Source organism: Paenibacillus lacisoli (assembly GCF_030580655.1).
Taxonomy (GTDB): domain Bacteria; phylum Bacillota; class Bacilli; order Paenibacillales; family Paenibacillaceae; genus Paenibacillus; species Paenibacillus lacisoli.
In genome coordinates, this window is sequence record NZ_JAUQTB010000002.1 from 57,672 (window position 1) to 173,014 (window position 115,343).

The 115,343-nt window shown below is 50.9% G+C and carries 108 protein-coding genes and 1 other annotated feature (3 of these 109 running past the window's edge); of the genes, 26 read left to right on the plus strand and 82 right to left on the minus strand.

What is annotated here, in order from left to right; translation table 11 throughout:
* The 12 genes from pucD to Q5741_RS04105 form a co-directional block, all read right to left on the minus strand.
* Nucleotides 1-1,966, minus strand: partial view of a xanthine dehydrogenase subunit D gene (pucD, locus tag Q5741_RS04050; RefSeq protein WP_305023324.1) — the 5' portion only. The gene continues 323 nt to the left of window position 1, outside the view; only the first 1,966 of its 2,289 coding nucleotides appear in the window; the start codon lies at nucleotides 1,964-1,966; its stop codon lies beyond the left edge, outside the window.
* 4 nt (nucleotides 1,967-1,970) lie between these two features.
* Nucleotides 1,971-2,900 carry an FAD binding domain-containing protein gene (locus Q5741_RS04055; RefSeq protein ID WP_305022783.1) on the minus strand — a complete coding sequence of 310 codons (930 nt, stop codon included), beginning with the start codon at nucleotides 2,898-2,900 and terminating at the stop codon, nucleotides 1,971-1,973.
* Nucleotides 2,901-2,916: 16 nt separating this feature from the next.
* Nucleotides 2,917-3,549 carry a nucleotidyltransferase family protein gene (locus Q5741_RS04060; RefSeq protein WP_305022784.1) on the minus strand — a complete coding sequence of 211 codons (633 nt, stop codon included), beginning with the start codon at nucleotides 3,547-3,549 and terminating at the stop codon, nucleotides 2,917-2,919.
* The gene (locus Q5741_RS04065; RefSeq protein WP_305022785.1) at nucleotides 3,546-4,628 is read right to left on the minus strand and encodes an XdhC family protein; all 1,083 of its coding nucleotides are present in this window, start codon (nucleotides 4,626-4,628) and stop codon (nucleotides 3,546-3,548) included. The genes Q5741_RS04060 and Q5741_RS04065 overlap by 4 nt, the downstream gene beginning before the upstream one ends.
* A gap of 45 nt (nucleotides 4,629-4,673) precedes the next feature.
* Nucleotides 4,674-6,002, minus strand: coding sequence for a 5'-deoxyadenosine deaminase (locus tag Q5741_RS04070; RefSeq protein ID WP_305022786.1), 1,329 nt, complete (start codon nucleotides 6,000-6,002; stop codon nucleotides 4,674-4,676).
* 26 nt (nucleotides 6,003-6,028) lie between these two features.
* Nucleotides 6,029-7,279, minus strand: coding sequence for a pyridoxal-phosphate-dependent aminotransferase family protein (locus Q5741_RS04075; RefSeq protein ID WP_305022787.1), 1,251 nt, complete (start codon nucleotides 7,277-7,279; stop codon nucleotides 6,029-6,031).
* Nucleotides 7,266-8,567, minus strand: a complete 1,302-nt coding sequence (locus Q5741_RS04080) for a Zn-dependent hydrolase (RefSeq protein WP_305022789.1) — start codon at nucleotides 8,565-8,567, stop codon at nucleotides 7,266-7,268. Before Q5741_RS04080 ends, Q5741_RS04075 begins: the two co-directional genes overlap by 14 nt.
* On the minus strand, nucleotides 8,560-9,966 hold the full coding sequence (allB, locus tag Q5741_RS04085) for an allantoinase AllB (RefSeq protein ID WP_305022790.1): 1,407 nt from the start codon (nucleotides 9,964-9,966) through the stop codon (nucleotides 8,560-8,562). Before allB ends, Q5741_RS04080 begins: the two co-directional genes overlap by 8 nt.
* A 91-nt stretch (nucleotides 9,967-10,057) precedes the next feature.
* The gene (gene uraH, locus Q5741_RS04090; RefSeq protein ID WP_305022791.1) at nucleotides 10,058-10,432 is read right to left on the minus strand and encodes a hydroxyisourate hydrolase; all 375 of its coding nucleotides are present in this window, start codon (nucleotides 10,430-10,432) and stop codon (nucleotides 10,058-10,060) included.
* 5 nt (nucleotides 10,433-10,437) lie between these two features.
* Complete coding sequence (gene uraD / locus Q5741_RS04095; protein ID WP_305022792.1) at nucleotides 10,438-10,992, minus strand: 2-oxo-4-hydroxy-4-carboxy-5-ureidoimidazoline decarboxylase; 555 nt, start codon at nucleotides 10,990-10,992, stop codon at nucleotides 10,438-10,440.
* A gap of 161 nt (nucleotides 10,993-11,153) precedes the next feature.
* Complete coding sequence (locus Q5741_RS04100; protein ID WP_305022793.1) at nucleotides 11,154-12,761, minus strand: PucR family transcriptional regulator; 1,608 nt, start codon at nucleotides 12,759-12,761, stop codon at nucleotides 11,154-11,156.
* A gap of 238 nt (nucleotides 12,762-12,999) precedes the next feature.
* A complete protein-coding gene (locus tag Q5741_RS04105; RefSeq protein ID WP_305022794.1) occupies nucleotides 13,000-15,435 on the minus strand; it encodes a bifunctional diguanylate cyclase/phosphodiesterase in 2,436 nt (811 codons plus the stop codon).
* Nucleotides 15,436-15,741: 306 nt separating this feature from the next.
* On the opposite strand from Q5741_RS04105, the gene Q5741_RS04110 reads away from it, so the two are divergent.
* On the plus strand, nucleotides 15,742-19,038 hold the full coding sequence (locus Q5741_RS04110) for a DEAD/DEAH box helicase (protein WP_305022795.1): 3,297 nt from the start codon (nucleotides 15,742-15,744) through the stop codon (nucleotides 19,036-19,038).
* A 630-nt stretch (nucleotides 19,039-19,668) separates the two neighbouring features.
* Here the strand turns inward: Q5741_RS04110 and rbsB are convergent.
* The 6 genes from rbsB to Q5741_RS04140 are packed head-to-tail and all read right to left on the minus strand — an operon-like array spanning nucleotide 19,669 to nucleotide 25,332.
* Nucleotides 19,669-20,586 carry a ribose ABC transporter substrate-binding protein RbsB gene (gene rbsB / locus Q5741_RS04115; RefSeq protein WP_305022796.1) on the minus strand — a complete coding sequence of 306 codons (918 nt, stop codon included), beginning with the start codon at nucleotides 20,584-20,586 and terminating at the stop codon, nucleotides 19,669-19,671.
* Nucleotides 20,587-20,601: 15 nt separating this feature from the next.
* On the minus strand, nucleotides 20,602-21,570 hold the full coding sequence (gene rbsC / locus Q5741_RS04120) for a ribose ABC transporter permease RbsC (protein WP_305022797.1): 969 nt from the start codon (nucleotides 21,568-21,570) through the stop codon (nucleotides 20,602-20,604).
* Between the two features lies 1 nt (nucleotide 21,571).
* Complete coding sequence (locus Q5741_RS04125; protein ID WP_305022798.1) at nucleotides 21,572-23,053, minus strand: sugar ABC transporter ATP-binding protein; 1,482 nt, start codon at nucleotides 23,051-23,053, stop codon at nucleotides 21,572-21,574.
* An 18-nt stretch (nucleotides 23,054-23,071) separates the two neighbouring features.
* On the minus strand, nucleotides 23,072-23,470 hold the full coding sequence (gene rbsD, locus Q5741_RS04130) for a D-ribose pyranase (protein ID WP_305022799.1): 399 nt from the start codon (nucleotides 23,468-23,470) through the stop codon (nucleotides 23,072-23,074).
* A 1-nt stretch (nucleotide 23,471) separates the two neighbouring features.
* On the minus strand, nucleotides 23,472-24,350 hold the full coding sequence (gene rbsK / locus Q5741_RS04135; RefSeq protein ID WP_305022800.1) for a ribokinase: 879 nt from the start codon (nucleotides 24,348-24,350) through the stop codon (nucleotides 23,472-23,474).
* Nucleotides 24,343-25,332, minus strand: a complete 990-nt coding sequence (locus Q5741_RS04140) for a LacI family DNA-binding transcriptional regulator (RefSeq protein ID WP_305022801.1) — start codon at nucleotides 25,330-25,332, stop codon at nucleotides 24,343-24,345. Before Q5741_RS04140 ends, rbsK begins: the two co-directional genes overlap by 8 nt.
* A 210-nt stretch (nucleotides 25,333-25,542) precedes the next feature.
* On the opposite strand from Q5741_RS04140, the gene Q5741_RS04145 reads away from it, so the two are divergent.
* The gene (locus Q5741_RS04145) at nucleotides 25,543-25,908 is read left to right on the plus strand and encodes a DUF423 domain-containing protein (protein ID WP_305022802.1); all 366 of its coding nucleotides are present in this window, start codon (nucleotides 25,543-25,545) and stop codon (nucleotides 25,906-25,908) included.
* A gap of 71 nt (nucleotides 25,909-25,979) precedes the next feature.
* Here the strand turns inward: Q5741_RS04145 and Q5741_RS04150 are convergent, their stop codons facing one another.
* From Q5741_RS04150 to selD, 3 genes are all read right to left on the minus strand, one after another.
* On the minus strand, nucleotides 25,980-27,014 hold the full coding sequence (locus tag Q5741_RS04150; RefSeq protein ID WP_305022803.1) for an LLM class flavin-dependent oxidoreductase: 1,035 nt from the start codon (nucleotides 27,012-27,014) through the stop codon (nucleotides 25,980-25,982).
* 68 nt (nucleotides 27,015-27,082) lie between these two features.
* Nucleotides 27,083-28,135, minus strand: coding sequence for a tRNA 2-selenouridine(34) synthase MnmH (gene mnmH, locus Q5741_RS04155; RefSeq protein ID WP_305022804.1), 1,053 nt, complete (start codon nucleotides 28,133-28,135; stop codon nucleotides 27,083-27,085).
* A 51-nt stretch (nucleotides 28,136-28,186) separates the two neighbouring features.
* Entirely contained in the window at nucleotides 28,187-29,236 is a 1,050-nt protein-coding gene (gene selD / locus Q5741_RS04160) for a selenide, water dikinase SelD (RefSeq protein ID WP_305022805.1), read from the minus strand.
* Between the two features lie 223 nt (nucleotides 29,237-29,459).
* On the opposite strand from selD, the gene Q5741_RS04165 reads away from it, so the two are divergent.
* Nucleotides 29,460-30,518, plus strand: coding sequence for a permease (locus tag Q5741_RS04165; RefSeq protein WP_305022806.1), 1,059 nt, complete (start codon nucleotides 29,460-29,462; stop codon nucleotides 30,516-30,518).
* Nucleotides 30,519-30,601: 83 nt separating this feature from the next.
* Here the strand turns inward: Q5741_RS04165 and Q5741_RS04170 are convergent, their stop codons facing one another.
* A complete protein-coding gene (locus Q5741_RS04170) occupies nucleotides 30,602-31,054 on the minus strand; it encodes a WXG100 family type VII secretion target (RefSeq protein ID WP_305022807.1) in 453 nt (150 codons plus the stop codon).
* Between the two features lie 200 nt (nucleotides 31,055-31,254).
* Here Q5741_RS04170 and lspA point away from each other — a divergent pair, with 200 nt between their 5' ends.
* The gene (gene lspA, locus Q5741_RS04175; RefSeq protein ID WP_305022808.1) at nucleotides 31,255-31,728 is read left to right on the plus strand and encodes a signal peptidase II; all 474 of its coding nucleotides are present in this window, start codon (nucleotides 31,255-31,257) and stop codon (nucleotides 31,726-31,728) included.
* 34 nt (nucleotides 31,729-31,762) lie between these two features.
* Here lspA and Q5741_RS04180 read toward each other — a convergent pair whose 3' ends face one another.
* The 4 genes from Q5741_RS04180 to Q5741_RS04195 form a co-directional block, all read right to left on the minus strand.
* Complete coding sequence (locus Q5741_RS04180) at nucleotides 31,763-32,014, minus strand: YolD-like family protein (RefSeq protein WP_305022809.1); 252 nt, start codon at nucleotides 32,012-32,014, stop codon at nucleotides 31,763-31,765.
* Nucleotides 32,015-32,139: 125 nt separating this feature from the next.
* Nucleotides 32,140-32,463, minus strand: coding sequence for an MGMT family protein (locus tag Q5741_RS04185; protein ID WP_305022810.1), 324 nt, complete (start codon nucleotides 32,461-32,463; stop codon nucleotides 32,140-32,142).
* 173 nt (nucleotides 32,464-32,636) lie between these two features.
* Nucleotides 32,637-35,417 carry a DUF5689 domain-containing protein gene (locus tag Q5741_RS04190; RefSeq protein ID WP_305022811.1) on the minus strand — a complete coding sequence of 927 codons (2,781 nt, stop codon included), beginning with the start codon at nucleotides 35,415-35,417 and terminating at the stop codon, nucleotides 32,637-32,639.
* Between the two features lie 179 nt (nucleotides 35,418-35,596).
* Nucleotides 35,597-35,812 carry a hypothetical protein gene (locus tag Q5741_RS04195; protein ID WP_305022812.1) on the minus strand — a complete coding sequence of 72 codons (216 nt, stop codon included), beginning with the start codon at nucleotides 35,810-35,812 and terminating at the stop codon, nucleotides 35,597-35,599.
* Between the two features lie 321 nt (nucleotides 35,813-36,133).
* Here Q5741_RS04195 and Q5741_RS04200 point away from each other — a divergent pair, with 321 nt between their 5' ends.
* Nucleotides 36,134-36,616, plus strand: coding sequence for a C40 family peptidase (locus Q5741_RS04200; protein ID WP_305022813.1), 483 nt, complete (start codon nucleotides 36,134-36,136; stop codon nucleotides 36,614-36,616).
* Nucleotides 36,617-36,692: 76 nt separating this feature from the next.
* On the opposite strand, the gene Q5741_RS04205 is transcribed toward Q5741_RS04200, so the two are convergent.
* Nucleotides 36,693-37,337 (minus strand): SDR family oxidoreductase, encoded by a 645-nt coding sequence (locus tag Q5741_RS04205; RefSeq protein WP_305022814.1) that lies wholly within the window; start codon nucleotides 37,335-37,337, stop codon nucleotides 36,693-36,695.
* Between the two features lie 13 nt (nucleotides 37,338-37,350).
* Complete coding sequence (locus Q5741_RS04210) at nucleotides 37,351-38,268, minus strand: LysR family transcriptional regulator (RefSeq protein ID WP_305022815.1); 918 nt, start codon at nucleotides 38,266-38,268, stop codon at nucleotides 37,351-37,353.
* A gap of 150 nt (nucleotides 38,269-38,418) precedes the next feature.
* Between Q5741_RS04210 and Q5741_RS04215 the strand changes: the two genes are divergently transcribed.
* The 7 genes from Q5741_RS04215 to Q5741_RS04245 all read left to right on the plus strand — a co-directional run bounded on the left by Q5741_RS04215 (nucleotide 38,419) and on the right by Q5741_RS04245 (nucleotide 45,072).
* A complete protein-coding gene (locus Q5741_RS04215; RefSeq protein ID WP_305022816.1) occupies nucleotides 38,419-39,714 on the plus strand; it encodes an APC family permease in 1,296 nt (431 codons plus the stop codon).
* Nucleotides 39,715-39,783: 69 nt separating this feature from the next.
* Nucleotides 39,784-40,188 (plus strand): chemotaxis protein CheW, encoded by a 405-nt coding sequence (locus Q5741_RS04220; RefSeq protein ID WP_305022817.1) that lies wholly within the window; start codon nucleotides 39,784-39,786, stop codon nucleotides 40,186-40,188.
* Between the two features lie 154 nt (nucleotides 40,189-40,342).
* Nucleotides 40,343-41,098 (plus strand): YheC/YheD family protein, encoded by a 756-nt coding sequence (locus Q5741_RS04225; protein ID WP_305022818.1) that lies wholly within the window; start codon nucleotides 40,343-40,345, stop codon nucleotides 41,096-41,098.
* A 44-nt stretch (nucleotides 41,099-41,142) separates the two neighbouring features.
* Entirely contained in the window at nucleotides 41,143-42,039 is an 897-nt protein-coding gene (gene aepX, locus Q5741_RS04230; RefSeq protein ID WP_305022819.1) for a phosphoenolpyruvate mutase, read from the plus strand.
* A 3-nt stretch (nucleotides 42,040-42,042) separates the two neighbouring features.
* Nucleotides 42,043-43,206 carry a phosphonopyruvate decarboxylase gene (gene aepY, locus Q5741_RS04235; RefSeq protein WP_305023325.1) on the plus strand — a complete coding sequence of 388 codons (1,164 nt, stop codon included), beginning with the start codon at nucleotides 42,043-42,045 and terminating at the stop codon, nucleotides 43,204-43,206.
* Entirely contained in the window at nucleotides 43,200-44,339 is a 1,140-nt protein-coding gene (locus tag Q5741_RS04240; RefSeq protein ID WP_305022820.1) for a 2-aminoethylphosphonate aminotransferase, read from the plus strand. Before aepY ends, Q5741_RS04240 begins: the two co-directional genes overlap by 7 nt.
* The gene (locus Q5741_RS04245; RefSeq protein WP_305022821.1) at nucleotides 44,332-45,072 is read left to right on the plus strand and encodes a YheC/YheD family protein; all 741 of its coding nucleotides are present in this window, start codon (nucleotides 44,332-44,334) and stop codon (nucleotides 45,070-45,072) included. Before Q5741_RS04240 ends, Q5741_RS04245 begins: the two co-directional genes overlap by 8 nt.
* 75 nt (nucleotides 45,073-45,147) lie before the next feature.
* Here the strand turns inward: Q5741_RS04245 and tyrS are convergent, their stop codons facing one another.
* The 6 genes from tyrS to Q5741_RS04275 all read right to left on the minus strand — a co-directional run bounded on the left by tyrS (nucleotide 45,148) and on the right by Q5741_RS04275 (nucleotide 50,234).
* On the minus strand, nucleotides 45,148-46,446 hold the full coding sequence (gene tyrS / locus Q5741_RS04250) for a tyrosine--tRNA ligase (RefSeq protein ID WP_305022822.1): 1,299 nt from the start codon (nucleotides 46,444-46,446) through the stop codon (nucleotides 45,148-45,150).
* A 50-nt stretch (nucleotides 46,447-46,496) separates the two neighbouring features.
* Nucleotides 46,497-46,731, minus strand: a binding site (T-box leader).
* A 161-nt stretch (nucleotides 46,732-46,892) separates the two neighbouring features.
* Complete coding sequence (locus Q5741_RS04255) at nucleotides 46,893-47,114, minus strand: hypothetical protein (RefSeq protein WP_305022823.1); 222 nt, start codon at nucleotides 47,112-47,114, stop codon at nucleotides 46,893-46,895.
* 115 nt (nucleotides 47,115-47,229) lie between these two features.
* On the minus strand, nucleotides 47,230-47,586 hold the full coding sequence (locus Q5741_RS04260; RefSeq protein ID WP_305022824.1) for a hypothetical protein: 357 nt from the start codon (nucleotides 47,584-47,586) through the stop codon (nucleotides 47,230-47,232).
* 150 nt (nucleotides 47,587-47,736) lie between these two features.
* A complete protein-coding gene (locus tag Q5741_RS04265; RefSeq protein ID WP_305022825.1) occupies nucleotides 47,737-48,696 on the minus strand; it encodes an alpha/beta hydrolase in 960 nt (319 codons plus the stop codon).
* Between the two features lie 62 nt (nucleotides 48,697-48,758).
* Nucleotides 48,759-49,655, minus strand: coding sequence for a CHAD domain-containing protein (locus Q5741_RS04270; RefSeq protein ID WP_305022826.1), 897 nt, complete (start codon nucleotides 49,653-49,655; stop codon nucleotides 48,759-48,761).
* A gap of 54 nt (nucleotides 49,656-49,709) precedes the next feature.
* A complete protein-coding gene (locus Q5741_RS04275; RefSeq protein ID WP_305022827.1) occupies nucleotides 49,710-50,234 on the minus strand; it encodes a hypothetical protein in 525 nt (174 codons plus the stop codon).
* Between the two features lie 129 nt (nucleotides 50,235-50,363).
* Here Q5741_RS04275 and Q5741_RS04280 point away from each other — a divergent pair, with 129 nt between their 5' ends.
* From Q5741_RS04280 to Q5741_RS04295, 4 genes are all read left to right on the plus strand, one after another.
* Nucleotides 50,364-51,239: a DUF421 domain-containing protein gene (locus tag Q5741_RS04280; RefSeq protein WP_305022828.1), complete on the plus strand. Its 876-nt coding sequence runs from the start codon at nucleotides 50,364-50,366 to the stop codon at nucleotides 51,237-51,239.
* A gap of 94 nt (nucleotides 51,240-51,333) precedes the next feature.
* Nucleotides 51,334-51,960, plus strand: coding sequence for an FMN-dependent NADH-azoreductase (locus Q5741_RS04285; protein ID WP_305022829.1), 627 nt, complete (start codon nucleotides 51,334-51,336; stop codon nucleotides 51,958-51,960).
* Between the two features lie 149 nt (nucleotides 51,961-52,109).
* Nucleotides 52,110-52,967, plus strand: coding sequence for an alpha/beta hydrolase family protein (locus Q5741_RS04290; RefSeq protein ID WP_305022830.1), 858 nt, complete (start codon nucleotides 52,110-52,112; stop codon nucleotides 52,965-52,967).
* A gap of 76 nt (nucleotides 52,968-53,043) precedes the next feature.
* Nucleotides 53,044-54,657 (plus strand): S-layer homology domain-containing protein, encoded by a 1,614-nt coding sequence (locus tag Q5741_RS04295; protein WP_305022831.1) that lies wholly within the window; start codon nucleotides 53,044-53,046, stop codon nucleotides 54,655-54,657.
* Nucleotides 54,658-54,703: 46 nt separating this feature from the next.
* On the opposite strand, the gene Q5741_RS04300 is transcribed toward Q5741_RS04295, so the two are convergent.
* Nucleotides 54,704-55,150, minus strand: a complete 447-nt coding sequence (locus tag Q5741_RS04300) for an ATP-binding protein (RefSeq protein ID WP_305022832.1) — start codon at nucleotides 55,148-55,150, stop codon at nucleotides 54,704-54,706.
* Between the two features lie 173 nt (nucleotides 55,151-55,323).
* Between Q5741_RS04300 and Q5741_RS04305 the strand changes: the two genes are divergently transcribed.
* Entirely contained in the window at nucleotides 55,324-56,259 is a 936-nt protein-coding gene (locus Q5741_RS04305; RefSeq protein ID WP_305022833.1) for a bile acid:sodium symporter family protein, read from the plus strand.
* A gap of 88 nt (nucleotides 56,260-56,347) precedes the next feature.
* Here the strand turns inward: Q5741_RS04305 and Q5741_RS04310 are convergent, their stop codons facing one another.
* Nucleotides 56,348-57,241, minus strand: coding sequence for a LysR family transcriptional regulator (locus Q5741_RS04310; protein WP_305022834.1), 894 nt, complete (start codon nucleotides 57,239-57,241; stop codon nucleotides 56,348-56,350).
* A 123-nt stretch (nucleotides 57,242-57,364) separates the two neighbouring features.
* Here Q5741_RS04310 and Q5741_RS04315 point away from each other — a divergent pair, with 123 nt between their 5' ends.
* Nucleotides 57,365-58,258, plus strand: a complete 894-nt coding sequence (locus Q5741_RS04315) for a DMT family transporter (protein ID WP_305022835.1) — start codon at nucleotides 57,365-57,367, stop codon at nucleotides 58,256-58,258.
* Nucleotides 58,259-58,345: 87 nt separating this feature from the next.
* Here Q5741_RS04315 and Q5741_RS04320 read toward each other — a convergent pair whose 3' ends face one another.
* The 15 genes from Q5741_RS04320 to Q5741_RS04390 form a co-directional block, all read right to left on the minus strand.
* Entirely contained in the window at nucleotides 58,346-59,323 is a 978-nt protein-coding gene (locus Q5741_RS04320; protein WP_305022836.1) for an aldo/keto reductase, read from the minus strand.
* A gap of 133 nt (nucleotides 59,324-59,456) precedes the next feature.
* Nucleotides 59,457-61,430, minus strand: coding sequence for an FAD-dependent oxidoreductase (locus tag Q5741_RS04325; RefSeq protein ID WP_305022837.1), 1,974 nt, complete (start codon nucleotides 61,428-61,430; stop codon nucleotides 59,457-59,459).
* 422 nt (nucleotides 61,431-61,852) lie between these two features.
* Complete coding sequence (locus Q5741_RS04330; RefSeq protein ID WP_407074320.1) at nucleotides 61,853-64,261, minus strand: family 14 glycosylhydrolase; 2,409 nt, start codon at nucleotides 64,259-64,261, stop codon at nucleotides 61,853-61,855.
* Nucleotides 64,262-64,541: 280 nt separating this feature from the next.
* Nucleotides 64,542-66,425, minus strand: coding sequence for an LTA synthase family protein (locus Q5741_RS04335; RefSeq protein WP_305022838.1), 1,884 nt, complete (start codon nucleotides 66,423-66,425; stop codon nucleotides 64,542-64,544).
* A gap of 293 nt (nucleotides 66,426-66,718) precedes the next feature.
* Nucleotides 66,719-67,612 carry a copper amine oxidase N-terminal domain-containing protein gene (locus Q5741_RS04340; RefSeq protein ID WP_305022839.1) on the minus strand — a complete coding sequence of 298 codons (894 nt, stop codon included), beginning with the start codon at nucleotides 67,610-67,612 and terminating at the stop codon, nucleotides 66,719-66,721.
* A gap of 187 nt (nucleotides 67,613-67,799) precedes the next feature.
* On the minus strand, nucleotides 67,800-68,780 hold the full coding sequence (locus Q5741_RS04345) for a helix-turn-helix transcriptional regulator (protein ID WP_305022840.1): 981 nt from the start codon (nucleotides 68,778-68,780) through the stop codon (nucleotides 67,800-67,802).
* Nucleotides 68,781-68,853: 73 nt separating this feature from the next.
* Nucleotides 68,854-69,351, minus strand: a complete 498-nt coding sequence (locus Q5741_RS04350; RefSeq protein WP_305022841.1) for a DinB family protein — start codon at nucleotides 69,349-69,351, stop codon at nucleotides 68,854-68,856.
* Between the two features lie 110 nt (nucleotides 69,352-69,461).
* A complete protein-coding gene (locus Q5741_RS04355; RefSeq protein ID WP_305022842.1) occupies nucleotides 69,462-69,659 on the minus strand; it encodes a hypothetical protein in 198 nt (65 codons plus the stop codon).
* A 36-nt stretch (nucleotides 69,660-69,695) separates the two neighbouring features.
* Nucleotides 69,696-70,139, minus strand: a complete 444-nt coding sequence (locus Q5741_RS04360; RefSeq protein WP_305022843.1) for a helix-hairpin-helix domain-containing protein — start codon at nucleotides 70,137-70,139, stop codon at nucleotides 69,696-69,698.
* Between the two features lie 269 nt (nucleotides 70,140-70,408).
* Complete coding sequence (locus tag Q5741_RS04365; RefSeq protein ID WP_305022844.1) at nucleotides 70,409-71,218, minus strand: formate/nitrite transporter family protein; 810 nt, start codon at nucleotides 71,216-71,218, stop codon at nucleotides 70,409-70,411.
* A gap of 194 nt (nucleotides 71,219-71,412) precedes the next feature.
* Nucleotides 71,413-71,889, minus strand: a complete 477-nt coding sequence (locus Q5741_RS04370) for a YiaA/YiaB family inner membrane protein (protein ID WP_305022845.1) — start codon at nucleotides 71,887-71,889, stop codon at nucleotides 71,413-71,415.
* A gap of 232 nt (nucleotides 71,890-72,121) precedes the next feature.
* On the minus strand, nucleotides 72,122-72,994 hold the full coding sequence (gene galU, locus Q5741_RS04375; RefSeq protein WP_305022846.1) for a UTP--glucose-1-phosphate uridylyltransferase GalU: 873 nt from the start codon (nucleotides 72,992-72,994) through the stop codon (nucleotides 72,122-72,124).
* A gap of 2 nt (nucleotides 72,995-72,996) precedes the next feature.
* Nucleotides 72,997-73,422, minus strand: coding sequence for a GtrA family protein (locus tag Q5741_RS04380; protein WP_305022847.1), 426 nt, complete (start codon nucleotides 73,420-73,422; stop codon nucleotides 72,997-72,999).
* Nucleotides 73,415-74,401, minus strand: coding sequence for a glycosyltransferase family 2 protein (locus Q5741_RS04385; protein WP_305022848.1), 987 nt, complete (start codon nucleotides 74,399-74,401; stop codon nucleotides 73,415-73,417). Before Q5741_RS04385 ends, Q5741_RS04380 begins: the two co-directional genes overlap by 8 nt.
* A 55-nt stretch (nucleotides 74,402-74,456) precedes the next feature.
* Nucleotides 74,457-76,679, minus strand: a complete 2,223-nt coding sequence (locus Q5741_RS04390; protein ID WP_305022849.1) for an ArnT family glycosyltransferase — start codon at nucleotides 76,677-76,679, stop codon at nucleotides 74,457-74,459.
* A 278-nt stretch (nucleotides 76,680-76,957) separates the two neighbouring features.
* On the opposite strand from Q5741_RS04390, the gene Q5741_RS04395 reads away from it, so the two are divergent.
* The 3 genes from Q5741_RS04395 to Q5741_RS04405 are packed head-to-tail and all read left to right on the plus strand — an operon-like array spanning nucleotide 76,958 to nucleotide 79,835.
* Nucleotides 76,958-77,644 carry a response regulator transcription factor gene (locus tag Q5741_RS04395; protein WP_305022850.1) on the plus strand — a complete coding sequence of 229 codons (687 nt, stop codon included), beginning with the start codon at nucleotides 76,958-76,960 and terminating at the stop codon, nucleotides 77,642-77,644.
* On the plus strand, nucleotides 77,641-79,155 hold the full coding sequence (locus tag Q5741_RS04400; protein ID WP_305022851.1) for a sensor histidine kinase: 1,515 nt from the start codon (nucleotides 77,641-77,643) through the stop codon (nucleotides 79,153-79,155). The genes Q5741_RS04395 and Q5741_RS04400 overlap by 4 nt, the downstream gene beginning before the upstream one ends.
* 11 nt (nucleotides 79,156-79,166) lie before the next feature.
* Complete coding sequence (locus Q5741_RS04405; protein WP_305022852.1) at nucleotides 79,167-79,835, plus strand: pentapeptide repeat-containing protein; 669 nt, start codon at nucleotides 79,167-79,169, stop codon at nucleotides 79,833-79,835.
* A gap of 2 nt (nucleotides 79,836-79,837) precedes the next feature.
* On the opposite strand, the gene Q5741_RS04410 is transcribed toward Q5741_RS04405, so the two are convergent.
* Together Q5741_RS04410 and Q5741_RS04415 are read right to left on the minus strand one after the other, a co-directional pair.
* Nucleotides 79,838-80,107 carry an HPr family phosphocarrier protein gene (locus Q5741_RS04410; RefSeq protein WP_305022853.1) on the minus strand — a complete coding sequence of 90 codons (270 nt, stop codon included), beginning with the start codon at nucleotides 80,105-80,107 and terminating at the stop codon, nucleotides 79,838-79,840.
* Nucleotides 80,108-80,300: 193 nt separating this feature from the next.
* On the minus strand, nucleotides 80,301-81,446 hold the full coding sequence (locus Q5741_RS04415; RefSeq protein WP_305022854.1) for a phosphodiester glycosidase family protein: 1,146 nt from the start codon (nucleotides 81,444-81,446) through the stop codon (nucleotides 80,301-80,303).
* A gap of 267 nt (nucleotides 81,447-81,713) precedes the next feature.
* Between Q5741_RS04415 and Q5741_RS04420 the strand changes: the two genes are divergently transcribed.
* Nucleotides 81,714-83,408, plus strand: coding sequence for a M3 family oligoendopeptidase (locus tag Q5741_RS04420; protein WP_305022855.1), 1,695 nt, complete (start codon nucleotides 81,714-81,716; stop codon nucleotides 83,406-83,408).
* A 66-nt stretch (nucleotides 83,409-83,474) separates the two neighbouring features.
* Here Q5741_RS04420 and Q5741_RS04425 read toward each other — a convergent pair whose 3' ends face one another.
* The 13 genes from Q5741_RS04425 to Q5741_RS04485 all read right to left on the minus strand — a co-directional run bounded on the left by Q5741_RS04425 (nucleotide 83,475) and on the right by Q5741_RS04485 (nucleotide 96,154).
* Nucleotides 83,475-84,239: a hypothetical protein gene (locus Q5741_RS04425; RefSeq protein ID WP_305022856.1), complete on the minus strand. Its 765-nt coding sequence runs from the start codon at nucleotides 84,237-84,239 to the stop codon at nucleotides 83,475-83,477.
* Between the two features lie 29 nt (nucleotides 84,240-84,268).
* The gene (locus tag Q5741_RS04430; RefSeq protein WP_305022857.1) at nucleotides 84,269-84,571 is read right to left on the minus strand and encodes a hypothetical protein; all 303 of its coding nucleotides are present in this window, start codon (nucleotides 84,569-84,571) and stop codon (nucleotides 84,269-84,271) included.
* A gap of 124 nt (nucleotides 84,572-84,695) precedes the next feature.
* Nucleotides 84,696-85,706 carry an LLM class flavin-dependent oxidoreductase gene (locus Q5741_RS04435; RefSeq protein ID WP_305022858.1) on the minus strand — a complete coding sequence of 337 codons (1,011 nt, stop codon included), beginning with the start codon at nucleotides 85,704-85,706 and terminating at the stop codon, nucleotides 84,696-84,698.
* 176 nt (nucleotides 85,707-85,882) lie between these two features.
* Nucleotides 85,883-88,060 carry a DEAD/DEAH box helicase gene (locus Q5741_RS04440; protein WP_305022859.1) on the minus strand — a complete coding sequence of 726 codons (2,178 nt, stop codon included), beginning with the start codon at nucleotides 88,058-88,060 and terminating at the stop codon, nucleotides 85,883-85,885.
* Nucleotides 88,057-89,424: an ATP-binding protein gene (locus tag Q5741_RS04445; RefSeq protein ID WP_305022860.1), complete on the minus strand. Its 1,368-nt coding sequence runs from the start codon at nucleotides 89,422-89,424 to the stop codon at nucleotides 88,057-88,059. Before Q5741_RS04445 ends, Q5741_RS04440 begins: the two co-directional genes overlap by 4 nt.
* Before the next feature lie 19 nt (nucleotides 89,425-89,443).
* The gene (locus Q5741_RS04450) at nucleotides 89,444-91,270 is read right to left on the minus strand and encodes a TerB N-terminal domain-containing protein (protein ID WP_305022861.1); all 1,827 of its coding nucleotides are present in this window, start codon (nucleotides 91,268-91,270) and stop codon (nucleotides 89,444-89,446) included.
* A 99-nt stretch (nucleotides 91,271-91,369) separates the two neighbouring features.
* On the minus strand, nucleotides 91,370-92,128 hold the full coding sequence (locus Q5741_RS04455) for an SDR family NAD(P)-dependent oxidoreductase (RefSeq protein ID WP_305022862.1): 759 nt from the start codon (nucleotides 92,126-92,128) through the stop codon (nucleotides 91,370-91,372).
* Nucleotides 92,129-92,162: 34 nt separating this feature from the next.
* Nucleotides 92,163-92,741, minus strand: a complete 579-nt coding sequence (locus Q5741_RS04460) for a GNAT family N-acetyltransferase (protein WP_305022863.1) — start codon at nucleotides 92,739-92,741, stop codon at nucleotides 92,163-92,165.
* A gap of 197 nt (nucleotides 92,742-92,938) precedes the next feature.
* The gene (locus Q5741_RS04465; protein WP_305022864.1) at nucleotides 92,939-93,343 is read right to left on the minus strand and encodes a winged helix-turn-helix transcriptional regulator; all 405 of its coding nucleotides are present in this window, start codon (nucleotides 93,341-93,343) and stop codon (nucleotides 92,939-92,941) included.
* Nucleotides 93,344-93,461: 118 nt separating this feature from the next.
* Nucleotides 93,462-94,019 (minus strand): 6-phospho-3-hexuloisomerase, encoded by a 558-nt coding sequence (gene hxlB, locus Q5741_RS04470; protein ID WP_305022865.1) that lies wholly within the window; start codon nucleotides 94,017-94,019, stop codon nucleotides 93,462-93,464.
* Between the two features lie 4 nt (nucleotides 94,020-94,023).
* Entirely contained in the window at nucleotides 94,024-94,656 is a 633-nt protein-coding gene (gene hxlA / locus Q5741_RS04475; protein WP_305022866.1) for a 3-hexulose-6-phosphate synthase, read from the minus strand.
* Nucleotides 94,657-94,839: 183 nt separating this feature from the next.
* Nucleotides 94,840-95,418: a histidine phosphatase family protein gene (locus Q5741_RS04480; RefSeq protein WP_305022867.1), complete on the minus strand. Its 579-nt coding sequence runs from the start codon at nucleotides 95,416-95,418 to the stop codon at nucleotides 94,840-94,842.
* A 169-nt stretch (nucleotides 95,419-95,587) separates the two neighbouring features.
* On the minus strand, nucleotides 95,588-96,154 hold the full coding sequence (locus tag Q5741_RS04485; protein WP_305022868.1) for a DUF2062 domain-containing protein: 567 nt from the start codon (nucleotides 96,152-96,154) through the stop codon (nucleotides 95,588-95,590).
* Nucleotides 96,155-96,385: 231 nt separating this feature from the next.
* On the opposite strand from Q5741_RS04485, the gene Q5741_RS04490 reads away from it, so the two are divergent.
* Nucleotides 96,386-97,396: a serine hydrolase domain-containing protein gene (locus Q5741_RS04490; protein ID WP_305022869.1), complete on the plus strand. Its 1,011-nt coding sequence runs from the start codon at nucleotides 96,386-96,388 to the stop codon at nucleotides 97,394-97,396.
* 135 nt (nucleotides 97,397-97,531) lie between these two features.
* On the plus strand, nucleotides 97,532-97,720 hold the full coding sequence (locus tag Q5741_RS04495) for a hypothetical protein (protein ID WP_305022870.1): 189 nt from the start codon (nucleotides 97,532-97,534) through the stop codon (nucleotides 97,718-97,720).
* A gap of 28 nt (nucleotides 97,721-97,748) precedes the next feature.
* Here the strand turns inward: Q5741_RS04495 and Q5741_RS04500 are convergent, their stop codons facing one another.
* From Q5741_RS04500 to Q5741_RS04510, 3 genes are read right to left on the minus strand one after another with little or no spacing between them, the layout of a single operon-like run.
* A complete protein-coding gene (locus Q5741_RS04500; protein WP_305022871.1) occupies nucleotides 97,749-100,196 on the minus strand; it encodes a glycogen/starch/alpha-glucan phosphorylase in 2,448 nt (815 codons plus the stop codon).
* A gap of 32 nt (nucleotides 100,197-100,228) precedes the next feature.
* Nucleotides 100,229-101,332 (minus strand): glucose-1-phosphate adenylyltransferase subunit GlgD, encoded by a 1,104-nt coding sequence (gene glgD / locus Q5741_RS04505; protein ID WP_305022872.1) that lies wholly within the window; start codon nucleotides 101,330-101,332, stop codon nucleotides 100,229-100,231.
* 17 nt (nucleotides 101,333-101,349) lie between these two features.
* On the minus strand, nucleotides 101,350-102,507 hold the full coding sequence (locus tag Q5741_RS04510; RefSeq protein WP_305022873.1) for a glucose-1-phosphate adenylyltransferase: 1,158 nt from the start codon (nucleotides 102,505-102,507) through the stop codon (nucleotides 101,350-101,352).
* 318 nt (nucleotides 102,508-102,825) lie between these two features.
* Here Q5741_RS04510 and Q5741_RS04515 point away from each other — a divergent pair, with 318 nt between their 5' ends.
* A complete protein-coding gene (locus Q5741_RS04515) occupies nucleotides 102,826-102,966 on the plus strand; it encodes a hypothetical protein (protein ID WP_305022874.1) in 141 nt (46 codons plus the stop codon).
* A 224-nt stretch (nucleotides 102,967-103,190) separates the two neighbouring features.
* On the opposite strand, the gene Q5741_RS04520 is transcribed toward Q5741_RS04515, so the two are convergent.
* From Q5741_RS04520 to Q5741_RS04535, 4 genes are all read right to left on the minus strand, one after another.
* A complete protein-coding gene (locus tag Q5741_RS04520; protein ID WP_305022875.1) occupies nucleotides 103,191-104,609 on the minus strand; it encodes an MDR family MFS transporter in 1,419 nt (472 codons plus the stop codon).
* 146 nt (nucleotides 104,610-104,755) lie between these two features.
* Nucleotides 104,756-105,232: a MarR family transcriptional regulator gene (locus Q5741_RS04525; protein ID WP_305022876.1), complete on the minus strand. Its 477-nt coding sequence runs from the start codon at nucleotides 105,230-105,232 to the stop codon at nucleotides 104,756-104,758.
* 130 nt (nucleotides 105,233-105,362) lie between these two features.
* Nucleotides 105,363-107,165, minus strand: a complete 1,803-nt coding sequence (gene pepF / locus Q5741_RS04530; protein WP_305022877.1) for an oligoendopeptidase F — start codon at nucleotides 107,163-107,165, stop codon at nucleotides 105,363-105,365.
* A 171-nt stretch (nucleotides 107,166-107,336) separates the two neighbouring features.
* Nucleotides 107,337-107,861, minus strand: coding sequence for a hypothetical protein (locus Q5741_RS04535; RefSeq protein WP_305022878.1), 525 nt, complete (start codon nucleotides 107,859-107,861; stop codon nucleotides 107,337-107,339).
* A 288-nt stretch (nucleotides 107,862-108,149) separates the two neighbouring features.
* On the opposite strand from Q5741_RS04535, the gene Q5741_RS04540 reads away from it, so the two are divergent.
* The gene (locus Q5741_RS04540; protein ID WP_305022879.1) at nucleotides 108,150-109,100 is read left to right on the plus strand and encodes a C40 family peptidase; all 951 of its coding nucleotides are present in this window, start codon (nucleotides 108,150-108,152) and stop codon (nucleotides 109,098-109,100) included.
* Here Q5741_RS04540 and Q5741_RS04545 read toward each other — a convergent pair whose 3' ends face one another.
* Nucleotides 109,101-109,490, minus strand: a complete 390-nt coding sequence (locus tag Q5741_RS04545; RefSeq protein ID WP_305022880.1) for a response regulator — start codon at nucleotides 109,488-109,490, stop codon at nucleotides 109,101-109,103.
* Nucleotides 109,491-109,611: 121 nt separating this feature from the next.
* Nucleotides 109,612-110,298 (minus strand): Na-translocating system protein MpsC family protein, encoded by a 687-nt coding sequence (locus tag Q5741_RS04550; RefSeq protein WP_305022881.1) that lies wholly within the window; start codon nucleotides 110,296-110,298, stop codon nucleotides 109,612-109,614.
* A gap of 115 nt (nucleotides 110,299-110,413) precedes the next feature.
* Nucleotides 110,414-110,572 (minus strand): hypothetical protein, encoded by a 159-nt coding sequence (locus Q5741_RS04555; RefSeq protein WP_305022882.1) that lies wholly within the window; start codon nucleotides 110,570-110,572, stop codon nucleotides 110,414-110,416.
* A 131-nt stretch (nucleotides 110,573-110,703) separates the two neighbouring features.
* A complete protein-coding gene (locus Q5741_RS04560) occupies nucleotides 110,704-111,792 on the minus strand; it encodes a lactonase family protein (protein WP_305022883.1) in 1,089 nt (362 codons plus the stop codon).
* Nucleotides 111,793-111,858: 66 nt separating this feature from the next.
* On the minus strand, nucleotides 111,859-112,308 hold the full coding sequence (locus tag Q5741_RS04565) for an OsmC family protein (protein WP_305022884.1): 450 nt from the start codon (nucleotides 112,306-112,308) through the stop codon (nucleotides 111,859-111,861).
* A 35-nt stretch (nucleotides 112,309-112,343) separates the two neighbouring features.
* Nucleotides 112,344-113,573, minus strand: a complete 1,230-nt coding sequence (locus Q5741_RS04570) for an MFS transporter (RefSeq protein WP_305022885.1) — start codon at nucleotides 113,571-113,573, stop codon at nucleotides 112,344-112,346.
* A gap of 2 nt (nucleotides 113,574-113,575) precedes the next feature.
* Nucleotides 113,576-115,033 carry an amidase family protein gene (locus Q5741_RS04575; protein ID WP_305022886.1) on the minus strand — a complete coding sequence of 486 codons (1,458 nt, stop codon included), beginning with the start codon at nucleotides 115,031-115,033 and terminating at the stop codon, nucleotides 113,576-113,578.
* 118 nt (nucleotides 115,034-115,151) lie between these two features.
* Nucleotides 115,152-115,343 carry the 3' portion of a hypothetical protein gene (locus Q5741_RS04580; protein WP_305022887.1) on the minus strand. It continues 12 nt past the right edge of the window, so the window shows 192 of its 204 coding nt (coding positions 13-204); the start codon falls outside the window, past its right edge; the stop codon is at nucleotides 115,152-115,154.
* A protein-coding gene (locus tag Q5741_RS04585) for an SOS response-associated peptidase (RefSeq protein ID WP_305022888.1) crosses the window boundary here: on the minus strand, nucleotide 115,343 shows a 1-nt sliver of it. 668 nt of this gene lie beyond the right edge of the window; just 1 of its 669 coding nucleotides falls inside the window; its start codon lies off the right edge, out of view — the gene reads right to left on this strand; the stop codon is cut by the window's right edge — 1 of its three bases falls inside, at nucleotide 115,343. The genes Q5741_RS04580 and Q5741_RS04585 overlap by 13 nt, the downstream gene beginning before the upstream one ends.

A 115,343-nucleotide genomic window follows, 5' to 3' on the forward strand; every position in this document is an offset into this window, starting at 1 on the left:
AACTGCCGCCTTCAATCTGGCCGATGTAGCCCATCGGATTAATCACAGGTCCGGCTGCAACAGCATGCAGCGTATCGAGTAGCTTCACCTCTCCGCTAATCGTATTCACCTCTACTTCCACAGCAACAGCTGCGTAAGTATAAAGATAGTGTCCGCCCACAACGTTGTCAGGTGTAGTCGGGTATTCAAACTGCGTATCGAAGACTAGCGGTTCATCTGCTGCTTCTGCGATCTGACGGTAACTGAGCAGGGGGCGGACGCCGCTGACGGATTTAGCGTAGACACCGTGAATCCCTGTCGTCAGTTCCATACTCGGCTGGCCTGTTAACCGGGAAGCAATTCCAAGTACCTTGCTGAGAAACATGGGCTTGAGACGCTGAAGCGCCATCCAGGCCATCGTTGTGGAACGGGAGGCCGTGCTTGAACCGCTGTGTGGTACCCTGTCTGTATCCCCGATCACAATACTCAGATCTTTACGGTCACAGGAAAACAAATCACAGAGCATGATCTCCAGCGTACCGATTAATCCCTGGCCGAACTCCTCGTAGCTGAATGCTGCTTCGATCAGCCCTTCCGGTGTCAGGGATAAACGGCCGCCTGCGGGATCCGGAATACCGTAACCCAGGCCTGCACCATGCATGGCAACCGCCGCTCCAACTCCACGCCTGATCCAGGGCAGAGATTCTTGCAGATCGCCGGAATCCCTCCGCTGCCACAGTGAAGAGCTGCTGATGGCTTCATATACCTGGGCCAGTCCGTCAGTATGAACAATCTCCTGTTCAAGAGGTCCCGGATCGCCGGCCTCCCGCATATTGAGAAGACGATAGACCCACGGATCCATACCCAATAGTGCTGCCAGCCGGTCCATCTGTCCTTCCATGGCGAAGATCGCCTGGTTTCCCCCAAAGCCACGGAACTCGCCAGACACACCGTTATTCGTATAAACCGATATTCCTTCTACATCAAGATGAGGAATAACATAAGGCCCCATACAATGCTCGGTTGCAAAGTTTAATACCGGTGCCCCGAGCGTGGCATAAGCTCCCGTATCCGCTGTAATTCTTACACGGTGGGCAATGATGCGCCCCTGGGGATCAGCGCCTGTTTTCATTTCAATTTTCATTGGATGGCGTTTGAGACCCGCTCTTACCGATTCGGCACGGGAATTATGGATGTGGACCGGACGTCCACTCTTGATGGCCAGCAGTACTCCGTAAGGCTGTACATTCAGCTCATCCTTTCCTCCAAACGAGCCTCCGATCGGACTGGAGATGACCCGGATATTCTCCTCCGGCATGCCGAGGATACGTGCGAGCTGCATTCGATCCTTGTAGCCATGCTGAGTAGCAGCATACACCGTCAGTCTGCCATCGGGTTCCGGAACAAATAGTCCGCCTTCGGTCTCCATGTATCCATGCATCTGGCGGGGCGTGTAGTAGGTCTCTTCTACGATATGGGCACAGACGGCAAAGGCTTCTTCCGCTTCACCACGCTTTACCTCAGTACGGTGAAGCACGTTTCCATTAGGATGAAGCTGCAGAGCATTCGGCTCCAATGCCTGTTCAGGGCTGGTAATCGGTTCGAGCGGCTCATATTCTACTGTGATTTGCTGAAGGGCTGCAGCCGCAATTTGCGGAGAATCAGCAGCGACGGCAGCGATCGCATCACCGGTATATCGCACATAACGGTCGCATAGTACCGGCTGATCCGGGGTGGCAATTCCGAACAGGTTCATGCCAGGCACATCCTGATGTGTGATGACTGCGCGGACACCCGGCATCATCTCTGCTGCCTCGGTACGGATCGAAAGTATTCTGGCATGGGCATGTTCGCTGCGCAGGACTCTGCCGTAGAGCATACCTTCCATCTTCAGATCAGTCAGATACTTCAGACGGCCGCTCACTTTGTCCCGTCCATCGGGACGGATACGCCACTTCCTCCCGCTGCTTACACGGCTTAAGCGCATGGAATCACTTCCCTTCATTTTCACTCATCCCAGAATACAGCCCTTCAGCCAGCAGACTGGCCGCCACCCGGCAGCGGTAATCAGCTGAAGCAAATACATCCGTAAAGCCGTGATAATCTTCCAGCACATGCCGGCTCAGCTCACCAAGCTGTTTGATGCTGTAAGGATTTCCGATTAACACCTGTTCAACCCGGTTCAGCCGAACCGCAGGAGCTGCCCCGCCGGCCGCAGCACAGCAGGCTGACCGCCATATTCCATGCTCCAGAACGCCCCGGAAGGCAACCGTGACCAGGGATGGCGTAAACGCCTCCCGCCGTCCTATTTTTCGAAAAAATTGAATCATGCGAGTCTCTCCACATTCATCCTCATCTTCACCACAGACCAGCCCGCTATCCATGACAGGGATGAAAATCTCGACGATGATCTCGGCCTGAGACCGCGTACCGCCTGTAAACCGATCCAGCCACTCTTCGACTGAAATCCGTCTCATTCCCTCTGGCTCCCAGATAGTCAGCAGCGCCTGATGAGCGATCAGCGCAGGCAGGGTGTCACCGACCCCGTAACAGATATTGCCGCCGATCGTAGCCTGGTTCCGGATGGAAGGTGCTGCAATTTGACGAATCGCTTCCAGCAGGACAGGAGCATATTCCGCAGTTAATGAATGATACTCACATTCTGATAATGTAGTTGAAGCACCCACTCTCAGTCCTTGGCCGGTCAGCTGAATGCCCTTCATTTCAGGTATCCTGTCCAGACTGATGATCTGCTCGGGATATATCGCTGTGCCGGCTTCCCACTGCGTTCGCAGCAGCGTCCCTCCGGCAGCGTAAATGGAGCGGCACTCTCCCGACAACAGCTGCGCGGCCGCCTGATTCATCATTAGCGGCACGGCTACTGTGGGCTCTGCTGCAGCTCTCCAATCGACAGCTTTCATGCCAGCGCCCCCTTTATTATGGTAGACATCGTAAATATGCCCGGATTTCCTCAAGCTGAGAAGGCGTGTCTGCATCCAGGAAGATTTCACGACCGGAGGTCAGATGTCTCCCCTTCCATTGCGCGGAATGTATCACTTGCTTCGCTCCCTGGTCACCTTCAAGCCGGGCAAGCACATTGTACATCCGGTATGAAAACAGGATAGGCGGCTTTACTTGGCCTCTGTCCTCATAAGCAGCGTAATCTGCGGCTGCGCAGGATGATTGTTTCAGCTGCACAAGCCTTGTAATGTGCGCTTCATTGACAAGCGGCTGATCTCCGAGCAGAAGGATAAAGGCTTCCAGCCTGAGAGCCCGTACAGCAGCCACGCCAGCACGAATGGAATAGGCCATCCCCTGCCGGGATTCTGCGCTGTATACATATTGTACGCGCTCTGCTCTCTCCTCTGCCCTCAGACTTTCCTGCAGCCAGAGGGGTAAAGCCGGCTCGCTTCCGATGACAATGACCGGGTCGAGTCCAGCCCTCAGCGCAGAACGGATAACCAATCCGCCAAGCGGAATCGCTGACTCTCCCAGCGGAATCGCAAGCTTGTTGCAGCCCATCCGGCTGCTGCGGCCCGCAGCCAGGATGATACCAGCCGGCATCTTCATAATGCCTGGCTCTGCAGTGAATGCTCCCGCTTTTGCTGCAGCTCACGCCTCGTCTGCATCAGCTCGGCCGCAATGCTGATCGCAATCTCTTCAGGTCCGTCTGCTCCAATGGAGAGACCAACCGGAGAGTGGAGGTGGCTTCCGGGATGCGGCAGACCTTGAAGCAGACGGGCAGTACGTTCCCGGGTCCCCATGATCCCTAGATAGCTCAGCCTGCATCCTGCTACCAGACCGAGAAACTCACGCTCCCGGTGGAATTGATGGCTCATGATCAGCAGGTAATCGTCATGCCGCAGATTCAGTTTGGGCAGCAGCTCGGCGGGAAAACCCTCCACCAAATCTGCTCCCGGGAAGTCCTCCTGCCGCAGCAACCCCCCTCTCCAATCTGCAATAATAACGTGAAAATGCGCCGAGTCCGCAAGAGCGGCAACCGGGATAGCATCCGGGCCCGCACCAAGAATAATCAGACGGGATTTGGGCCTGAACAGCTGGGTGAAAGGTTGACCGGATGAAACCGCATCCTGGCTCTTTCGAGCCAGCAGCCTTTCTCTCATGGAGGACGAAGGCCGCGACCTGCCTAACCAGGCTGGCTGCCCCTTTGTGACAGTATTATCAGCTGGAGCGAAATAAGCTGCTCCCTTCACATCATCAGCCTGAATGCTTATCGAGTAGCCGAGTCCTGCTTCATCAAAATGGCGTGTAAGAACAACCTCATGTCCGGCTGACAAGTGCTGCTCCATGGCAGTCATCACCTTTGCCAGCAGGCCGCTTACCGGCTCAAGCAGGATGTGCAGCAGACCGCCGCATCCGACGTTCTCCCCCCAGGAAAAATCATCGGTCGGACGCATATCATAGGTCGCAATCTCCCAGCAGCCACTCTGCAGAACCATACCGGTCCTCTCCAGAAGATCATTCTCGATACAGCCGGGGCTAAGGTGGCCATGGCTCCTGCCGTCACAGCCCAGCAGCATAGCTGAACCCTGTTTTCGGTACACATGTCCCTCTGCGAGGATTACAGTCGCGAGTACCCAGCGATCCGGTTCAACACGTCCCTGTCGGCAAATATCACTCATATGCATCACTCATACCTCCTCCCGCACTTTAAACCCTGACCGTACGGCCTCCTAAACGGTAATTTTCCGGGTCAGTCTGGCAATCGACTTGTCTGCTTCCCTCAGAACGATAGAGCGGTCCATCGTCAGTACTTTGCGGTTCTCGAATACGATGCTGCCGTCAATGATCACGGTGTCCACGGTGCTTCGTGTCGCAGAGTAGACCACACGCGAGTAAATATCTGTTTCGTAAGACGGGTACGTATGGTAATCATCGAGATCAAGCAGGACGAGATCCGCCTTTTTGCCCGGCTCCAGACTGCCAATCTCCCGCTCCATCCCCAGTACCTCTGCACCGCCCATCGTGGCCATACGAAGAACAGTACGGGCATCCATTACGGTCGGGCCATGCTGTACCTTCTGGATTAACGCAGCGAGCCTCATTTCCTGAAACATGTCGAGATTGTTATTGCAGGGAGCGCCGTCCGCGCCGATCCCGACCTGAATCTGACGGTTCATCAAATCCGGAATTTCTGCGATGCCTGAAGCAAGCTTCAGATTGGAGCCAGGGCAGTGGGTAACCTTGACGCCGCGCTTCTTGATAATCTCCTTCTCCTCTTCACTCAGCCAGACACAGTGTGCCAGCACCAGCCGCGAGTTGGCCAATCCGATGTGATCCAGGTATACAATGTTGCGCATACCGCGCTCGGATTCTACCAGCTCGATCTCGCCCCGGTTCTCGGAAGCATGCGTATGGACCCGGACATGATATTGTGCAGACAGATCACGCACCTCGGTCAGCAGCTCCTCGGTACAGGAGACGACGAATCTTGGACAAAACGCATATTGGATGCGTCCGCCGCCAAAGCCATTCCATTTTTCCAGCAAATCCACACTCTGCTGCAGAGATACTGAAGTTGTCTCACGCAGTGGAATAGGAACCTCGGAGCCATGGTCCATCATCACTTTGCCGGAAATGACACGAATCCCGCTCTGGGCCATCGCCTGAAAAGCGGACTCCGTATGATTAACTGTCTCCATATCCATAATCGTCGTCGTTCCGCTGGAGATCAGTTCACCAATGCCAAGCAAAGCCGAATAAAAGACCGACTCTTCATCATGAGCCGCTTCAAGCGGCCAGATCCGTTTGCGCAGCCAATCCATCAGTTCCATATCGTCCGCTCTGCCGCGGAACAACGTCTGGCAAAGATGAATATGAGTCTGTATAAATCCCGGCAGCAGAACTTTGCCTCTCGCATCAATGACACGGTCAGCCGGCAGATCGATGCTGGGTCCCATTTGAATAATTAGATTATTTTCAATATAAACATCACCCGTGTAGACTTCCTCCCGGGCATTCATCGTCATGATTTGTGCACCTTTGATCAGAATGGAGCTCATCTTTATTCCCCCCTGCATGAACCGGCTCAGCGCATGGCTTGTTGTATAATTGAATCTTCCCGGGTGTAACGGTGGAGTGCAGCCTGAACTCCTTCTCCTGCAGGAAGCTTCATACCCTGGTGGATCAATACCGCTTCCAGTGCCATCAGAACCTGTAAAATATTCGTTTTGCGGCAGCTGTAGCCCATTGTTCCGATCCTCCATATTTTTCCTTGAAGCGGTCCGAACGAACCTGCAATTTCTACGCCAAAATGATTCAGCAGCATTTGACGCGTGAACTCTCCGTTAACCGAACTTGGGATTTGAACACATGTCACTACAGGCAGCTTGCTGGTTTTATCACCATACAGCTGAAGCCCCATAGCTTGAAGCCCGGCGACCAATGCCTCCTCATTCAGCTTGTGCCTCGCAAAACGGGCCTGTAATCCCTCCTCCAGAATGACCTGAAGACCTTCATGCAGTCCGTACTGCATAGAAGTGGCCTCGGTATGATGATTAAGTCGTGATGGGCCCCAATAATCCTGCAGCTGGCTCAGGTCCAGATAGTTGCTGTTGATGCGCAAATGTGAGCTCTCTGCCTCACTGTTCTGCAGACCTTTTTCAACAGATCTCCGCTGCTTCAGCCGTCTTTCTACTCGATCATTATAGGTAATCGGGGCAAGGCCTGAAGGAATGGACAGGCACTTCTGCGTCCCTCCAATCACGGCGTCCAGCTTCCATTCGTCGGTCTCCACCGGTGTACCGCCCAATGTGGCTACCGCATCCGTCACAAGCAGAATATCCAGCTCCCGGCAGGCAGTACCTACCTCACCCAGCGGCTGCATTTGACCTGTAGAGGTTTCTCCGTGCACAACAGCAACCAGCGAAGGCTTGTGCCGATGTATGGACTGAATGATGACTTCCGGATCAAACACGGAGCCCCACTCCTGCTGGAGGGTAATCACTTCTGCACCGCAGCGTTCGGCAATCTCGACCAGCAGGAGGCCAAAACGGCCGAATATAGGAACAAGCACAACATCGCCCGGTACGATCAGACTGACGAGTACGGCCTCCAGACCTGATCGAGACGTTCCATCGACAGGAAAAGCCCATTCATTGGCGGTGCAGAATACCTCTCTCAGCATTTCCATGGATTCATTCATCAGCTGGGTAAATTCTGGATCAAACTGACCCAGCACCGGATAAGACATGGCCCTCAACACTCTTGGCTCGGCCTCTACGGGTCCCGGTGTCATAATCGTCCTTGAAGAAGGAGATAACGGTCTATAGTTCTTCATGTGCTCCCCCTCCATATCCATAGTAATACAGCATGCTTACCAGCAGTCTGAAGCCGTCTGTTACTTGCTCTGTTGATGTATACTCCAGCGGATTGTGGCTGATCCCGTCCCGGCTGGGCACGAAAATCATTGCGGTTGGACACAGCTCCCTGAACATCTGGCTGTCATGTCCCGCTCCACTGCTAAGCTTCATATAGGATAAGCCCAGCTGTTCACTAAAATAGGCTGCCTGCTTCATCATCCCTGGCTCCATCAGCACGGGATCCGTATGCATTCGTTCCATACAGACCAGCTCCAGTCCCCGCTCAGCTGCAATATCCTTGAACGCCGACGCCAGCCGTTGACCGCACTGCTGCAGGACGGCAGCATCCGCATGGCGCAGGTCTACCGTAAAGTTCACGGCGCCCGGTACCACATTACTGGTGGACGGCTCAATCTGCAGGTGCCCGACTGTCGCTACCAGCCCCTCCACTTCGCAGGCTGCCAGAGCCTCTGCGGACAAAATCATCTCCGCAGCTCCAGCCAATGCATCCTTGCGCCAGAGCATCGGGGTTGTTCCCGCATGGGACGCCTTGCCGCTGAGCAGGACCTCCCACCGCTTCTGCCCAACAATGGCGGTGACGACCCCGATCTGACTGCTGGTTCGCTCCAGCTCACATCCCTGTTCGATGTGGAGCTCCAGAAATGCGCCGGGGACTACAGCCGCCCGAGGGTCCTCATAACCACTGCCGGGCCCGAAGCCCGCATGCTCCATGGCCTGCAGCAGGGTTATACCCTCCCGGTCCCGCATATCCTGCAGTTCGTCGAGCCGGCGCGCACCGGTTATACTGCCGGAACCCCAATAGGCGAAAGGGAAACGGCTCCCTTCTTCTTCACTAAGCGAAATCGCAGATAATCCGCGGACCGGAGTGCCATAGCTGGCCTTCAGATAAGCAAGCGCGTAAACGGCTGCCAGGACACCAAGTGCTCCATCGTATTTGCCCCCGTGAGTCACCGAATCGATATGCGAACCGCTGATAACCGGAGGAAGCTCCGGCCGGCTTCCGTGGAGGCTGCCCGTCAGATTGCCCGCCCAGTCATAACGCGTCTCCAGCCCGCTCTCTTCCATGATTTCACGCACATAGCCCTGTGCTTGCACCCAGGTATCACTGTAGAGCAGACGCGTTACTCCACCTGCAGCATCAGCGCCATGCCGTGCCAGATGGTTTATTTGATCGTTTAATCGCTGTGCATATTGGTGGAACAGAGAGTTGGTGTGTTCCACCTTTGCATGTCGCTCCTTATACATACACGTCACCCCTGACCTGCTCCTGTGAAAGCCGGGAAGGGATATACCGTCCGGCTGCTCCCGGAATGACTCCTGTCTCGGATGTATACACCCGTTCTCCCCGGCAGAATACGGCTGAAATGCTGCAGGAGAATGACCGCCCCAGGTAAGGACTTTGAGTATGACGATACAGCAGCTCCTCTGCTGTAAGCCTATAGGATTTGGTCATGTCGATAACTGCAATATCGGCGTCTTTTCCTACTGCAATCGATCCTTTGCAGTAATCAAGTCCTGTGATGACAGCCGGATTCGCAGACAGGACAGCTGCGAGCCGGTGAAGTGCAATCCCCCGCTTCCGATACCCTTCCTCTAGCATCAACAGCATCGTGCTCTGCGCCCCAGAAATTCCTCCCCATATGTCAAAATAATGCTCTGTTTTCTTCATTTCCGGAGGACAAGGCGAATGATCTGACGCAATGACATCGATTAATCCTAATTGGAGAGCCTCCCATAATCTTGCCTGCTCTTCCTCGCTGCGGATCGGTGGTGCACACTTTGCAGCAGCACCCAGGAGGACAGCATCCTCTTCATTCAAACACAGATAATGCGGGCACGACTCCGATGTCACCGCCATTCCACGGGCCTTGGCATCCCGAATCAGTTCCAGCGCTTCCCGGCTGCTGATATGAACAAAATGAAGCCGGCAGCCGGTAATTCTCGCATAAGCCAGCGCCCTGCCTACCGCCTCAACCTCCGCTGCGACCGGCCGCGACGCCAGATAGTTGCGGATTGGATCGCCTGGTGCCTGACGCATCTCCTGCGATAGCAGAGAAGTGATGGTGTCACTCTCCGCATGAAGGGCGAGCATCCCGCCAAGTCTGGCGATTTCCTGCATGCCGGCGAGCAGGGTCATATCATCTGCTCTTGCAAAGATATCCTCCCCTTCACCGCCCGGCTCAGACATAAAGGCCTTGAAGCCCGGTACGCCCGCCTGATACAGACCGGCCAGCTTGCCACGGTTCCCAGGAACAAGTCCGCCCCACAGTGCAAAGTCAATGCGGGAATCGCTTTCCGCCAGAGAACGTTTGACTTCAAAGGCCTCAACGTCAACCGTAGGCGGGACTCCATTCAGCGGCATATCTACGTAGGTCGTACATCCTCCGGCAGCCAAAGCAGCCGAACCTGTGGCAAAGCCCTCCCAGGAGCCGAGGCCTGGCTCGTTAAAATGGACATGGATATCGACAGCACCCGGCATAAGCACTTTACCGGCACAATCCATGACCTTCTCCGCAAGCAAAGGATCAATGTCCGCTTCCAGAAGGGTGATCCTGCCATCCTTAACCCCAATATCAAGGCTGTATTCGCCATCAGGCAGAATCACAGTGCCACCCTTCATGACAGTATCCAATTGAACTGGCATAATGACTCACTTCCCTGACTGTTTATGGTTAAACTTTAATTGTTGTATCGTTCTGCTTCAGTTTTCACAGGTCCTGTGTTGCGGCACATTATCAGCTGCCACGATAGGTGCTGTATCCTCCCGGAGCGATAAGCAGCGGGATATGATAGCTGGCTGTTCGGTCGGCGATCGTAAAGCGAATCGGGATGATCTCGAACAAAACCGGCTCCATGTTATGATCACGCAGATAATCACCAGCATGAAATACCAGTTCATAAACCCCTTCCTGCATCTCTTTACCTGCCATAAAGGGAGCATCCACCCGTCCATCTGCATTCGTATACCGCTCTGAAATTTGTTCGCGTTCCACAACTTTTCCGTCACGAAGGGCATAGAGCTGGATCAGAAGATGAACGGCCGGCCGGCCGTTAACCAGATTCAGTACATGCGAGGTAAGCTTACCGCCTGTTTCTGATGGTTCATTCATCATTGTCACCCCTGTTCCGTTAGCAGCTGCTCAGCATTCCAGTCCTGAAGTCGAAAGCCGGCAATTTTATATACTTCCTGCAGGGCCGCTTTAAATTCCTGTTCCCGGTCCAGCTGTATCCTGCGCTTCAATTCATTCAAAATTAAATCTGCCGTCGAATGGCGTACAGCCATAATAAAAGGAAATCCGAATTTTCCGGTGTATTCACGGTTAAGCTGGCGGAGCTCTTCCAGGCCAGCTTCATGCATAGCCGCGATCCCTGCCCGCTGCTGCTCATGCTGGGAATGATCCGTCAGCTCCAGTCTGGCGCCCAGGTCAGGATGATTGCGCAGCAGCTTGAGCTGCCGCTCTTCATCGGCGGAAGCTACAATGCTGGAGGTGGCCGTATGCAGCTGCTCCCAGCTGGAGAAAGGCTTCTTCTCCCATACAAGCTCGGCAACCCAGGGAGAATGTTCATATATAGTTCCAAACGTATCGATAAATTGTTCAACCTTCCATTGGTTGATCTCTTCCCAGGTAACTCCCATCGTTTTACCTCCGGCATCTTTGTTGTTATTCATTGTAGGTTCGAACCGCCATTTATGGCAATATATTTAACATCTATTTGTTAAATATTATAACTCTTCTTTTTGTTTTTGTTCTTCATGCCTGATTCCCACTCTTTATTCTTATAAATAAAACACAAAACCTTCCATACCTATCGTATGGAAGGCTGCTGATATCATTTTTCTTTGATCTCTTTTTGCCCGCCTTTACGGAGAAAATTCATAAAAGTGAACACAATTTTGAGCTTTAATAAATCATTTGTTTTCTTAAAATCCATCTGCAGCAGACTGCTGATCTTCTCCATTCTGTATGCCACCGTATTGCGATGGACATAAAGCTGCTTGGCGGCCTCATTAATCAGACCATCATTATCGATATAGGCTTCCAAAGTCTGCATCAGCATCGGGTTGGATTGGCTGTCATAGGATAAGGGCTCGAGAACCTTCTCACAATACGTTCTCATTACATGATCAGGCACATGCTGGAACAGATACGCAAACTCCAGCGCCTGGAACTGCAGCACCGGATCCTTCATGCCAAAGCGGATCGCCAGGCACCTTGTATCCTGACACTCCTCGTAAGCTTCCCGAAGAGACTCCGGCTCAAGCTTAAGCCTGCTGATCCAGAACCGGGGCCCGCTTCCGTCCCCCGGTTTTGCAAGCTCTGCTGCATTGTCCCGGAACAGACACTCGAGCACATCTCCTGCATCCCGCTGATCCAGGCTGGCGTACAAGGATAGAATCCCCTGCTCCATCTGAAAATGAAGCGCTGGTCCGAGCTGTAAATGCGGATTGAAATGCAGCTCACGAAACAGGTGATCCAGCTGGTTTTCCCGGCTCAGACCACTGCCTTCCACGGTGGTCAGGACACATTGATAGGGACCCGCCAGCCAGTTCAAGCCCAGTTTATCTGTGAATGAAACTAGCTCGCCGAAGGACATTTTGCGTTCGAGATAGCGGGCTACAAGCTGCTGAACCTCCTCCTGTACGTTAGACAGAGCCTGATGACGTCCGGATAAGTCCATCGTAAATGCAAGCACATCTGCTGCCTGCCTGAACAACTCCTCCTCCGGACGCAGCGGCAATCCTCCTTCGGTAAAAACCAGCAGAGAACCCAGCAGCTCCTCATTACGCTGTATATGAATACGGTGACAGCTTCCGCTGTTCCATTTAACACGGGTATATGCACTCTTCCATGGCCAGCCAGATAACAGACCGGCCTGCTCGGTGCAGCTATTCGGATCATACAGCACATGTCCTCGTGAACCGACAATGACAACTGGATTGGCCAGAATCTGTTCCAATTCCGCGAACACATTGTCATGACGGCGGGATTGCAGGGCAAACTGCATCAGCTGCTTCTGGCGTTCAAGCACAGACTGCAGCACACGCGTACTCCGTTCATGTTCTGCGCGGAACAAGGCGTTCATCTGGTCAGAGAACGTGAACTGGAACGGGAGTTCCAGCAGCGGGAGCTGCAGCCGGTCAGCTTCCTCAAGGAATGCGGACGGGATCCGCTCCCAGAATCGTCCGAGCTTGATACCCAGGCCGGCACAGCCTTTATCATTTAACTTCCGCATCAGCTGCCTTGCTTCACCCGGATTGTCTTTCATCGCAAATCCTGTCGTAAACAACATTTCGCCTGAACGGGTCCAGTCTGCAATATCCGGCGCATCAATCACATTAACGGATTTCATGGTTCTCGTAGTGCCTTGAACTCCGGCCACCAGCTTCGCTTCGGATAGCGGATAAATTTGAAGCGCATCTTTTACCGTTAAGTGCATCCCCATCACCTCTTATATGTGACATGTTATGGTATATATATTCCTATATTGTTAATGATTATAACACGCATTATCGACCTATATCTAACACACCTCTAACACAAATAATGAATTTCTTTTGGCTTCAGCGTATTCATCTCATCCAGCACCAAAAAAGCCTGCAGCACAGCTGCAAGCTTTTTCAATAATATATAGTTCATCCATTCATTACGCTGACTTCAGGACTATGTCTTACATATTAACTCGCCGGAATATCCGTCATCTGCTGCAGCGCCCGCTCAGGCGGTACCGGCTTGCTGTAAAAATAACCTTGGGCATTGTAGCATTCAAGATGACGCAGCATGGCTACCTGTTCTTCTGTTTCCACACCTTCGGCGACGATATCAAGTCCAAGCTGCTTGGCCATGGAAATGATCATTTCTGCTATGGCACGGCTGTCTGAATCGGTCGCCATCTTATGAATGAAGCTGCGGTCAATTTTGAGACAGCCGATCGGCAGACTCTGCAGGTAGCTTAGCGAACTGTACCCTGTACCAAAATCATCCATCGAAACTGACACGCCCACCTGTTTCAGATTCTCCAGAATTCGGATTACATGCTCTTCATTATGCATCATCGCACTCTCCGTAATCTCCAGCTCCAGTAGAGACGGCGGAAAATCCAGTTCTTGCAGCAAATCGATAATCGATTGATAAATATCCGGCTTCATAAGGTGGATCTGAGATATGTTAACAGCCACGGGTACCACTTCACTCCCCTCCAGCTCCCACTGCTTCACCTGCATACAGGCGGTTCGCAGTACCCACTGTTCAATCGGCACAATCATGCCGGATTTCTCAGCAAGCGGGATGAATTTGAGCGGCGGGATCGTCCCCAGCAGCGGATGCTGCCAGCGTACCAGCGCCTCAACCCCTACCGTTCGACGGGAACGGATGTCAATCTTCGGCTGGTAAAGCAGCCGAAGCTGACCGTTGGCAATGGCATTCTCAAGGTCCCGTTCAAGCATCACCTGCTCCAGACTAGTCTGGTCGCTGGCTGCATCGTAGAACCGGTACTGCGCACTTCCATTCTCCTTCGCTTCATACATGGCCGTATCCGCATGCTTGAGCAGCAGCCCGGCATCACGCGCATCATCGGGGTAGCGGGAAATACCAACCGATGCGGAGAGTTTAACATCGTTGCGATCCACCGTGAATGGAAGATCAAATTCCTTGACCACTTCTGAGGCCAGCCACTTCACCCGTTCCACATTATGGACTTCAGGGAGCAGCACCGTGAACTCATCGCCGCCCATCCGGGCTATAAAAGAACCGGCTGGCAGACAGCTTCTGAGCTTCTCGGCCGCCTGCCGGATCACCCTGTCACCGAAGGCGTGACCGAACAGATCGTTAATCCGTTTAAAACGGTCCAGGTCAATAAAGAACAATGTGAAGCGCTCAGGTGCAGCCGGCTGATCGACCAGCTCCCCTTCTGCTTCCGGAGAGGTAAACTGCTCCAGCTTCATCTTGAACAACCGGCGGTTAGCCAGTCCGGTCAGTTCATCGTGATAAGCCAGATGGTGTATCGTTGACTGGTCCTGCTTGTGTGCGGATACATCTTTGACAATACTGTAAGCTCCAGCTAATTGCCCTTCTACCAGAATGGGCAGGGATGTGACCTCGGCCCATAGGATCAAACCCTCCCCGGTCTTAAGTTCAACTTCCATAATGTCAGCTTGTCCACTGAAAATCTGAGTAAAATGCAGTTCAACCCTCTGACGCTGTTCTTCTTCCAGCAGCTCCTCAAAGTGAAGGCCGATCAGATTACGGCCAAGGCGCCTGGACAGCAGCTCCCCCTGCCGGTTAATGTTCGTGATTCGCCCTTTTGCATCAAAAGCCAGAACACTATCCGGATTATGGGCAAAGAGCGACATATAGTGAACCTGCGTTTCGGCCAGCTGCCTGCTCTGGCGCTGCTGCCGATCGTTCATAAAATAATCAGGAATTGCGTAGATGCCTGCCAGTAGAAAGAGCATTCCAACGTAAGGCACCAGGTATGTATAACTATCGGTCTGGACGAGAATCGGAAGTACAGACACAGCGCACAGCATCGGAATCCCAAACAGCGCCATTCCGGCAATCAGCACACCCGGCCAGTTAAGCTTAGAACTAAGCCCGTTCTCATTGTTTCGATTCAACAGCGCAAAGACACGAAGGATAGAAAAGCTGATACTGATGACGATCGCGACAGTCATCCAGAAGAGTGACGGCTTCCACACCGTCCGGTCCTGGAAGAGCAGCAGCATGTTGCTGTAGTCAAACAGCATGATCATTCCGGCGAGCCCCAGACTGAATAAAATAAACTTGTCCTGTCCATGCCAAGGCCTGGATGCATATTGGATGCCAAAATGTGAAGCTGCATAGCAACCTGCAAAGGTAAAAAACAGGTGGATCAGGTAATAATCACGAAAAATCGGGATGGATAAGGATAATGGGACCAGTGTATGAGACACGGTAAAAAGAAACGCACTGCCAGCGGTAAGAGCACGTTTTCTCCATTTATCAGCTTCTGCCGAGGACCGCATGGAAGCCCCGATAGAACCAAAAGCGATAACCGCCGTTCCGGCAATACTGGCTGCTAATGCAAGCATAAGCCAGTTCCAATGAAAGGATAAGGAAGTAATTAAATTCTGCATAAGCGACCTCTTTCACAACCCGATCAGTCCTCAGGGCTGCATATAATGATTCTGAATCATATCTCATTACCCAAATTTGCAGGACTTATAACTTATTTTAGTAAATAATTCTGGTTTTCTTATCCAATATTCCTTCATACCCTCCGTTCTCGACTAGGTCTTTTTACCTTATATTATTTTTCGCTATTCTCCTCTATTTTCCTGCACTTTTCCAGACTGCTGCAGCGGTTTCTTCCAAATTCATTTCTTGCTATCATAAATACAGCAGCAGAATTGTACAGTCTCTAGAAGAAGGAAGGAAAAAGCATGAGTTTCAGATTAACCCGCAGGGTGATCAAACTGCTGTGTGGTCCGGCCCATTTTGCAACGGGCGAGCGTTATTGCCTCAATCGCAAAATATCATTTCAAATATACGATGCGGCGAACGGAAGATTTGCAGCGGAAGTTAAGTTCGGAAGGCAGATGACAGATCAAATTCATGTGACCCTGGATCAGCATGGCGATGTGCAGGCAAGCTGCAGCTGCGGACTTGCACGCACTGCATCGGGATATTGTCAGCACATCGCAGCAGTTTTGCTGGCCGTCCACGATCAGGAGAATTTCGGTGACGAGCCCGTCAAAGCCTATGCGCCAAGCCCGCTTGATGCCGCTCCCCCTGCTGGTGAACAAGCAAGGGCATTCTCTTCCAGAAGCAGGACAACCCAGGCAGACGCTGTGCTGGAGCTGTTCAGCAGCCTGAAGAAGCCGTCCATCTCGGATCATCACCTGCAGCTCCGGCAGCCTCTCAAGGTGGAATTCATCTGCCAGCCTTATTCCTACCGCGAAGACCGCTGGATGTTCGGCATCGAGATCAAAGCTGGTCCCCAGCGTTTATATATTGTTCAAAATATTCGCGAATTTCTGCGAGCAATCGAAACCGGGAAGCCCTATGTATTCACCCGTCAGTTCACGTATGATCCCCGGCTGCACAACTTCACGGCCAGAGATGAAGCTGTACTGAAGCAGCTCATCCAGTCCGCGCTGAATGAACGGCTGTACCGGGAGACGGTCACATCCAGGAATACTGCCAAAAGTGCAGGTGGTGAGCGGATGCTGCTGATCCCGCCAGCTGCCTGGGAACGGCTGCTGCCCGAGTTGACGGATGCTCCGTCATCCAGTTTTGAACATGAAGGAAAATTCTCACAGGAGGTTGTTCTCTCGTATGAGCCTCTGCCGCTCCGTTATGAATTCAGTGAGTCGGAAGCCGAAGGATTCCAGCTGCATATCGAGGGACTGGATGCCATTACCGTCATGACGGATTATCAGATCATCATCGCGAACGCCAAGCTTTACCGGGCTGCTGCGGAACATTGTCGAAGGCTGTCCGAGCTGCAATCCGTCGCAGGGCGCAGTCCCCGGCGTTCCATTCCGCTTACCCCTGAACAAATGCAGCCCTTTATGGACAAGGTTGTCCCTGAGTTAATGAAAATGGGACGTGTTCAGATCAGCCAGTCCGTGTCTGAACGAATGGTTCATCATCCGCTGCAAGCTAGGCTGTACCTGGACCGGATCAAGAGCAGGCTGCTTGCAGGACTCGAATTTCAATACGGCGATCTGGTTCTTAACCCTTTAGAGGAAAATCCCCGGCAGCATGGGGAGCATCGTATTCTGGTCCGGGACGGGCAAAAGGAGCAGCAGATTCTTCAGCTGATGGAGACAGCCTCCTTCGGCAGAACCGAAGCCGGTTACTTTATGGAAAGTGAGGATGCCGAGTTTGACTTTCTGTACCACACGCTTCCTCAGCTGGAAAAGCTGATGCAGGTGTATGCGACCACAGCAGTCAAGAATCGTCTCTATTCCAGCCTGGCACCTCCCAAGGTCCGGATCAACCTGGATCAGCGCCGCAACGACTGGCTGGAGTTCTCATTTCAACTGGATGGCATCCCGGAGAAAGAGATCAAGCTCGTTATTCAATCCTTGATGGAGAAACGCCGCTATTACCGTATGGCGAACGGAGCATTGATGCCCCTGGAGACCGAGGACATGCAGAATATCGTTCATATGATGAACGAATTAGGCATCCGCAAATCCGAGTTGGGTAACGGAACCCTCCATATTCCGGTCGTACGCGGTCTCCACCTGTTAGAAGAGCCGCTTGATGGAAGAGCGATTGAAATGGAGCCAGCCGTAGAGGCTCTTTTGCAGGAGCTGAAGCAGCCTGCGTTATCCGCCTTCCCGGTTCCTGAGCAGCTCCAGCCTATTCTGCGGGAGTATCAGGTCCATGGATATCAATGGATGAAGACGCTGGCCCGCTACAAGTTTGGCGGCATTCTTGCAGATGATATGGGCCTTGGCAAAACACTCCAGTCCATCACTTATCTCGCTTCCGTTCTGGATGACATCCGGGCAAGCGGGCAGCCTGCCCTAATTGTCTGCCCCTCTTCCCTCGTCTATAACTGGCAGCAGGAGCTGAAGAAGTTTACACCCCATATCAACGCAGTTGTATATGATGGCGGCCTTACTGAGCGGCGTTCGGCAGTCAGACGCGCAGAGCACAGGGATGTCGTAATCACATCCTATCCGCTGCTCAGAATGGATGCAGAATTTTTCGCGGAATATCATTTCCACACGGTATTTCTGGATGAGGCGCAGACGTTTAAGAATCATACTACACAGACTGCTCAAGCGGTTCGCTCGATCCAGGGGGATCAGCGATTTGCCTTGACGGGCACACCAGTAGAGAATGCTCTCGAAGAGCTCTGGTCGATTTTTCATGTCATTCTGCCCGTACTGTTCCCTGGCCGGAAAGCTTTTAGTGAAATGCCCCGCAGTCAAATCGCTGCAATGATCCGCCCCTTCCTGCTGCGCAGACTAAAGACGGACGTGCTGAAGGATCTGCCGGACAAAATTGAAACTGTGCAGGCTACAGAGCTGCTGCCTGAACAGAAAAAGCTGTATGCCGCTTATCTGGCCAGACTGCGTCACGAGACCCTCAAGCATTTGGACGAAGAAGGGTTCCAGAAGACGCGCATCAAGATTCTGGCCGGACTGACACGCCTCCGCCAGCTGTGCTGCCATCCTGCCTTGTTCGTAGAAGGATACAGTGGTACTTCCGCCAAATTCGAGCAGTTAATGGAGCTTATCGAAGAATGCCGCAGTGCCGGCAAGCGGATGCTGATCTTCTCCCAATTTACCGGGATGCTGGGGATCATCAGCCGCGAGCTTGGCTTCAAGGGTATCCCTCATTTCTACCTCGATGGGTCTACACCTTCTGCCGAACGCGTGGAGATGTGTGACCGCTTCAACCAGGGCGAGCACGAACTTTTCCTGATCTCGCTGAAGGCAGGAGGTACCGGGTTGAATCTAACAGGTGCCGATACGGTCATCCTGTATGATCTGTGGTGGAATCCTGCGGTAGAGCAGCAGGCTGCAGACCGCGCCCATCGCATGGGACAAACAAATGTGGTTCAAGTCATTCGCATGATCACACATGGTACGGTGGAAGACAAGATGTACGAGCTTCAGCAGTCGAAGAAAAATTTGATCGAAGAAGTGATCGCACCTGGCGAGGAATCGCAGTCTTCCCTTACGGAGGAAGAAATCCGCAGTATTCTCTCGATATGACCCTCACATACAACTAACCCTCCTTATCCAGACACCAGGTAAGGAGGGTTTTCACTTTGTACTGTATTTTCACTTTGTACTGTAATGCAATTCGGGTAGTTCGGCGACTGCGGACCCGGCTCAGATCTTTTGCTATACGTGAATTCAACATTTTATAGGATGAGGTGATGACTTGAAAGTATTCCTTCAAAGTATTGTAGCGATAATCGGATTAATTCTCTCATGGATGGCAGGCGATTGGCTGTATCAAAAAGGCGGTCAAATTGCTTTTCATCAAAATGTTCAAGGAGTAGGCAGGTCATTATATCTGTTTTACTTTTATTTTATGATTAACGTCCCGTTAACGTTTTTAGTTTACTGGCTCATTACCCGTTACATCAAACCCGCAGTATTAAAATTATTCTAACCCTCGTCGGTTATGCTCTGATCGGTACTTTGATTCCCACAGCGATCGGCGGTAATCCGCTTTCCTCACCTGAGGCACAGTTGTTATTGTGGTTCTTCTGGCCGGCTGAGCTGATCTTGGGATTTACCTGCAGCCTTGTATTTTTAAACAAAAAATCCCGTACCTTTCCAAAGGTACGGGATTAACTTTAACCATATGCAAATACCTGTGCGGTCTTCAGATCTTTATTCTTTGGTAACCAGCTTCAGCGGAGCCGGGATGGATTTCTCCACCGTTTTGCCCTGCAGAACATCTCTGGCAGCCTGTACAGCCATCTGACCAATCAGGTCAGGCTGCTGGGCTACGGTAGCAGTCAGAGCACCTGCCTTGATCGAATTCAGCGCATCCTCGTTACCGTCAAAGCCGACGACCGGAATGTCCTTGCCGGAGCTCTTGATCGCTTCGATAGCCCCCAGAGCCATCTCGTCATTATGAGCAAACACAGCCTGAACATCCGGGTTACCCTGGAGCAGATTCTCCATAACGTTCAACCCCTTGGTACGGTCAAAATCGGCAGCCTGCTTGGCAATCACATTCAGCTGCTTATCTGCCACTTCATGAAAACCTTTGCCGCGTTCACGGGTTGCAGAGGCACCCGGTACGCCTTCCAGTTCGATAACTTTTGCATTTTTACCAACCTTGGAGACGATATATTCAGCAGCCATTTGGCCTCCCTTGACATTGTCGGAGGCAACGAGCGCTTTCACGTCTCCTTTGTCTGCCGAGCGGTCCAGGGTGATTACCGGGATATTCAGACTGTTGGCCGATTGGACCACCGTGGAGATCGCGGATGAGTCGGTCGGGTTAATCAGCAGGGCATTCACGCCTTTCTGAATCAGGTCATCCACGTCGTTGCTTTGTTTGGCCGAGTCATTCTGGGCGTCTACCACAATGACCTCAATCCCCTGCTTCTTGGCTTCTGCAACAACCCCGTCCTTCAGTGCTACAAAAAACGGATTGTTCAGAGTTGAGATCGACAGGCCTATCTTCATTTCTTTGGGATTGTTGGTGTTGGCCGGCTTCGCCCATTCCGGCGGCTCCAGTGAGCAGCCTGTCATCAGAATCAGCAGCAGCGATATCAGGAACAATGATGTTTTTTTCATAGTTAGTCTTCTCCTTTATGCGGATTTCTTGCGGTCAATGAGTACGGCAATTGCGATAACGACCCCTTTGACGACCATCTGATAGAACGAATTGACGCCAAGCAGGTTCAAGCCATTGTTCAGCGTGCCGATAATCAGCACACCAATCAGCGTACCCACGATGCGGCCGCGGCCGCCGGACAGGCTGGTTCCTCCCAGAACAACCGCGGCAATGGCGTCCAGTTCATAGGATGTACCCGCCGTCGGCTGCGCCGAATTCAGACGGGATGTCAGAATGGAGCCGGCCAGGGCAGATAGCATACCTGCCAGGGAATAAATCATAATTTTAACACGGTCAACCTTGATACCGGATACGATGGAAGCTTTCTCATTACCGCCGATCGCGTAGGTTTTACGACCGAACGACGTTTTATGAAGAATCATCCACAGTACAGCAAATGTAATAATCATCGTAATCGCCGGCACTGGAATGCCGAATTGATAGCCGCGGCCGAACAACTGGAACAGCAGGCTGTCGCCCAGATTGGTAATCGGATTGCCGTCCGTATAGACCAAAGTCAAACCACGGAAGATTGTCATCGTGGCAAGTGTTGCGATAAAAGGAGCCATTTTACCCTTTGTAATCATCAAGCCGTTGACCATCCCCATAACACCGCCTAGCAGGCAGCCGATAATGATAGCAAGAATGGGATCAAAGCCCGCGACCATCATATTGGCCACAAAGGCACTGGATAATGCAAGGATGGAGCCTACAGACAAATCGATACCGCCGGTCAGGATGACAAAGGTCATTCCGAAGGCAATCAGTGCGTTAATGGAAACCTGGCGGAGCAGGTTCAGAATGTTAAGCGGTTCCAAGAAACTTGGATTCAGCACGGAAACGATGATAATCAGGATAATCAAGCCGAGCAGCGGTCCAAGCTTTTGCGTGATGTCTGACACTTTAAAGCCTTTTTGTCCTTTAGCGTTACTCATGGTTGTCATATTACTGTCCTCCTGTAGCTAACGTCATAATATTCTCTTGTGTTGCCTCTTCACGTGTCAGCTCGCCGGCAATCCGGCCTTCATGCACGACAACGATCCTGTCACTCATCCCCAATACCTCGGGCAGCTCCGACGATACCATAATAATGGCAACCCCCCGCTCGGTCAGCTCGTTCATGAGCTGGTAGATTTCCCGCTTGGCACCCACGTCTACGCCGCGTGTAGGCTCATCGAGAATAAGCAGGCTCGGACCGATCCCTACCCATTTGGCGATAACCACTTTCTGTTGGTTGCCGCCTGACAGATTACCTGCCGCTGTTTCCGCGGACTGGGTTTTGATCTGCAGTCTCTTGATCAGCGTATCGACAAAGTCTTTTTCCTTTGCACCAGAGATAAAACCCTTATTCGAAAAGCTGAACAAATTGGTTAAAGCCATATTCTCACGAATGGAGAAATCCAGAATCAATCCTTCATCCTTGCGGTCCTCGGTAATAAAACCGATGCCATGCTTGACCGCATCCACCGGTTTCCGAATCCGTACCGGATGCCCCTTCATGATAACTTCTCCGCCGTCCAGCGGATCAAGTCCGAACAGGGAGCGCATCATTTCCGTCCGACCGGAGCCCATCAAGCCCGAGAAGCCGACAATTTCCCCTTCATGCACATCAAAGTTCACATTCTCGAACCAGCCTTGACGGGTCAGCCCCTTCACTTCCAGCACCTTGCGGCCCGGGGAAGGGTGTCTGGACGGATAACGCTCGGTCAGCTCACGGCCGACCATTTTGCGGACCACTTCATCAAAGTTGGTCTCTGGAATGTCTTTCGTATCGACCGTCCGGCCATCCCGCATGATGGTAATCCGGTCACAGATCGCGAAAATCTCCTCCATCCGGTGCGAAATATAGACAATAGAGACACCCTCTTTTTTCAGGGCGCGAATAACCTCGAACAGCTTCTGGATTTCCCGCTCCGTCAGAGCTGCCGTAGGTTCATCCATGACGATTACTCTTGCCCGGGTCATCAGTGCCTTAGCAATTTCAATCATCTGCTGCTGTCCAACCGAGCAGGCACCGGCTTCGCTGAGCAGTGGAAGTGAAACAGACAGACGGTCCAGCTGCTCCTGTGCTAACGCTTTCATTTCCTTGGTGCTGAGCCAGCCGAATTTGTTCGTCATCTCCTTGCCAATGAACAGGTTGTCCAGAACGGTCATTTCCGGCCAAATATTAAGCTCTTGATGGATGAAAGCGATACCGCTGCGCTCCGCTTCTTTGGGATTCGCAAAATATGTTTCCTTCCCATCGATCATAATGATGCCTTCATCTCTCGCATGCAGTCCGATCAGAATGTTCATCAGCGTAGATTTCCCTGCCCCGTTCTCACCCATCAGGGCATGAACCTCTCCTTCACGCAGATCAAAGTCTACGCCGGACAAGACACGGTTTGTGCCAAAGGATTTGTGGATATTATTCATCTGGATATTCATGCTGTCTTCTCCTCCTCTTTAGCCGAAATGAACGCCGGCCTGCAAAATGCAGTTGGCATATGGTTTGGCCTCACCCGTACGGATCACGACCTTGGCCGACCGGGTCTTCTGCTTGAAGTCCTCATGCGCACAGGCTTCAATCGTACAACCGCTGAAGGTTGTCCGGATATCGTCCAGAGCTTCCGGATTGTCACATTCCATTTCACTCGCAATAGTAATCTTCTCCACCACCATGTCTGCAGCAAGCTCGGCCAGCACTTCTTTGAAGCTGGGTACACCGAGCTTCAGTGCCAGGTCGATTTTGGTAACGCCTTCAGGAACCGGGAGACCGACATCGGACACGACAATCGTGTCCGTATGCCCGAGATCTGCCAGCACCTTTGATATATGACTGTTCAAGATGCCATTTTTCTTCATTTTACAGCTGCGCCTCCACTTCCTGGCGGGAAGGCATTCCACCCTGCGCACCAAATTTTGTGACTGATATCGAGGCAGCCCGGTTTGCAAATCTGACGCTGTCCTGCAGCGTTTTGCCCTCAGCAAGCGCAACAGCGAAAGCAGCGTTAAACGTGTCCCCGGCTCCAGTCGTATCCACAGCCTCTACCTTGTAGGTAGGAACTACGATCTCCTGCTCGCCATTATAATATCGAACGCCGTTACTGCCTTCTGTCACGAACAGTTTGTTCGGATATTGGCGGAGCGCTTCCTGCGGACTTAATCCTTCAAAGATAATGGAAGCCTCATGCTCGTTGGGCGTAATATAAGCCGCATTCTCAATGACTTGGGCTGGAATCGGACGGGCAGGCGCAGGATTGAGCAGAAGCTTGACATTATATTGTGCGCAAAGCTCACTGACATGGACCACCGTCTCTTCCGGGATTTCCTGCTGGATCATCACGATATCTGCCGTCTGGATCACCTGGGCAGCACGGTCAATATAAGCCGGTGTCACTTCGTCGTTGGCCGCCTTAACAACAACAATGCTGTTGTCGCCTTCAGCCAATACGATATGAGCAGTACCGCTTTCCATACCTGTAACCGGTTCCACATGACTTACAGAAACTCCGTTTTGCTTGAAGTTGGTTATGATTTGCTCTCCGAAGTGATCGTCTCCCACTCGGCCGATCATCGTAACTTCAGCTCCCAGACGGGCAGCCGCCACAGCCTGGTTGGCTCCTTTACCACCGGGTACTGTCTTGAAGCTCTCTCCGAGCACTGTTTCTCCTGCTCCTGGACGTTTGGCCGATGTAACGACCAGATCCATGGAGCTGCTTCCAATCACACAAATTTTAGCCATGTTCTCTCACCTTTCTGGTTGTGTCCCGTTCAATGAACTGGACAGGCATCTGAATATTTCTCTCCGGCGGCTCTTGCTGCTCAATCAGCTGAATCAGCAGATTTCCGGCAGCTCTCCCCATCTCATAAGCAGGCTGATGAACGGTGGATAACGATGGGGACAACAGCCGGCTGAGCGGGATATCGTCAAATCCCACAATCTGCAGATCGTCCGGTACTTTACGGCCAAGCCGGTGTGCCTCCTGCAGCACGGCCATCGCGACAATATCATTACTGGCAACGACCCCGTCGGTCTCAGGAAAACGATTGAATAATTCCGCAGCCCAGTATTCTGCTTCATGGAAGGAGAAGGAGTTGGTCTGCAGTGTCTCATACAAGACTCCTGACTCAGCCAGAAACTGTGCCGCCCCCTCAAACCGGTCCTGAGCCGGCCGGATATGCTCCGGTCCGCGCATAATGGTAATGCTGCGGCTTCCGCATCTCACCAGCGCCTGCGCCGCAAGCCGCCCCCCTTCGCGTCCATCCGCATAGACGGCTGGACTATCATTGGAAGTACGGTCCAGAAACACAACCGGCATCTTCAGCTTCTGGTAGGCATCTGCTTCCGCATCCATTGTGGAGGAGATGACGCCGACGACATTATTTTGTACAAAGGTCTGCATATATTCGAGCTCTTTACTACGATTCTCATCACTGTTACCGAAGATCAGCCGGAAATCATTCTCCTGCATAATATCTTCGACCCCTCTTGCCAGCTGTGGAAAGTAGGGGTTCGCGATGTCCGGCAGCAGCAATCCAATAAGTCTTGATTTCTTCTTATAAAGCGATCGTGCGACCTCATTGGGTGTATAGTTCAACGTCTGGACAGCGGCTTCCACCTTGCGGCGCGTATCTTCATGTACATATCCGGTCTCATTAATGACCCTGGACACGGTAGCGACAGATACTCCGGCCAAACGGGCTACTTCCTTGATTGTGACCATAAACCTTCACCTCTTATGCTATAACCCGTTTCTGTAACCGGTTACACATTGAAGATATCACATGAGATAGATCTTTGCAACCTTTTCTATCTCTTAGGTACTTGGAAATTTTTACATGAAAAACTCCCTATCCCTATCTTAAACCAGACACCTTACGATTTGACGACAGAAACCGAATTGTCTATGATCCGAATGGAGGTGTTACAACCAATGACTACGCTGCTTCTGCTTGGCAGTATCGCTATGCTGCTGGCTGTCGCTATCGGTGCTTTTGGAGCCCATGCCCTGCGTCACCGGTTGAAGCCGGACATGATGAAGGTATACGAGACCGGTGTGCAATATCAGCTGGCTCATGGCCTCGGACTGCTCGTTCTCGGTTCTGCCGCTGATCGCCTGGCGGATTCCTCACTGGTATTAACCGCAGGCTGGCTGCTCTTCGCCGGCATCGTGCTGTTCTCGGGCAGTCTGTATGTACTCAGTCTCTCCGGCATTCGAAAACTTGGAGCCATCACGCCCATAGGCGGTCTCGCTTTCCTAGCCGGCTGGATTGTATTCATGGCAGCTGTTCTGCAATAGCAGAGCAAAAAGGGCTAATCCCGGCTGATTGCAGCCTGCAGATTAGCCCTTCCTTATGCTATAAGTCATTTCTAACGGATACTGCCAAGCCCTGAGAGAATCTCATAAGATCTTAATCTAGCCGGGTGATCGTAAATCATAGAAGTGATCATCAGCTCATCCGCCTGGGTATCCTCGATAAACTGTTCCAGTTGGGCTTTCACTTTCTGAGGACCGCCCTTGATCGTCGACTTGAGCTGCTTATGAACAACCGCCTTCTCATACTCGTTCCACTTGCCCTCCATCACGGCTGGCGGCTGCACCTTGCCGACCTGACCGCGAATCATGTTCAGAAACTGCTGCTCGAGACTTGTGCCAAGCCAGTCAGCTTCTTCATCTGTGTCGGCGGCGATCGCGTTAACGCCAACCAGCGCGTAAGGCTGCTGCAGGAATGCAGAAGGCTGGAACTCATTCCGGTATGCCTTCAGGGCACGCTCCATATAATCCGGTGAAAAATGTCCCGCAAAGCCGAATGGCAAACCAAGCCTGGCTGCCAGCTTCGCACTGAAATCACTCGATCCGAGCAGCCAGACCGGTATGTCCAGACCCTCACCCGGTACCGCCCTCAGCGGGGCATGATAGGATGTGGCCGAAGCATCAAAGAACTTCATCAGCTCAGCCAGCAGCTCGGGAAAATCCTCTCCGCTGTTCAGGTCTCTGCGCAGCGCCATCGTCGTGCGCCGGTCACTCCCGGGCGCTCGTCCCAGTCCAAGATCAATCCGTCCGGGATACAACGATTCCAGGGTACCAAACTGTTCTGCGATGACAAGCGGAGCGTGATTCGGCAGCATAATCCCCCCCGAACCCACCCGGATCTGCTTTGTCCCTCCGGCAAGGTAGCCGATGACAACCGATGTCGCGGAACTGGCTATACCCGGCATATTGTGATGCTCAGCTACCCAGTAGCGGTGATACCCCCAAGTTTCGGCATGTTGTGCAAGGTCCAGGCTGTTACGCAGCGCGTCTGATGCAGCGGCGCCCTCGACAATTGGAGACAAATCAAGAATCGATAATGGTATATTTCCCAGTGTGCGGGGTCGTTCGTTAAATATAAATGACGGATTCATGCAGTAGTCTCCTCCTGTCCGTTACGAATGTCTGATATAGCTGATATTTACCCGTCCGGGAAGCTTGTTTAACCTGCCGCTGCAGTGCCGTAGCGTTCAGCCAGCAGCTGTTCGATCCGTTCCACAGCCTCCTCCAGGCTGGATGCCTCTATGTTCACAGCTGACTCCAGTTCATATTGTTCCGTACTGTGAGCATACCGGGGATCATAATAGTATTCGAGCAGCAGCTCTACCGCACGCCCGTAACGCGCTTCAGACAGACACATTTCAATCTCGTTTGCAACCGGCGTATGAATTCTGGATTTGATCTGGTGAAAGGCGTGAATACATTCTTCCTGATGCTCTTCCGGGCGATAATCTTCGAGAATGGTCCGGATTCGGCTTTCTAACGGCATCTGCAGAAAAATATGGTATCCGCTCTCCTTCTTGAACATCAGTGAATCAGGAAGTGCTACTTTTCCAATACGTCTGCTCTCCGCTTCCATCAGCAAATAGCCGGATTCCTTATGGGTCATTAGCTCTTCCAGCAGCAGAGAATCAAAGGTTTTCTGATTGTTGGCTTTGAGACCAATTTGTCCAAATATGGAACCCCGATGGCCTGCCAGCCCTTCCAGATCCAGGACAGGATATCCTTTCTCCTGCAATTTGCGCAGCAGTGCCGTTTTGCCGCTGCCGGTATTTCCGTGTATGACACAAGCCTCCGGCTCAATCGGCGCCTCGCCTAAGGTCTGAACAACCCATTGACGATAGGCACGATATCCGCCGGCGAGTCTGTAGGCTGATATGCCCATTAAGGAAAGCACCGTCGCTGTAGTACGGCTTCTCATTCCTCCGCGCCAGCAGAATACAGCCTTACGCTGGGGGATAGCCGCAAATTTCTTGATAAATTCAGGCAGCTTGGCTGATACAATCTCGAGTCCCCGATCTTTTGCCGCCTGCACACTGACCTGCTTATATAAAATACCGATCTCGGCCCGTTCATCGTCTTCAAAAATCGGAATGTTAATACTGCCCGGAATGGTTGCTTCGGCGTATTCGGATGGAGAACGAACATCAATCATGACGAGGTCTTTGGTCCGATGCTGCTCCGCCCATTCTTCCAGTGTTAAATCCTGAAACATGGTATGGTCTCTCCTTCTGCTTCTTCTCGTTGTCGATCTTAGACTTCCTGCTTAGATTACACGGATCCGTCCCGGGTGCTGTTCCGTCACTTCACCGATCAGGCTCGCTTCTACTCCGGCTTCATGCATATCCTGCAGCAGCTGGTCGGCTTGTTCTGCTGCAACCGAGATTAAGAGTCCCCCAGAGGTTACGGCATCACACAGAATCCATCGACCGACCTGATCAAGGGTATCCGGAAAATCGATACTGTCTTCCACATGGGCATAGTTATTGCGTGTGCCGCCAGGGATAATTCCCTCATCAGCCAGCTCGCGGGCACGCGGCAGAACAGGGACCTGACGCTCGGTAATCTCGATTCCGAGGCCGCTGCCTTTGGCCATTTCCAGGGCATGACCCATCAGCCCGAATCCGGTGACGTCTGTCACAGCGTGCACGTCGTAAGCTTCCATCGTTTCGGCTGCGGTCTTGTTCAATGTCGCCATTACACGAGTTACATTGGCAATTTCTTCTTCATTTAGCATACCCCGTTTAATCGAAGTAGTCAGAATACCGACACCGATCGGTTTGGTTAGAATCAGCTTGTCACCGGCTTGGGCGCTTGCGTTCGCACGCACTTTGTCCGGGTGAACGAGACCGGTAACCGCCAGACCAAACTTGGGCTCCTTATCATCAATAGAGTGACCGCCTACCAGCGTCGCACCGGCTTCCTTCACTTTATCTGCTGCGCCGCGAAGAATTTCGGTCAGAATGGATTTATCCAGCGTGGCAATCGGAAAAGCGACAATATTCATGACCGTCAACGGCTTACCACCCATGGCATAGATATCACTGATGGCATTAGCGGCAGCGATCTGGCCGAAGGCGTACGGATCATCCACAATCGGTGTGAAGAAATCCAGCGTCTGTACAAGTGCCAGATCATCGTTAAGCTTGTACACTCCAGCATCATCACTGGTATCAAGACCGACCAGCAGATTGGGATTCGGCTCAGCTGCCGGCAGTCCGCGCAGAACCTGGGCCAGGTCAGCGGGACCAATTTTACAGCCGCATCCCCCTTTGCTTGATAAGGACGTTAATTTGATGGGTTCAGACAGGGACATTATCATCTCACCTTTCGGGTTATAATTTATTCTGGTAAATGTATGGGTTCAGCAGCATACTGGTATCAAAATCATAGTCGCGTACAACGGCTCGGTTACTTCATTTACGGAATCACTGTATATTGTCTTCCAAAAAAACAAATTAATCAAGATCACCTATATAAATTATGGTATAATAGCCCGTGGCCGTGATTCGGCTTGAATTTACATCAGGAGGCACAATATGAACCGATCCATAGATCACCATTCCACCCCGCGGTTTCCCTGGTCCAAGAAGTCACTGCTCCTTGCATTTTTGTTTATTATCGTGGCAGTGATCGGATTGTCTTATGTTAAATGGTGGCCTTATTACCACAAGGCCTTTACCGCAGCGGACAAGCACTCCATTGGCGGATCCATCCTGGCAGGTGCCAGCTCTGATGGGCCTTCCTGGGCGTCAGCCCTTGATTACGCAGCGGCATACTTTAAATCTGTCTGGAAGGCAGCTGTTTTGGGCATCCTGCTAGGCTCCCTGATTCAAGTCCTTCTGCCAGCCCAATGGTTATATAAAGTGCTGGGCAAAGCCGGCTTCAAGAGCACACTAATCGGCGGTGTAGCTTCCCTGCCCGGTATGATGTGTACCTGCTGTGCTGCTCCCGTAGCCGCCGGCATGCGCAAACGCCATGTGTCTATCGGGGCCAGCTTGGCGTTCTGGCTGGGTAATCCCATCCTGAACCCGGCAACCTTGATCTTCATGACCTTTGTACTGTCCTGGAAGTTCACGCTGCTGCGCGTCGTATTCGGGATCGTATTAACCTTTGGTGTCAGCTATCTGGCCAACCGGTTTGCCAGCAAGACCGAGGTTCCTCAAGAGCTGGAACCGCCGGTTGAAGCTCCTGTGCATACCCAACCCTGGTTCACCCGCTGGATGAGAAGTCTTTTCTCCATGATTATCAGTGTCGTTCCGGCTTATGTGATCGCTGTACTGCTGCTTGGTGCATTCCAGAGCTCCCTGTTCCCGGTTTGGGTTAACGGTGGTATCGCTGCGATTCTGGTATTTGCGCTCGTGGGGACCCTTTTTGTTATCCCGACAGCTGCAGAAATTCCTATTATTCAGTCTTTCCTGACACTTGGAATGGGAACCGGACCTGCGGCAGCTTTGCTGCTGACTCTTCCGTCTGTCAGCCTGCCGTCTATTCTTATTCTTGGACGCGCCTTTCCTAAAAAGGTGCTGCTCTTCGTTTCATTATCTGTAGTGGTTGTCGGCATCGTATCCGGAATCATCGGAAGCTGGGTCCTGTAATTTGTACTAGAAAAGGGTTGTCCACGGTCCTCACAGACATATCGGACAACCCTTTTTTTCATACCTCCATCTCATCTTCAAGCTTATTTTTTCTCATTGTGCTCCTTCGTTTTGAAGCCTGATTGAAGGCCCTGCTTCCCGTGGACCGCAGTCTGCTTCATCACCGCAGGAATGCCAAACAGACTTGTCGCACCGGCGGCAGCCGTATGAGATGTAATGGATTCCTCCATCACCGGAACGGCTTGACCTACAGCAGCGCTTGAATCCTGCCGATCAGCATGGTCATATTTGACAGCGATCTTATTCAGTTCCGATGAAACACTATGTAAGGATTGGACGAACGTCTGCATACGATCCTTGGTTTCTATGTACTGCCCGTAAAACTGCTCCTTCGTGACCCCTTCCCATATGGACTCAAGTTCCAAAAGGCTGCGTTCCAGTCCCTGAATTAATTCACTGCTCTCCCCCTCAGCCTGACTGAACCGGGAGGAAGTCTCCAATAGCTGCTTCGGCGTGACCAAAATACGCTTGCTCATCTGCTGAACGCTCCTTCTAAGTCCTGATAAGTCCTCATAAATCACTCTTTATTAACCTATTTCTGCTAGGATGTAACAATAAGAGATTCCTCTATAATTATCTGTTTTAATTCTAAACGGCTTGCTTCCATTCCTTGACCTCTAACACTTTAATAAAGTATTATAGTTATCTAAAGTAAGTGTGATTGGAGGCCGGCATCATGTTCTACGGGATTACCCTGGTTATCCTTCTTCTGGATCAACTCTCCAAATGGTGGATTCGAACCCACCTGCAAGTCGGCGGCTCCATGGAGATATGGAAAGGTGTGCTCCGCTTTACTCATTATGAGAATGCAGGTATTGCGTTCAGCCTGCTTCAGGGGTACGGCCGCTGGTTTGTTCCGGTTGCAGTTTTGTTTGTTCTGCTGATTCTCTATTATCGCCGCCGCGGCATGCTTGGCGGACGATTGGGAGACGCTGCCGCAGCCTTTTTTGTCGCGGGCGCGCTTGGTAACGCCCTGGACAGACTTCTGTTTAACCAGGTTACCGATTTTATTGCCTTCGACTCCAGTAACGGCATTCTGAACCTGTCCGACTACGCATTGAATATCGGGTTAATTCTGTTTATCCTGGATTGGCTTATCAGCAGCATCTGCAGTTCCTTCTCATCAACAAGCAGGCCGTCCGGGAGATAAAACCAGAACCGCCTGCTTGTCAGTTATGTGAAACCTAGTCGCGCGGGTAGTTCACCTGCATAATATCCATAAAAGGCACCTTCACCAGCTCTTCCTGTTGCTGTACATGTACCTTGCCTGTTCTCGGGTCCATACCTGCAATCACACCTCGCACTGTTTCTTCCTTCCCCCACACCGTCAATTCAATCTCTGACTCCTCATGCATTGCCTCCGTCAGCTGATTTCCGATTTCCTCCAGAACAAATTCATCTCTGGTCGGTCTCTTGGCAACTTTTGCTTTGGCCATCCGGGTACCTCCTTCTCTCTCGAATGCGAAAACCTGTTCGTTCATTCCATCACTATAGTCTACCATATTTGACAGTTAAATGGCTCAGCAAATGAAAGAAAAGTTAACTAACTTTCCTCATCTGATCACTCTGATCCTGCTTCCTCGCTTTTGAGTTGGTGCTTCTCCAGGTTCACGGTATCCATCAGCCCGATTTCCACCCCTTCTCCCAGCAGATACAACCGCTGTGTCTCCCGCTGAGCATCATCCTGAATTGAGATTTGACCTTGTGCATTAACGACTCGATGCCATGGAAGCTGATAACGGCTGCTCATGGAATGAAGAATACGGACAACCTGCCTGGCCGCACGGGGACTACCCGCCATGGCAGCGACCTGACCGTAGGTCATGACCTGCCCCTCCGGTATTTTACGAAGGATCTCGATCACTCTGGCTGTAAAAGGCTGCATAACCGTGCCTCCCGTTCACTCGTCTATCCTCCCATCATACCGATTTCATCTGTGCTCAGGCAACTCTGTCTAACCAGACACCAAAAAACCCTCCTGTAAAGGAGGGCTAATCATTCATTGGAAGTTACTCTATGTCTGTCAAGCATTGCAGCTGCACCAATTCAAAATTATTCTTATCGGCTCACCTTTACAACGAGGGTCTCACTGGACGTTGTCCCGGCTTCATTCACAAATTCAGCACGATACATGTATTCTCCAGGCTTACGTCCACTAATCGCCGTCTGGGCCTGCTGGGCAGACGGCGTAGCCGCCGCCAGAGCCTGGGTATCGATCAGCTGGTCATTCTCGTACAGCTTGTAAGAGGCTGCGTTTGTTCCCCACCACAGATGGGCAGATACGACATATGAGCCGTCTCCATCCCAGTTATCATGGGACAGCACCGGTTTGGCCGGATTGGCATCCCGTACTTCTAAACTTAGTGGAGCTGTCTTCGTTGTGCCGAATGCGTTAACAAGTTCAGCTGTGTAAGTGTATGTTCCGTTCGATTTCCCGGTTACAGGAAACACGGTGCTCTGGGCGCTTGGCGAAGCTGCCTTTAGATTCTGGGTACTGATCAAAGCCCCATTCTCATACAGCTTCACCTGACTCGCATTGTTCCCCCACCAGAGGTTAAGTTTGATGTTGTATACCCCGTCCAGCAAGCCTGTATCATAACCGTTGTCACTGGATAAAACAGCAGCTGCAGGAGCCCCTGAAGCTGCCGGATCTGTGACCGGAGGCTCAGAAGTCTCGTGAGCAGCAATGTCGGCCGATCCTCTTGGCTTCAGCTGGTAGGCTCCTTTGAAGATGGAAGCAACCCCTGTAATATCTACCTTGTCGCCAGCCTGGAAAGCAAAAGCGCTTTGTGTAAATCCTGTACGAGCATCGACACGAATATGGCTGATCGTCCCGTTGTCTGCTGCAGCATCAAATTCAAAAGACCCGGCTGGCGTCGCGCCGACCACATTGCTGATGGTCACGCCAGTCAGTTGAATCAGCTGTCCTTGATTGCTGCCGGTTACAGCCTCCGCCGCCACCGCTTCCGGCAGTGGCGCGGTGCCTGTCTTCTCCACAGACACCGGATCCGTAAGCTCCATCTCCGTGTTGTACAGGGCCAAGGAAGCTGTTACCTTGATCCGGTCGCCCTGATGAAACCCGCTTTGACTCTGGTACACATAGATTCCGCCGCTCTCATCCTGCAGGTAGAACGCCTGTCCGCCAAACGCTCCAGGCTCGGTGGTTACCACCCCTTCCACTGTTACCAGAGTACCTTCAGCCTTACTGCGCGCTTCGGCAATGCTCACCTGAACCGGCACCGGATTCCCTGCCTCAGTCAGCGGTTCGGCAGGTACGTTCGCAATGGTGACGGCCGTTGTCAGCAGATTGCTTCCATTCTGCCGCAGTCGCAGATTGGCTGCTCCTTCTGTACCTGGCTTCATGCGGACCGTCAGATCCTTGTACGCATGTCCTTTGCTGTCTGCTGTCAGACTGAACGTCTGACTATACCCGTAAGCAGACGGCCAGGTGCCGTCACTGTTCTGAATCTGGGCAACCTGCGTACCGCCAGCCGTATAGATTCCTGCACTGAAGCCGCCAAGCGTCGCGTTTGCCGCTAATTGATCAGCCGTTACGCGAATCTGAAATACCTCACTGCTCGGAAGCTGTGCCTGCTTGACGAATCCGTAGGCTGCATTCGCAGCAGCAGCCGGCCCGCCGTAGGAACCCGGCTTGAACGTCGAAGCGTCGTACCATTTGTATCCCGCGGCAGGTGCAGACCAAGGTTCAGCCTGAGGTTCTGTGGATGTCTGCGGGGTCTCCATCGGAAGCAGCTTGGTTGCCGCATCCAGCTTCAGGTTGGGCACCTGTGTAAAATCCGTGTAATCTTCCTTGTCTGCCAGCCAATCCACCATCTGGACGAGAAGCTTGGCATCATCCTGTTCCTTGAAGCCATCGTAGGTTGTCTTCCTGGCTCCAGTCTCCTCGCGGAGGTATTTAGGCGTTGCATCTTCAACCGGGGAGGAATCTCCAATAAAAGCAGCTTTGCCTTTCTGGACCTTGGCCACAGCTGCATAAGGCCCTTCCGCTATACCGCCGCCATTATAGACTCCCTGATCGACTGCACTCCCCCATGCTTCCGAGGTCTGCGGAAGATAGACAATCCCTTTAGCTTTGGCCGGATCCACAATGGCGAGTGTAGAACCTGCGTGCATAGCTACATTCGATACCCCCTTCGTGATACCGAAAGACTGTTCCGGGGATACAATATTATTCGCGTTAATGTCACCCAGGGCATTGTAACGAAAACGGATACCGAAATTTGCAGCCAGCCAATCCGAGCTTGTTACCCCCTGCATAGCTGCCGAATTACGCTCCTCGGTGGACATGCCTTTGGCCGGGTCGTCCCAGGCACCGCGGCGATAACCGTTAATGGACTCGGATCCGTCCCAGCGGTTTTTGTTGCGGTCTGCGTTGTAGTGATCTCCAATGAAGAAAATACTACCGCCGCTTTTCACATACTGCTCCATGGCGGCCTGTTCGGTTGTCTTAAAAGGAATATTGGGCTCTGCAATAACAAATACATCATAATTGCTCAAATCGCTATACGTGAAAGGTCCGGATTTACGCAGTTCCTGGACGTCAAAACCATCCTCGGCCAACGCGTTGCCAAAATCAGAGAACCCGCCGTCGATGACCCAGTCGGCTGCTCCCGAGGTTTGACCGTGCGTGTTGTCGAATAGAATTTTTTTGCCGGCATGCTCGTTGACCACCTTTGCCTCAATGCTTGGTGCCGGATCACTCGGACCCTCGGCATGAGCCTCATTTCCTCCGATCCATCCTGGCTGCAGCGACAGGGCCAGCGACAGAGCCAAGGCTGTCTTTACCCCTGCTGCTCTCAGTCTAGCGAATGTTCCCATCATATTCCTCCTTAGGTTTCTATTAGGTAGGTAACTGTTTGACGCCCCCATTCTACCACAGAAAAAAAGGATATGGTGCCGTTTTATGTAAAAAAATCTATGACAAAAAACACCGCATATCCATCGATTTGCGGTGTCCATACATGTCATCTATAAGGATGCGCTGCTTTATTCTTGACTTAGGAGCTGCAGCCCTCGCATTCATAATACTGCTGCGTCGCATCCAGCGTCTTCAGCAGCTGACCCACAATAACATCTTCCAGATCAACAAACTCCAGATCAGCGACTCTCTCACGGATTGCAGTTCTGGCCTGCTCCTCATTCTCCGCCACCCAGCTGAATTCACCTTTATAGCCGGTCGACTTCACTTCATATTCAAACAAATAACGTATCATCTATTCTCCTCCTTCACCAAAACGGTTCTACCATTGTGCCACGAATCTAAGACAAAAGGGAAGACTTATTATCCCAGAATAAATAGATTTACATTCTTCTTTTCAATATAAAACGCTATCATTCAGGCCGTAATAATGGTCGAATCTTCCTCTATGCCCATTGATCTACTAGAGCGTTCCCTCTTTTAGGTATGTTACATTAATTCCAAGCATTTAAGTGGACTATCCACAGATTACCTGTAATCTCAGAATTAATCAGTCTCAGGTATGATCTTGACGGCTTGCATCACCTAAAATTTTTATCGAAAAGGACGTGTCTGTTTGTTCAAAAAAATGACGATCGCATCCATAATGGCTTTATCGCTGCTGACTGCAGCATCTACAGTAATGCCCGCATCCTCTGTCTCTGCCAATGAAGCCTATGCTGCACATGGCAGCCAAATTGTGAAAACCGCTAAATCCTATATGGGCAAGGTCATATACAAGTTCGGCACTCGTAATCCAAGCAAACTGATGTTTGACTGCTCCTCTTTCACACAATATGTATTTAAAAAGAACGGCATTTCCATTCCATGGGGCTCCCAGGCACAGGCTAAAGTGGGCAAACGTGTCTCAAGCAAGTCTAAACTTGCCGTCGGGGATCTGGTGATGTTCAGCGTGGGAAATCCTGGTAAAATCAACCATGTCGGCATCTATATCGGAAATGGCCAATTCATCAGCAACACGAAAAGCGGCGGCGTCTCAATTAACAGCATGAATAAAGGATATTGGGGCAGCCGTTATATTACGGGAAGACATTACTAATCGACAGCACAGCCAGACAAAATAACAGCCTTCCGCTGCTGCAGCGTGAAGGCTGTTATTTTGTTCAAGGCCGAAATCAAATATGACGGACCGCCTCTTGAATGGACTGGTCTCCGGACACAAGATCCACAGCACGTCTGAACGTATTCTTCTGATCCAGCACAGCAATAATAGCTGCGGCAACATCCGCACGCGGTATTCGGCCTGTCTCGATGTTATCGGCCATTCGGATTCGCCCCGTACCCGGCTCATTCACCAGACCGCCAGGACGCAGAATGGTATAGTCCAGTGCACTTTGGGTTAAGGCTCGGTCTGCAAAATGCTTCGCGACATAATAAGGCTTGATCTGTTCACTCCAGTTCTCTCTGCGGTGTGCCTGCAGGGCGCTGACCATAACAAAACGCTGTACGCCTGCTTTCTCAGCAGCTTCAACCGTTTTCACAGCACCGTCAAGGTCAATCAGCAGTGTCTTATCGGACCCTGTACTTCCGCCGGAACCTGCGGTGAATACGATGGCTTCACAGTCTCCAACTGCTTCTGCAATAGAGCTGACACTGCCCTCAAGGTCTGCCACAACGGCTTCGATCCCCTGCTTCTCAAGAGCCTTCGCCTGATCCTCACTCCGTACCATGGCTCGTACCGTATGATGCTCATGGTGCTGCAGCTGCTCTACCAGCAGTTTGCCGATTTGACCATTTGCTCCTACAACCAGTACTTTCATTATAGCTGCCTCCTTAGGGTGTGACGGCTTCTTGCTGCTGCCGCCAGATCTGTGCATGTTGATTCGTCATTTCCATCAGCTCCCGAAGGGCGGGAGACTGCCATTTCTTCGGGTGATAAGCCAGCATGGTCGAAACCCGCTGTGAACGGTCATCCCAGCCCAAACGAACCATCCGACCGGATGCCAGTTCACTGCGGACGGTAACAAGCGGCAGAAAAGACAGGCCCAGCCCGGAAATCACACACTGCTTGATCGCCTCAATGCTCCAGAATTCAAGCGTGGGATCCGGAAAAACACCATGACCGTGAAGATATTTCTCAAACAGCGAGCGATAGGAGCAGCCAGATTCCGTATGCAGAATAACCTCGTCCTTGAGCTGTTCTGGAAGTACTTTTTCCGCAGATGCCAGCCGATGCCCGCAAGGGGCCACCAGTGCCATTTCTTCTTCAATCAGCACTGAAATGTTCAGATCCTTGTCTTCATGCTGAGGCTGGAGAAGGAAGGCTAGATCCAGTTCTCCGGAACGAAGCTGATCCCCCATCTGCCAGCATAAACCGGGCTTCAAAATCATTTTGACCTGTGGATACCGCTCTTTATACTCCTGGATAATCCCGGGCAGCCGAAATGCGGCCAGCGATTCCGGGGCTCCGATTGTCAATGTGCCTGCCACCTCATGGTCGCTCTTCAGCGAGGCTTCTGCCTGACTATGGATATCAGCAATCTGTCTGGCATACGGCAGGAGTTTGCGGCCTGCCTCGGTCAGTGCAATCTTTTTACCGATCCGGTCGAACAGCGGTTGGCCGAGCTCGGTCTCCAAAGTCTGAATCTGCGCGGTTATGCTGGACTGGGCATATTCCATCTTCTGCGCCGCACGGGTAAAGCTGCCGGTCTCAACGACCACGAGGAAAGTAAATAAATGGCGGGATTCCATACATCCGCTCCTCTCTGCGTTCCTTACTGGCTTTTCCCAGAATCGTTCCATCGGAATAACCGATAGGTTGATTCGAAATATTCTGTTTTTCAGATACATTGATTATCTGATATTCTGGGTTCAAATACAAGGAAAGCAGGAGCTACTCATATGAAATCATCACATCGGCTTCAACAAACGATCGGCATGCCGCAGGCCATCGCCCTATATATCGGAGCTGTTCTGGGCTCCGGGATTCTGATTACTCCGGGTCTGGCCGCTGAAACGGCAGGTCCGGCTTCCATGCTGGCCTGGGGATTCATGACCCTTCTCATTATCCCTATGGCCTTATCGATGGGCTTGTTATCTGCCAGATACCCGAATGCCGGAGGCGTTTCCCATTTTGTAACGTTGGCTTTCGGTCCGCGGATGGGCGCACTTACAGGCTGGTTCTTCATGATGTCTGTACCGATCGGTGCCCCGGTCGCTGCCCTGACCGGAGCAGGTTATATGGCTTCTGCCCTCGGCTGGGGGGAAGAAGCCAAAGTTTTGATCGCCGCTTTCATTCTGTTGGTAGGACTGCTGATCAATGTGGCAGGCATGAAACTTGCCGGAAGCATTCAGATTGCCGTAGTGCTCGCCATTTTGGTGATTTTGGTCTTTGCCTTCCTGACCGCTGTTCCCCAAATACGTCCCGTTCACTTTCATCCTTTCATGCCCCACGGCTGGGTATCTGTAGGTCAGGCAGCCGCCATGCTGTTCTGGTGCTTTATCGGCTGGGAAGCAGTCTCCCACTTATCCGAGGAATTCAAGGATCCACAGCGCGCAGCCATCAAAGGGGTGACCATTGCGGCAATAATCGTAGGTATCTTATATTTTCTGACGGCACTGGCTGCCGTCGGCACACAAAGTTACTTAGCAGCTGACTCCGGTGCTTCACTGGTATGGATTATCAGCGGTCCCCTCGGTCAGGCAGGTGCCGTCATTGCCGGTCTGACCGGCGTATTCATCTGCATGGCCACGATCATCGCCTACGTAGGGGCTGCCTCCCGGGTAGCTTATGCTCTGGCCAGCCAGGGTCATGCTCCAGGGTGGTTTCTCCGTCAATCTAGTCGTTACGGCACCCCTGTCGGCGCTCTTGGGTTCCTTGCACTTTGCTTCACTGCAGTGCTTAGTCTATATGCGAGCGGTACGCTGTCGCTTTCTACATTGATTCAACTGCCGAATGCCTCCTTTATCCTGACTTATCTGGGTGGATGTGCGGCAGGGATCAAGCTGCTGAAAGATTACCGCTGGGGAAGCAAAATCAGCTGGATTTCTTTTGCCGCCACGCTGGCTATTTTCCCTTTTACCGGCTGGGCTGTTCTGTACCCGTGTGCTATTGTTATCCTCTTCTTCCTTTACACAAGACTCACTCGGCGTCCTGCTTCCCTGCAGGAGGGATCCATTCGAGGCAGAGCAAATTGACAACATCTGGTCCTATTCTATAATGGGGAAGATAGGTTTATTATTCTGTAAGCATGAGGAGTTATACGGATGAACCAATATGTTATTTTCAATCTGGGAAGTACACCCTGCGCCATTTCATTCAGTGAGGTTGAAGAAATTATGGCCGCGAAGAAAGGAACGCCCCTGCCCTTTGCCGAGCCTTGGCATGAGGGAGTGATCACCGTGCGCGGCGAGCTGTATACCGTCATGAATCTGACCAAAAGATTCAATCTTTCATCACAGTCCGCTGAACCCGACAAAATGGTACTTCTGCGCCGGGAGAAGATTGCTCTCCTGGTCGATGAGCTGCGGGATACAGCTTCTGTTGAAGACAATGACATCCTTGATAATGACGACAGCAGACTCAAAGAATTTTTCCCGCATGTCTTTGTCCATGGCCCTCAAAGTGTGTGTATTCTTGAGACCGAGTCGCTGCTGGAATCCGGCAATTAAAACGTTCTATATCCCTATCAAGCACCTTACCTCAGCTGATGCTGAGGAAGGGTGCTTTTTTTGTATACGCCCCTGTCTGGAAACATGCAGGTATATGCCGTGCCCCGCAGGACGAAAGTGTATATTTTATAAGGTATAGAAAGGATGAGGCATAATGAGCTTCTACAGAGTCAAAGGGAAGATGGTAAAACACCGACTGATGCGTAAGGAGTCTTCCCTCCGCCGGCACATTCCTGAAACGCATTGGTTCTCCATCCCTCAACTGCGCCGTTTGCTGCGTAAATACGGCGTCGTTTTCCTTAAGCCTGACCGCGGGAGCGGCGGCAAAGGCATTATCCGGATTACTCGAATCCGTAAAGGCCGATACCTGATTCGTCAGGGAACCCGGCGAACCCTCGCGGGCAGAAAAGCCTTGGATCAGCTGCTATGGAAAATGAACCGCTCGTCCCGTTCTTACCTGGTACAGCGCGGGCTCCACCTGGCAAAATACCGAGGACGGAAATTCGACATTCGTATGTATATGCAAAATCCCTCCTCCCATTGGATTGTATCTGGTATGGCAGCCCGAGTAGCACCAAAACGTCTTGTCGTAACCAACTATCTTCAAGGCGGCAGCGTTGTTCCTCTTTCAAGAGCATTAAGACCGCTCCTGGGCAGCAGCAGGGCCGCCAGATACAAAATCCGCCGCTGTAAGCGGCTATCTAAGCGAATAGCCCGCGTTCTCCACAGACACTATCCAGATATTCGGGAACTGGGAATTGATCTTGCTGTTGATCGTAAGCACCGGATCTGGATCATCGAAGCCAACTCCCGTCCGCAGCACAAATTGTTTTACAGATTGCCCAGCTGCCGAATGCTGCGGAGGATCCGGCGTAACAAAGCATTCATTGACAGTCACCGGCATGGCTGAAAATCCGCCTCAATTCCATGGAGAAAGGAGCAATGAATTTAAATATGAAAAATACTTCTCAATTAAGACAGATGCTGCAGAGTGATCAGCTTGAATTTATCATGGAAGCCCACCATGGACTGTCCGCCCGCATTGTAGAGGAGGCCGGTTTCAAAGGCATCTGGGCCAGCGGCCTGTCCATTTCAGCTTCGCTGGGTGTGAGAGACAGCAACGAGGCGTCGTGGACGCAGGTGCTGGATATTCTGGAATTCATGACGGACGCCGTATCCATTCCCATCCTGCTGGACGGAGACACAGGGTACGGTAACTTCAACAATGCACGCCGGCTTGTACAGAAGCTGGAACAGCGTAAGGTCGCAGGCGTATGCATCGAGGATAAACTTTTCCCCAAAACCAATTCCTTCCTGGATAACGGGATTCAATCACTGGCAGACATCGATGAGTTCTGCGGGAAAATCAAAGCGATGAAGGATACACAGAATGACCCAGACTTTGTAGTAGTAGCCCGGATTGAAGCGTTGATCGCCGGCTGCGGACACGAGGAAGCACTCCGCCGGGCAGAGGCTTATCGCCGTGCTGGGGCGGACGCTGTTCTGGTGCACAGTAAACGCAGCGATGCCAACGAAATACAGGCCTTTATGAACGAATGGTCCAATCGGCTTCCCGTCATCATCGTGCCTACCAAGTATTACACAACACCAACGGATATCTTCAGACAAATGGGTATCAGCACCGTCATTTGGGCCAACCATAATCTGCGGTCATCTGTAACCGCCATGCAGCAGACAACCCGACAGATTTTCAAGGACGAGAGTCTGGCAGGTATAGAACAATCTGTTGCAACCGTCGATGAGATTTTCAGACTCCAGAATGTCGATGAACTGCAGCGGGCAGAATCGAAGTACCTTCCTTCTGGCGGCAAAGGATTAGGAGGCGGCTAAATGATGATGAATACACACCGATTTGGCGAAAGACTCAAGGAAGCTGGGTTCGATTTCTTCACAGGCGTCCCTTGTTCTTTCCTCAAGCCTCTGATTAATTATGCCATCAATGATTGTGAATATGTTGGAGCAGCGAATGAAGGTCAGGCTATGGCCATAGCCAGCGGCGTATACTTGGGAGGCCGCAAGCCGGTCGTACTCATGCAAAACTCCGGCCTGGCCAATGCCGTTTCCCCGCTCGTTTCGCTCAATCATCCTTTTCAGATTCCGGTGCTTGGCTTTGTGAGTCTGCGCGGGGAAGCCGGTATTCCTGATGAACCTCAGCATGAGTTGATGGGAAAGATCACCACACAACTGCTGGATCTAATGGAGGTGCCATGGGCTTATCTGAAGCCGGACCCTGAAATGATAGAAACTCAGATTCAGATGGCAAGCAGCATGATCGATAAGGGCAGCCCTTTCTTTTTTGTCGTTCAAAAAGGCACCTTTCAGTCCGAGCCGCTGCAGCCCCAGATCAGGCGGGAGGCAGTCAATCAGGTGAAGAGGTTACCCTACCGCAAAGACGAACGGCCATCTCGGTATGTCCTATTACAGTGCCTTGACCGTTGGAGACACGCGTCAACTATCCTGCTGGCTACAACAGGCAAAACAGGCCGTGAACTATACGAAGTAAAGGACACGGCCAGCAACCTTTACATGGTTGGCTCCATGGGGTGTATCAGCTCTATGGGGCTTGGTGTTGCCTTAACATCTCCGCATCATAAGGTTGTCGTCATTGACGGAGACGGTTCCCTGCTCATGCATATGGGGACGCTGGCTACGATTGCACATTACGGGCCGCCCAACCTGCTTCACCTGCTCATCGACAATGAAGCACACGACTCGACCGGAGGGCAGAACACGGTTTCGGGCCATGTGCATTTCGTTGACATTGCAGCCGCCTGCGGATATGCCAGTGCTTACTATGTGCACAATCTGGAGGAATTAGAGCAGTACTATAAGGCGTGGCAGAGTGAGGGTGGTTTGACCTTCCTTCACATTAAAATTGCAGGCGGCTCGCGCAAGGAGCTTGGTCGCCCCCATATCAGACCCTTTGAGGTCGCTGAACGGTTGAAACAGCACCTGCAAAACCTGCCGCCCGATACAAAGGAAGATGCGAAATGTTAAATAAATCTTTGAGCAGAAACGTTATATTAACCCCCGGACCCGCAACAACAACCGATACGGTCAAAATGGCACAGATTGTGCCGGATATCTGTCCGCGTGAGCCCGAGTTTGGGCTGCTGATGAGGCAAGTGACAGAACAGCTGACTGCCATGGTTTCCAGCACGGCAGAATACGCAGCCGTCCTGTTTGGAGGTTCTGGTACTGCTGCCGTCGAGGCTGCTGTCAGTTCGGTTGTCGGTGAAGGAACTCTGCTGATCGTCAACAACGGTGCTTATGGACAGCGAATCTGTGAGATCGCGGACATATACCAGATCAAGCATGTCGTCTTTCCTTCCCCTTCCGACAAGCCGTTGGATCTAGAAGCCCTTGAAGCGGAGCTGAGCCGTCCTGGCTGCAAGATCACCCATCTGGCCATCGTTCATCATGAGACAACGACAGGTCTGTTGAACCCTGTACCTGAGATCGGTGAACTTTGCCAGCTTCATCACATCCAACTGGTCGTCGACGCCATCTCCTCTTTTGCAGCGGTTCCCATCGATATGAAGAGCATGAATATTTCTTATCTGATCTCCAGCTCGAACAAGAACATCCAGGGAATGCCAGGCATTTCTTTTGTTATTGCACCTCATCACCTGCTGAATTCATTAAAGGAACACCCTAAACGCAGTCTTTATCTTGATTTGTATGAACAATATCGTTTTTTTCAGCAGACTTCCCAGATGCGCTTCACCCCTCCAGTTCAAACCCTCTACGCTTTGCATCAGGCACTGGATGAGCTCATTCAGGAAGGTGTTGCTGCCAGGTACGCCAGGTACTGCCGTTCCTGGGACCGGCTGCAGGAAGGGCTGCATGCGCTGGGTCTGCGTACCCTTGTCAGTGAAGAGGTGAACGCCAAGCTGCTGATCTCTGTTATTGAGCCCCTGCATGATCATTATCATTTTCAGGAACTCCATGACCACTTATATCAAAAGGGGGTCACCATTTATCCCGGTAAACTGTCTCAGCAGCGAACATTCCGAATTGGCGTCATCGGAGCTGTGAATGCCGATGACATAGACCACTGTCTTGGTTATATCGAGGAATATTTGACCATGATCGGATTTCTGCCAGAAAGAGGTGAATGTGATGGCTAAAGACTACTCCAGAGATAAGCTGAAAAAGCATCGATTTATGGAAGGATCGAGCCGGCTGTCTGCCCATCTTCCCAAGACCCGTCGGTTTGCCTTCAAGCATTTCGATAAGCTTCTGCGTCAATATGGCGCTGTCGTTGTGAAACCCATCGGAGGAAGCCGGGGGCGCAATGTGTTCCAGGTCTCCTATACCGGCAATCAGGTGTATCAGCTGCAGCTGGATGATCAGAAAACTCGTATACATGGACGCCGTGAAGCGTATCGTTACATCAAACAGCAAATAGGCAGCCGTAAGTATATGGTGCAGCGGCTGATCTCAAGAGCTACAGTCAAGGGACGTCCGTTCGACATGAGGATCATCGTTCAGCGAAAAAAGCGTTCTTCCCGCTGGAAGGTCACCGCCCGATTAGCTAAAATCGCAGGAGAGGGTTACATTGTCTCCAATCTGACCCGTAGTCACGGTATCCCGCTGCGGATGAGCAAGGCACTCCGGCACTCCTCTCTGCGGCACATGAGGCCCCTGGTGCTTAAAAAACGTGTTGACCGTATATCGATCCATGCTGCCAGGCGTCTTCGTCGACTTTTCCCCGGTCACCGGATTTACGGACTGGATGTCGCACTGGACCGCGGAGGATATGCCTGGATTATCGAAGCTAACCTATTCCCTTCCATGTCGCATTTCCGCAAGCTCGGTAATGCGCGATTGCTCCGCCGGATACAGCGTTACAGGCATTAGGGCAATTAGATTTTATATAAATGAAAACAAGCGCCCTTCTGTGAAGGGCGCTTGCTGTATTCTCTTCTCTGCTTATTATTCTTGGTCAAAACGGATAACAAAGTAATTCTTTTTGCCGCGGCGAAGCACCAGATATTTGCCATGCAGGCGCTGCCCGGATTCAATAACCGTTTCCAGGCCGCTCTGCTTCTCGCCGTTAACGTACACAGCACCGCTCTCGATATCCTGTCTGGCCTGACGGCGGGATGGTGCTGCCTTCGTTTCGATCAGCAGATCAATCAGCGCGTTCTCTGTGCTGCCGTCTGTAATGACCGTTGTCGGCATATCCTGCAGTGCCTCCGTCAAATCCGCTTCGCTCAGCTCGGTAAAGTTGCCGGAGAACAGCGCCTGTGTGATCTTCTCGGCACTGTCTACCGCCTCCTGGCCGTGAACCAGACGAGTTACTTGGCGTGCAAGCTCCCGCTGGGCAATCCGCTGCTCCGGTGCCTGCTGATGCTGCTCTTCCAGTGCTGTAATCTCGTCCTTATTCAGGAATGTAAAGTACTTCAGAAACTTGATAACGTCATTGTCATCGGTATTAATCCAGAATTGGTAAAACTGGTAGGCCGAGGTTTTGCTGCGGTCCAGCCAGACTGCGCCTGATTCGGATTTGCCGAATTTTTTGCCGTCACTTTTCGTTACGAGCGGCACTGTCATACCGAAGGCATCGCCTCCGCCCATTTTGCCGATCAGATCCAGACCTGCTGTGATGTTCCCCCACTGGTCGCTGCCGCCGATCTGCAGGGCACAGCCATGATCGGTGTGCAGTCTGTGGAAGTCGTAAGCCTGCAGGATCATGTAGCTGAATTCGGTAAAGGAAATGCCATTCGCCAGTCGAGAATCCACGGAATCTTTGGCCAGCATGTAGTTTACGGTAAAGTTCTTGCCCACGTCGCGCAGGAAAGAGATCGTATCCAGCTTGGAGAGCCAATCATAGTTGCTAACCAGCTTGCCGGCGGAGGCCCCTTCTCCAAAGTCCAGGAAGCGGGACAGCTGGTCCTTCAGCCGGTTGGTCCATTGTGCTACCGTATCAGCTGTATTGAGGGACCGTTCCGTGGAGCGGCCGCTTGGATCGCCTATCAGTCCAGTACCGCCGCCGACCAGTGCCACGGGAATATGCCCCGCCAGCTGGAAACGGCGCAGAATCAATACAGGAAGCAAGTGTCCGATATGCAGACTGTCTGCCGTCGGGTCAAAGCCGGAGTACAATACAACCGGTTCATCATTCAGCTTCTTGGCCAGACCATCCCGATCCGTAAACTGGTAAACGAGGCCTCTGTATTCAAGGTCCTCCAGCAGTTCATTGTTTACTTGGTTTGTGGTTTCATTCGTCATCTTCTCCTGCTCCTTCTTGTCAAAATAAAAAAAGACCCGCCCTGTCATTCGACAGGGACGAGTCATCGCGTTACCACCCTAATTGGCCCATCTCCATAAGGACATGTCAGCCCACCTCTAATCGGATAACGGCCGATCTCCGTCCCGCTCCTTCCGTTCATAACGGTTTCGGCAGCAGGAAGCTCCAAGACGTAATTCACGTTCGCCCGTGTACCGGCTTGCACCACCCGCCGGCTCTCTGTTACTCCGAGATCGTCCGCTACTTCTTCTTATCTTCGCTTCAATATGAAATTGCTTAGTGCATTTATATCACAGCTTCCCGCACGCTGTCAATTTGCTGTCATTCAGGCATTAAGTTCGTATTCACTGAATGAATAGCGCCACAATGGATAGCATCCTTTCTGGCGCACTATTGCATATATAGCAGCCGGACAGCTCCCTGAATCCTAGAGGACCCCGCTGCTCTTCTCGTCAAACAGCTCCAGCTGAATCATGCCGTCCGGGACGGTCTTGCAGGATTGAACTTCATAGATCCGCCGTGTCAGTCTCGACATGAGTCGGTCCCCGGCCCGTACTGTATATTCCTCACGATAATCGCCCACTTTGCTGAACCCGCTGGAAATATGTATGTAGATCAATCCTCCGCGCTTTTTTCCGTTTACCAGCATGGCCACTTCCCCTTTCTGTCGCTGCGCAGCGTAAGCATGCACATGTTCTTCTTATATCGGCAGATCGGATAAAAATGTGAACATTCCCCGGTACGACGGGCTGCAGTATCATGACCTAGTCGGTCGTGCGCACTTGACTCGGATGACGGTAGTATTCGATTGTATCGATAAAGCAGACGTCGTACTGCGCACTGATCTCGGACAAATCGTACAGCTTGCCCTCACCTTTATTCATAGCAGCAAACACAATATCATGGCGCAGCACATCCATCGGAATTTTGCCGAGCAGCCCGCCTTCATAAGATTGATATCTGGCACGGAACTCTTCATCCGTTCGATAAACGATATTATAGGTGACTTCTACAAAAGCATTAACCAGAAACAGACGGTTCTCCTCCTGCTGCACCGCAGTATAATAATTCCCGCGTTCGTCGCGGATCAGATCTGTGAACAATTGAATACCGCTGGACACATAAACGCCCCCTTGTCAAAATTTCATACAAGTACATTATCTCTCAATCAAGGGCTTCTAAGCAAAAATTCAGTCAAAAAACAGCATGCTTCCATTCCAGAGGCATGCTGTTTTCTGCTGCGAACAACCGTACAAGTGACGGACTGCTCATCATTTCCCGCTATTGAATCCTTCCTTCAGCCAGGAAGTGGCGAGTGTAATTGCCCCCTTGGCTGCATGAGTATCCGCCAGCGCATGAAGCATCACGAAATCATGAATGATCCCTCTGAAGCGTACCGCCATTACGTCTACACCCGCTTCACGCAGCTTGTCCGCGTAGGCTTCACCTTCATCGCGCAGGACGTCCGCTTCTCCCGTAATCACGAGCGCTGGCGGAAGATCCTTCAGCTGTTCCAGTGAGGCCCGCAGCGGTGAAGCAGTAACCTGAGCGCGTTCTTCAGGTGCAGTCGTGTATTGATCCCAGAACCACTGCATGCCTTCACGAGCCAGGAAATAGCCGGTTGCAAACTCATGATAGGATTCCGTATCGAAAGAGGCATCCGTCACCGGATAGAAGAGCAGCTGCCGCTTGATACGCGGACCGCTGCGCTCCTTCGCCATCAGCGTAACTGCCGCGGTCATATTACCGCCGACACTGTCACCGCCAACGACGAGCTGCTCGGCATCAAGCCCGTATTGGGCTCCATGCTGGGCAACCCACTGCACCACCGCATAAATTTCCTCAATCGCCGTCGGATATTTGGCTTCCGGCGACAGACTGTAATTGGGGAAAACAACAGCTGCATTCGCCCCAACAGCTAATTTGCGGATCAGGAGATCATGAGTATGGGCGTTACCGAACACCCAGCCTGCGCCATGAATATAGACAATGACAGGCAGTACCGGAGGTGCATTCAGCGGCTTGACGATCCGGACGGATACCTCTGCGCCTTGGCCGCCCGGAACCTGAATATCCTGAATGTCTACCTCCGGCTTGTCAATCGGGCTCGATTGGACTTCATCGACGGTTTGACGTCCTTTTTCGGGTCCCAGCTGATATAGAAAGGGAGGTTTGGCGTTCTGATCAGCAAAAGCTTGCGCTGCGGGTTCGAGCTGTACTTTTTTAGCCATAAGGGGTTGCTCCTCTCGGTTTCAGTTCCATCATTACTTCAATCTGAAATACTGCTAATTGTTTAACCGGTCCCCTTGCCCCTTAAACCATTGCCAACTATTGAGTTACGCTCAAGTTCATTTGTCAGCTCCCGGTGTATGCGCTGCAGCAGATGGTCCATCGCCTCCGGAGTAATCTTGTTACCATCCGGCTCTAAATCCCTCAAGGAGTCCAACAGCACCCGCTTGTCATGAATATGACCCAAGTCTTCCTGCACCTGTTTGTACTTCTGCTCATGATTACGAAATTTTTGATCAATTGCAAAAGAGGCAGCGGAAGCTGTGTAACGCAATCCTTTGGCAGCGATCCGGAGCTTGTGCAGAGCCCGGTATGCCTGCTCGGAATCCGCACCATGATTCTTGGCCGCTGTACGGTAGTCCTGTTTTCTCTGGTCAAAAGCAACCTCCTGCTCCCTCATGACGACATTGACGTCAAGCACTGCAGCATGAGCCGGCATCTCCTTCTTCAGCCATTCCTTCCATTCCGTCTTCTGCTGAACTCCAACGAGCTTGGGCAGCTGACGGGACAGCTTTCTGCGGTATTTTTTTCTCCGCTTCTTGTGGATGTCAATCGCGAGCTTCAGCACATCTGCTTCTGCTTTCCTCCCCTTTTGGGCAGCCTTCTTCTTTCTGATCTTCAGGGCTTCGATCATCACGTCGGCATCTCTTACCCTGCCAAGCCGTTTCTGTGCTTGTTTCAGATTGTGAATGAGCGGCCGGGTGTCCTCGCCTCCCATCAGACCCAGCAGAGTAATCAGCTTTCGGCTGTTCACCCTGGCCTGATGAATATCTTCAGCATCAAATTCCATGACTGCCCGGCGGCTCCGTTTGCGGAATTTTTGGTACAGCAGCTGCAGCCCGTCTCTCCACAGCTCCTCTGCCTGACCACCGTTGTGTTCCCTGCTCGTATGGTGTGCCACAATCATCCCTCCTGACTGGATTCTATATGAATCCTTACATCAATCCTTGAGAGGTTAAACATCACTCCAGGACCAGCGGTGCGAATAAGCTTCCAGACGAGGATGAAGTGTTTCGAAAGGCGGAATGATCAGCAGGCGGATTTTTTTGATCCATTCCTCGAACGTTGAATAAGAAGCGATTGCATTCGCCATCTCGGGAGTAACATATAGAAACAGCGGAGATTCGTACTTCTCCTCCAGATGACGGAGAGCGGAATCGACCGGCGTATATTTTTTCCGCTTCCCCTCCAGGTTCTCGACCATTACATGATGACGGCCGCTGTGCCGTTTCCAGTCATGCAGACGATCCTCCCTTTTATAGAGGGAGCTGACCGGTTCCTTGAACATGCGCCGAACGGTCTCCTCATGCAGCGGGTACAATACAAGCTTGGCAAAAGCCCGCTTCTGTGCCACTAGGGCTGCTGTCTCCAACTCCGTTTCTGTGGTGTGTTCAAAAGTGTCATAGTATACGAGTGTTCCTTTCTGCCGCTCTGCTGGCGGTTCATAGCCATAAGGGACATGCTGCAGCTGTCTGGGCATGGATAACGTCCTCCTAACATGGAATTAAAGTGGGAATATGCGGAACGGTTGTATAAAAAACGTCTTCCTACTCTATATTATTAACCGATATGGAGTCGATAACCGGATGAAAAAGGAGGCTGTTTATCCATGCCAACCTGGATGGAAGTGATTATACGCACATCCCTGGCGATTATTGTTTTGTTCATCATTACCAAAATTCTTGGCAAGCGGCAGGTTTCCCAGCTTTCCCTGTTCGAATACATTACGGGCATTTCCATTGGTAACCTGGCTGGAGCCATCTCATTGGACCTCGATAATACCTGGTTCCTCGGTGTGCTCTCCTTGGGCGTATGGGTGCTTTTTTCGCTCGGGATTGAAATGATGCAGATCAAGAACAAGAAAATCAGGGATTTTGTCGACGGCAAGTCTACCCCCCTCATCCAGGACGGACATATACTCGAAGCCAATCTCAAGAAGGAGCGGCTGACCTCCGATGAGTTAATGGAGCAGCTGCGGAGTAAAAACGTCTTCCGGATGGCTGATGTGGAGTTTGCCACCATGGAGCCCAACGGGATGATTAATGTATTGCTGAAAAAAGAATTACTCCCGCTGACTCCCCAGGATATGAGCCTCACCATGCCCAGAGAACAGGAGCCCGAACCGCTGATCATGGACGGCAAAGTACTGCAGGACAAGCTGCGTCAGGTCAGATGGAGCCAGCAACAGCTGGACAAGGAACTGCGCAAATTAGGGGTGGAGAGCAAGGATGTCTTCCTCGCCCAGCTGGATTCACATGGACAGCTGTATGTGGATTTGTACAATGACCAGCAGCAAATCACGCAGTACAATGATTTGAACGGCCTGATGACCATGCTGCAGAACTGCGAGACCCAGCTGAAAAAGCTGCAGAACGCCCCTTCCGAGAAAGAACGCCAGCGGCTGCAGCATCAGTGTGAACAGGAGATTAACGCTGCAATCCAAAAGGTTAAGGCCCGTAATCCGAATAGTATACAGGGATCATAAAAAAACTCTTGCTTTCAAAGTCTTAACTTAGTAATATAATATTTGTAGTTACGAAGTAAAAGAAAGCAAGTACATTTTAGGAGGTTATTATTTCATGGCTCACGTATTATTTGTTAAAGCAAACAACCGTCCGGTAGAACAAGCTGCTACTGTTAAACTCTACGAGAGTTTCCTCAAAACATACAAAGAACAGCATCCTGACGATCTGGTAACAGAACTTAACCTGTTCGAAGCAGATCTTCCTTACTATGACAACGACATGATGAATGGTTTGTACAAAGCGGCTAATGGCTACGAAGCTACACCTGAAGAGACCAAAGCTGCTGGACTTGCGAATACATACCTGGATCAATTCCTGGGTGCCGACAAAGTCGTGTTCGCATTCCCTCTGTGGAACTTCACGATTCCTGCCCAACTGCTGACTTACCTGTTCTACCTGAACCAAGCAGGCAAAACATTCAAATACACAGCTGAAGGTCCTGTAGGACTGGTTGGCGAGAAAAAAGTCGCTCTGCTGAACGCACGCGGTGGTGTATACTCCGAGGGCCCTATGGCTGCTATGGAAATGTCCCTGAACTATGTGAAAAACGTTCTGGCCTTCTGGGGCGTTAACAACCCTGAAGTTGTTGTTATGGAAGGACACAACCAATTCCCGGATCGCGCTGAATCCATCATCCAGGATGCTGTCAAAGCCGCTTCCGATCTGGCTGCACGCTTCTAATTCAAGTCTTTCCTATCAGGACCCAAAGACCCGTTTATACGGGTCTTTTTTGCATTTCAGATCAACCTGGATTAGCATAACAGACAGATCAACGTTAGAAAACCGAGGCCGCAGGACAAGCCAAGTTTAACTTCAAAGGAGCCATGCCTATGATTTATCTGATCACCTATCTCTCCGATGGCTTCAGGGTAAAAGGATACCTATATCTCCCCGTAGGGATCGGAATGGATGCAAATTCGCTTCAGGCCTGGGTTCAGTCCTACTATGACAGAGATGACCTTACAGTAGAGGAAGCTGCCTGTATCTGGCCCAGGAAAGAAACGCTCCCTCCCGGTTCGGCTCTCCAGCTGCCGCTGTTCGTTTACTGCCGCGGCGGTATCGGCAGGGTAGGCCGGGTCCGCCTAGACTGGCTCGAGGTATTCGCCCAGCATAACTCCATCCTGTTCGCGCCCTGCTACAGGGGGAATGAAGGAGGAGAAGGCCGTGATGAGTTCGGCGGTGCGGATCAAACGGACGTTGTTGCAGGGATCGAACTGCTGCAATCCTTGCCATGGATCCAGGCATCCAATGTGAGTATCATGGGCTTCTCGCGGGGTTCCATTAACGCGGCAGCCGCTGCAATCCGTACGGATGTAATTGGCCAGCTGGTCATTTGGGGCGGCGTCTCTGACCTTGCCGCTACTTACGAAGAACGGGTAGATCTGCGCCGTATGATGAAAAGAGTCATTGGAGGCACTCCCGCCCGCAGGCCGGAAGCCTATGCATCACGTTCCCCTGTCATACATGCACCGGAACTGAAGTGTCCTGTTCTTATCATTCATGGTACGGATGATAGTCAGGTCGATTATAGCCACGGGCAGAGGCTTTATAAAAGACTGCTCGAGCTGAATGCGGATACAGATATGCTGACACTGGACCATCAGGGTCATCATTTACCCAGAAATCGGTTCATTCAGACGGTCCAAGAGATGTTCGCATGGATTGAACAGAAAAGAAATTACCAATAATTCCATAATGCCCGATTGTTCGCTCATCTGCTACCATGGATCAGTTGAAACCAATTTCCATGGGAAGAGGATGAGTATGAGCAGACCCGTACGACGATGGTATATGGCTGTGCTGGCCGGCTGTCTGAGCGTTTCCCTATTATGGCCGGCTGCAGGCCGCAGCGAAGCGGCTGCAAGCCAGACACTGCCTTACCAGGATATCGGTACAAGTTACGCCAGAGATGCAATCCTGAACCTGTATAAGAATCAGCTCATGAACGGGACCGGAGCAGATACGTTCTCGCCCCTCCAGCCCATGACAAGAGCAGAATTCACAGCGGTGCTTACCCGTATGCTGAAACTGAAACCTGTAGCATCGGTGATTCCTTCGTTCCGTGACGTACACAGCAGCAGCTGGTATTACGGAACAGTCGAAGCAGCTTCTCAGCTCGACCTGGTATCGGGAACAGGTGACCGTCTGTTTGCCCCGGCTGCACCACTCAGCAGGCAGGAAGCAGCCGTCCTGATTAACAGAATCTTTGCCCCGGGCCGGACGGGCACCTCCGAGGATTATACGGATCAAAATCATATTGCCGGTTGGGCGCGGTCGGCAGCAGGTGTAGTCCATGACCTTGGGCTGATGACGGGGGACAGCGGAAAGTTTCGTCCGACCGACTCGCTCACCCGCCAGGAAGCCGCTGTACTGCTGAACCGTATCTGGCTGCATGAAGGATGGTCCAGTCAGTTTACAGCAGCGTTGCAGCCAGGAATCCAGATGGGATGGCAGTACGGGCAGACGACTTCGCAATATAAACAGTCCGTCCAGTCCTCCATGATTAATACGCTATCGCCGCGCTGGCTCTATGTTGAGCAGGACGGAACCCTTCAGAATTATAGTGACTCCACCCTGGTGACATGGGCTCACCAGCAGAACAAGCGCATATGGGCTATGGTTGGCAATCACTCTAATCAGGCAGCAACACATACATTCCTGTCGAATACAGCGATCCGTCAGGCGGCAGTCAGCCGTCTGACGGCAGCGGCGTCCAGTTATCAGCTGGACGGTCTGAATATCGATTTTGAGAACGTGGCGCCCGTCGACCGCTCCAGTATGACCCTGTTCGTTTCCGAGCTGGCAGCTGCACTCCACCGTTCCGGCAAAATGTTGTCCGTAAACGTGTCACCCGATCTTGGCACGGACTGGACAGCTGCCTTTGATTATCAGGCGCTGGGCCAAGCGGCGGATTATGTGATACTCATGGGCTATGACGAGCACTGGTCAGGCCGGATGGACCCCGGGCCGGTCGCGTCTCTCTCCTGGGTCAGCCTAGGGCTGGATCGGCTGCAGAAGCAGGTCCGCTCCAGCAAGATCATACTGGCGATGCCTTTTTATAACCGCAACTGGACCCTGAACGCAGATGGTTCAACCGCCAGTTCCAGTGATATCACCCTTGGAGAACAGGCAGCCCTGTTTAAAAAGATGAATCTTTCCGCTGTCTGGGACAGCTCAACCGGCGGTTATACCACTCAATACTGGAATGGCGTGCAGCATAAGCTGTGGCTGGAAGACAGCCGCTCCCTGACTCTGAAATACCGGAATGCGCTTGAACGCGGAACTGCCGGATTCGCCTACTGGTACAACGGCGGAGAGACGCCGGATATCTGGAGTGCTCTAAGCAATGCACAGCGCTGGAACTCATATCATTTTTAATTATGATCGGTTCATACATTAAGCTGCTCCATTTGGAGCGGCTTTTTTATAATTGATTTAACAGCTCTTTAATCTCAAACTCGCCGTCCCGGGCCGTCACGATATACAGTTCATCAAAACCTTCGTAATAGCTTGGTATGGTCAGCTTGCCCAGCGTACTGCGAATACCAATCTCAGGGATCTTCTCCCTGCCTGTTCGTTTGTTGTTCCTTTCCAGGGAAACTTCAGCATCCGGCTCGAAGTAATAACCGATCACACGAAAACGGGCTGCCCTGGCCTTCTGGATATACTTCTGCCGCTCCTCCACAGTCGGATTCGTATTATCGACAACGAACGGCTGCCGTGCAGCCAGCGAAGCTTCCAGATAAATCTGTTCCCTGTGACGCGTCTTCAGCATATCAAGGTTAATTCTCATATGAGTCCTGAAGAAGCGCTCCTTATAAAAGGTGGATTTGCCTGACGCCTGAATCCCGATCAGAATGACACACTCCATGATTCCTCATCCTTTTAAGAGCTGTACCCAGCCCGTTATTCGATCTACAAGAAAATCCCCAAAAACTTAAAATTTATAGTACAATATAAAAACTACATAATCCAGTGCTGCTTTACAGCTTTAGCGAGTTGTTGCGCCGCACAAGCATATTACAGTTGAAAGGGATGTACATCATGAGTTCACTAGCAAAAGTAAGCAAGTTTGTCGGCGGCACCTTCTCCGTATGGGTAATCGTATTTGCCTGTCTCGGTTTCCTGATGCCCCATCTTTTCCTTGGATTGAAAGGCTATATCTCCCTTTTCCTCGGGATTGTCATGTTCGGAATGGGACTTACTCTGTCCTCTGCTGATTTCCGTGAAGTTTTCCGACGTCCTATGGATGTAGCCATCGGGGTGGTCGGCCATTATATCATTATGCCGCTTCTCGCCTTTGGTCTGGCCAAAATTCTGCAGCTTCCGCCAGATATTGCGGTTGGCGTCATTCTCGTCGGCTGCTGTCCCAGCGGTACGTCTTCGAATGTCATGACTCTGCTCGCCAAAGGGGATGTTGCTCTCGGCGTCTCCATTGCCTCTGTCTCCACGCTGATTGCTCCTCTGGCCACACCGGCCATGATCAGCCTGCTCGCAGGACAATGGATGGACATTGATGCAGGCTTATTGATTAAAGATATTGTTACGGTAGTCATTATGCCGATTGTGCTTGGGGTCATCGTCAAGGCCTTGTTTAAGAAACAGGCTGAGGCGAGTGTTCCGGTGCTGCCTCTCGTATCAACCGCGGCCATCGTACTGATTGTTGCCATTGTCGTCGCCGGCAGCCGCTCCAAAATTTTGGACAGCGGGCTGCTAATATTCGCGGTGGTTGTTCTGCATAATGGACTGGGTTATCTGCTCGGGTACCTGTTCGCCAGACTATTCCGCATGGACCTCAGCAAACGCAAAGCCATTATGTTCGAGACAGGTATGCAGAATTCCGGACTCGGAGCAGCCCTCGCTGCAGCTCACTTTAATCCGGTAGCCGCTGTTCCCAGCGCAATTTTTAGTGTATGGCACAATATTTCCGGTTCTGCACTGGCGACCTTCTTCGCACGCCGCAGTGAACAGAATCGCTGAAGCAGCAGCCAATGAGACTGACCTTATAGTACTTGTTCTGCACCAAGCCTGGTGTCCCCTAACGGGACGCCAGGCTTTTGCAGCTTCTCTATCCCTTAGAGGTGACAGATGGAGAAGCCTGGAACAGCCTCTGGGCAGTCTCCATAAAGAGATGTACAGCCTTCGACGCCTCCTTTAATGAAGGGACAGCCATACTGAGCTCCCGGCTCACCTCGGGCTGCAGATGCCGGATAACCAGTCCGGGGTTGAGGTGGGTTAGGGACAGCTGCGGAAGCATCGAGATCCCCATGCCTTCCCCGATCATGTTCAGCACCGTCTCAATGTTATAGACAGAATGCACCATATTCAAAGCCGTTCCACGCTTGCGGAACAGCTCCATAATCTGCGCCTTGTAGCCGCCCCTGCAGATCATCATGGGACGTCCGCCCAGGTCTTCAATATCAATGGAAATCCTGCTTGCCAGTACGTCATCCTCACGCATCACCAGCACCATCTGATCCGTGAACAGCGGTACCGTCTCCATATCCTCTTCAGGATCAAACACGATTCCTACATCTACCCTGCGCGAACGAATCCAGTGACGCACCTCCTCAATCGATCCTTCATGCAGAATCAGATTAAGATTCGGATAATGCTGTCTGAAATAGACCATAATTCTTGGCATGAAATGAGCAGCCGCACTGGGAAAAGCACCCACGGTGATCGAACCCTGCTGCATTCCACGCTCCGCCGCAGCAATCTGGTTAATATTCTCGACTCTCCGCAAAATCTCCCGCATCTGCACGAGAACCTCCTGACCCACGGCGGTGAATAAAATACCTTTTTTACGGTCCCGCTGTATGAGAGGAACCCCCAGTTCTGTCTCCAGGCTCGTTATTGCATGGCTCGCTGCCGGCTGCGTGATATTCAGCAGCTTGGCTGCCTTCGTAAAGCTGCCGGTCTCTGCAATATGGACCAGAATTTCGTAGCGATTGATTGTCATAAGTTTATATAATGCTCCTCATGAAATATATTCATTTTATTTATGCTGATTTTTAATTTATCATAAAGAAGTTCTGTTAACCAGGAGTTACTCGGGAATACAATTGGATAAGGAGAGATTCGTATGTTAAATAAATATCCTGCCGCACGGGTTCCGCTCATGCTGGGCTTCCTGATCGTCGTATGGGGGCTCAATTGGCCGCTGTCCAAGCTGGCGCTTCATTATACGCCACCCCTTTTGTTCGCAGGGATACGGACACTGATTGGCGGATTGGTCCTGCTGCTGTTCGCACTCCGCAAGCGTGAACAGCTCCGCTTCCGCCAAAATTGGCCGCTGTATCTGATTTCTGCCCTATTAAATATTGTGTGCTTCTATGGGCTGCAGACGGTCGGACTCGGATACCTGCCGTCAGGGCTTTTCTCATCAATCGTTTTTCTGCAGCCGGTCCTGCTTGGACTGTTCTCCTGGCTGTGGCTGGGTGAAGCGATGTACAGCATGAAGGTGGCCGGACTGGTTCTCGGCTTTGTAGGTGTAGCCACGATCAGTGCAGGTGCCATCTCGCAGCATGTCTCCACGATTGGAGTTGTACTTGCGCTTGGGACAGCAGTCAGCTGGGCTTTCGGAGCCGTCTATATGAAGAAAACCTCGCATAAGGTAGATTCCACCTGGATGGTCTGCCTCCAGCTTCTGATGGGAGGCGCACTGCTGACGGCTGCCGGTTCGGCTACGGAATCATGGGCCGGCATTCAATGGACAGGCTCCTTCGTTGGCGACCTGCTGTTCATCGCCGTCTTCGTCATCGCTTTTGGGTGGCTGACTTATTTTATCCTTATGGGTTCAGGTGAAGCCAGCAAGGTTGGTTCTTTCACCTTCCTCATTCCGCTGGTGTCCATTTTCGGCAGCTCCCTGATGATGGGAGAACCTATCACCGTGAATCTGGTAGTCGGTCTGCTTCTTGTTCTCGTCAGCATCTGTCTGGTGAATATCAAGCCGCGTGCCCTGAAGACGGTATCATAACATACCGCAATTACTTTGCTGCCTGATCCGTTGAATGCAAAAAATACCCGCCGTCCTAAGGGACAGCGGGTATTTTATCATGCAGGTTTACCATGCATAAGCTTCAGGAGCAGGCTTGCCTGGTCCCGGGAAGATCTCATCCAGCTTCTGAAGCGCTGATTCGTCCAGCTGAACCTCCGGTACACGGAGGGCATCCTCCAATTGTTCAATCGTGCGCGGACCAATAATCGGGGCGGTCACTGCCGGGTTAGAGAGCACCCATGCCAATGCCACCACATCCTGCGGTTCACCCAGTTCCTTGCAGAGCTTGTCAAAGGCTTCGAGCTGACTGCGGTGCTGATCGATCTTCTCCTTGGAGCGGGCACTGCGTGAACCTGAACCCGACAGGGCGTTGCGGCCCAGCAATCCGCCCGACAACGGGCTCCACGGAATGACACCAAGTCCCAGCTCCTGTGCCGCCGGAAGAACCTCCAGCTCGGGTGTACGTTCCATCAGGTTATACAGATGCTGTTCAGATACCAGACCGAGGAAATGGCGAGCCTTGGCTTCGGCCTGGGCAACCGCAATGTGCCATCCGGCAAAGTTACTGGAACCGATGTAATCAATCCGGCCCTGCTTGACAAAAGTCTCGAATGCACCCCATAGTTCATCCCAGGACACATTGCGGTCCACATGGTGCATCTGGTACAGCTCAATATGATCGGTCTGCAGACGTTCCAGGGATGCTTCCAGATGGCGTCTGATTTTGTAAGCTGACAGTCCACGCGGACCATTCGGCCCATCTGCTTCATTCTGCATGTCCCCATACACCTTGGTGGCCAGAACCACCTTCTCGCGCCGGCCTCCACCCTGCTTGAACCAGCGTCCGATGATCTCCTCCGTCCAACCCGCACGCTCTTTGCCGCCATATACATTGGCCGTATCGAAGAAATTAATGCCGGCATCCAGCGCAGCATCCATGATCCGGAAAGCATCCTTCTCCTCTGTCTCCGGACCAAAATTCATCGTTCCAAGGCACAACCGACTCACCTTTAAACCTGATTTACCCAAATAGGAATACTGCATGCGGTTACCTCCCAGTTTCATATGCTGACATACTTTAAGAGTTATTACCCTATTCTGCTGCAAATGATTGCCTGGTAAGCGAAAAATATGGTTGAAATCTCACGCACATCTTATAATCCGTTTTCCCGTTATTTTATAATCCTTCCGATATCGCCCCATGCTTGCGTTCGACTAGATCTTTCACCAGCATGTAGGCATCAGACTCTGTCAGTTCGTTCTTGTTCTTCAAGGTGTTTAGTGTCTCAATAGTCATCGTACCGCGCTGCTCCAGCCAGTAGAGCGCCATCGGCTTGCTGAGCACTGCCCCTTCTCCGGCCGCCAGAATGTCGGCAGCATCCTGGAGGGTGATCGGCTTTTGTCCGTACTTCACTTCCATTGTCTTGAATACAGCAGGATCCTTTATCGCCAGTGAAGCCGGATACTGTCTCATCACCGCCCGCAGGTAGTTTATAAAATGAATGCCGGTAGTCGGTTTGGAATAGCTGTCCTCCAATGCATCATTGCGATAGCCGCCGATCGCTATTCCGAGCCGTACAGCTAATTTGAGTCCTGCATATTGTTCGTCCTTCATATAATCCTGTTCTTTGACGGTAAAAGACTTCAAATCCATCCCCTGCTTGTTGGCCAGCTGCTGGATCTTCTCAATCTTCTCCTTCGAGCGTGCCAGCTCTCTGAATGTCATATCCGAATGAATTGCAATACCTGCCGCAATTCCGGCTGCCTGGCCTTCGGCCATACCGACCGGTATAATCCGTGCACTGCTGTGCGCCAGCGAGTCATAACTGGCCGAACGGCCGACCACCAGCAGGCCGTCCATCTGTGCAGGAACCAGGCTCCGGAACGGAATTGCATACTTGACTGGCGCCAGCGTCACATGACCGGCATCCCCGGGCCCTGTCGACTGGTTGTCCGCCGGATAGGAGCCCAGTGCAATGCGGTCCCATTGATCCCGGTTTTCCAGCAGATCCGTTATATTCAGACGATACAGCCCCTTCATATGGCGCGTCTCCCGTACATACAGCTCCGGTGCAACTTCTCCCAGCTGCACGTCAGCAAACTCGGGATACTTTTGCTTCAAATCTGCCAGAATCAGCGGCAGCTCCTTCTGGGCGCTCGCCCGTCCGTTCTTCACAGATACCGGATTAAAAGGATCAACGAACATCAAAAGGGAGTTTACCAGCACCTTATTTCCCATTTCACGCCCTATGTTAAACCCGCGCACCTTCAGCCGCAGCGGCTGATTCGGCTTGTAGTCCTTCATATCTTTTAATCCCCATGCTGAGTTATTATTCGCCCCCGTACCGGCGTCCCCATCCTTATTCAGGCGGCTGCGAAGCTTATGCCATACGTCGGGTGTCACATTCGTCAGCTGGAAAACGAGGGTCGGCGCCATAGCCTGATGGTTATAACCAAGGTCTTCTTTGCCATAGGTGAATCCTACACCGGCCTGATAAGCAAAATCGGCGTCCTGTTCGGCATCAATGACTTCTTTCGCTTGAATATGACGAACTCCGCCGTTCAATCCGGTTAATTTCACGCCGGATACCCGTTTTCCCTTTCTATCTCCCTCTTCCCGAACAACAACAGGTGAGACTGCCTTCACGTTCATGACGAGGCTAAGATTAGGTTCTTTCTGAACAAGCTGGTAAAAAGCGTTAGCCGCTTGATTCACGTCAAACGAATCTCCGTCCAGCCTCTTGTACCATTCGGAGAACAGCCCCTTATTCAGCACACGATGTCCCGGTTTGGAATGATCATAGTTCATATCCAGCGTGTTCAGCCAGCCCTCCGTCATAAGCCCACCCAGCACAGTGCGGTCCCTCCGGGGTTCAATGAGCAGGGTTTTCAGGTTATTGCGGGCCGCCGATACGGCTGCAGCCACACCTTCCGGATCTGTTCCGATGACAACGACATCATACTCCGGCTTGACCTGCTCGACTGGAGTCTGCAGTTTCACTGTCGGCAGAAGGGCGGGTGACGGTTCATCATGGTGATCAGGCTGAAAATATAAAAAACAGGCCGCTGCAGCCCCGCTGCACAGAATAACAGCTGCTGCCGCCAGAATGTTCCGTTTACGGGTAAATACTTTGTTTTTGTTCTTAAACATAAGGAAACTCCAATCCTATCTTCTCTATAAGTTAGCACCTTTTCCAGTATATACATCCAGGGTAGCATGAAGTTTTACAATTCGTAACTATACCAATACAAGATTGTCATATTTTTAAAGATAAACATTGTCATATCCTGCAAGTCTTTCTATAGTCTAGCACGCAGCACGTACAGAATCGAATACCCGCAGAGCAGTGAGGGGCCTCCACAACAAAAAAGCCTCTCCTCCACGAAAGGCTGAAAGGCAGTCAAGGCAGTAATACCTCTTATTTGGTGAAGATTTTCACTTCTTTAGGTCCTAAGGTTACCGTGACTGAGCCATTGTTCATCTGCACGGAGTCTGTCCCCGGCTGGTTGCGCAGGACGGTACCATTCAACAGATTATCAAAATTACTGATGGTCCGGGTGGTCGATGACCAGCTAATCGAGATGATTTATGATTCCTTGAAAATCACCCCCGTGCCATGGGCCGGGGGCGCTGTTATTGGAGTTAAAGCCTCCATAATTATCGTTAGTAGTATCACCGTTGCTGAAACGGTCTGTCATAATAAGATAGATACTCTGCTTGCCCCAATCGGTAGCTGTAAGGGGGGTGGAGCTTGGAGCTCCGGAAGTAATACTTCCGAGCGCTCCATTAACTCCAGGGGTAAAGGTAGAAATACCGGTATTGAAGAAATAGTTTTTCGAATTGTTATTGTCCCATGTGCCGCTGCCGTTGTTGAATACCGCTTCCAGCTGTGTGCTCGAGCCGATATTGATTGTAATTTTGGCATAACCGGGATAAGCCGCCTCGGCTGCCGGCATCGCTGTACCCGGGACCGTTGTCCATGTTCCGCCTGCAGGACGGTAATGGATGTATGGCGTCGTGAAGCCTTTCTTGTAGTAAATCGTGACACTGTTGCCGGAAGCCGTATCGGTCGTAACACTCAGCGCCGCACTGGCAGCCGAGATATTACCCGCCGCATCATAAGCTTTAACCGTGTACGTATATTTGGTTCCGGCTGTAAGTCCGGAGTTGGTATAGCTTGAAGATGCCGTTGTGGCTATTTTGGCACCATCACGCCAGATCTCATAACCGGTCACGCCCACATTATCTGTGGATGCACTCCAGCTCAGGGAAACCGAATTACTTGTCTTGGCTGCAAGCGCCAAATTGGCCGGAACACTCGGTGCGGATGTATCACCGGTTGAGGCTCCCTGCGGTGCTCCTTGTGTGACCGTCCCGGGTGCTCCATTCGCGCCAGGTGTAAAGGTCCACGTACCGATGCCGAAGAAATAATTTTTCGAATTGTTATTGTCCCATGTCCCGCTGCCGTTGTTAAATACCGCTTCGAGCTGGGTACTGGAGCCGATGTTAATCGTGCTTTTCGCATAGCCTGGATAAGCGGCTTCCGCTGCCGGCATGGCCACGCCAGGTGCCGTCGTCCATGTGCCCCCTACCGGACTGTAGTGAATGTAAGGAGTGCTGAAGCCTTTTTTATAATAGATGGTCACGCTGTTGCTGCCCGGATTCGGATTTGTTACCGGTGCAGCATGACTGATTACATATGTTTTGAAGTTGTTCATATCCCCTGTCGGCGATCCGTCGCTGTTCACCAGATTGGCCAGCCGCAGGAGGGTGAATCCGTTGTAATTCCATTTGGTAATTTTCTCTTCAATCTTCTGGAAGTTACCGGTAGCCAGCGCATTCTCGCCATTAAGCCGCACACCCTTGGCATTGGCTATGGAAGATACCGTATCCACCAGGGTGGAAGGCAGCGAGTAATTCGGTGAAGTACCGGAATCATACATTTCCAGTGCAGTGAAGGTCAGATCCAGATTGTTATCCTTGAACTTCTGGATCAGGCGGTTGTAATCATAGTAGCCAGCCGCATGTTCAGCACTGTGAGGTGCCGACGGATTGTTCATCTGCCAGTGGATACCGGCAATCTTGGCACCGATCCGCACACCGAACACAGAATCGAATTTGCTGTGTGCCGCTGCTGCAATCGTCGTCAGATGGTTCTCCAGCACGCTCTGGTACCAGGAGAGAAAATCTTTTCCGTAAGCGGAGTTGTAACCGCCCGTGGAATAAAAGCTGTCCCCATCACTTGGCGGGTTGATCTGGCTCACATTCGCAAGTGAAAGTCCCCAAGCCTGGTTCACCCCGTTCAGAGAACCATACTTGCTGATCATTGCATTACGGAAGGCTGTTTTGGCGGCCTCGGTGTAGACCTGGAATTTACCGCGGGCGGGATAACTCCAGCCTGCTGACTGATAATAGGAAGGATATCGCAGTTCCCCGGAAGGACCGCCGCTGAGGTAGATCTTGCTGATTAAGCCTTTGTAGGAAGCAAAATTAGAAGCAAAGGATGCATACAGCTCATTGTACTGGGTGCTGATTCCGCTCCAGAATGGTGAAATGGCTTCACCGTTCACATAACCGGTTTCACTCTTGAACTTCATTTCATCCGCGCTGCCCTTGCTCCACAGCCAGGATGGAAGAGGAATATTGCAGTCATCCCCAGGGTTCCCCCCGCAGGCATGCGTGGACAGAATTGGAACCCATTTCAATCCGGATTCACTTACTGCATTGGCATACGTCTTGTAATAACTCCAGTCAAACTGATTGTCCCCTGCAGCTTCCACATCACCCCACCAAATATCGGTGGTCAGGGCATATACCCCATTGCTCTTGAGCGTTGCAAGCTGTTTCTTGAATGCAGTCCAATCTGTAATTTTGTTTAATGGAGCCATGACAGACACCTGGAAATCCGAAGCGACATCTGCACTCGCTTTGGCAGCATAAGAACCGAAGAACGCCGTAATGAGCAGAGTAACACCCAGCATCAGATGGCTGGCTTTCTTCCATATTGAACGACCTGTAAGCAAATAATCACCCTCTCGTTTGGTATGATTTCATCCCTTTTACCCAGCAGTCCGGCAGGCCTTCACCTCCTAGATTCATTTGTTGAGTAAGCGTTTACAAATACTAATCTAAAGTTTTTCCAGCAATTTGGTAACGTCTTGTATTGTTGTCCAAGGTGGATTATTTTGACATTTCCGCTCGAAGGTCTCCCATCCATAAAAAGACCTTCCAGCAGCAACACCACTGGAAGGTCTTTCATCATCATTTGCGCTTCGGCAGAAGCTTCACATATTGGTCCGACAGCTTCATCAGACTCATGACATAATCATAATCCTTGCGGTAAGGTTCCAAATTCGTGACAGGCTGGCGGGTTTTCAGGGATACTGCCGAGCCGTCTTCGAAACCTTCACCGGGAATAAACAGAATATCGTCGTTGAAGAACGACCCGGAAGGCAGATAGTAACGCATTCCAAATACATTATGATCGATGTTCAGCAAATCATGACCGAAGGCTGTAAATTTCTCATTCTTGAGCGAGACTCCCAGCAGATTCGCTAAGGTCGGCATAATATCGAGCTGTCCGCCTGTACGGTTGATCACCTTGCCCTCCTTCTGGCCGGGAAGATGAATAACGAGAGGAATGTTAAAGCGGTCCAGATGATCGTCATAATTCATATTCAGCGTCTCGTTTAGAGCGGCTGGATCTGTATCCTTCGGTAATCCAAAATGGTCGCCGTACGCTACCAGAACGGTGTTATCCCACATTCCGTTATCTTTCAGCTTCTGAATCAACGTTCCCAGAGCATAATCGGTATAATTCTGGGCTGTCAGGTAGTCACCTGTCAGCGTACCATCCAGTCCGGCAGGCATCTTCATGCGCTTGCGATCATCCGGAATGCGGAACGGCGCATGACTGGATACCGTGACGAACTGGGCATAAAATGGCTTACGCTGGTCCTGCAGTGCTCTAAGCTTCTCGACACCAACCCGGTACAGCTCTTCATCCGAGGCGCCAAAATCGTTAAAATGATCGTTGGTATAATTCGGCTTATCATAATATTGGTCAAAACCAAGTGCCGGGTACAGCTTGATGCGGTCCCAGAATGTCACATCGTTCACATGGAACGTATTCGTCTCGTAGCTGCTCCGTTCCAGCAGCTTGGGCAGGCTTGGCAGCTGACGGTCCCCGAATCCGGTGGACATCGCGATATTCCCGCGAGGATAAATCGATGTATTCGACATGAACTCGGCATCTGAAGTATTCCCTTGGCCGATCTGCTGGTATATATTCGGGAAATACAAGCTTTCCTTCACCAACTGATTCAGTACAGGCGTAATCTCCTGGTTGTCCACTTTGCGGTTAATCATGAAGTTCTGGAAGGCTTCCATCTGGACGACGATGACATTTTTGCCTTCAGCCTGTCCAAAATACAATGGGTTACCCTGTCCTGATTTCTCCTGATATTTGTACGTGGATTGCAGCTTCTGTACATCCTGTATGATCTTCTGGATATTGCCGGCGGCAATCTCTCTGTCCTCCTTATTCTCCCGAAGAACAGAAGCGATCTGATAATCCAGGAAGCCGACATTTTCAGCCTGGACAAGCTCATTCTCAATATTCCCGCCCTGAATAATATAACGGATGGATACGAGCAGACTGATCACAAGAATGACGGAGACAGCTATTTTGTTAACCGGCCTGCGGCCAGCGCGCATACTGCGGCCCCGAATCCGGCTGACTACCCAGATCACCGCCATGATCAGCACATCCAGGAAAAAGAGGAAGTATTCCGGCCGGATCAAGGAATTAACAGTGCCGCGGATCTGCGGGACCTGGTTCAATTCACCCAGCGCCGTGTAGGTCGGTATCGATCCATAATGTTCGTTGAATAACGTAGCAGCGAACAGCAGCAGCGAGAAAATCAGGTTGAACGCCCAGTAAGAGGGCCCCTTCCATCGTGCGGGTACGAGCAGCTCAATGATACTCATCAGAACCAGAACGGCCAGCCCGTCGGCAAGCAGGTGCGTCCACTTGATTTCGTTGAAAAAGAAGACCCGGAGCAGAATCATTTTTAGCAGCAGCAGGACAAACACGGTATAATACAGCGTCCGCATATAACTGCGGCTGTGGTTGGAGAAATTCATCATTAACGTTCACTTCCAATGTAAAAATTTTGCTAAAAAACTGCCTGCATCCCGCTATTATAGCATCTTCAGCCGATAGTTTCTAACACTGCGTTAACAAACCCGCCTGCCAATATGATGTAAAATAAAAAGAGCCGCTGCTATAGCTGCAGGGCTCTCGACCAGGTTTAGCACCAGCACTAGACCCGTAAAGGACTATGCTAGTTCAAGTCTCGACATTTGATGATTTTTGCATGATGAAGCTCATGGCCAGCGATGCTGTAAACCTGCATCGCTGCTGACTCGGTATTAGTTTATTTTTCTTCTGGTATTTCGAAGAATTGATTAAAATCCATGTCTTTTTGCCCAAGCTCCGTTCTTTTTCCATCTGGTGTAATAAATCCGTAAGATGCGGCTCCGATTGTTCCCATATAGTAGTAGAAGGTGATTTTACTATTAATGATTGGCTTCACACCATCTTGTTCAATTAGATTAAAAGGATAGAAGAATAGCCCACTTTTACCCTCATGTCCGCTTCTTGCGGTCCATAATTTCTGAGCATAATTCCCTACAATCTTGTAATAGTAAATACCATTCCCCCCAAGAATAAAGAACTGATCGGATTTACCGCTGACAAATAGATATTCCTGGCTTTGACTTTCATTTTTAACATCTGGCTCTTTTAGCAGAGAGAGTCGAGGATAGGCTAAAGCGGCCGTACGGGACTCCGACAATTTTTTAGATTTATATTTATGGATAAGTGCTTCATTTGCTTTTGCAATGCTGACCGTCCGGGTTTTAGCATTCCAAACGACTCCCGCATTGGAGGACTCCGCAATAAATCTTAGGGGAACCATAACTCTGCCCTTTTCAATCGATGAAGGTGCTGATAAAGCGACTTGTTTTCCTCCAACGGTTGCTGTTTTCTGGCCTGCGACCAACTTCACCGTATCATGATCGCGAGTAATCGTTATTGTTTTCGAAGCGTTATCCCATGTTATAGATACACCCGGTATTTGTTGAACGACATTTAGAGGTACGATCGCCGAGCCATTCTTGATATAAGGATGCGTATCTGTTTTCACTTCCGAGTTATTCACTTCAACTTGAATGTCTTTTTGAATCTCGTTGGAAGGGGCTGCCATAGCACTTCCTGCAAAAGCAGCAAACATGGATAATAACATCAAACTGATTTTGAATGATTTCATCGAATTCTCCTCCTACTGGTTACGTTCTTTACCTATAACGTGCACAGAGGAAAATAGTTACATATTATTATGAAAGAGCAACTACACGCTCATATTGCATGAAACGCAAAAAAAGACATAATGAACATGTCTCTTTCTGAACGCTTTAATGATTCTGTTTAGATACTCTCTTTCAAACATCCGTTCGTTATCCTTCGCACAGCTTCATCTTCTCATAATGCTCTGCCAGGCTGCTACTCACTTCAGCAAGCTTCTCTACAAGCCCAAAGGGCTCCAGAATGGTTAAAGTTCTGCCATAAGGCAGTAGAAAATACGGCACATAGGTTAGTAAGGACGGCTGCCCTAACTGAAATACAGCCTTCCCCGCTTCCCGTTCCTGCAGCGCATGACCAAAGAGCCAATGCTGACAAAGTTCATTTAACACCTGTTCTTGTCCCTGAATGATTACATTAATCAGCTGGTGCGAATTCAACGAGTCCGGCAGGAGATTTCTCATCAAAAAGTCCTTGGCTGAAAATCCGGCCGGGCGTTCAAAACGCCGTTTGGTCTCGGGCACCGCTGTAATCCGGTCGACACGAAAGCTTCGAAGCTCTTCACGCAAACTGCAATATCCAACCGTGTACCAGCTTCCCTTCCAGTAAACGATCCCGTACGGGTCCAATTCTCGGGCAGCGGGTGCAGTGCGCCTTCCCTTGTCATACATGATGCTTAGCGTTATTCCCTGTGATGCCGCCTCTTCCAGTATCTCAAGGTGCGATTTCTGCTTATCTGTGATCGGTGGATAGATGACCGACATACCGTCGTGGTGCCTGTTGATTTCATCAAGTTGGTCATCATTGGTATACAGCTTCAGCTTGTTAACGGCACGATTCAGTGCTTCTGTATACGGGTATCCAGATTCTGCTGCGAAGATGGAAGCATGGACAAGTGCCTTCTGCTCTTCCATGTCGAAACGAAGCGGCGACTCGATAAAGTGATTCAGGAGCCGATAACCGCCGTTGGGTCCCGAATCAGCGATAATCGGTACTCCACTGGCACACAAAGAGTCGATATAACGATAAACGGTGCGTATATGTACCTCCAGCTGATCCGACATCTGCTGGGCGTTCATCTGCTTTCCTGACCGGAGCATCCAGAGGATCGACAGCATTTGATCTGTTTTGGACATAGGAACACACCTTTCTGCCGCTGGGTGTATGGGTCTGGGTGAATTGGTATTGTTATTCATACTTTAAGTGATTTCAAGTGAGCGGTTCTGCGCCCTGTTCAAGCCAACTTTCGTACGTTGGCCCGTATACTTCCGGAACACGCAGACCAGCTTGTCTCATCAGGACGGTCATTTGCCCCCTATGATGTGCCTGATGCATTAAGGTAAAATGCAGTGAAGCTCCATTCGCCCACGGCTCGCCCATCATCTCTATCGTGTCATGAAGACGATGATCGTCCCACTGCGTCTGAACAGCATTCAGCAGAGCCCGGCTGATCCGGCTATATTCCCTTGCAATCAGATCCGCTATGTTCGCTTCTTTGGCGTCGTTGTCCGGTTCGTCAAAAGCAAGTCCGCAATGGGTCATGTAATGGAGCGATTCGACAAGATGCCACGCCAACTGTCCCAGCGTTCGTCGCTCTGGAGCAATGATCTGAGATAAGGATTCATTCGTCAAAGCGTTCATGACCTTTTCTGTTATCTGCATTTCCCGGGTCCATTCGTCTGCAAATTCAGTGATTCTTACATACATGTGCATCCCTCCAACAGCTTGATAAGGTAGTTACAGATGCAGTATATAAGATAATCCCTGACAGTTATGGTCAGTGATTTGCCAAATTCATGATTGAATTGGTGTCATGGTTAAAGGCTTCCTGATTGCATAGCAGCCTTTGGAATTCTACTTACCTCGCCTATCTCATATAGCGCTGCCATATGCCACCATGCTCCATCCCATTTTTGACGGGTCAGCTCCCTGCAGTCCTTCTCAAAATGCGGAGCAGATTCAAGATACCTTACAGATTTTTTGATAGCCGATTGAATTATCTGATTTATTCTCATCGGCAGCTCTCCTTTTTAAGGATCCGGAGCCCAAGCTTAATCTGGCCGATTCGCATATCCGTTAGCAGCCCTGTACGTTTTTCTTTCTTCCGTAAAGTCCCACCACTGCTTGTCTGAGCCAGGATGATTCGCAACGAACACGATTAATCTGAATTGATCCTCTACACATGGATCTATTCTTACCTTGATCAATCTTTCCAGATCTTCGAATAATGCGGCTCCATCTCGATTTTTTAATTCATTTAATTCATAATACCCCAGCTTCATTAGATCTTTTGCAAATTGCGGTCCAATAGAAGGCACACTTTGAAATTCGGACAATGCCTTTATTTCTCTGGCTCTTTCACTCGTAACCTTCAAAATGAAAGAGAGATCTTCCAATGACAGTTTATGTATTTCATTTAACCGTGATTTGTGAGCTCTCAGCCTCTGCCGTTCCTGGGCCGTTAATTCTAATTTAGGAGTTTTATTTTTTTTCATTGTACTCCCCCCGCTAACTCCTCATGTAAATAAAGAGGATTTGTATTGTTATATATTCTTGGGTTTAGAACATTCTCCTTTATTAGTATCCGGTGACTGATGACATGCTGAAACATCAAGCAGCTGCCCGCAATCCATCGGCTTTCTTTTTTCAATTCATTGGTGTGAGGTTTACCTGGTCGGATCTGAGACAACTTATTTTGTCCAAAATGCCTACAGCACAAAAAGAGACATTATGAACATGTCTCTCCTCAAATCTATTCAATGATTCAGTTCTTATAATTTAATTTGTTGTTATTGGCATTGCGGCGTACCGGTGAAATGAACCAATAAGCCATGCCGACAAACACTGCTCCACCCACGATGTTGCCCAAAGTGACAGGGATCATATTGTGCAGCCAGCCGCCCATCGTAACCGTCGCAGGATGTCCCGGCAGCAGCAGCGCTGTCGTCAGCAGCGTCATATTCGCTACGCTGTGTTCATAGCCGCTCGTAATGAAGGCAAACAGGCACCACCAGATCAGGACGAGCTTCGCAATGTCTTCCTTGGCACGGCTGGACATCCAGATAGCCAGACACACGAGCCAGTTACACAGAATCCCGCGGAAGAACAGCATATAGACTGGCATGCTCATTTTGGCCGCTGCAGCTTTGAAGATCAGATGATCCGCCCCTGCTTTATCAAATAATCCAGTACCCAGCACGAGCAGGCTGAGGACCACCGCACCCAGAAGGTTACCAAAGAACACCAGCACCCAGTTGATGGACAAATCCTTGGCCGTTGTTCTTTTCGACAATGTACTCATCGTAAAAAACATGTTATTCCCTGTAAACAATTCCGAGCCGGCAAAAATGACGAGGGTCAGTGCGATACCAAACGCTGCTCCCATCAAGGTCTGCTGTAGTGGCGAATGTGCTGCGGCAAGCGGAGCTCCAATGGAAAAAATCAGAATAATACCAATTCCCACGTAAGCACCTGCCAGCATGGCCGAAGCAAAATACCGCACCATACTTTCATACATTTTCTCTTTCTTCTTAACGGCTGCTTCTATAATCCCCTGAACGGATTCCGTAAACATGTTCTTCCCCTCCGTGAATGCTTCTCTGTATTGGTTGTGTCCAAATTATATAGTCATTCCGAAGGGGAAAACGTGACATCGGTCATACTTTTATTAAATATTTATCAATGATTTGAACAGCAGCTCTGTTTACCGGCTGAACGAATAAACTGCCGGCAGAAGCCGGCAGTCCGTAAGATTGAGCTATTTAAATTCTACAGTTGAATATCTCTTCCAGCATCCTGCTCGGCCAAAATCTCGTTGTCCTCCGCATTGTCTCTCGTTACTTTCTGAACGCCGATGGCGCTGTACGAAATCAATAAAATAACGGCTATGTAGTATCCTTTTACATTCAACTCGAAATCAGCATTAAACAGGCCGATCGCGAACATCGCATAGCCGATAATCAAACCTGCGATGGACATCCCCGTAAATGCCGCTGTATTTCTCATCCGGTGTTTCGGGTTATCCCGTCTCGCTTCCCGGTCCTCCGTATTATCGCGCACGACTTTCTGTACCACAATGCAGCTGATCGTAATGAGCACCATGCACAGCAGATAGTACCCTTTCACGTTTAGCTGCCAATCCGCATTGTACACGCCGATGCAGAACAGAAAGAGACCTGCTGCCAATGCAAAATAGGATGCCAGTGTAAATGCTGCTGTATTCCGTTTGCTGTACCTTCGATTCATGTAAGGAATTCCTCTCCCCGCTTTGGATAAATTAGGATATACCTCCATTACTATACCGTGCCGTTCGGATAAAATACTACTGTATTTTTTGAAATTCAGCCTCTAAGCTGCTTTACAAATTCATCGAGTCATGTCGATCAGGTGGCTGTGCAAGCATATAAGCCCTCTTCTCCAGCATAAAAAAGAACAAGCCTGTACAGCACAGACTTGTTCATCATTTTAACGGCTGTTCTTATACCAGCTGCGAAGCAAGCTGCTTCAGGTAAGGCTTCAGCATCGGCTGAAGCTCCCTGCGCATCAGACCCATTTCGAGAATCGCCTGCATATAGCCAAACTGATCCCCGATATCATACCGGCGTCCCTCGAGTTCCAGTCCTAGCAGCCCTTCCAGCCTGGCAGCTTCCTTCAGCGCATCTGTCAGCTGGTATTCCCCTCCGGCTCCGCGTTCAATGCGCTCTAGAATCGGGAAGATGGATGGCTTGAGGATATAGCGCCCCATGACTGCGGTGTTGGAGGGGGCGTCTTCAACCGCAGGCTTCTCCACCAGATTCGTCACTTCATGGACACGATGATGGACTCCGTTCGAAGCAATAATTCCGTATTTGCTAACCTCGACCGGTTCGACCTGACGGACTCCAACGATCTGACAATCTGTCTGTTCATACAGGTGGATCATCTGCGACAGAGCCGGCGGATCCGAGACCATAATATCGTCACCGAGCAGCACGGCGAACGGATCAACCCCGATGAACTGGCGGGCGCAGCCGATGGCATGACCGAGACCGAGGGGCTCCTTTTGTCGGATAAAATGAATGCTGGCCATCTCACTGATTGCCTGGACTTCCTCCAGCAGCTGGCGTTTTCCTTTGGAATGAAGCGAATATTCAAGTTCTACGGATTTGTCAAAATGATCTTCGATCGATTTCTTATTACGTCCAGTCACAATAATGATATTTTCAATTCCCGACTGGACTGCTTCCTCGACGATATACTGAATGGCCGGTTTATCTACGATGGGCAGCATTTCTTTAGGCTGCGCCTTCGTCGCAGGCAGGAACCGGGTTCCCAGACCGGCGGCCGGAATAACGGCTTTTTTGATTTTCATTGTTAAGCACTCCTTTCATTCTCTCCCTGCATAACCATGTGCTCTGCTGCCCGGAATACCCAAAAACGGCTGGCTGCAAAGTTTAACCCCATACCGCTGACGGTGGCTGTAATTTTGCTGAATACAAGCCCCCATCCAAGCAGGTGATCTGCTGCATAGAGGATAAGTGTAGCGAACAGCAGTACGATCAGGTTGGTCAGAATAAACCGAAACATTTCCGTACTCCGGCGCTGTCTTCGTTCATCCCGAAATGTCCATCGACCATTCCACAGGTAGCTGTTCAATACGCCGCAGGAATAGGAAATGATCTGAGCGGTCAGAGCAGAATATCCGGCGGCGGACAGAATAGTGAAAATGAACATATCCACCGCCGTATTCAGTATGCCAACCACCCCGAACTTGACCAGCGCTGCCCAGGTTTTACTCATGACGGGCTGCTGCAGCGCTGCGCCGTCCATGCGCAGCCGAACCGGCTGCAGGATGCATCTCCCTGACAATGTACAACGGACGTGCCTTCGTCTCATCATAGATCCGGCCCACGTATTCGCCAAGAATACCCAGCATGATCAGGATAAAGCCATTGAAAATCAGCATGATGCTGATCATGGACGGCCAGCCTTTCAGCGTGTTATCCGTAAAAATAGCCAGATAGATCACACTCAGCAGATAGATGAAGCCTCCTGCGGAGAGCAGAGCACCCAGATAACCGGCCAGCTTCAACGGCTTATAGGAGAAGGATGTAATACCGTCCAGGCACAGCTTCAGCATCCGCTTTAAGGGATATTTGGTCTCTCCGGCAAGCCGCTCATCCCGTTCATATTCAATCGCAGTCTGACGGAAGCCGACCCAGCTGACCAAACCGCGGACGAACCGGTTCTTCTCTGGCAGCCGCTTCATTTCATCACACACCTTACGATCGATCAGACGGAAATCCCCGGTATCCACGGGTATATCTGTATCTGTAGAGGCACGAAGTACACGATAAAACATGCTGGCTGACCACTTCTTGAAACGGGTCTCCCCGCTTCGTTTGGTCCGGCGGGCATAGACGACCTCGTAGCCCTCTTTCCATTTGGCAATCATGTCGATAATCAGCTCTGGTGGGTCCTGAAGATCCGCGTCAATGATAACTATTGCGTCACCTGCTGCATAATCCATTCCTGCCGTAATTGCGATCTGATGGCCGAAGTTGCGTGAGAAGTCAATGAGCTTGACGGTATCATCCCATCTTCCGTAGTCAGTAATGATCTCGGCACTGCGGTCCACGCTGCCGTCATTGACGAACAGCAGCTCATAATTTTCGCCGATGGAGCCCATGACCTTCTTCAGACGCCGGTATGTCTCCTGAATGACGGCCTCTTCGTTGTACATCGGGATAATGATGCTGTAACGGATTTGTCCAGTCATTTGCGTTGCCTCCTTTTAGGTTTGATGGTCTTTTTCAGACTAAGCGTATTTAGGATCAGAGCTTCACTTCATACAGAGTTCCGTTACCGCTGCGGCCCATAGCACTGCTGCCCGAGCTTGTCGTTGTCTTCCATTCACTTTCCGGAATTTCCGTGCCATGTTCCTGAACCCAGGTTGTGATCTCGGAATTGCCGCCGCGGCCTCCAATCAGGAAATACTTCAGCTTGCCGCTCTTCACCAGCTCCTCGAGCTTCGCCGTCGTATAGACGGGATCGGAACCGGAGAACCCGCCAAGGGTAATGACAGCCGCGTTCTCATCGATGATATAAGGTGCAGCCGTATTATAATCGGACGCTGCAAAGAGATACTCCTCGCCCGTGTTGTGTTGCTGCAAGTACTTAAATGTCTTCTCGTCTACCTTCTCCGAGCTGCCCGGACCGCTGCCGCCTCCCGGCATCGCCATACCGCCAGCACCGTTCGCTCCTCTAGTACCGGATGGACCTGATTCTTCCGCAGCGCCGGCTGCAGAACCGCCCGCTCCGTTATCGCTGTTGTCCGAACTGCTGCCGTTATTGGCTTGGCTTGGAAACAGCATATTCCCCATATTCATACCGCCTTCGCGGTCACCTCTTCTGCCATCCTGTGCTCCCATACCGCCGCCGAACGTGTTGGAACCGGAAGGGCCTGCAGCAGGAATCATACTGTTGCCGCCGTAAGTGATCGGTGTCAGAGCCCAATAGGCGGGACCGATCAGCATAACTGCGAAGCCGGCAATGACCAGAGTTTGCTTCAATGGATTCGCATTGTTCTTCATCACAACCAGAGCGGCTGTCACCGCAATACCTGCAGCCAATTCGCCGATCGACCAGCCTGCACCCATGGTGTCGTCGTATGGATGCATAATATACCAGCCGAAGATCGTCGTCAGCAGGATGGCTGCCGGGAGCAGCCAGGACTGCCAATTACTCTGATGGCGGTAGGCATTCCACATTTCGACGAAGCCTGCACCTGCCAGCGCTGCGATCGGAGCGGCCAGCATAATCAGATAATATTGATGGAAGAATCCCGCTACACTAAAGAATGCGGCTGCCGGAAGCAGCCATACCAGCCAGAATACAGCCTCTTTATGTTTGGCCGTGATGTTCCTGCGGCGAAGGCTTGCCAGCAGTGCAACGCAGCCGATAATCACCGTCGGCAGCAGCCAGCTGGCCTGTCCGGACAACTCGGTCTGGAAGAGCCGCAGCGGCCCCTTGGTGCCGGTACCGAACATGCCGCCGCTGCGGCCATTATCTCCGCCGCCCGGAAATCCCTGCAGAGGCTGGCCGCCCCTGTTGTTCTGGCCTTGCCCGAAGCCTCCATCCTCTCCACCGTCTGGGGGGGGCTGCATTCCGTTCATTCCATTAGCTGATGTATCCCCTTGGGACAGGTTGTTCTCATTGGTCGAACTCGTCATGCCTGTTCCCGGCATGCCGCCACCTCCACCTCGGTTCTGCTGTCCTGTCAGACGGGATAAACCGTTGTAACCAAAAGCCAGCTCCAGCACCGAGTTGGTCTCACTGCTGCCAATGTAAGGCCGCTTATCCGCTGAGATTGAGTCCACCGTTACCGCCCAGGACAAGGAAATTACGGCCATAACTGCCGTACTTACAATCAGCACAACGATCTTTTTGCCCCATTTTGCCTTGAACGCCAGCAGGTAGAACAGGTAGAATGCCGGCAGGACCATATAGGCCTGGAGCATTTTCATATTGAAAGCGAGTCCGATCAACGCAAAAGCGATCATAATTCTCCACGAACTGGACAGCTTGACTCCCTTAAACAGGAACCAGGCGCCAAGGAGCAGGGTGAATACCAGCATACTGTCGATGTTGTTCGTCCGGCTGACCGCCGCCACGACCGGAACTGTAGCCATAGCTAATGCGGACAACCTCGCGGCCGTGATTCCGAAGGTGGGCTTCAGCATCAGATAGATCAGCAGAACCGATCCTACACCTGCCAATGCCTGCGGCAGAATTACGCTCCAGCCGTGAAGTCCGAATATGTAAGCAAAGCCGGTCTGAATCCAGAAAACAACCGGCGGTTTATCCACCGTTACCGATCCAGCTGAATCCAGTGAGCCGTAGAAGAAATTGTGGAAATTTCTCAGCATACTCGCAACCGCGGTCGTATAATAAGAATTGGCATATTTGTCATTCCAGATGCCGTATCCATTCAGGAAAGCGGCGAGCAGCAGAATCGGCAGGAGGACCCAGTCCATCCTTCGTTTCAGATTATTCATGTTTAATCACTCCTCAGTTATTCTTCATGACTGTATTGTGACAGGCTTACCTGAATCGTAATTGAGTGCTGGCTGAATGTTCGCTGAATGCCCGGGTGATTCACGCAGCCCGCATGTTTTTTTGTCTAACCTGATAATAAAGTCATGTTTTTTCAGGCTGTTTTCAGCTTTCTGACTGATAATGCTTACCATACAGCTGCTGTATGAGAGAACTTCTGAGGTACACTCATCACGACTTTATACTGCTATCGAGGAATGAACACTGGAGGAACACGATAATGAAGCTTACGAATGGAATTAAAATTTTGCTGGCAGACGATGAACCGCATATCGTGCAATTTCTGGAGCTTGGACTTAAGAATGAAGGCTACGAAGTATGCAGTGCCCCGGATGGCTCTGCAGCTCTTGATCTGGCCCTGGAATTTCGGCCGCATCTGGCAATTCTGGATGTGATGATGCCGGAGATGGATGGATTCGAAGTGGTCGAACGTCTGCGGGAAACCGGCGAGAATATTGGGGTGATTATGCTGACAGCCAAGGATGAAGTCGAGGACCGTGTTCGAGGACTCCGTCTGGGTGCAGATGATTATATGATTAAACCGTTCGCTTTTGATGAGCTGCTGGCCCGTATTCAGGCCCGCCTCCGCAATCAATTCCCTGATCTTCTGGGCGAAGTGGTGCACGGCCCGTTCCGGATTGATGATCGGCGCAAAGAGATCGTCTATCGCAATCAGGTGATGGAACTGTCGCCAACCGAATACGAGCTGCTGAAATTCATTGTACTGAATCACGGTATTGTGCTCAGTAAGGCTACTATTCTTGACCGGGTGTGGGGGTATGATTTTGGCGGTGAGGAAAATATTGTTGAGGTGTATATCCGTTCACTTCGGGACAAGCTCGGCGATAAGGAGCACAAGCTGATCCGTACCCTGCGCGGGGTCGGCTACCGGGTGGATCTGCAATGAAGGGTTTGCTGCTAAAGCTGACCAGACGTACCTTTCGGCCCCGCTCCCTCCGTTCACAGCTGCTGGCACGTTCCCTCTTTATTCTGGCTGCACTCCTTCTCCTGATCGGCATTTTGCAGTACTGGATTATGCAGGATTTTCTGTACCGTAACCAGGCCAAAACAATGCAGGATCAGATGCTGTCCCTGCCGCGGATCTGGGTCGGCAGTATGGAACGCGGCGGCACCATGCCGTTTCCAGGACAGCCGGACAACGACAAGGACAAAACCAAGGACAGCGGCGGCAGCCGTCCTTATCTGTTCCTTCCGGACCGGTCTTTGGCCGTCTATGAAAAAGACGGTACCTATATAGATATATCCGGCGAGAACGGCCTGATCTCCCCGAAGCTGAGCGATGACGAGTACAGCCGCCTGAATCAGGAGGTCAATGACCGGAACAAGGTCCAATACCGGATTGTAGCGGACGCCAATGGAACGGAGCAGCTGGTTGTCTTCGGGAAAATCGGACCCCCGGAGCGCAGCAGCAGCCATCTGATTCAGATGGGCACACCGACGACGCCGATCAGGGACCTTATTTTGCGGCAGCTCGTGACGTTCGGTATTCTCTCCCTGCTGGCGATGCTGGGCGGTCTTGCTCTCAATGTTCCGGTGCTTCGCAGGACGCTGGTTCCGCTGTCCAACATGGTGGATCAGGTTAAGCAGATTGACGCCGGCAGCCTGGCTGAACGACTTCCGGTATCTCAAGGCCAGCAGGAAGTCGACCGCCTAGCGTTGTCCTTCAACGGGATGCTCGAACGCCTAGAAGCCGCTTTTGAAGCAGAGCGTGAATCGAAAGAACAGATGAAAAGGTTCGTCTCGGATGCTTCCCATGAGCTGCGGACACCGCTGACCTCCATTCACGGATTTATAGAGGTCCTGCAGCGCGGTGCGGCTGCGAACGCTGAACAGCTCTCCGCTGCATTGAAGAGCATGCACGGGGAATCCCTACGGATTAATAAGCTGGTAGAGGACCTGCTGCTGTTAACGAAGCTGGACCAGGCTCCGCAGCTGCATATGGAGGATGTACGGCTGGACAGCCTTGTGCGGGATATGCAGCCGCAATTGGAGATGCTCGCTCAGCAGCGTGAAGTCCAGATCGATGTTACTGCCGAGCTTCATGTCAGGGCAGACGTGCACAAAATCAAGCAGGTACTGCTGAACCTGTTCCACAATGCAGTTCAGCACACCGATCCGGTCCAAGGTCGGATTGTGCTCTCCCTCTATGCGGTCAGGGGGGCCGCCGAGCTGTCCGTGAAGGACAACGGGACCGGCATTGAGCTTGAGCATCTCTCCCATATCTTTGAGCGATTCTATCGTACCGCTTCGTCCCGCTCGCGGAAGCAGGGGGGAGCCGGACTGGGACTCGCCATCACCAAATCCATTGTCGAATCGCATGGCGGTGATATCCGGGTAGACAGCCTCGTTGGCCAGGGGACCAGATTTACTATCTCACTGCCGCTGCTTAAATCGTAAGGAGGTTTCTAATGAATGAGTTGAAACAGCCTCTGCCGGTTAAACCTGCCGCGCCTAAGCTGCCCAAGGTACTGCCTATACTGGAATGGAAGGATGATCTGATACAGGATGAAGAGGTATTTACCAGCTGGAGGGTGGCCGATTGCACAATAGAAGGACATCATGTCCGCAAAGTACTGTTTCAGCATATGAGGTTTGAGCAGGTGACCTTTACCGGTGCGCTCCAACTAGCAGAGTTCAGTGATGTTGTCTTCTTCCAATGCGATTTGTCCAACGCCGATTTCAGCGAGGTGATGATGCACCGCTGCCGGTTTGAGCAGTGCCGGATGGTAGGACTTGATCTGACAGCCTCTACGCTTCGCAATATTGGATTAGAGATGTGCAGTGCGGATTATGTATCACTCCGCTTCGCTAACCTGAAGCAGATTCTGTTCCGTCAGTCCTCCCTCACCCAGGCCGATTTCTATCATACCGAATGGACGAAGCTCTCTTTCGAAGAGTGTAATATAGATAAAGCCCAGATGTCCGGCACCAGGCTGGCGGGGATCGATCTGAGCTCCTGTCAATTTTATAATCTTGGGGTCGGTCTTGAAGAACTTCAGGGATGCATCATCACTGCACCCCAGGCAATCCTGTTCAGTAAAATATTCGGACTTGTCGTCAAGGAGGATCTTGGATAATTTTAAGCGTGATGACGGCTTTCAAAGAGATCCAGCATGTATTCAAGCGCTTCCAATTCATCCTTCCCCTGTGTCCTCAAGGTAATCACAGTGCCCGGCTGAATCGGAGTCTGGATCATGCCGAGCAGACTCTTCACATCCACCAGATGATCGTGATCCGCAAGCCGGTATGACATTTTAATATCGGACATAAACCGGGCGGATTCGGAAGAAATACGGATCAGCTCCTCGCGATCCAGATAATCAAAGATCCGGACATCATGAATTCTCACTATTATCATTCCCCTTCTGTAAATGTAGTCTGAGACTCTCAAGCTATAAAAAGGAATGCCGCAGCATTCACATCAAAAAAGGTCTAAAACGGGCGCTGACAGTCAATATGACTGTCAGCGCCCGCTGCATGTATCCATTAGCTTGCCAGTAAAACTACTGTACTATATTCATCGGCTGCAGATAAGGTGTTTTTTACTTTTTCGCCGGATCAATATCTTGTGACCTCATTCCGGACCAAATGTTCGGAATCTGTATATCTTCCGGATGCTCAAACACCAGGAATGCGGTTGGAAGATAGCGTTCTCCATATTCGGAGGATGGGCGGTTTACAATCTCGTTGTCCTTGACCAGTACGCTGGAGGATCCGCCATCCAGATTGGCGGCAATGACTGCTCCATGCTTCAGAAGAATATTCTGGATATCATACAGGTTGGCCCCAATACTGTAGCCTGGCTGCCGTCCGTCGATGACGACGAAGAGGATAGCTCCATCAGCACGCTGACCCATCGCTGTACGGGGTGCGATTCCCCAGCCTTCGGATGCGCTGCGGATCAGTCCTTTTCCATTTACAATCAGTCTCGGTTGAAAGGTGACCGCTTCCTGTACCTGCAGTTTGCTGAGCTCACTTAACGTATAATTGCCGGCGATCATCTTACCCTGCTTGTCTATCCCCACAATCTGAGTCGATTTCTTGCCATCCAGACCGTTGTAATACAGCTGGCCTTGCGAGATAACCACACCAATCGGCTTAAAACCGTTACCGCTCCAGTTCGGATCAGCGAAACCGCCGCCGTTCACACCTGCGACGGCTCCCAGCCGTTTGGCCATACTGGACACATGCTCACCTTTGCCGGCTTTTCCGGGAATGCCCAGCCGAATGGATTTGGGATCGTTTACAGTCATAATATAACCATGATAGCCCTTACCAGAAACCTCTTCGATTTCAACAAGATCCTTTTTGCCCGCAGCGGTTTGGACAGCACCAGGAATCTGGATCTGATGGGTATCCTTCTCCGTACCCATTTGGTTAAACCGTTCATTATACTCGGCAATCCGCCTGTCCAGTCCCTCCTGTCCCAGAATATACTTCGCCCACCGCCGGTGCTGCGTGGTGATCAGCGTATCCGCCACAGAATAACGAAAATGGCTGCCTGAAGGGGTCTCGGACATCCATACAGCTGTACCAGCCATTATAACTAACAGCAGAAGAATCAGATTCAGCATCCATCGGAGTGACTTCTTTTTTTTATTTTTCTTTCTTGACGAATGGGTGTGACGGCCGCCAGGCCCCTTGCCCGCTCTTGCGCTTGAACGCTGCGGCGGTGAAGATGGACTCATATCGAACTCTTCCTCCCCTGATCATGTTCCTCATCATTTTCATAGAACCTTCTTTATTGTATCGGCATAAGGACAGAGGGAAGTTTCGATTTTTTAACCATTTTTTGCTTAATTTTCATTATTCAAATGGGATTGAGAACATCAAGATACATTCGCTTCTTCTCGATGTAATTAATCTCACTGCAAAAAATACTTAGAATGATATGGTAATTCCCCGTGCTTCATTGGTATAATGAACGAAACCTGAATAATGGAAGGAATGATAACATGAAGTTCAGCGAGTTCAAATATGAGAGACCTGACCTGCCATTAATTGAACAGCGGTTTAATAATTTGCTGCCTGCTTTTAAGGACGCTTCCAGTTATGAAGAGCAGGATAAAGCGATGTCTGATATCAATAAGCTGTTCAGCGAAGTAGGTACCCATATCCAGTTGGTCAGTGTTCGCCATTCTATTGATACAACCGATGAGTTCTACAAGGCTGAACAGGATTATGCCGATGAGATTGGCCCTATACTGCAGCAGTACATAACGGAGTATTATCAGGCACTGGTGGACTCCAAGTTCCGCTCGGAACTGGAGAACAAATGGGGTTCACAGCTGTTCCGTCTCGCAGAATTGTCACTCAGCACCTTCCATCCGGATGTAATTGAGGACCTGCAGAAGGAGAACAAACTGGCGACCGAATACAGCCAGCTGATTGCTTCTGCGAAGATTCCTTTCGAAGGCGAAGAGCGCACGCTGCCTCAGCTGCGTCCTTTTGAATTGTCCACCGACCGCGATCTCCGCAGGAGAGCATCGGAAGCCCGTTACACTTTTATGGCTGAGCACGAGGAAGAGCTCGACCGGATCTACGATGAACTGGTCAAAGTCCGCTCGGCCATCGCCAAAAAGCTGGGTTTCAACAACTTTGTTGAACTGGGCTATGCCCGCATGAACCGCACGGACTACAATGCGGAACAGGTTGCGAATTTCCGTAAGCAAGTGCTGGATTATATCGTTCCGGCAGCTACCCGTCTGAAGGAACGCCAACAGAAACGCATTGGTGTGGATACCCTCTATTATTACGATGAAGGCTTCAGCTTCAAGACCGGCAACGCGGCACCGAAGGGTGATGCTGAATGGATCATTGAAAATGGCGCCAAGATGTATGCTGAGCTGTCACCAGAGACTGACACGTTCTTCAAGCAGCTGGTAGATCAGGATCTGATGGATCTGCTGAGCAAAAAAGGCAAACAAGGCGGCGGCTACTGCACTTACCTGAGCGAGTACAAAGTACCCTTTATTTTTGCCAACTTTAACGGAACCTCCGACGATATCGATGTGCTGACTCATGAGGTCGGTCATGCCTTCCAGGTCGCCTCCAGTTCGCATTTCGAGATCCCGGAATATCACTGGCCTACCTATGAATCCGCAGAGATTCACTCGATGAGCATGGAGTTCTTCACTTGGCCGTGGATGGACCTTTTCTTCAAGGAAGACGTGGATAAATACCGCTTTGACCATCTGGCTTCCGCTCTGCTGTTTATTCCATACGGTGTATCCGTTGATGAATTTCAGCATTTCGTGTACGCCAATCCGGATGCTACGCCGGCTGAACGCAAAACGGCATGGCGTGACATTCAGCGCAAATACCAGCCGCATTTTAATGTCGGGGATAACGACTATCTGGATCGCGGCGGCTTCTGGCAGAAACAGGGCCACATCTACTCTTCACCGTTTTACTATATCGACTACACACTCGCTCAGATCTGTGCCTTCCAATTCTGGAAAAGATCCCGCGAAGATTTCGCATCGGCCTGGGCCGATTACCTCAAGCTGTGTAAGGCTGGCGGCAGCCTGTCCTTCACTGGTCTCGTGGAGTTGGCAGGCCTGCTCTCTCCGTTCGAAGATGGCTGCGTAGAATCGGTCATCGGAGAAATCGAAGGCTGGCTCGACAGTGTGGATGACGCAGCACTCTAAACCATGATAACAAAACCCCTGCAGCGAATTCTTGTGCCGAAGCACTGGATTCGCTGCAGGGGTTTCTTATGTGCAAACCAATCTTTCAATGACCGGTTTAATTCGTTTGATCATCCAGACTATATCTGACTGCAACCGGCTTGAAGACGGATGAACATACCGCACCGCCTCCGTAACCCGGCCCTGATACACCTGACCCAGGTACTCATCGTACGTATTGTACTGAACTACATTCAGATGAAGCTGTTCGTAATCAACCACTCCATCATAGCTGCGGGTCGTATATGACGACTCTTCAGCCGGGCCGGGCCTGGCACTTTCCTTGAGACATTGATTCATCTTTTCGGATTCACTCACCCTGAGAAAACGGGCAGCCCAGTCATTCAGATTCTGGTCCTCACTGTTCTCCAGTCCCGCTGGGTGCGAGTCCGGTGTTGGCTGCAGCTCAGGTTGGATAACCCGGTGTCCCTTAGCCACATTTACCAGAAACGAGTCATTTTGTAGAGGCAGCGCATGCTTTTGGATGTCATGAACCCGTCCGAGAACATACGTTGACTTAATATATATTCTGCGTTCACCGCCTCGTGCCGCAGCAGTCTGCCGTTGTTCTGCGAAGGACGAATCTGTAAATGTAGCATAAGCTTTGCGGTTCAGATCTGTATCGAACTCCTGATAGCTGCTTATCATCTGTTTACCTTGCAGTCTGGGGCTCAGCTGACTTCGGACAGCGAACGGAACGTCGTCCGCATAGGCGGGTATACCCGCCCCAACCTGCGGTACCGCAGCAGAAGCACTGCCCAGCAGAAACAGGCTGCAAATAAGCCATCTCATCAGAGAGCGGGCTCTCCTGTTCTTTTGCTTCATTCCATGCGTCTCCCTGTCTGCTGGTAATCCCGGACCCTGCGTTTCCGGATCAGGCTCAGCAAGCACAGGCTGATCCAGCTGACGGACGGCGCTCCATAAATCAACAGGTATCCCTTAGTTATGCCAAACCGCCCTCCCTCCGTCCACTGTTCCAGCATCATATTCCCGCCTGACAAAAGGAACAGGTTCCAGAGAACAATAATGGATATGCTGTACGCCAGCCGAATGCGCCTTCCCGCCAGCCACGCTGCCAATCCGAAAGAGCCCAGATAACCTCCAGCCATGATCAATGCCAACATCTGCTTGACTCCTTTGTCCATATATCATTCTATCAGCGACTTCCGGTTTTCACTTCAATTTCGCTTCTATAAGGATACAACACACAGATACAGGCTAAAGTTACCATTCGCGAAATCTTTATTCTCAGATTGAATCGGCCACTTCCTTGAGAAGCTTGTAGGAGCGTCTGCGCTGCTGAATATCGGGAATCATCTGCAGAGCCATCATTTCTTCAAAATGATACACTGCCTGCAGCTCCTTCAGCTTCATCCGAACTGTGTCCGGAGACCCCATGACGTAGATGTCCTTGATGTCCTCCATTTCCTGCTTCTCTTCAGGTGTTAAGGAAAGACGGGATAATGCTTCCGGCGGCACCATCCGCACCACGCGCCCCCGGTTCAGAAAGTAGTTAAAGTGCAGTGCGCTGCCCGCAATATGAGCGGCCTCCTCGTCCGTATCCGCGACAACGACGCGGAAGGTCGGCATAAAATAAGGTTCACTACGGAGCTCTCCCGGTTGGAATGAAGCATAATAACGCTCTACCGAGTTTTTCATATGGGGTGTCTGGTGTGGTGAGAAATGGGCAAACGCGTAAGGCAGACCGAGTCTGCCTGCCAGCTCCCCACTGAATGGCGAGGTGCCCAGCAGCCAAACATCAGGTTTCGAACCTGCATCGATTCGCGGTGTCGTCATCAGTCCTTGTAAAGGATGGGTATGCGGCAAAATATCCTTCAAATACTGCAGCAGTTCCTTGAGCTGATCCGGGAAGGTATCCGGGTCACGATACTGCAAATCCTGTAGAGCCCGGGTGGAGAGCGGGACGCCGCCAGGTGCCCTGCCGACACCCAGATCAATGCGCCCCGGTGCTAGAGCACTGAGGACGCGGAAGGTTTCAGCCACTTTATATGCACTATAATGGGCAAGCATCACACCGCCTGAACCCACACGTATACGATTCGTTTTGGCCGCCAGATACCCGACCAGCGCCTCCGGCGAGGACCCGCCGAGCGCATCCGTACTGTGGTGTTCTGACACCCAGTAACGGGAATAACCCAGCTCGTCCACAAACTGAGCGTTCTCAACCGTCTGGCGAAAAGCCTCCTCCGGTGTCTGTCCCTCCTGCAGAATCGTTTGATCCAATACACTGACTTTCATGGTGCTGCACCTGCCTTTTTTCGTTTATATCCTTCATGCACAGATTGCCTCTATCAAAGAAGCAGACCCGGCATACGGCCGGCTCTGCTGTTATATCTCTTGCACACTTTCCCGCTGCCACATCATTTTACTGCTGCGGAAAACAGCCTGTTGTGCGATATCTCACTGCACTGAGTTTATAAATTTTTTAACCCGTTCAGATCCAGTCCATCCACAGCAAAAGCCTGCTGTACCAGCTTCGGATCCACAAATTCATCGTATTTGCCTAAGTATGGCGCTTCGTCCGGGTCTAACAGCTCTTGACCATGCTGCAGCAGCTGACTTTCACCGCGGATCCGCTTCATGACCTCCTCTGCATCTGCCTGGCCTGAAATAACCATGTAATAGGGTTCCATGGGGGTAACAGAACGTAACCCGAGCGGCTCGGACAAATTATGCTTCAGCAGGCGTTCCAGTGAACGGAAAGTCTGGCTGCCGCACCAGGGAAGAATGAACAGGGATTGGCCGCCGGCAGGAATCACCATCTGCTTTAGCAGCCCGCTCTCCCGGGCCAGTCTGCGTGCCCGTTCCAGACGGTTGACCGCTCTTGGGGCAAGGTAAGGATAAATGGTTGTATCCGCCAGGACCTCGCGCATCTTCTGTACAACCCGTGTATGGACATCTCCGCCAGCTCCCAGCCATAGCGTATCCACTTTGCCTTTAGCCGCTTTAACATAGACCGCCTTATGTTTGGTATCCACCTCCACGACCTTCCACAGCTTGCCAGCGAGAGAGAAGCAGTAGCCCGGAGGCGGCACCGTTGTAATGGAACCGATCTCCTCGGAGCCGTTATATACAGCGTGCTCTTCGTCATCCTTGAACACGGCATAGAACTGGAAGTTGTTCACGATCTTCTCGCCGGTCAGGCCGATCAAGAGACTGCCGTCTTCCGTACGCTGAATGTGATCCGTCTGCAGCAGGTATGTCAGATGCTGCTTATACTGCTCCACGCTCACCTGTTCAAAAGGCGGCAGACTTAGCACCGCCCTTGCCAGCTCGGCGGGTTCGGCTTCCCCCATGCTCTTCAGTGTACTCATCGTCTGATGATAGAGCAGCCCGACAGGCAGCTGACGCGGTGCCAGCGGCTCCACCCACTTTTCCCGCACATACAGCTCGATGACTGCGATCGCCCGCAGCAGCATCCATGGCATGCGTGCCGGGAGCAGCGCTTCTTCGTCTTCCTCCTCGGAGCAGACGAACAGCATTTCGGACGCGGCTCCGTCCCGCCGTCCGGAACGGCCCAGCCGCTGCACAAAGCTGGAGCTGCTGTAAGGCGCGCCGAGCTGAATGACACGCTCCAGCTCGCCAAGGTCTATCCCCAGCTCCAGCGTCAGTGTCGCTGCAGCCACGGCTGGCCCTGGTCCGCTGCGCAGGGCTGCTTCAGCCTCCTCGCGCAGCACAGCGGAGATACTGCCATGATGAACATGGAAGACGTCCGGTTCCTGCCGCTGTGCTGCGATCTGGCGCATCTCCAGAGTCGTCAGCTCTGCATCCGAGCGGCTGTTCGTAAACACGAGCGCCTTCTTCAAGCGGGTGTGATCATAGATGTACTGATAGTATGCCTTACGTGCATTCGCCAGATGCTCTGCCTGCTCCTCATCCCGGGCATCCGGAAAGGAGAAGTGCTCAATGCTGAGCTTCAGCTTACGTCCGCCTTGGGGAGAAATCACCTCCACCTCGGTTCCGGTACCCCCGGACAGCCAATGAGCTGCTGTCTCATAATCGCTCAGCGTGGCGGACAGCCCGATCCGCCGCGGCGTGCATCCCGCCATACGCTGGATCCTCGCCAGCTGACTCAGTACCTGTGCGCCCCGGTCGGCACCCATAAAGGCATGCACCTCATCGATCACCATATACCGCAGATCGTGGAACAGGGCCGGGATGCTGTTCGGCTTGTTCATCAGCAGTCCTTCCAGCGATTCCGGCGTAATCTGGAGAACACCGGAAGGCCGCTGCATCAGCTTCGTCTTCTCCGCCTGACCGACATCCCCATGCCAGTGCCATACCGGGATGCCTCCTTCGCGCAGCAGATCGTTCAGCCGCTCGAACTGGTCATTAATCAGCGCCTTCAGCGGACCGATGTACAGTATACCTACCGACTGGGATGGACTATGGTACAGCCCGGTTAATGCGGGGAAAAACGCCGCTTCGGTCTTGCCCGATGCCGTGCCTGAAGCGATCAGCAAATAACGGTCGGTATCCATCAGTACCCGGCAGGCTTCCACCTGTGCTTCACGCAGCGTGTCCCAGCGCTTCTTGTAGATATACTCCTGAATAAAGGGGGCGAGCCGGTAGAACGGATGACTTCCGCTCATAGCTCAAACTCCGCCAAAAAATCATCAAGGTCATCACGTTCGCCCGGATTGTCCCCAGAACCCGTGCCAGAAGTACCTGTCGGCTGTTCACCAAGCAGCTGCTCGAACGTAACGCCCGGATTCTGATGCATGGTATGCAGTACATCCATAAAGTCCCGGATGACCTCACGGGGAGTGAGCAGTTCATCCGCACCCAGTCGTCCTACGGCCTGCTTCATGAACATCACCAGCTGATCATCATGAAGAACAGGGGAATAACCAAAATGCTGACCATGGATATCCCGCAGCCGCTGCAGCAGAATAAGAATTTCTTCATGCGAGAGCATTTCCAGCCGGATAAAAGGACCTGTGAAGTTGTGAAGTCCCTTGCCGCTGTATCTGCCTTCAACCAGCCTGGAGCGCAGGGCTTCATAGCTGAACAACCCCCTCCGTTCATCTTCCACAAACTGGGGAGTTCCTCCCAGGAAAATGCCTAAATGACCGGCCTTGCCCTGCATCGTATCATTAAATATAGTCAGCAGCTTCTCATAGTTGCCCAGCCGTGACACACTGTTGGTGATTTTATACAGATTGACGCCCTCATCGATAAAAAGCAGCAGTCCTTGATACCCTATGCGTGCTGTAAACTCCGACCACAGCTTCATATAGTCGTACCAGCTGTCATCATCGATAATGACGCCAACGCCTAACTCCTGGCGGGCTTCGGTCTTGGTCGGGATTGCACCCCGCAGCCAGCGAAGCGCAGCCTGTTTTAGATCCTCTTCCTGCAGCCGGCAGCCCCTCCAATAGGCAGCCATGACCTTGGCAAAATCAAATCCGTGAACCAGACTCTGCATTTGTGCGGTCACATCAAAGATACGCCGTTCTACCTCATCCTGCAGCCGGGGATCATCCATACTGCATGACAGCTCCTGTACAGCCTGCTGCTGAAGAGTCAGGAACCACTTCTGGAGCACGACCTCCAGGGCACCGCCGTCCGGGCGGGTACGTGTTGACAGGTGGGTCATCAGCTCCCGGTAGGTTGCCAGACCTTGTCCTTTGGTGCCGACCAGCCGCCGCTCAGGAGAGAGATCGGCATCCGCCACTACAAACCCCCGGTCCATCGCATAATTACGAATGCTCTGCAGCAGAAAGCTCTTACCGCTTCCGTACCGCCCCGTCACCAGCTTGAACACGGCACCGCCGTCAGCAACGCTATCCAGATCGCGGAGAATGGCCTCAACCTCCGGCTTGCGTCCCACCGCAATATGCTCCAGGCCAATGCGCGGAACGACCCCGGCTGTGAGTGAGTTCACCAGCGCCGTTGTCAGGCGCTTCGGAATTTTGGCCCCTGTTTCGGCTGAATTCCCTTGACTTTGACTCATTTCTTCATCCAAAGACCCATCACCTCAATACTTTCATTAATAGATGCATATAATCTTCATTTAATTGATCATCAAGGATCAGCAGGTCACCCATTGTATCCATCGCTGCGTCATTGATCTCGTCGATTAGAAGAGCGGGCATGCTGCCATGAGTGGAAGCGAGTTCCATCATCGTATCTGCTGTCTGCCCGTCCAGATAACTGCGCAGCACCTCAATATGAACGGGCTTAAGCAAATCCGCCAGTCCCATCCACTCCGTTCCTGCTAATGTCCAATCTGCATGGTTAAGCTGAGTGTCCAATCCGGATTCCTTCTGCCTGAAACCTGACTGCTTCAGTTCAAGCTTATCGGCAGGCACTGCATCCCTCACTATTGAGTCCTGTTCTTCTCTCATCGACGGCTCGCCCATCTTCATCAGAGACAGTTCCATCGGAGACAAATCCAGCTGTGTATCTTTATCCAAAGGAATCTCAGGCACATCCCCGGCAGGATCATCACTGTCCAAAACCTTATCGCCTGCCTGTTCTGCCCAAGACGGTTCGTCCACGGTCAGCCAATTTCGTACAGTATCCGATTCCTGCTGCAGCCGCTGCAGCTTATCCGGCGAGATGGTCACCTGCTCCTGTCTGCGCTGTACAGCTGCTCTGGCCGTCTCCTGCTCAATGAACCGTTCTACCAGATCCCTGATCTCCGAGCTCACATGTATGCCCCTTAATTTGCTCTTGTAGGAGAGCAGCGTCCGCAGCTTGTTTTCCGTTAAACGGATCAGCTGAGTTACGTACATGCGCAGCGGCTTATAAGTGCTCATAGAATAATAAGCAGCGGTCACATGCCTTCCGTAGATCGACGGCTCATACACCGCGTTGCGGAACAGCTGCCGGCGAACTGTGGTCTGGCTTGGCGGGGTGAAACGTTCAGCCAGAGATTTGCCGTCCTTGCGTGCCAGATACTGTGCAACCAGTTCGAACACTTTTGGAATCAGCCGATTTAATTCTCCAGCATGTTCTTCATTCGAGTATAATCCGCTTTTCTTCACATCATAATCAGACAATGCCAGCCAATCTTTCAACCCTAGTTCCATAGGAACGGCATCCAGCTGCCTGTACAGCTCCAGCTCACGCCATTCTCCCTGGCCTGAGCCGAGGCGCTTCCGAAGCTGATCATCCAGAACCCCTTGCAGCTTGTTCGCCCATATATAATCTTGGATCCACAGCGACAGGTACCTGTCCAGCTTCGGATAAGGTTCATGGTAGGCCTCCCATATGTCTGTTAGCAGCCATAAGCCTTCTTCAGCCCGCGTCCAGCCGATTCCATTAATTAATTCATACACATAAAGGAACAGATACGACAAATCCGTGTCAGGATAGCGCTGCTGCCTCACCTCTGAACGCCAATAAAAATACCAGCGCTGCTGATCTGCACTCATATTTTCGTAGGTGGGCCAATAGCAATGAAAAGCAGCCGGACTGCACACGGGCTCAACCCGCCATTCCTGCTCTCTCCCATAACGGACAAACCTGAGCTCCGCCGTTTCAATGGTCATCTCCAGGTCACTGAACATCCGCCTGACGGGCGGCCGATAGACCGAAGCGGCAGAAACGCCCTGGTCAGGGACCGACAATATTGCAGAATGGATAGACAAACCCTGCTCCCGTTCATGGTCTGGACTTTCCTTATTTAATTGTTCTTCTTCAAGCCTCCGAGCCTGACGCACAGCCTCTTCTGCCTCTGCCGCCAGCTTCTCTTCCCGCGATGGAATAGCCCAGCGGTCCGCGGAGCCTTCAAATTCCAGCTCGGCAAAACGGATCTGCTCTGGCCGGCGTGGGTCATCTCCATGTTTTCTCATAACTTAATTATACCATTTCATGAATAAAACCGCCCAGGCTTCCGGACGGTTTTGCAAACTTTTGTTCCTATTTTGACCTTTTACTACGAAGAAGCTGGATTAGTCTTCCACATAAATCATTTTGCGGGTCATCCCGCCGTCCACAACCAAATTCGCACCGGTCACAAAATCGTTCGCCGGATGTGTCAGATAAAGGCACGCTCTTGCAATATCCTCTGTCCGGCCTACCCGGCCTGCAGGGTGCTGGGCATGGTCTTCTTCACGAAGTGCACGGTAGTCTCCGGTCTCAATCCAGCCCGGACTGACGGCATTGACCATTATATGATCCGGACCTAGGGATAAGGCAAGTGCATGTGTCAGCGACAAGATCCCCCCCTTGGAAGCCGCATACGATTCCGAGTTGGGCTCGGACATGCCAGCGCGGGTGGAGGACATATTCACAATACTTCCTCCGCCATGCCTTCGCATCAGGACAGCGGCTTCTCTGGAGCAGAGGAAAGTCCCTCTCAGATTCGTGTTAATGACACTGTCCCATTCATCAAGGGTCAGCTCATGCATAGGCTTGAAGATGCCGAAACCGGCATTATTAATAAGAATATCAAGCTTGCGTTCCTGACGTTCCAGTTCACGGAACAGCTCCTCGATCTCCTGCGGCTGACTTACATCCACGACATAAATATCACTCACCAGCCCGTGCTGCTTGAGCAGATCCTGCGTTTCCTGCAGCCCTTCCTTATGACGATCGATCAGAATAACCTGTGCGCCCTCACGTGCATAGGCAAGAGAAAGATTTCGTCCAATCCCGCTTCCTGCACCTGTGATCATGGCCGTTAAGCCGCTGTAATTGTATTCCGACATGTCACTTTCTCCTCCTTTTTAAATTACATCAATATTATTTCGTAAAACAGGCACCATGGAACGAGGTGATGTACCGGAAAAGTTCCTTCCCGTCGTGATATTCCGCCCTGTCACCCTGAAGCGGCAGTACCATGGCCTGGTAAGGCTCCGGGACCCATATGTATTCATGAATATACGACGTTGGCTGAAAGCCGCAGCGCTCCCAAAAGCCTCTCCGCTTCAGGTAACCTGTATCCTCTCCATATTCAACTTCGATAACAATGGCTTCGATATGTTCATTTTCTCGTGCCCATTGTATCAGCTTTTTGACGAAGACCTGCCCAATCCCCTGACCCCTTTGCTCCGGTTTGACGGCAAGATAATCAATGACCAGCGCTTTACCTTTATTAGACATTCCCGTGATAGCCATCGCGTCAGGAACCGTCAAGCTCCCGCCATCGCTGCTGTCATAGAGATGAAGCTGACTCAATCCACGGGTGAACATCCGCTGCAGAACGGCTTCCCCCTTGCGCCCGGAGTCAAATGACTGCTCATAAATACGACGCGCAGCCGGCCACAAATCCGAATCCAGTCTGTCGAGTGTCAACATGACGCCGCTCTCTGCCTGTTCCATCCCTTGCCCTCCTTTCGAATGAAATCGTTAACCCATATCTTCTATATCTTACCCCGCCGCCGCACCCGTCGAACATGATCAATCCGCCACAGGGATAAGAGTTACGACCTTAGTCGTTTGCTCATAATAAAAGCTGCCTGCTGGCAGCTCATTGATCTCTATTTCATCATTTGTTTGATCTTTGTTAGGTCCTATCCTTATTTCGCAGCTTCAACCGACCCGACTGTGCCTGGCTGCTGAACATGCTCATCCGTCCAGATCACCTTCTCTCCGTACTCCTTGCCCCAGTTGTACATGGCTTTGAGGACAGGCATCAGGCTTTCGCCATATTCAGTCATGGAATACTCCACTCTGGGCGGCACTTCAGCATAAACCTTGCGGTAGACCAGCTGATCTTCCTCCAATTCCCGAAGCTGGTTGGTCAGCATTTTCTGGGTAATGTTCGGTATCAGCTTTTTCAGCTCACTGAACCGCTTCGTCCCTTCCAGGCCAAGATGCCACAATATAATCAATTTCCACTTGCCGCCGATGACGGCCAGGGTCAGTTCCTTCTCACAGTTGATACTCTTCAGATCAATTCGTTCACGCACTTCAGATGCCATGCTCTCACGCTCCCTCTGTTGGTAGTGTACTCTCTTTCTTACCCTGATGACAAATGAACCTAAAGAACCGCACCCTTTAACAGGCGCGGTTCCTTCAAGTGTTATGCATCTGGCTGTTTCACTCCAGGTTGGCGTGTTTCCCAAACATGGTACCGGAGGTCAGCTTCTTCTGACTCATCAGGTCCAGAATAAGGGCATCCAGCAAAAGCAGCAAACTCTGCTCGAACAGCGAGCCCATCGGCTGTACCGATTGACTGCCGCCATGTCCACCCTCTTTGGTCGCAGCCGGGATGCTGACAATCAGATCCGCAATACGGCCGATTGCTGAATCGGGTACGATCGTAAGAAGGGCCACTTTGGCGCCGATCGCTTTCGCTTTCTCGGCCATCGCCAACAAACTTTTGGTCTCTCCCGAGCCTGAGCAGAGAATCAGCAAGCCTTGGGAGGTTATCCCTGCTGTGATGGTCTCTCCGACTACATAAGAGTCCAGGCCCATATGCATGAGGCGCATGGCAAATGCCTTCCCCATCAGACCCGAGCGGCCGGCACCGGCTACGAAAATGCTGTCAGCTTCCAGAATCGCTGAAGCCAGCTTTCCCGTCTCTTCCGACGAGACCTTGGTGAGCGTCGCTTGAAGCTCCTTCAGAACGATATCAGCAAAATCGATACTGTTCATTCCGTTAGCCCTGCTTAACCAGGTTAGCGATCTTCTCGGCCGCGCCTTTCTTGTCGGACTGGCTCGCGATGCCGCCGCCTACAATAACAAGATCCGGCTGAGCTTTGATAGCTTCAGGCAAAGTCTCCAGTTTAAGACCGCCTGCTACAGCTGTTTTTGCATTTTTCACAACTTTTTTGATGGTTGCCAAGTCTTCGAACGGATTGTGTCCGGCAGCTTGTCCGTCATATCCGGTATGAACGCAAATGTAATCGACGCCCAGAGCATCCACTTCCCGAGCACGCTGCTCCAGATTAGGCACATTAATCATATCAATCAGGATTTTCTTGCCCTGTTTCTTGGCTTCTTCTACAGCACCCTTGATTGTCAGATCATTGGTTGCCCCCAGAACGGTTACGATGTCTGCTCCCGCTTCTGCTGCTTTCTGAATCTCGTAGCCGCCGGCATCCATAATTTTCAGATCTGCCAGCACTTTCAGGTTAGGGAAAGCGTCCTTAATCACTTTTACCGCGTTCAAACCTTCGTTGATTACGATTGGTGTGCCAATTTCCACGATATCAATAAAAGGTTCTACCTCTCTTACAATTTCAATACCTTCTTGTGCTGTTACCAGGTCCAATGCCAGTTGAAGTTCCATGAATGAATCGCTCCTGTCTGTGTATGATGAACTTGTATAGTATGTTATCCTCTACAGCAATTCATTCTAGGGCACAACCGTTCCAACGGGAAGTACGCACTTCAAAGTGGGGTAGTTACGCGGAGGATACTATTGGACTCCAGCAGGGATGTCACCGGTCCGGATTCGCTGCTGGTCAAGCTGTTAGTCCAGATGCACCGTACAGTTATACAGATCACAGCCCCACTGTTCTTCATTCCACTGCAGCAGGGTCAGTGAAGTATTATGAAGGGGCAGCTCCAGGCTCAAGTCAGGAACGAGACCCCGCAGGGAATTGCGGATGAGTGCACCGTGACTGACAATTAGTATGCGCTGTCCCGGGTGCCGCCTTGCAATATCTTCAATACAGGAACTCCCGCGCTGCATGCCTTCGTCAGGCATTTCCAGACCCAAATCAAGCTTCTTCCAGTCCTTGCCCCACTTGGCAACCCGTTCTTCCTCGGTCGTTCCTTCAATCTGGCCGCCGTTCATTTCACGCAGACGCTCATCCAGATGGACTTCACCTGCCCCCAGCTTCTCCGCTACAATCTCGGCTGTTTCTCTGGCACGCAGCAGATCGCTGGCGTACACAGCATCCCACGATTCCCTGCTGAGGCGTTCACCCAGCAGCTCGGCCTGACGTTTGCCCTGCTCATCCAGCGGATTATTGGTATGTCCCTGGGCTTTGCCCAGTTGGTTCCAATGCGTACTTCCGTGCCTTATAATTCCGATTGTCGTAGTCATTGTTCCACACGCCCCTCATATTTCATTTCATTTTAATCTAAACCCATACTATACGATCATGCCTACAAATCCAACCTCTGCAACAAGTAATCCCCAGAAACGAAGTGTCAAAAACCGCCTCGACACAAATAAAAAAACCGCGCAAGCGCGGCTTCATCGGACCCGATATTTAATGTTTGACAGCAGCCACTGCAGCCTTGGCAGCTCTGCGGCTGCGGCTGACGCGCCGCTTCTCCATACGCCGGTGGTGAGCCCGGTTGTAGAGCACCTGAATCACAAAATAGGAAATCACACCAAAGATCAGGCCAAAAACACTCATCCCAATCAAAATATGAAGACCTCCATGCAGAATATCGTACAACACGGACCAGTTACCTGAGAACAATTCTGTCCAGGAATGCTCCCGGAAGCGCGGTCCTCCATGTGAAGGGTATAACTGCTCCCCCAGTTTCTTGGCCAGTGGCATCAATACAATTGGCAGAAAGGTCAGCTTACCAATGACGTTACCGATAATGGCTGCAGGCAGAGATCCGCCAGATAACCGGACAATGGGATAGAACAGCAGATAAATCAATGAGGCTGTGGAGATTACAACCATTTCAAGACCAAAACCGATGGAGAATCCTAATGATATTTTTTTGACCCCGCCGGGTGCTCGCAGCAGCTTGATAAAATTCAACCGGAGGGCTCTAATAATTCTTGCAGCAAAGTTATGTTTATTGTTCTTTTTTTTCATGCTACAAAGCCCCTTCTCTATCTTACCTCTCAAAAAAGCCTCAATAAGACGTTCTTATTTCCATTATACCACAACATCCGCCAAATCATTAACAAATGAGTTACAAGTAAAATTCACTGACAGCCTGCACACAGCCAATTGATTTAGTTATAGATGTAATTAATTGGTGTGTAAAAATGGGGCGTATACTATGATAGTTACGTAACGACTTCATAAGATAAAGGAGTTTCTATGGATACCTGGATGAATACAAATCCGGCGATGAAGCCTATTGACCAGTATGTCGCATCAGTACAGCAGCAGATTGGCGCTTCCGCGGGCGCAGTCTGCATCATACAGGGCAGCAAGATTTTGCACGAATGGTATAGCGGCAATCATGACTTTCGGCCGAATTCCCGTCCGGTAGATCAGCACTCACAATTTAATGTCGGCTCGATCCGTAAAACCTACCTGGCACTTGCGATCAGCCTGCTGTTCGAACAGGGCCGGCTGGATAGAGTGGATGATGAAATAGGAAAGTATCTGGATGAATATATATATATGACACAAGGCATTACACTGCGCCACCTGCTCACCCATTCCCACGGATTATATGAGCACCGCGGGCAGCTGCTTCGGGAATTTGCACCAGGCCAGGGCTGGGCTTACCGAAATTCAGGCATTGATCTGCTGATCAGACTGATCCATCGCCGTTCAGGTCTGACTCTGAGCGAATATGTGCAGCAGCATTTCCTCTTTCCATATGAATTAAACGAGACTGGCTGGAGGATAGCAGAACAGGAGCAGCTCATTTATAACCATTATGATGAGCCTGATAACTGGACCGGTCCCAATAACAGCCCGGATGGGGATCAGGGCAACCTGTTCGTCAGCGCCCGTGACCTGGCATCCTGGGGACAGCTCCATCTGACCGAGGGCCTTCTGGAGGGAAAACAACTTATCCCGAGGCACGTATTCCGACGGGTAACAACTCCGCATTCACCTGCAGAATTAGGGGCGGATCAACCGCTGCATGGGTTTGTTTGGTGGCTCCAGAAGCAGACCCCCCTTAATCAGCTGGGCGAAGAATTGCCTGCGCGCTCTTTTCAAATTCTCGGGATTACTGGATGTGCATGTCTGGTGATCCCTGAGCTGGATGCTGTTGCGGTACGCATGTATAACCAGCTTCGTAATCCTCCCGGGTATGATTATCTGCAGGACATCCGAAGCTTTGGGAATCAGGTCTACCATATTCTGCGCTAAATCCACAATGATCTTTACAGATTTTCGTTACCCCCGCCCCGGGTGGTTCTAACCTGAATTTAATACCTTAGAAACCTTGCATGGTGTAAAAGCATATACAAAAGATATATGTCGTCATTCACGGGAGGTTTCAAAATGTCTATTCAGGTTCTTCTCATCATTATCGGATTGTATATCGTTCTCTCCCTCCTGCTGGTCGAGAATATGCAGGCAAATCCGTTGTTCTACCTCTCCAACATTCTGGCATCTCTTATCTTCCGCGTGAAGCACCCAAACCGTTCATCATTTACACTTAACTTTATCAACTCAAAAAGGGACACCTGAACTTCAGGTGTCCCTTTTTGAAGACTGATCAAATATTCATCATGCTCAGCTGCTTCTTCTCCGCCAGTTTCCAGATCTCCCTCGCATATTCATGGATGGTGTTGTCACTGGCAAAGCGGCCGGAATGGGCAAGATTCGCGATGGATTTGCGTGTCCAGTTCTCGGTATCCCGATAAGCTGCATCAATATCACGATGAGCCCGTGCATAATCGGCAAAATCCTCTAATACAAAATATTCATCATTATGGCTGATTAACGAGTGATAAATTTCTTCAAACTCATTCTCGTGCGTGCAGAACGGCCCCGGTTGAATCAACTGGTTGATCACCTGCGCAATACGGGAGTCCCGAGCCAGAACCCCTGCTGATGAATATTGACCGTTCTGATAATAGTTGTTAACCTGCTCGGCATTCAAGCCGAAGATGAACATATTTTCGGCTCCCAGCATCTCGTACATTTCTACATTCGCACCGTCCATTGTACCGATCGTCAGTGCCCCGTTCATCATAAACTTCATGTTTCCGGTACCAGAGGCTTCCTTGCTTGCCGTCGAAATTTGCTCGGAGATATCGGCTGCAGGAATGATCCGTTCCGCCAAAGAGACGGAGTAGTTCTCCAGGAAGAACACTTTGAGCTTGCCGCGCACCTGCGGATCCCGGTTGACCGTCTCGGCAACCGTATTAATCAGTTTAATAATCCGTTTGGCAAGATAGTAGCTCGGAGCTGCCTTCGCACCAAAAATAAAGGTTCTTGGCACGCGGTCGATGGACGGGTTGGCTTTAATCTCATTATACAGGTGCATCACATGAAGTATATTCATCAGTTGACGCTTGTAGCCGTGAAGACGTTTCACTTGCACATCGAAGATAGACGTCGGATCTACACTTGTATCGAATTTGTGGGAAATATACGCAGCCAACTTCTGCTTGTTGCGCAGCTTGATCTGTTGAATCCGCTGTCTGAATCCCGCATCCTCTTTATAATTCAGAATTTGGCTCAGTTCATAAGGATTTGTCATCCAGCCGTCACCCATACTTTCCGTATAAAGACGGCTTAGTTCAGGATTCGCGTGCATCAGCCAGCGGCGGTGGGTAATTCCGTTCGTTTTGTTGTTAAACCGTTCCGGATACAGCTCATAGAAAGAGCGCATTTCCTTCTCCTTCAAAATATCCGTATGGAGCTGGGATACGCCATTGATGCTGTGGCTGCCGTTAATCGCAAGATGCGCCATACGAACCTGGTCATCATGAATGACAGCCATCTGCGCAATACGATCCGGCTGATCCGGGTATTTCTCCATCAGTTCAGCACAGAAGCGCTTATTAATCTCCTCGATAATCATATAGACACGAGGCAGCAGATCCTTGACCATGACGACAGGCCATTTCTCGAGAGCCTCACTCAGAATGGTGTGATTCGTATAAGAGACGGTACGCGTCACAATGCTCCACGCTTCATCCCAGCCGTATCCCTTCATGTCAATGAGAATACGCATCAGTTCAGGAATGACCAGCGTAGGGTGCGTATCGTTAATATGGATAGCAACTTTATTCGGAAGCTCTTCATACGGAAGCTCCAGCTTATCAAAAGTACGGAGAATACTCTGCAGTCCGGCCGAGCAGAGGAAGTACTGCTGCTTCAGACGAAGCAGCTTGCCTTCATACTGAGAGTCATCCGGATACAAAAATTCAGTAATTGATTCTACAGTACGGCTGTAATCGAGATACTTGTAATAACTGCCGCCAGCCTGCATTCCCTGCCGCACAGCGTTCTCCGAAGCTTCCGCACTCCAGATCCGCAGCGTGTTGATATGTCTTCCGCCAAATCCGATGAGCGGCACATCATAAGGTACCGCCCAGATGCCCTCCGCATCAACGGTATCAAATACGAGACGGCCATTCTCTTCGCGGGTCTCTACACGGCCCCAGAAGGATACTTCCACCCGTTTGTCATATCGTCTCTCTTCCCAGACATTGCCCCGCTGAAGCCAATAATCCGGGAGCTCAACCTGGTTGCCATCGACAATCCGCTGTTCGAACAATCCGTATTTGTAGCGGATGCCGCAGCCATGGCCTGCATACTGCAGAGAAGCCAGTGAATCCATAAAGCAGGCCGCCAGACGGCCCAGACCGCCGTTACCCAAACCTGCGTCAGCTTCCTGTTCCTCTATCTCTTCCAAATCCCATCCAAGCTCGCTCAAGCCTGCGCGTACGACATTCAGCGCCCCAAGGTTCAGCAGGTTGTTACCCAGCAGTCTTCCCATTAAAAATTCAAGCGACAGATAGTACACTTGCTTCTCGCCCGATTCGCGGTACGACGTGTTGGTCTGAGCCCAGAACTTGCCGACTTCCTCGCGAATCATACTGCCGATCACCTTGTAAATATCCTCGGACGTCGCCTCTTTCAGGGGTTTGCCCAGCTGTCCGACAAACTGCTCCTGAAAATGCTGCTTGAACGTATCTTTATCTGTAAACAATAGTACAGTACCTCCTCATTAGGCCGGGGGAGTCAAATCGTCACACTTTTGGCAACAACAAACGGATTTTTGACATCACCGACGAGTGTACGGTCCTGTGTCAGCTTCACGTCTTTGTCCAAAATGACATTGGCAATGAGGGCATTCTCCTCAATGACACATTTTTGCATGATGACTGAATTGATCACCCGGGCCCCTTTCTTCACTTCGACGCCCCTGAACAGGATGCTGTTCTCCACGCTTCCGGCAATTTTACAGCCATTGGCAATCAATGAGTTATCGACATTAGCCGTCTCACTGTATTTGGTTGGTGCCTCATATTTTATTTTCGTATGAACAGGCTGATCTCTGAATAGCTCCATATAATTTTCTTGATTTAAAAGGGCCATACTGTTCTTATAGTAGCTTTCCACCGAATTGATGACAGCATGGTATCCATTATATTCATATGCTGCGATCTTCAGGCCGCTTGGGTTACGCTGGATCGCATCACGGAAAAAATGATTTTCCCCGTGTGCAATGCAGCGTCTAACCTGGTCTAGGTACAGCTGTTTATCCATAATAAACATTTCCATATATATATTATGATGATCGGTTTCATGATGAATATGGCTGACATAACCTTCCTCATTCACATCCAGACGGGTGCAGGGCGCATGCTCCGGCTGCAGATTCTCCACTCTTGTATAAATGAGAGTCACGTCCGCCCCCTTCTCTTCGTGGTAGCGGTAGGCATCTCGGATATCAACCTTGTTCACATGCTGGGTACCGGCATGAACCAGCACCTCGCCGGATGAACGGCGGAAGAAATCGAGGTTGTTGTGAACATGCTGCAGATCACCTGCTGAAGGGTCTGTCGGATCATTCCAGTCTGGAGGAAGGACGAACAACCCGCCGGATTTACGGTCCAGGTCCCAGGGTTTGCCTTCACCCAGGTGATCCATCAGGGAGCGGTATTTGCGGCGTACGAACAAGGCAGTATCCAGGATCCCGGCATGCATCATGTTAGACAATGTAAAATCAATCAGGCGATAGCGGCCCGCAAAGGGCACTGCGGCTCCGCAGCGGAAGTACGTCAGCTCCTTCAACTGATCCAATTCGTAGTCCAGATTAACAACACCTAATAATTTTTTCATAGCTGCCCCTCCGCTTTTCAGTTTGATTGTACACTTGCACGACCAATCGCCGAATCACTGTCGATCAGAACCACATCTTCACTGTCTCCTTCTGCCGGTCCAATCACAGTTCCATCCTCTATGACCATATTCTCGTTAATGATGGCACGGTGGATGCGGACATTCCGTCCGATCTTGACATTGGGCATGATGACAGAGTCCGTAATCACACTTCCCTCGCCGACTTCCACGCAATAGAACACGACAGAATGCCGGATCTCGCCATGAATAACACAGCCCTCATTGATAATACAGTTCTTCAGCTTCGCCTGAGGAGCGATATACTGTGCCGGCTGGTTCGGGCTGCGGGTGTATATCCGCCAGGACGGATCGTTCAGATTGAGCTCAGGCTCGTCGGATAACAGGTCCATATTGGATTCCCACAGGCTGGTAATCGTTCCTACGTCCTTCCAGTATCCTTCAAAAGGATACGCATATAATGTTTTCTCGCTCTCCAGCATCCGCGGAATAATGTCTTTGCCAAAGTCAAAGGAGGTATCGTCATTAGATTCATTTTGCAGAAAATTGCGAAGAACCTCCCATTTGAACATATACACGCCCATAGATGCGAGCGTACTCTTCGGATGCTGCGGTTTTTCATCGAACTCATATATTTTCAGATCATCGTCCGTATTCAGCATGCCGAAGCGAGTTGCCTCTTCCAGCGTGACATGAATGACGGAGATGGTGCAGTCAGCATTTTTCTCCTTGTGATAGTCCAGCATCTTGTTGTAGTCCATCTTGTAGATATGATCACCTGACAAAATCAGCACATGCTCGGGGTTATACTGATCCAGGAAATTCAGATTACGGTAAATAGCATCCGCTGTCCCCTTATACCAGCTGCTGCCTTCTTCGCGTTCATGCGGAGGAAGCACATATACGCCTCCATCTTTGCGGTCCAGGTCCCAGTCACTGCCAACGCCGATATACGAATGCAGAACCATGGGCTCATATTGGGTCAGAACACCCACCGTATCAATGCCTGAATTAGCGCAGTTACTCAGTGGAAAATCAATAATCCGGTATGTACCGCCAAAATACACTGCCGGCTTGGCCAGTGTCCGCGTCAGGCCTTTTAAACGCTTACCCTGCCCTCCTGCTAGCAGCATGGCAACTACTTCTTTGTTCTTCATCATCAAGAACCTCCTTCGCCGCATTTTTTAGTTCTACTTATCCTTGCTGAACTGCCCCTTCAGCACATGGCACATATACATGAAAGACGTTGTCGTGTGACAGCACTGACTAAAGAGGATATGACCAAGGTCTGTTAGTAAGAATTAAACGAGAAAAGGAATTCATAATCTGGAGAATTGCGGAATTTAACAGGAACATGAACTATACCGGAATGATTGAACACAGGGTCCTTCCGGTTCATTTTAGTGAGAAAGGGTATTTGATAAGAGTAAGCAGCATGTCTGAAGTGCTATCCGATCAATGAGGAGGTAATTCTAATGGACAAGAAGAAAGTGTTATTCGCGGCTCTCGGCCTTGGAGCGACCTATCTGATGAAGAACAAGGACGCACGTCAAAAGGTCATGAACAGTGTAGGCTCCTTCACGAAGAACCTGTCATCCAAGCAAGCTGCAAAATAAGAAGATGATGGAACTGCCCCTCCTGGTGAGGGGTTTTTCTCTATACCCGGCGTTCTGATGTCACCCCGCAGTCTGATAGAGTCTGATCCTGACAATGTTAATATATCTAACATAATTTAAGGAGTTGTCGGGATAAGTTCATTCTACCGCAAACCCCTTCATTTGCAAACTTCCACATTCACGTCAAAAGCCATGCCCTGCTGACGCAGATCATGGCTTTTAGTTTAGGACGGAGTCACCGTTTTTTTATGCGTAAGGAACAGACTCGGGATAAAGATTACCGCAAGAACAATAGCGGATACTAAAAATCCTGCATGGTAGCCTTCTAAACCATTAGCAATCGTAGGATGCAGACCTTGTACGAAAGATGCGACAATGGTTGCGATCAGGGCTGAACCAAAGCTTGAACCCAGATTTTCAATAATATTGATACCGACACCAGCTTCAGGTAGTTGTTTGCTGTCAATCCCTGTGTACGCGTCACTTGTTAACGGGATACTGATACCTCCTACACTGGCGCCACGGATGAACAATACGATGGAAATCCATATCATACTTGTTTGATCGGTGATAAAGATAAGGGGTATAGATCCGAGAAGTGAAAGAACTACGCTGACCATAACCACGAACTTTGCACCAATCCTATCAATCATTTTTCCGATAAATGGACGGGTGACCAGCATCCCGATGCCTTGAGGAATTAGCGCGACTGCCGCTTCAACTGCCGTGAAGTGGCGGAAGTTCTGGAAGAACAAAGGAAGAATTAACATCGGTCCCATCAGCGCAATATTCGCCAGGAACAAACCGATGCTGGATGCTGAGAAGCTCTTGTGAGTAAACAAATTCATAGGGAGAACGGTTTGATTCTTTCGGATTCGATTATATACCAGGTAAATGACCGCTAAAATAAAGCCTATACCCACCCACAGGATAGTTTCCTCGTTGTTAAATGATGAATGATCCGCTGCTTTGGTAATTCCGTAGATCAATGCCGCACTCATGATAGACAGATTTAAGATTCCGAAGGCATCCAGTTTACTGTTTTTGTTGAACGGTTCAAAGTCAGGAACTGTTTTCATCATAAGGGGCGCTATAATCAAAACGATGAACACATTGATAAAGAAAATCCAATGCCAGGATGCACCTTGAACGATAAAGCCCCCGATTACCGGCCCCAAGATCGGTCCAAAGATCATAGGCGTGCTGACGATTGCCATTATCCTGCCCAGATTCTCCTGACCTGCTATTTTAACCAAAAGGGTAAACATCAGCGTTGTAATAACTCCCGCGCTGAATCCCTGCAGCAGACGGAATAAGATGAAGCTGGAAATGTCCCAACTCGCTCCGGCAAAAACAGAAGTGATTCCAAAGGCAATAACTGCGCCTATGAATATTTTCTTACCGTTAAATTGGTTCATAAGCCATCCGGATACGGGAACTGCAGCCGCAAGGGCCAAAACATAACCGGTAACGGCCCATTGAACGATAGCCAAGGTCGTATTGAAATCCTTAGTGAGTTTGTCAATGGCGATATTCACCATCGTAGAATCAAGCATGGGGGCAATGGCCCCAAGTGCGATAGCCCAAGCTGCCATAAGCACTTCTTTCGGTAGTCCCGCTTCCTTTACATGTCTTTTTTTCATGGTACTCTCCTCTTTTGAAGCTGATATTTTGTTTCCTTGTCAACAAAAATATCATTATTTTGTTTCCTTGTCAACAAAATTTTAACCATAAAAATGCAGCCCTGATCTCCATAGAGTTCGGCTGCTTATCATGTCATTCTCATTATTCATTTTTCCAGTTTGATGTCTACACCCTGTTTTCTAATTTCTTCATCCAAGTGCCTGCTGTACCTTTGAATAAAGCGAAGCATATTGTCGTATTGTTCTTCGGTGACCTGCTCAAAAACGACCTGATCCCTCTCCTGGAATTCTTTGTCCAGCTCCGAGTGAACCTTGTCAACTGCTTCTCCTTGCTCAGTAAGTCTGAAATAGATTTCTTTTTTGTTATCCGGTTTCTGGTAACTTTCAATAAGTCCCTTTTCTATTAACTTCTTAGTAAGCTTACTGATGGCACTTCTAGTCATATAAAAGGCTTCTGCAAGTTTGGTCACGTTGGAATCTGCATTTCTTCCAATATATTCGATACAATGGACTTCAGAAGGTTTATAACCCTTAAGCCCCTCTTCCAACTTCATCTTGTTAAGCCAAACCATCTTGTTAAACAAGTCTCTGAAATCATTTAATACCTGGTCTTTTTTGTTCATGAACGTTCCTCCTGTCCCTTGGTGCATCATATTAATAATGACATATTCAAGATCATTTGGACAGTATTACACATTAATAGGGTTTTGAAACGTCAATTATTCGTTTCAAAACCCTATTGATCATTACGAATTACTCATATAAGGAAACAAGCTCATCGACCAGCGAGCCTACGTAAGCAACAGCCTCGCGGATCGGCTGCGGATCAGACATATCCACGCCAGCCTGTTTCATCAGATCCAGCGGACTCAGACTGCCGCCTGCCTTCAGCACCGTCAGCCAGCGGTCGATCGCAGGCTGGCCTTCTTTGCGGATAGACTGCGCTACTGCAGTCGAAGCAGTAAGACCTGCCGCATAAGTATAAGGATACAATCCCATATAGTAATGAGGCTGTCTCATCCAGGTCAGCTTCGCCGCTTCATCCAGTACCAGTTCATCTCCCCAGAAGGAGGATAAGATCTCGCCCTTAAGTTCAGAGAGCTTCTGAGCCGTAATCGGTACGTCCTTCTCTGCCAGACTGTACACACGCCGCTGCAGCTCGCCTTCCAGCAGATGGGTCACAAAGTTGTGATAGTACGTATTCAGCAGCTGCAGAATCACCCAACGGCGCATCCGCGGATCCTCAGACTGAGCCAGCAGATAATCCGCCAGAATCAGTTCGTTTAAAGTGGAAGGAGCCTCAATAAAGTAGGTTGAAGGCCGTGAGTTCACAATCTTCTGATAACGGGCCCCCAGCATCAAGTGGCCTGCATGACCTACTTCATGTGCTAATGTGAAAGCCCCGCGCATGTTGTTCGCCCATGAAATCAAAATATAGGAATGCATGCCATAAGTGGTGGAACAGAATGCACCCGTAGATTTACCGATGTTCTCTGCATAGTCCACCCAGCGGTCCTGGAACGCGTGCTGAACAATCTCGCTGTATTCCGGACCCATAACAGCCAGCGCCTTCTCAATGGTACTGCAGGCTTCTTCATATGTAACTTCAGGGTTAAAGTCCGGATCCAGTGGTGCTTTCAGATCACAAAAATACAGCTCTTCCAGACCGAGCTCACGCTTCTTCAATGCCGCCAGCTTGCGCATATGGGGAGCCAGCTCCTGCTGAATGATGTCCAGAATATTGCTATACATGCCTGTGGTTACCTGCTGCGGCTGCAGCAGCATCTCGGTCACGGATTCATAGCCGCGCAGCCGGGACATAACAACCTGCTTCTTGACCTCTGTAGCATAAGCCTCAGCAATTATATTACGGTACTTATGCAGCGTCCGTCCAAAAGAAGCAAAGGAAGCCCGCCGAAGCTCCGTATCCGGTGAAATTTCGTGGCTGTTCTCATATTGGGAGAACGATACCGGGGCCGGATTCCCTTCACCATCGACCACCTCATCGAACGTCATATCAGAGAGCTTGCCCCGCTGATAAATACGGTAGGGAGAGCCGAATACCTCTCCTAATGAAGCGAGCACACTCTCTGTTTCCGGGCTGAGCCGGTGCGCTTTATTCTGAAGCAGAAGACCGAGAAATCTCTTATAATCGGCCAATCCCTCTTCCTCCTCCAGATAGGACTCCATTGTCCCGTCCGGCAGGGAGAGAATTTCAGAATGGATAAAAGATAATGAAGACGCTATTCCGGACAGTACATCACCTGCACGGGCGGATACCATCAAATTCTCTGGATTTGTGCTGTCTTCGGATTGTCTCAGATTGGCATAGCTTGCTGCCTTGCCAATCCGCTCCTGCAGGGAACCCTGCTCCTCTAGCAGTTCCAGCAATACATGTGAACCATCGCCCAGCCTACCTTGAAAGCGCAGCAGCTTGGCAGCATCCTCCTGTACGGCCTGCAATTCCTTCTCCCACGCTTCCTTGCTTGTGAAGAGATCATTCAGATTCCAGGTTGAAGCCTCTGTTACTTCAGAACGGTTTAATAGCTTAGCCATTCGAACTCCTCCTTTGGTTATCTGCCAAAATGGTTAAAACCTCTGTGCCACATTAAAAATTAATTATCAATAAAATTATTTTAACATAATCATCTCTTTTTGTAACAAGTACCTAAAAATAAACATAACAAAAGCCGGATAGCGCAGCTACCGGCTTTTGTGACTTCAAGCTTATGGAATATACTGCTGAACGATCTCAGTCACAACCCCATTCTCAATGGTGAGATGATATGGAAATTGGCTTAAATCCAGAACAGCTGTTTTGTGATAGGCTGCCTCAAACTGTGCGAGTGAAATGACTTCATTCCATTTGACATCCACATCTTCTACCTTGCCCGTATGGTCAAAAATCTGCATTAGCACCTTGGCGTCCGGTGCAACTTTAATCTTATCATGATCCTGTGCCGTATTGACAATATAGTAACCATCTGGTGCTCCATCCAGTTCATTATCAGGTTCATTCTCCTTGAATGCCTTGTCTGCAGCTGCCCCTTCGTACCATTGAATAGGATCTTTGTCTATGTAGAGTTCTCCGTTGTCCTGGATCAACTGATTAATGAAAACAGTCTGATGCTCGGCTGTTGTCTGAACAGCGGCTGTTTTGCCGGGCTCTTCACCTTGTGCAGTTGCCACAGAAGCAGTCATAAGGGCGATTAATAATGTAAAGAGTGTCAGTTTCCATGTTGTTTTGATCATAATCCATCTCTCCCCTGCCGAGTTTTACCTGTAACATCGCTTAATAAGTCATTACCCTGTATATATCAGACCTAACCTGATTTACAGATGAAAAAACGATAAAATTATGCGTCAGCATCTCTGCTGCTTATAGTCCAACTATAAATGAAAAACCGCAGGAAAGGGTTTCAGTAATGTAAATAACTTGCAATCATTTGTTAAGAACTGCGTTAAAAAAAGGCAGAATATTAACTCTCAGAATACACACACTGTTACCAACATCTTATCCAAAACGGAGAGTGCCTGATTATGAGAAAAAAAATAACTGCAACACTGATTGTAAGTCTGATGAGTACGATGCCTTTATTGATTAACGGATGCAGCGGTACATCCAAGCAGCATAACACTGCGATGCCGCCGCCGCAGAATCGTCTCGAGACCCGTTCTTCCCAGCATTTGACCATGCAGTCACAAACACCGACTTACAGCGGACTTGTCCCTCTTTCCAAGGCTTTCCGTTCGTTAGGACTCCGCTATGAGGAGCATCAGGGTACCGCTAAAGCCGGTTACACAGATGCCGCTTATGAATGCAAGGCCGGATCATTACAGGCCAAAGCAGGCGGCCGGGAAATCAGACTTCCGGAAGCACCTGTTCAATCCGGTAATGAACTGATGATGTCTGAGGCTTCACTTGAACAACTGCTGGAGCGTCCTGTGCACTGGAATATGGCAACAGGCACCCTTGAATCCGGAGAAGTACGCGGCGGACCTGTCGAGCCGGCACCGAGCCAGGCTGAACCGAAGCAGCCTCATTCTGGGAGAGAGTCAGCAGAAGCAGTGCCTTCACGCCCGTACCATGCAACGAATAATACAGATCGCTCTGCACTGGTTGATTATGCCAAAAAATTCATGGGTACTCCGTATGATTTTGGCGCCGGCAGTTATGAGAAAGATGGCACCTTCGACTGTTCCTCATTTACCCAGCATGTTTTCTCACATTTTAATATTGATCTCCCGCGGATCGCGCGTGAACAGGCGGGTGTGGGAAGTAAAGTGTCCAGGAATCAGCTGCAGCCTGGAGATCTGATTTTCTTTACAGTACCCGGTCGTTTTCAGAATGACCGCATACCTGGGCATGTTGGTATCTATATGGGGAACGGGAAGTTTATTCATACCTGGGGAGAGCCTGGGGTTACGGTCAACGATTTGGACACCGGATATTGGCACGGCAAAATACTGTCTATGCGGGATGTCATTTAATTAAGCGTTTCTTCCCAAAATGTTATACAGGTACCGGGTCAGCACTTTAACATCAACAGGCTTCGTAAAATAGGCCTCAAAACCGGCCTGAAGCCCTTTACGGATGTCACTCTGACTGGCAAAAGAGCTGATTGCGACAGCAGGTATGTATTGGGTTAGCGGATTGGCTCTCAAGAGGGCCAGTGCTTCATATCCATCCATGACCGGAAGTGAAATATCCATCAGGATAAGATCCGGCTGGTGTTGCATTGCCAAAGGGATCGCTTTTTCAGCGGTTCTGGCCTCCAGGAGTTTGAAGCCTGGCATTTTCCGGACCACATACCGGATCAGCGTCATATTCAGCTCATTATCTTCTACGCATAAAATACTATATTCATCTAAGTTTTCCACGGTTTCCTCCCTTAAAAATAAAAAAACCAAAGAAAGGGACGAAGGTCCTTTTCTTTGGCTTATGTCTGGCTCATCCTTAGGATATCCAGTTCATTGCTACCAATTCTATTATACAGTTCTATCAGGATACAAAAGTATACGCGATAATACTCTGATCCCGTTCGAAATCCCAATCCACAAAAACATCGGACATCTCCTTGCCGCTCACCAAAGGGTCAGCAGCAGCCTCTACCAGAAATTGCTTCTCCAGCTTTCGCTTGGCTGTCTTCAGTTCCAGGTCGTAACCCATCGAGATCATTTCCTTCTCCAGCAGCAGTAAAATTCCCTGCCTGTAGATGATCAATGTCTTCGGATTGACCCACCATGAATCCATTCGTTCAGGGGCCTTTTGGACCCGTTCGCTCACATCGATGACTTTGGCATGAATCTCATTTCGGCCCGGGTAATCTTCGCTGTATTTGCTCTCCAAGTGAAATTCATCCAGCAGAGCAACAATCATGCCATTGGTATGGTGAATTCCCCAATCGTAATACAGCTCCCGTATCACAACCCCTAACTCCCGTTCCATAAAAACAGTTAACTCCGGAAGAAGTGATTTCATTAACAGTTCTCGCGTTCTGCGGAAAACTTTTTCTTCCTTTTCATTAATGAGGTGCTGCTCTACCGGGTTCATAAAATTGCGGAAATGCAGGCTGATACAATTGTGACTAAGCGACACCTGAACAGACTCAGGTCCCTTGCCGAAGCGTTCTCTCAGCAGCCTTGCTGTAAAGCTGGATATATGATTGGTTTGATTTACAGAGTTCAAGTGGAATCACTCCTTCCATTATAAACTACCGTGAAGCTAATTACATACCCCTGATCAATTTATTTTGTAATCGACGAGCACCTGTATAATTATGTATAGCTTGGTTGATCATCTGTCAGCGTGGCAGCAGACCTACCTTTTGCGCCTGAGCTTCGGTGAGAATAAATTCTTCTGACTGCCAGACATCATCGTTCTGATCCAGTCCGAACATTTGCATGATTTCCGGCCATATACCACGATCAACCGCTTCCTGTTGGCTAATGATGATTTTCATTTTTGCTCGCTCCCTTGCTTGGTTTTATTTAATGTATACCCATTCCGGATGAACATATCCCAACATAGACAAAAGACCGGGAAAAATCCCGGCCTTTTGTCTGTTTCTATACCTATTTAACCGTATTACACTTATACATTAAAAGAAAGAGGCTGCACGCATACCGGCTTGGATACCGTAACAGAAGCGCCGCTGAAGGTCAGCTTGCCTGTCGTCTGATTCACCTGGAAGGTTACGATATTATTAGCATCACGATTTGCACACAGCAGGTATTTACCGTTCGGCGTCAGAGCAAAATGACGTGGGTGTCCACCTTCTGTGGAGACATGCTCGACCAGACTCAGCTTGCCGCTGTTCCCGTCAATGGCATAGACCACAATGCTGTCATGGCCGCGGTTGGAACCATAGAGATATGCTCCGTCCTTCGATACCGTGATTTCCGCACAAGTATTCTCTCCCTCAAATCCTTCCGGCAGGGTTGGTACTGTCTGAACCTCTGTCAGACTGCCGCTCTCAGCGTCGTATGCAAAGGATGTCACCGTAGAGTCAACTTCATTAATAACGAAAGCCCATTTTCCATTCGGGTGGAATGCCAGATGACGCGGGCCTGCCCCCGGATGCAGCTTGGTCTCCCCTCTGCGGAGCAGTTTGCCGTTCTCGGCATCCAGTTCATATTTCACAATCAGATCAAGACCAAGATCCTGCACGAACAGGAACTTGCCATCCGGACTGAAGAAAGAGGAGTGAGGGTGCGGACGGTCTTGACGCTCTGGATGGGTACCGTGTCCTTCATGCTGCTGTACATCCAGGAGTTCTCCCACGCCGCCATTCTCCGTAATGGAGAGCAGGCCTACCATACCGCCATGATAGCTGACGACGATCAGGAAACGGCCGCTTGGGTCTCTCTGAATGTGACAGGTAGGTGCCCCCACTGTATTGGCACGGTTCAGGAAAGTCAGCTTGCCGGTGTCCGGATGAATCTCATAAGCTGCCGCTTCGCCAATTTTGGCACCCTCCGCCGATACTGTCTCCGCGATCGAATACAGACGTCCGCCCTTCACGTCTACATTAAGAAACGTCGGGTTCTTCAACCCGTCTACTTGATCAAGCAGTGTCAGTTGTCCAGACTGCTCATCAAAAGAATATGAATATACGCCGCTGCCTTCAGCTTCGGCATAGGAGCCTGCAAATACGAGCAAACGCTGTGTGTTCGTTGTCATTGTGTATTCCTCCAATTGTAGTTGAATTATAGTTGTTCGTCAGCCTGGGTAACCGTTCATGCATGACTAGCCCTCGGCACGGATGATCTTCGGTTCGGAGGCCAAAGCTACATTGCCTGCAATCGCTCTAGAGATCATACAGGAACTTTCGGCTTTATGTGCCAGAAGCTCTGCCTTTGTCAGAATTTCCTCCGGCGCGTCGGCTGGCAGGACGATAAGGGGCTTATGCTTGATGCTCTCATACGTGAAAATATTGTTGGTCACATCAACGATTCCCTCAGACTCGAGCGTCAGGGACTCTGCCGATATGCCGGAGCGTTCCAGCATCGCCGCCAAGGTAATGATATAACAGGTTGCTGCGGCACCCAGAAGCATTTCGTCCGGGTTGGTGCCTGTACCGGGACCTCCCATTTCCTTTGGAATAGAAATTCGGGTCCGAAGCTGGCCTGCTTCGATCTGACCCTCACTATTGCGTCCCCCATTCCATACCGCCTGGAGCAGAAAAGGGTGTTTCATGCTGATCCCTCCATTTCATTTCGTCGGGGATACCCTCATTCCGTCCCCAATTCTTCCGTTAATTCGAGTCCCTTCGTTTCTTTACCTAGGAACAATACAGCAGCTGCACCGATCAATATTGTAACAAAGAACATTAGAAAAATATGATTGATGCCGATACTGCCGCCAATCATCCAGCCCACCAGATAAGGTCCTATAACGCCGCCCACACGGCCAAAGGAGGCCGCCATGCCGACACCGGTTGAACGAACCGAAGTCGGATACAGTTCAGGGGTATAGGCATACATCCCGCCCCACGCTCCAAGATTAAAGAACGAAAGACAGATCCCGGCTGCAATTAGTGATCCGGCGCTCTCCGCATTACCGAACCAGATTGCACTTACGGCAGTAAGCACTAAATACGTGATGAGCACAAATTTGCGGCCCACTCTCTCTATCAGGTAAGCGGCCGTAAAATAACCGGGAAGCTGGGCTATGGTCATGATCAGAACGTATTCGAAACTTTTGACAAGACTGAACCCCTTATGGTTCATGACCGAAGGCAGCCACAGAAACATCCCGTAGTAAGAGAATACCACGGTAAACCACAGAATCCATAACATCACCGTCGTACGCCGGTGCGGCTTGGACCAGACCCCGGCTAGACGCTCCGAGAAGGACAGCCGCTTAACTTTTTGTCGTTCAAACCGCGGCGGGTCCTGAATGGCTCTTCTTAAATAAATGGCGTACAGTGCGGGCAGGGCACCGATGGCAAATGCGATCTGCCAGCCATAACGCGGGATGACAAAGAATGAGATCAATGCAGACAGAATCCAGCCCCCGGCCCAAAAGCTTTCCAGCAGAACGACAGCCCGGCCTCTGGAAGCTGCGGGGACAGATTCGGATACCAGGGTTGAGGCGACAGGCAGTTCCCCTCCCAGACCAAAACCCGCAATGAATCGCAGAATGCACAGGACAGTATATCCTGCAGCCAGCGCAGACAGGCCTGTAGCCACCGAGAAAATAATCAGCGTCCAGAGAAGGACGAGTCTACGTCCGAAACGGTCCGCAAAGGCCCCGGCAAAAAAGGCGCCGAACACCATGCCAATCGAGTTAATCGCCGTCAGCAGCCCTACCTGCTGCGGATTCAGACTCCAGTCATGGGCCAGCTTGGCCACGATGAAGGACAGCATTCCTACATCCATCGCATCAAACAGCCAGCTCAGTCCTGCGCTGAAGAGCAGCTTACGCTGCTTGGGCTCACGCATCAAAGAGATAGTACTCATATTCAGTTATCCTCTCCTGTATGTAATACCGGCGGCCGCCGGGAAGGAAGCAGCTGCTCCAGCGCATAAGCAGCTTCGATCAGCAAAGGCTCGCTGTATGCTGAGGCAGTCAAGGAGATGCCGAACGGCATGCCATCCTCACGAACGCCCACCGGAATCATGATAGCCGGGTAACCGGCCACAGCGGGTGAATCTGTCACGCCGGGGCATAGAATGACATCCAGTTGATGCTCGGCGATCAGCCGATCTATGCCGTCTTCCCTGGCTGCCTTCCAATCCCTCTGACGGGCCCGCCAGTAGGCTGCCTCCGTTAATGTACCGGACGTTTCCTGTTCAGCGCGCTCGAGCCAGGTCTGTCCATACCTCAAAGCCTCATCGGAATGTTGAAGGTTAAATGTAATGATATCACTCAGCGTCTTTCTGACTGCCTGCGGACCCAGCTGGGATAAATACCGGTTCAGCGCTGACTTGAACTCGTAGAGCAGTACAGTCGCATCCTCGGAGATATGAGGAAGATCGGTTCCTTCGATGATTTCTGCGCCAGCCTCCCTCATTTTCTCCAAGGTCCCATCCAGCATCCTGCGCTCTTCTTCGTCCAGCTCTTCGATGTAAGCACGGTTCACGCCAATCCGTTTGCCCATCAAGCCATCTTCCTTAAGAAAAGGGGTATAATCCTGCGGAATGTCCTCGCACGCTGAGGCTGCAAGTGTAGCTTCATCTCGAGGATCGCTTCCCGCAAGAATGCCCAGCAGGATAGCCGCATCCTCCACAGAACGAGCCAGCGGTCCAGCTGTATCCTGCGTGTATGTAATTGGAATAATTCCGCTGCGGCTGATCAGGCCCAGCGTCGGCTTGATCCCGACAATATGATTCCGGCAGGCCGGATTCAAGATGGATCCGGACGTCTCAGTCCCTATGGCAGCTGCACAGAAATTTGCTGCCACAGCCACCGCCGACCCTGTGCTCGACCCGCCAGCGTCCAGCGTCCCCGGGCCATAAGGGTTGAGGGTCTGACCGCCGCGTGAGCTGTATCCGTTCTTCATGCCTTCAGACATGAAATTTGCCCATTCCGTCATATTCGTCTTGCCTAATATGACGGCCCCTGCCTGTCTCAACCTCTTAACGAGTTCAGCATCGGAAGGAGCATAAGAATCTGCCAGCGCCAATGAGCCTGCGCTCGTATGCATGGCATCCCCCGTGTTGATGTTATCCTTGAGAAGAATCGGTATACCGTGAAGCGGTCCGCGCACCCGGTTCATGGAACGCTCGGCATCCAGCTGTTGTGCGATAAATACGGCTTCCGGGTTCAATTCGATAACGGCGTGCAGCTTAGGACCGGCTTTATCAAGCTCGGCAATGCGTGACAAGAAAGCCAGCGTGAGCTGCCGGGAAGTTATTTCGCCATCCGACATGGCTGCCTGCAAGTCCCGAATGGTGGGTTCTTCTAACGAAAAGTCCATGAATGCGTCTCCTTTATCGTGTAATAAACCGATTGTAACGCAAGTCACGAACGCAGGCGACTACTAACGCAAAAAAAACGGAAGCGCGCCGACATGGCGCACCCCCGCTCCAAGGAACTTATGACCTGCCGGACCTGGAACCCAAACCGATCAGCATAACGATGAGCACCAGCAGCTGAATGAGCGTATCTACACTCATAGCCTCGCCTCCATCCCGTTCATGCTTCCTCGGCCGTTCCTCCTCTCCCCGGATGAGCCTTTTCGTTCCCCAATTTAAACGTATGGGGGACTGAGCTTGTTCATGACTTTT

What these genes read in the sequence shown, in the direction of transcription:
- Q5741_RS04465 (WP_305022864.1), bottom strand. Translation starts at nt 93,343, where the DNA reads ATGGCATCTGAAGTGCGTGAACGAATTGATCTGAAGAGTATCAACTGT.
- lspA (WP_305022808.1), top strand. Translation starts at nt 31,255, where the DNA reads ATGTTCTACGGGATTACCCTGGTTATCCTTCTTCTGGATCAACTCTCC.
- Q5741_RS04060 (WP_305022784.1), bottom strand. Translation starts at nt 3,549, where the DNA reads ATGAAGATGCCGGCTGGTATCATCCTGGCTGCGGGCCGCAGCAGCCGG.
- Q5741_RS04325 (WP_305022837.1), bottom strand. Translation starts at nt 61,430, where the DNA reads ATGTTTAAGAACAAAAACAAAGTATTTACCCGTAAACGGAACATTCTG.
- Q5741_RS04105 (WP_305022794.1), bottom strand. Translation starts at nt 15,435, where the DNA reads ATGCAGAATTTAATTACTTCCTTATCCTTTCATTGGAACTGGCTTATG.
- Q5741_RS04265 (WP_305022825.1), bottom strand. Translation starts at nt 48,696, where the DNA reads ATGGCTAAAAAAGTACAGCTCGAACCCGCAGCGCAAGCTTTTGCTGAT.
- Q5741_RS04415 (WP_305022854.1), bottom strand. Translation starts at nt 81,446, where the DNA reads ATGAGTCCATCTTCACCGCCGCAGCGTTCAAGCGCAAGAGCGGGCAAG.
- uraD (WP_305022792.1), bottom strand. Translation starts at nt 10,992, where the DNA reads ATGAATAACAACAAAGATGCCGGAGGTAAAACGATGGGAGTTACCTGG.
- Q5741_RS04435 (WP_305022858.1), bottom strand. Translation starts at nt 85,706, where the DNA reads ATGAAAGTCAGTGTATTGGATCAAACGATTCTGCAGGAGGGACAGACA.
- Q5741_RS04295 (WP_305022831.1), top strand. Translation starts at nt 53,044, where the DNA reads ATGAGCAGACCCGTACGACGATGGTATATGGCTGTGCTGGCCGGCTGT.
- Q5741_RS04125 (WP_305022798.1), bottom strand. Translation starts at nt 23,053, where the DNA reads ATGAATATCCAGATGAATAATATCCACAAATCCTTTGGCACAAACCGT.
- Q5741_RS04555 (WP_305022882.1), bottom strand. Translation starts at nt 110,572, where the DNA reads ATGAAAATCATCATTAGCCAACAGGAAGCGGTTGATCGTGGTATATGG.
- Q5741_RS04170 (WP_305022807.1), bottom strand. Translation starts at nt 31,054, where the DNA reads ATGAGCAAGCGTATTTTGGTCACGCCGAAGCAGCTATTGGAGACTTCC.
- Q5741_RS04055 (WP_305022783.1), bottom strand. Translation starts at nt 2,900, where the DNA reads ATGAAAGCTGTCGATTGGAGAGCTGCAGCAGAGCCCACAGTAGCCGTG.
- Q5741_RS04065 (WP_305022785.1), bottom strand. Translation starts at nt 4,628, where the DNA reads ATGCATATGAGTGATATTTGCCGACAGGGACGTGTTGAACCGGATCGC.
- Q5741_RS04440 (WP_305022859.1), bottom strand. Translation starts at nt 88,060, where the DNA reads ATGAGCGGAAGTCATCCGTTCTACCGGCTCGCCCCCTTTATTCAGGAG.
- allB (WP_305022790.1), bottom strand. Translation starts at nt 9,966, where the DNA reads ATGCCAGTTCAATTGGATACTGTCATGAAGGGTGGCACTGTGATTCTG.
- Q5741_RS04185 (WP_305022810.1), bottom strand. Translation starts at nt 32,463, where the DNA reads ATGCAGCCTTTTACAGCCAGAGTGATCGAGATCCTTCGTAAAATACCG.
- Q5741_RS04540 (WP_305022879.1), top strand. Translation starts at nt 108,150, where the DNA reads ATGAGAAAAAAAATAACTGCAACACTGATTGTAAGTCTGATGAGTACG.
- Q5741_RS04300 (WP_305022832.1), bottom strand. Translation starts at nt 55,150, where the DNA reads ATGGAGTGTGTCATTCTGATCGGGATTCAGGCGTCAGGCAAATCCACC.
- rbsK (WP_305022800.1), bottom strand. Translation starts at nt 24,350, where the DNA reads ATGGCTAAAATTTGTGTGATTGGAAGCAGCTCCATGGATCTGGTCGTT.
- Q5741_RS04355 (WP_305022842.1), bottom strand. Translation starts at nt 69,659, where the DNA reads ATGAGAATAAATCAGATAATTCAATCGGCTATCAAAAAATCTGTAAGG.
- Q5741_RS04370 (WP_305022845.1), bottom strand. Translation starts at nt 71,889, where the DNA reads ATGAATCGAAGGTACAGCAAACGGAATACAGCAGCATTTACACTGGCA.
- Q5741_RS04225 (WP_305022818.1), top strand. Translation starts at nt 40,343, where the DNA reads ATGAGCTTCTACAGAGTCAAAGGGAAGATGGTAAAACACCGACTGATG.
- Q5741_RS04335 (WP_305022838.1), bottom strand. Translation starts at nt 66,425, where the DNA reads ATGAATTTCTCCAACCACAGCCGCAGTTATATGCGGACGCTGTATTAT.
- Q5741_RS04445 (WP_305022860.1), bottom strand. Translation starts at nt 89,424, where the DNA reads ATGAGTCAAAGTCAAGGGAATTCAGCCGAAACAGGGGCCAAAATTCCG.
- Q5741_RS04210 (WP_305022815.1), bottom strand. Translation starts at nt 38,268, where the DNA reads ATGGAATCCCGCCATTTATTTACTTTCCTCGTGGTCGTTGAGACCGGC.
- Q5741_RS04425 (WP_305022856.1), bottom strand. Translation starts at nt 84,239, where the DNA reads ATGAGATGGCTTATTTGCAGCCTGTTTCTGCTGGGCAGTGCTTCTGCT.
- Q5741_RS04075 (WP_305022787.1), bottom strand. Translation starts at nt 7,279, where the DNA reads ATGAAGAACTATAGACCGTTATCTCCTTCTTCAAGGACGATTATGACA.
- Q5741_RS04485 (WP_305022868.1), bottom strand. Translation starts at nt 96,154, where the DNA reads ATGAAAAAAAAGAACAATAAACATAACTTTGCTGCAAGAATTATTAGA.
- Q5741_RS04400 (WP_305022851.1), top strand. Translation starts at nt 77,641, where the DNA reads ATGAAGGGTTTGCTGCTAAAGCTGACCAGACGTACCTTTCGGCCCCGC.
- Q5741_RS04215 (WP_305022816.1), top strand. Translation starts at nt 38,419, where the DNA reads ATGAAATCATCACATCGGCTTCAACAAACGATCGGCATGCCGCAGGCC.
- Q5741_RS04330 (WP_407074320.1), bottom strand. Translation starts at nt 64,261, where the DNA reads ATGCTGGGTGTTACTCTGCTCATTACGGCGTTCTTCGGTTCTTATGCT.
- Q5741_RS04480 (WP_305022867.1), bottom strand. Translation starts at nt 95,418, where the DNA reads ATGACTACGACAATCGGAATTATAAGGCACGGAAGTACGCATTGGAAC.
- Q5741_RS04345 (WP_305022840.1), bottom strand. Translation starts at nt 68,780, where the DNA reads ATGTCCAAAACAGATCAAATGCTGTCGATCCTCTGGATGCTCCGGTCA.
- Q5741_RS04490 (WP_305022869.1), top strand. Translation starts at nt 96,386, where the DNA reads ATGGATACCTGGATGAATACAAATCCGGCGATGAAGCCTATTGACCAG.
- Q5741_RS04365 (WP_305022844.1), bottom strand. Translation starts at nt 71,218, where the DNA reads ATGTTTACGGAATCCGTTCAGGGGATTATAGAAGCAGCCGTTAAGAAG.
- Q5741_RS04525 (WP_305022876.1), bottom strand. Translation starts at nt 105,232, where the DNA reads ATGAACAAAAAAGACCAGGTATTAAATGATTTCAGAGACTTGTTTAAC.
- Q5741_RS04150 (WP_305022803.1), bottom strand. Translation starts at nt 27,014, where the DNA reads ATGAATCCGTCATTTATATTTAACGAACGACCCCGCACACTGGGAAAT.
- Q5741_RS04240 (WP_305022820.1), top strand. Translation starts at nt 43,200, where the DNA reads ATGTTAAATAAATCTTTGAGCAGAAACGTTATATTAACCCCCGGACCC.
- Q5741_RS04180 (WP_305022809.1), bottom strand. Translation starts at nt 32,014, where the DNA reads ATGGCCAAAGCAAAAGTTGCCAAGAGACCGACCAGAGATGAATTTGTT.
- Q5741_RS04285 (WP_305022829.1), top strand. Translation starts at nt 51,334, where the DNA reads ATGGCTCACGTATTATTTGTTAAAGCAAACAACCGTCCGGTAGAACAA.
- Q5741_RS04360 (WP_305022843.1), bottom strand. Translation starts at nt 70,139, where the DNA reads ATGAAAAAAAATAAAACTCCTAAATTAGAATTAACGGCCCAGGAACGG.
- mnmH (WP_305022804.1), bottom strand. Translation starts at nt 28,135, where the DNA reads ATGTTTCAGGATTTAACACTGGAAGAATGGGCGGAGCAGCATCGGACC.
- Q5741_RS04305 (WP_305022833.1), top strand. Translation starts at nt 55,324, where the DNA reads ATGAGTTCACTAGCAAAAGTAAGCAAGTTTGTCGGCGGCACCTTCTCC.
- aepX (WP_305022819.1), top strand. Translation starts at nt 41,143, where the DNA reads ATGAAAAATACTTCTCAATTAAGACAGATGCTGCAGAGTGATCAGCTT.
- Q5741_RS04420 (WP_305022855.1), top strand. Translation starts at nt 81,714, where the DNA reads ATGAAGTTCAGCGAGTTCAAATATGAGAGACCTGACCTGCCATTAATT.
- Q5741_RS04350 (WP_305022841.1), bottom strand. Translation starts at nt 69,351, where the DNA reads ATGTATGTAAGAATCACTGAATTTGCAGACGAATGGACCCGGGAAATG.
- Q5741_RS04380 (WP_305022847.1), bottom strand. Translation starts at nt 73,422, where the DNA reads ATGAGTAAAACCTGGGCAGCGCTGGTCAAGTTCGGGGTGGTTGGCATA.
- Q5741_RS04495 (WP_305022870.1), top strand. Translation starts at nt 97,532, where the DNA reads ATGTCTATTCAGGTTCTTCTCATCATTATCGGATTGTATATCGTTCTC.
- Q5741_RS04385 (WP_305022848.1), bottom strand. Translation starts at nt 74,401, where the DNA reads ATGACTGGACAAATCCGTTACAGCATCATTATCCCGATGTACAACGAA.
- Q5741_RS04455 (WP_305022862.1), bottom strand. Translation starts at nt 92,128, where the DNA reads ATGTCGGAATACAATTACAGCGGCTTAACGGCCATGATCACAGGTGCA.
- hxlA (WP_305022866.1), bottom strand. Translation starts at nt 94,656, where the DNA reads ATGGAACTTCAACTGGCATTGGACCTGGTAACAGCACAAGAAGGTATT.
- Q5741_RS04570 (WP_305022885.1), bottom strand. Translation starts at nt 113,573, where the DNA reads ATGAGTACTATCTCTTTGATGCGTGAGCCCAAGCAGCGTAAGCTGCTC.
- hxlB (WP_305022865.1), bottom strand. Translation starts at nt 94,019, where the DNA reads ATGAACAGTATCGATTTTGCTGATATCGTTCTGAAGGAGCTTCAAGCG.
- Q5741_RS04145 (WP_305022802.1), top strand. Translation starts at nt 25,543, where the DNA reads ATGACTACGCTGCTTCTGCTTGGCAGTATCGCTATGCTGCTGGCTGTC.
- Q5741_RS04460 (WP_305022863.1), bottom strand. Translation starts at nt 92,741, where the DNA reads ATGGAACAGGCAGAGAGCGGCGTCATGTTGACACTCGACAGACTGGAT.
- Q5741_RS04275 (WP_305022827.1), bottom strand. Translation starts at nt 50,234, where the DNA reads ATGCCCAGACAGCTGCAGCATGTCCCTTATGGCTATGAACCGCCAGCA.
- Q5741_RS04340 (WP_305022839.1), bottom strand. Translation starts at nt 67,612, where the DNA reads ATGAAATCATTCAAAATCAGTTTGATGTTATTATCCATGTTTGCTGCT.
- Q5741_RS04140 (WP_305022801.1), bottom strand. Translation starts at nt 25,332, where the DNA reads ATGGTCACAATCAAGGAAGTAGCCCGTTTGGCCGGAGTATCTGTCGCT.
- Q5741_RS04190 (WP_305022811.1), bottom strand. Translation starts at nt 35,417, where the DNA reads ATGGGAACATTCGCTAGACTGAGAGCAGCAGGGGTAAAGACAGCCTTG.
- Q5741_RS04165 (WP_305022806.1), top strand. Translation starts at nt 29,460, where the DNA reads ATGAACCGATCCATAGATCACCATTCCACCCCGCGGTTTCCCTGGTCC.
- Q5741_RS04290 (WP_305022830.1), top strand. Translation starts at nt 52,110, where the DNA reads ATGATTTATCTGATCACCTATCTCTCCGATGGCTTCAGGGTAAAAGGA.
- rbsB (WP_305022796.1), bottom strand. Translation starts at nt 20,586, where the DNA reads ATGAAAAAAACATCATTGTTCCTGATATCGCTGCTGCTGATTCTGATG.
- Q5741_RS04535 (WP_305022878.1), bottom strand. Translation starts at nt 107,861, where the DNA reads ATGATCAAAACAACATGGAAACTGACACTCTTTACATTATTAATCGCC.
- Q5741_RS04320 (WP_305022836.1), bottom strand. Translation starts at nt 59,323, where the DNA reads ATGCAGTATTCCTATTTGGGTAAATCAGGTTTAAAGGTGAGTCGGTTG.
- Q5741_RS04315 (WP_305022835.1), top strand. Translation starts at nt 57,365, where the DNA reads ATGTTAAATAAATATCCTGCCGCACGGGTTCCGCTCATGCTGGGCTTC.
- Q5741_RS04510 (WP_305022873.1), bottom strand. Translation starts at nt 102,507, where the DNA reads ATGAAGAACAAAGAAGTAGTTGCCATGCTGCTAGCAGGAGGGCAGGGT.
- Q5741_RS04430 (WP_305022857.1), bottom strand. Translation starts at nt 84,571, where the DNA reads ATGTTGGCATTGATCATGGCTGGAGGTTATCTGGGCTCTTTCGGATTG.
- Q5741_RS04110 (WP_305022795.1), top strand. Translation starts at nt 15,742, where the DNA reads ATGAGTTTCAGATTAACCCGCAGGGTGATCAAACTGCTGTGTGGTCCG.
- rbsC (WP_305022797.1), bottom strand. Translation starts at nt 21,570, where the DNA reads ATGACAACCATGAGTAACGCTAAAGGACAAAAAGGCTTTAAAGTGTCA.
- Q5741_RS04310 (WP_305022834.1), bottom strand. Translation starts at nt 57,241, where the DNA reads ATGACAATCAATCGCTACGAAATTCTGGTCCATATTGCAGAGACCGGC.
- Q5741_RS04565 (WP_305022884.1), bottom strand. Translation starts at nt 112,308, where the DNA reads ATGAAACACCCTTTTCTGCTCCAGGCGGTATGGAATGGGGGACGCAAT.
- Q5741_RS04390 (WP_305022849.1), bottom strand. Translation starts at nt 76,679, where the DNA reads ATGAATAATCTGAAACGAAGGATGGACTGGGTCCTCCTGCCGATTCTG.
- Q5741_RS04220 (WP_305022817.1), top strand. Translation starts at nt 39,784, where the DNA reads ATGAACCAATATGTTATTTTCAATCTGGGAAGTACACCCTGCGCCATT.
- Q5741_RS04255 (WP_305022823.1), bottom strand. Translation starts at nt 47,114, where the DNA reads ATGCTGGTAAACGGAAAAAAGCGCGGAGGATTGATCTACATACATATT.
- Q5741_RS04205 (WP_305022814.1), bottom strand. Translation starts at nt 37,337, where the DNA reads ATGAAAGTACTGGTTGTAGGAGCAAATGGTCAAATCGGCAAACTGCTG.
- galU (WP_305022846.1), bottom strand. Translation starts at nt 72,994, where the DNA reads ATGAAAATCAAAAAAGCCGTTATTCCGGCCGCCGGTCTGGGAACCCGG.
- pepF (WP_305022877.1), bottom strand. Translation starts at nt 107,165, where the DNA reads ATGGCTAAGCTATTAAACCGTTCTGAAGTAACAGAGGCTTCAACCTGG.
- selD (WP_305022805.1), bottom strand. Translation starts at nt 29,236, where the DNA reads ATGTCCCTGTCTGAACCCATCAAATTAACGTCCTTATCAAGCAAAGGG.
- glgD (WP_305022872.1), bottom strand. Translation starts at nt 101,332, where the DNA reads ATGAAAAAATTATTAGGTGTTGTTAATCTGGACTACGAATTGGATCAG.
- Q5741_RS04560 (WP_305022883.1), bottom strand. Translation starts at nt 111,792, where the DNA reads ATGACAACGAACACACAGCGTTTGCTCGTATTTGCAGGCTCCTATGCC.
- Q5741_RS04080 (WP_305022789.1), bottom strand. Translation starts at nt 8,567, where the DNA reads ATGTATAAGGAGCGACATGCAAAGGTGGAACACACCAACTCTCTGTTC.
- Q5741_RS04520 (WP_305022875.1), bottom strand. Translation starts at nt 104,609, where the DNA reads ATGAAAAAAAGACATGTAAAGGAAGCGGGACTACCGAAAGAAGTGCTT.
- Q5741_RS04280 (WP_305022828.1), top strand. Translation starts at nt 50,364, where the DNA reads ATGCCAACCTGGATGGAAGTGATTATACGCACATCCCTGGCGATTATT.
- Q5741_RS04100 (WP_305022793.1), bottom strand. Translation starts at nt 12,761, where the DNA reads ATGCACTTAACGGTAAAAGATGCGCTTCAAATTTATCCGCTATCCGAA.
- rbsD (WP_305022799.1), bottom strand. Translation starts at nt 23,470, where the DNA reads ATGAAGAAAAATGGCATCTTGAACAGTCATATATCAAAGGTGCTGGCA.
- Q5741_RS04575 (WP_305022886.1), bottom strand. Translation starts at nt 115,033, where the DNA reads ATGGACTTTTCGTTAGAAGAACCCACCATTCGGGACTTGCAGGCAGCC.
- Q5741_RS04070 (WP_305022786.1), bottom strand. Translation starts at nt 6,002, where the DNA reads ATGAGCTCCATTCTGATCAAAGGTGCACAAATCATGACGATGAATGCC.
- aepY (WP_305023325.1), top strand. Translation starts at nt 42,043, where the DNA reads ATGATGAATACACACCGATTTGGCGAAAGACTCAAGGAAGCTGGGTTC.
- Q5741_RS04245 (WP_305022821.1), top strand. Translation starts at nt 44,332, where the DNA reads ATGGCTAAAGACTACTCCAGAGATAAGCTGAAAAAGCATCGATTTATG.
- Q5741_RS04405 (WP_305022852.1), top strand. Translation starts at nt 79,167, where the DNA reads ATGAATGAGTTGAAACAGCCTCTGCCGGTTAAACCTGCCGCGCCTAAG.
- Q5741_RS04450 (WP_305022861.1), bottom strand. Translation starts at nt 91,270, where the DNA reads ATGAGAAAACATGGAGATGACCCACGCCGGCCAGAGCAGATCCGTTTT.
- Q5741_RS04515 (WP_305022874.1), top strand. Translation starts at nt 102,826, where the DNA reads ATGGACAAGAAGAAAGTGTTATTCGCGGCTCTCGGCCTTGGAGCGACC.
- tyrS (WP_305022822.1), bottom strand. Translation starts at nt 46,446, where the DNA reads ATGACGAATGAAACCACAAACCAAGTAAACAATGAACTGCTGGAGGAC.
- Q5741_RS04195 (WP_305022812.1), bottom strand. Translation starts at nt 35,812, where the DNA reads ATGATACGTTATTTGTTTGAATATGAAGTGAAGTCGACCGGCTATAAA.
- Q5741_RS04395 (WP_305022850.1), top strand. Translation starts at nt 76,958, where the DNA reads ATGAAGCTTACGAATGGAATTAAAATTTTGCTGGCAGACGATGAACCG.
- uraH (WP_305022791.1), bottom strand. Translation starts at nt 10,432, where the DNA reads ATGAATGAACCATCAGAAACAGGCGGTAAGCTTACCTCGCATGTACTG.